Genomic DNA, 115,343 nt, shown 5'->3' on the forward strand with positions numbered 1-115,343 from the left:
AATTGTGAATCGACCAAAGAAGTTGTGATCAATGTAGTTAACTTTGATATCGTTCAACAAACTTCCCTTGCAAGTACCGAATACGCCGAAGGAGTAAACGAGTTTTTGAAGGCCGGTTTAACCGCAATTGCTTCGGATGTTGTAAAGCCATTTAGAGTAAAAGAATCGCCAGTTCAGTTTGAATGTAAAGTGAATCAGATTATTCCTTTAGGGACTGAGGGCGGAGCCGGGAATTTAATTCTTTGTGAGGTGCTAAAAATTCATATCGATGAAGCGATTTTGGATGAGAATGGTGTAATTGATCAACATAAAATAGATCTGGTTTCCAGATTGGGCGGGAATTGGTATTCAAGATCCAATCAAGGATTGTTTGAAGTACCTAAGCCGTTAGTTACCCTGGGGATTGGGGTAGATGCTATTCCTAATCATGTCAAGGAAAGCGTTGTTTTTGACGGAAATGATTTGGGTAAATTAGGAAATATTGAAGCCTTGCCTACAATAGAAGAAGTTAGTATATTTGTAAAACAGAATTTTTCTGTGAAAGGAGTATTGAGCTCAGATGACAAAGAAAAAGTGCATCTGGAAGCCAAAAAATACTTAGATAACGATGATGTGTTTTCTGCATGGAAAGTGCTTCTTGCCAAAAAATAATCTTAAATAACAATTAAAATAACGAAGATGGAAGTTACAGGGAAAATTAAAGTTGTTAATCCAGAACAACAAGTTAGTGCATCATTTAAAAAGAGAGAGTTAGTTGTTACTACAGAAGAGCAGTATCCTCAACATATTATGATTGAATTTACTCAGGATAAATGTGATTTACTAAACAACTATACCATTGGTGAACCTGTAAAAGTTTCAATCAATTTAAGAGGTAGAGAGTGGGTTAATCCACAAGGTGAAACGAGATATTTTAATAGTATCCAAGGATGGAGAATAGAGAAATTAGTTGCAGAAGCACAAGCTCCTTCGGCTCCAATGCCAGCAGCTCAGGCATTTGCTCCGGCAACAAGCTTGAACGAAGAAGAACCAGACGACTTGCCTTTTTAATATACATATATTCATTGAAAGCCTTGATAATCTCAAGGCTTTTTTTGTGCTATAGTGTTTCGAATGAAGATTATTCCGGTTTTAAAATTAAGCCAATTCCAATTTGGTTTCCGATTTGCGGGTAAACCAAAGCCGAAGTTTTCCTGTTTTTTCCAAATTTGATAGTTCGGAAGGGATTGTAGTAAGAAACCAAAAGCCCGGAGGCTAGACCTATTCCGGCACCGGTTATTACATCTGGTGCAAAATGCTTATTGTTGGCTATTCTAAGAATTCCGGTTGCAGTTGCAAACAAAAAACCGCTGCTGGCGTACCATAAATTAGAATCTCTGTATTGATGGTATAGGAGTGCTGCTGTGGTAAATGAAATAGCGGTGTGTCCCGACGGAAAACTGAAGTTGTTTGAATGATCAGGTCTTTCATATCTAACAAGATTTTTTGTAACTTCAACAACAACTAATGTAATAGAATTTGCAACTACGATATCTATTGTCTGATTTAAAACATTGTCTTTTGGTTTGAATCCTAAAATGGGACCCATGTAAATTTGGGCAATTGGGACAAAAGGCAGGAAATTATCAGTACCTGTTTTAAAGTTTTTTCCAAAAAAATGATTTGACTGATCTTGAATGGTATTACTCAAATCTGAATTGATCATTACAATACCTCCAGTTGTAAGTAAAGCAGGAAAAATGAATGATTTATAACTTAGTTTTCTACTTCTTGTTATTGTGTCAAGACTCTGTCCGCACATTTCAAATGCGGTCAATGTAAAGAAGAGTAAAAAGAACATTCTTGTTGTTAGGATATCGTTTCTCAAAGTTTTTGGTTTGATGTAAATTTGCTGAGTCAAAATTAACCGTTTGTTTTATATTTTAGTTTAAAAAAGGATGCATTATTTATCTAAAAAATTATATTTCCCGCCAATTTCTCTAGCGCATTCCTCAGGAATTATTGCTTTGGGGGGTGATTTGTCGCCAGAACGATTGCAATTAGCCTATAAAAGCGGAATTTTCCCTTGGTTTGAAGATGGTGAGCCTATTACTTGGTGGTCTCCAGATCCTAGAATGGTATTATTTCTGGACGAATTAATTGTTTCTAAAAGTATGCGGAATATTCTAAACAGAAATATTTTCAAAGTGACTTTCAACCAGAATTTTAGAGATGTTATTTCGAATTGCCAGATAATAAAAAGAGAAGGTCAAAACGGTACCTGGATCACCAATGATATGATTGAAGCCTATTGTAGCCTACATGATTTAGGAATGGCCAAATCGGTTGAGGTATGGCAGGAGGATAAGTTGGTTGGCGGATTGTACGGCATTGATTTAGGTCATGTTTTCTGTGGCGAAAGTATGTTTTCCAAAGTTTCTAATGCCTCTAAAGTGGCTTTTATAAGTTTGGTTGAAAAATTGAAAAATGAGAATTATAAACTGCTCGATTGCCAGGTTTACAATCCCCATTTGGAAAGTTTGGGATGCAGGGAAATAGAACGAGAAGAATTTATCAAAATATTGAAAAGCATGTAGTTTGGTTTGCAGTTTTGGATATGTCAATTGCAACTGATTACTGCCTATTACGTTCTGGTCCAGCATTCGGCTATGTGGTCGTTGACCATTCCGGTGGCCTGCATGTGAGCGTAAACTACGGTTGATCCGACAAATTTAAAACCACGTTTTTTTAAATCTTTGCTAATAGCATCCGAAAGTGGAGTAGTAGCAGGAACGTCTTTGAGGGTTTTGGGTTTGTTGTCTATGGGTCTGCCATTAGTAAAAGCCCAAATATATTTAGAAAAACTGCCGAATTCTTCCTGGATTTTGATGAAATTCTGAGCGTTAGTTACGGCAGAATATACCTTGAGTTTATTTCGAATAATACCAGCGTCTAGGAGTAATTCTTGGATTTTTTCTTCGGAATAGTTTGCTATTTTTTGATAATCGAAATTATCAAAGGCTTTGCGGAAGTTTTCTCTTTTGTTGAGAATGGTAATCCAACTCAATCCAGCCTGAAAGGTTTCGAGGAGTAAAAATTCGAATAAGGTGGTGTCATCATAAACAGCAGTTCCCCATTCTTCATCATGATATTTACGGTATAAATCGCTAGATAAGCACCAGCCGCATCTTGTTTTAGTTTTCATTTGTTGGGGGTTTAGATGTTCAAATATAAAAGAAAAATCCCATTTCAAATTGCTTCGAAATGGGATTTAATATGAATTTTAGAATGAATTATCCTAAAGCAGCTCTTTTGAAACCTGTAACAGTTAAATTAGCATCAACCGATTTTACATAAGCAGCAACATTTACTGAGCTATCTTTGATGTAATCTTGGTTTACTAAAGTATTGTCTTTGTAAAAACGTTGGATTTTTCCTTTAGAAATGTTTTCCAACATTGCTTCTGGTTTACCTTCGGCTCTTAATTGTTCTTTAGCAATTTCTATTTCTTTTTCAATGATTGAAGCATCAACACCAGCAGCATCTAAAGCAATTGGGTTCATTGCAGCAGCTTGCATTGCAACGTTTCTAGCAGCTTCTTCGGCACCAGCTGGGGCAGCAGATAAAGCTACTAAAGTAGCGATTTTGTTACCAGAGTGGATGTAAGATCCTACGAAAGCACCTTCTAATTTCTCAAAAGTTCTGATTTCAAGTTTTTCTCCAATAACACCTGTTTGCTCAATTAATTTTTCAGCAACAGTAATTCCTTTGTATTCAGCAGCTAAGAAATCTTCTTTTGTGTCAAAGTTCAATGCTAAAGCAGCTAATTCAGTTGCCATAGTTACAAAACTTTCGTTCATGCCTACGAAGTCAGTTTCGCAGTTTAGTGTGATAGCCACACCTACTGTTTTGTCTGCGTTTACAATAGCAATTGCAGCACCTTCAGTAGATTCTCTATCTGAACGGTTTGCGGCTACTTTCTGTCCTTTTTTACGTAGGTTTTCGATTGCTAAGTCAAAATTTCCTTCTGCTTCAACTAATGCTTTTTTGCAGTCCATCATTCCTGCACCAGTTGCTGTTCTTAATTTATTTACGTCTGCAGCTGTTATTGTTGCCATGTTGTATTATTTTTTAAGGTTAAAAGTAAAAATTCCAACCCTTAAATCCCAAATTCCAATTTTATTAAATTATCAACTAATTGTTTCTAATTTTTAAGGGGAATTTGGAATTTAAAATTTGGAATTTAAAAATTGTATTTTTTATTCTTCAGTTGCTGGAGCAGCTGTTTCAGTTGCTACTGGAGCTTCTTTTTCAGTTGCGTCAGCTTCTTTCTCAGAACCTCTATCAGAAAGTCCTTCGATAACTGCAGCAGTTACTAAAGATAAAATTTTATCGATTGATTTAGAAGCATCATCATTTGATGGAATTACATACTCTACTTCACGTGGATCAGAGTTAGTATCTACCATTGCAAAAACTGGAATGTTTAATTTTTGAGCTTCTTTTATTGCGATGTGTTCAGCTTTGATGTCTACTACAAATAATGCAGCTGGTAATCTAGACATATCAGAGATTGAACCTAAATTTTTCTCTAATTTAGCACGAAGACGATCAACTTGTAAACGCTCTTTTTTAGAAAGGGTCATGAATGTACCATCTTTCTTCATTTTATCAATAGTTGCCATTTTTTTAACAGCTTTACGGATAGTTACGAAGTTAGTTAGCATTCCACCAGGCCATCTTTCAGTGATGTAAGGCATGTTTGCAGCTTTTGCTTTTTCAGCAACGATGTCTTTTGCTTGTTTTTTGGTAGCAACGAATAATATTTTTCTACCAGATGCAGCGATTTTTTTCAAAGCTTCATTAGCTTCTTCAATTTTAGCTGCAGTTTTATATAGATTGATAATGTGAATACCATTACGCTCCATATAAATGTATGGGGCCATGTTTGGATCCCATTTTCTAGTCATGTGTCCAAAGTGAACACCTGCTTCTAGTAATTCTTTTACTTCTACTTTGTTTGACATTTTTTGTACTAGTTTACGTTCTGTTGATTAGCAATGTATAAATGGCGATGTTCTCGGCTGTATACATTTAGATGCTAAACTAATTCCTACCTCGGTAGGCAACAACAACATTGTTTTTAAATTCAATATAAATGAGTCTTGTTCTAATGGAACAAGACAGGCAATATTAACGTTTAGAGAATTGGAATCTCTTACGAGCTTTCTTCTGACCGAATTTCTTACGTTCAACCATTCTTGGATCTCTTGTTAATAAACCTTCTGGTTTAAGTATAGCTCTGTTTCCTTCACCTACTTCGCACATTGCACGGGCTAATGCCATTCTTACAGCTTCTGCTTGACCAGTTGAACCACCTCCGTAAACGTTTACTTTTACGTCAAAGTTAGCTGCATTTTCTGTCATAGACATAGGTTGCATTACTTTGTACTGTAAAGTAGCTGTTGGGAAATAAGTTGCGAATTCTTTTTTGTTTACAGTGATTACTCCTGTTCCTTCCGAAACATAAACACGTGCAACAGCACATTTTCTTCTACCGATTTTGTGAATAACTCCCATTACTTAAGATCGTTAAGGTTAACTGTTCTCGGTTTTTGCGCAGCTTGTTTGTGCTCAGAACCTACAACAACATTTAAATTTCTGAAAAGTTCAGCTCCTAATTTATTTTTAGGTAACATTCCTTTTACCGCTTTTTCTACTAGTGATGCAGGGTTTTTTGATTGCAATACTTTAGCAGTTAAAGTTCTTTGTCCTCCTGGGTAACCTGTGTGACGCATGTAAATCTTTTCGTCCATTTTGTTACCTGTAAGGTTAATTTTTTCTGAGTTGATAACAATTACGTTATCTCCACAGTCAACGTGAGGGGTATAACTTGGCTTGTACTTACCTCTTAAAATCATAGCGACTTTAGAAGCAAGACGACCTAAGTTATGACCATCAGCATCTACAACAATCCACTCTTTAGTTGAGTTGGCTTTTGTTGCTGATTGTGTCTTGTAGCTTAATGCGTCCATAATATTATTTTAATTAAACATTCCATCCCCAATAAAGGGGTTGCAAAAGTACAATTAATTATTTTAAATACAAATACCTTAAAAGAATAATTTCTGATGGTTTTTATGCTGATTATCAATTGTATATTTCAAATGATTTAGATGGCTTCCTATTTGAGATTTTGGTTCATGTTTTTTTTCTATTTTTATATTACTTTTGTAGTCAAAAATAAAATTTTTATATTGCGTTCTTGACCTGTATTTTTTAAGAAAAAGAATGACGTTTTTTGACCTTAAAAAGCGTTGCTGGTAAAGGGACTAAAAAATAGCGGTAGCTTATTAATTTACTAACAATGACAATAAATGCCTAATTATGAAAGTCAAAGCCACTTTAAAACAAATTGCCAAGGAGCTTAATGTCTCTGTCTCTACAGTCTCTAAAGCTCTTAATGATAGTCCGGAGATTAGTGAGTTGACCAAAATCAAAATAAAAGAATACGCTAAGCTCAAAAATTATAAACCTAATGTTATTGGTCTGAATCTAAAAAACAGAAAAACAAAAACAATAGGCGTAATTATTCCTAATATTTTAAACTCTTTCTTTGCCAAAGTATTTAGCGGTATTGAGAAAGTTGCCGATGAAAAAGGATATAATGTGATTATGTGTATCTCTAATGAATCATTAGAAAAAGAGGCACACACCCTTGAAATGTTAAGCAATGGGACGATTGATGGTTTTATTTTGTCAATTTCTGAAGAAGCACAAGAGATTAATGAATACGGACATTTTAAAGATGTTATCAATGAAGGCACACCTATAGTGATGTTTGACAGGATTGCTAATGATGTTGAATGTGATAAGGTAATTGTTGATGATTTTGATTCGGCTATGAATTCCACACAGCATCTTATTGATTTGGGATGCAAGAATATTGCCTTGGTTTCTTCTGTTGATAATTTGAGTGTCGGGAAGTTAAGAGTTGAGGGGTATTTACAAGCTTTGAAGGATAATAATATCGCGATTAATGAAAGGATAATTATTCGCACAAATTCTGAGGAGGAGATGAAGAGCAGGGTCGAAGCGATCTTTGAGAATAACATCATTGATGGAATTTTTGCTTTGGACGAAAATGATTCGGTTGCTGCTTTAAAAATGGGATTGAAAAGGCATTTTCGTATTCCGGAGGATTTGGCTATTATTGGTTTTGCAGATGGGATTTTGGCATCTAGGCGCTTGACGCCAAGTTTAAGCACGGTAAGTCAGCATGGTGTTGAAATTGGGGAAGTGGCTGCGAAACTGCTTATTGATAGATTGGAATCTGACGAGGAGAACAAACCTTATGAGACCGTTGTCATTAAGACGGTATTGAAAGAAAGAGAAACTACTAAAAAAGGCTAATTTTTAATTAGATGTAAAAGAGAAAACCATCTGAGAATTCAGATGGTTTTTTTATGACAGATATTTTAGTTGGTTTTAATGTGCTTCTAGCCAGTTTTGTCCCATTCCTATTTCTACATCCAAGGGTACGGTCAATTTAAACGCATTTTCCATTTCGTGTTTTATCATAGGCTGGATTTTTTCGAGTTCAGAGTTGTGAACATCAAACACAAGTTCGTCATGAACCTGAAGCAGCATTTTTGATTTCCAGTTTTCAGAAGTTAGTTTTTTGTGAATATTGATCATCGCGATTTTGATAATATCGGCTGCGCTTCCTTGTATAGGTGCGTTTACGGCATTGCGTTCTGCGCCACCGCGAACAATAGCGTTTTGTGAATTAATATCTTTTAAATACCTACGACGACCTAAAACCGTTTGTACATAACCATGATCTCTGGCAAAATCAATTTGCTCACCGATATACGATTTCAATCTTGGATACGATTTGTAATAAGCATCAATCAAATCGGCACTTTCAGAACGAGAAAGATTCGTCTGATTCGAAAGTCCAAAAGCCGAAACGCCATAGATGATTCCGAAGTTTACTGTTTTGGCATGGCTTCTTTGTTCTCGAGTTACTTCTTCAAGCGGCACGTTAAAAACTTTAGATGCAGTCGATCTGTGAATGTCTTCATGATTTTGGAAGGCCTTTATCATGTTTTCCTCGCCACTCAAAGCGGCAATAATGCGCAGTTCTATTTGGGAATAATCGGCAGAAACCAAGGTGTGATTTTCATCACGAGCAATAAAAGCTTTACGAATCAGTCGTCCTCTTTCGGTGCGAATTGGGATGTTTTGTAAGTTCGGATTATTCGAACTCAAACGTCCCGTTGCAGCAACCGTTTGCATATAATCGGTATGAACACGTCCTGTTTTTGCATCGACTTGATTTGGCAAAGCATCAATATAAGTACTTTGTAGTTTGACCATTTGTCTCCATTCGAGAATGTCACGTACAATTTCGTTGTCATTAGCAAGATAACTTAGGACTTCTTCTCCAGTGGCATATTGGCCTGTTTTGGTTTTCTTTTGTTTGGTACCGCCAATTTTCAATTTGTCAAATAAAATATCACCCAGTTGTTTTGGCGAGGCCAAATTGAATTTTTCGCCAGCAGTTTCGTATATTTTTTGTTCCAATGCGTTGCTTTCGGCAGCCATTTCGACTGACATGCTTTTTAAAAACGGAACATCTAAATTGATTCCCTCTCTTTCCATGTCGGCTAGAACTTTGACTAATGGAATTTCGATTTCGTCAAAAAGTTTTTTGGTTTCTGTTTTGTCTAATTCGACTGAGAATAGTTCTTTTAGTTGAAGCGTAACATCGGCATCTTCTACAGCGTATTCTTTGATGTCTTCGAGTTCAACCTCGCGCATGGATTTTTGATTCTTTCCTTTTTTTCCAATTAATTCTTCGATGGATTTTGGGGTATATTTCAAATAGGTTTCAGAAAGAATGTCCATGTTATGGCGCATATCCGGATTTATCAGATAATGGGCAATCATGGTATCAAACAGTTTACCTTCTACATTAATATTGTAATTAGAAAGAATTTTTAAATCATATTTTATATTTTGACCTATTTTTTCAATAGTTTCGTTTTCGAAAAAAGGAATAAATTTTTCTGCTAAAGCTTTGGCTTCAGTTTGGTTTTCTGGAAAAGGCAGGTAGAATCCTTTGCCTTTTTCGTAAGAGAAAGAAATTCCAACTAATTCTGCATGCAAGGCGTCTAATCCTGTGGTTTCTGTATCGAAACAAACAGAAGGTTGTTTTAGTAAGTTTTGTAACAATAACTTTAGACCTAAATCACCTTGGATAATTTGGTAGGAATGTGGTGTGTCTTCCAGGGTGTTGAAGTATTTATGATGTTTTTCTTCGGAGTGGTCATCAGAAATAGCGCTTCCGAAAAGATCAAATTGATCTTCGTTTTTTGTCCCTAAAGCTTTCGGGAGTTGTTTTTTGTATAATTTGGCATCGTCAACCGTATTGTTGGTTACGGTTGTTCCTTCTTTTTTGAATATGGCGTCAAATTGCTCCGCCATTCTACGAAATTCCAATTCGTTGAATAAGGCGTCTGTTTTTTCAACATCAGGAGTTGACAGTTCGTAATCGGTTTCGTCAAAAACAACTGGGCAGTCCAGAAGTATTGTGGCCAAGGTTTTGGATAATAATCCTTTTTCTTTATTGGCTTCAATGTTTTCCTTCATTTTCCCTTTAAGCTTGTCTGTATTTGCTAAAAGGTTTTCCATGGAGCCGAATTCTTTTAGTAATTTCTTGGCGGTAACTTCGCCTACGCCAGGTAGTCCTGGGATGTTGTCGGCGGCGTCGCCCATCATTCCTAAGAAATCAATTACTTGTTCCGGTCTTTCGACTTGGAATTTTTCCAAAACTTCTGGAATTCCCCAAATTTCGATGCCGTTACCCATTCGGGCAGGTTTGTACATGAAAATATTTTCAGATACCAGTTGGGCAAAATCCTTATCAGGGGTAACCATGAAAACTTGGTAGTTTTCTTTTTCGGCCTGTTTGGCGATGGTTCCAATTAAGTCATCGGCTTCATAGCCTTTGACTTCGATAATGGGAATATGCATCGCTTTTAATAATTCTTGTATATAAGGAACGGCAATTTTTATGGCTTCGGGAGTGGCATCTCTATGGGCTTTGTACTCAGGATAGATTTCGTTTCTTAATTGACTTCCGCCATTATCAAAGGCAACGGCCAGGTGGTCTGGTTTTTCTCTTTTTATGACGTCCATTAAGGAATTCATGAAGCCCATGATGGCCGAGGTATCCATCCCTTTAGAATTGATTCTCGGGTTTTTTATGAAGGCATAGTATCCTCTAAAAATTAAAGCGTAGGCATCGAGTAGGAAAAGGCGTTTTTGTTGCGACATAATTGTGATTTTGTAAAGATTTCAAAAGTACAAAACTTACGATAGAATGGGGAGCTGGATTTTATTATTTCTGTCAATCATTTTAGAATGGCAATGGTGATTGTTAATGGAATGTTTGCGGGGTAGTGTTCTGGGTTGCTGATTCAGAGTGATTTAAGTTGTCATGACAGAGTAGAATGGTACGGTTTTAGTTAAATATTGATTAATAAAAGTGTGTATTGCTTTCTTAATTTGTTATTTTGTCAACAAAAATAATTGTAATGGTTTTTCGAATAGTAGTATTAAGTATAATTCTTCTTGCTATAGAGCTGTATGCTTTTCAAGCTTTAAAAACTTTGGTAAAGTCGAGAGGGGTATTGGTTTTTTACCAAATTCTTAGTCTGCTTCTTTTTGTGGTAATAATTTATTCCTTTACGCAATTTGACCGTTCTGTGGGGCAAACCCGCCAAACTATGTTTGCCATGGCTTTGGTATTGGTTGTTTATGTTCCTAAGTTGGTTTTGGCTTTGGTTTTACTTGGTGAGGATATTTTTAGGATGGGGGCAGGATCTGTCAATTATTTGATTGACAGGAAGGATGAAGTAGGTTTTTTGGCCTCTAGGCGAAAATTTGTCAGTCAAATAGGGTTGGGTCTGGCGGCAGTGCCTTTTTTATCGCTGATTTATGGTATAACTGTTGGGAGATATAATTATAAGGTGATAAAGCAGCGTATTTTTTTTCCGGATTTACCAGATGCTTTTGATGGTTTTAGGATTACTCAAATATCAGATGTGCATAGCGGTAGCTTTGATAATCCAGAAAAAATAAATTACGCGATCGATTTGATTAATGAGCAGGATTCGGATATGATTTTGTTTACTGGAGATATAGTTAATACAGATGCTAAGGAAATGCATCCTTGGATAGATGTTTTTAAAGGGATCAAAGGCCACCAATATGGAAAATTCGCTGTTTTAGGGAATCATGATTATGGTGAATATGTTACCTGGCCAACAGAAAAAGCGAAAGAAGAGAATTTTCAGGCGATAAAGGATCTTTATGGTCAGATTGACTTTAAATTGATGTTGAATGAGCATGCGTATATCTATAAAGGAGAGGATAAAATTGCTTTGATTGGAGTGGAGAATTGGGGGCATAATTTCAAAAAAGCCGGTGATATAAACAAGGCTTCGCAAGAGGTAGATCAGAAAGATTTTAAAATTTTGATGAGTCATGATCCGAGTCATTGGGATTATGAAATTAAAAATCATGAAAAGAATTTTCATTTGACTTTTTCGGGGCATACACATGGGATGCAATTTGGGATTGAAATTCCAGGCTATTTTAAATGGAGTTTAGCTCAGTATGTGTATGCTCAATGGGCTGGTTTGTATGAAAATTTAGGAAGATATGTTTATGTAAATAGAGGGTTTGGATACCATGCTTATCCTGGAAGGGTTGGGATTATGCCTGAAATAACGGTTGTCGAGCTAAAAAAAGGGACTAATGTGTCATAATTCGTTAAAAATGCTACATTTGTAAATTAATATCTATTTTTTTTAGTAGATTTAAAAATTAAATTCATTGATTTTATGTCAAAATTCGGAGAACTTATAAGCGCACAAGTGCCTGTGTTGATTGATTTTTACACAGACTGGAATGAATCATCGGTTTCTATGCATCCTGTTATCAGAGATGTGGCGGCTGCTCTTGGTGACAAAGCAAAAGTAATTAAGATTGATGTAGATAAAAATCAAGAACTGGCCGATGCTTTAAGAATTAAAGGCCTTCCTACATTGATGATTTATAAAGAGGGTCAAATGATTTGGAGGCAATCCGGTGAGCTTGATGCTAACACTATAATAGGACTTGTTCAAGGGCAATTCTAAAGAGTGTTTTTTTAAAGCTTTTTTTAAGTTATAATTTCGTAACTGAAATTGTTTTTGTCTATAAAATCCAAGACTTTTGGTAAGGCATATTTGAGATTATTGTATGCTTTTTGGCTGTCGTGAAAAACAATTATACTACCTGGTTTTATATTTGCGACTACATTTTCTAGACATTTTTCATTGGTGATGCTTTGGTCGAAATCGGCGCTTAGTACATCCCACATGATGATTTTATATCCTTTTCTTCTTAATTTTTTAGACTGAACAGAGTTAATTTTGCCGTAAGGAGGGCGAAAAATTTTAGAGTCCATTTTGTGATTTAAAATGGATTGCTCGCAAAGAATGATGTTGTTTAAATAGTCTTCTGTTGTTGTTTTCCACCCGTTTAAATGGTCAAAGGTGTGATTCCCGATTGCATGTCCTTTCTCGATTATTTTTTTGAATATAATAGGCTGAGCTTCGATATTTTTTCCGATACAAAAGAAAGTAGCTTTGGCATTGTGCTGATCCAGTTTTTCCAAAACCCATTCTGTAATTTCAGGTGTGGGTCCGTCATCAAAAGTTAGGTAGATTTTATTGTTCCTATTGGGGATATCCCAAATGTAATTGGAAAATATTCTTTTAATGATTGTATTTGTTTTAATCCAATAAAAACTCATTAGTATTTAGTTTTGTAATATTAAAAATAAAAAAAATGTGGTAAAATCTCTTGATTCTACCACATTTTTTTAAGTAAAACAAATATAGAAATTATTCTTTTTCACGACCAAAACGCTCAAACATATCTGTATAAGTGTTGAATGTTTTTCTGCTTTCGTTGTAGAAAGTAAGGTCGTTATTTTCTTTCATTACTTGTAGCAGTCCTCTGTAACGTTCGATATCAGTTATGATGTCATAGGCTACACCTGTTTGTTCAGATGCCTTTAATTTGCCGTAGTAATTAAGGTTTTCTTTGTATTTGTTGATCAATTTTTTCAAAAGATCCTGTGCTTTTGCTTTTTCGCCAATTTTATAATAGCCAGCTGCAAAAGGATCAAGTAAAGAATAGTAGCCATATTTGTCAAGAGGCATTTTGGTCATGGCTAAGTCAATTATTTTTCTGGCTTTGTCATTTTGACCTTCAGCGATTAACTGATTCATCAATCGAGATAGGTTGCTTCTGTATGTGATACTTTCTCTTCTGGTTTCCGGATCATGATATATTTTATCACTATCACTATTTCCCCAATCCCATTTCATGACGATGTTGTACATTTTTTCAGAGTCAATTTGTCCCATTTCTAGTGGGCTTCCGTCTTTAGGAATAGTGTTTTTTACCGGAATTAATCTGTAAACCATTCCGTCCAATTGAAGATAGTTTTTCATCCAAAGATAGTCTTCGTCATCAAAAGCGCCTGGGCTGAAATAAATAGGTCTTTTCCAGTTATTATTGGCAATGACATCGAGCATCATTAATCTATTTTTGTACAACGCTTTTCCTTTGATATCTATATCTATGTAGGGAACTATAGAATCATGATACTTTTCGGCAACCACCTTGTTTTTGATGATGTTGTTTCTGTCAACCGGAATCCTGATTTTATTCGTTGGATAAAAATGAATCGTTTGTCCATTTTGCATTTCAACAGTAGATTTAGGATTTTTGATAAAGCTCAAAAGGTCTTTTATATCCCATCTGTTTTCTATTTTTGGAATATGCGCAACATAGTCTAGTTTATCTCCTACATATTGGTCGTGGGTAAAGGAGATTGGTAGAGGGTCTGATTCATAGGTTTTGGCTTTCATTTGGTCAATGTACCAATCAGTCATGAAAAGACTCGTGTTGACAATCCTTACATCGGTTCTGACTTTTTCAATTTCTTGGGCATACCATAGCGGAAAGGTGTCGTTATCGCCTATGGTAAATAGTATGGCGTTAGGTTCGCATGAATTAAGGTAAGCCTTTGCCATTGCTGTTGCTGTATATTTTCCAGAGCGGTCATGGTCATCCCAGTTTTGTGAAGCCATCAGTACTGGAGCTGCCAATAAACTTGCTGCAATAATAACAGGCCCTGCTATTTTAGGCGCTAAATATTTCTTGGCGCTATCGTATAAGGCATAAACTCCAAATCCTACCCATATTGCAAAAACATAGAAAGATCCTACTAAGGCGTAATCACGTTCTCTAGGTTCAAAAGGCCTTTCGTTTAGATAGATTTTTAAGGCAATTCCCATAAAAAGGAACAGCACCAGTAAAACGTAGAAGCTTTTTCGATCTTTGCTAGCGTGGTACATTAGGCCAATTAGTCCTAAAAGGAAAGGTAGGAAGTAATAGGTGTTGCGTCCTTTGTTGTTTAATACGTCCGAAGGCAGGTTGTCTTGTGAGCCTAAATGAAGTTCGTCCATGAACTTGATGCCGCTCATCCAGTTCCCGTCAAGATAATCGTATCTTCCTTGTACATCATTTTGCCTCCCTACAAAGTTCCACATCAAATACCTCCAGTACATGTATCCAAATTGGTATTCAAACATGAAGCTTAGGTTGTCTGCGGTTGTAGGTTTTTGAATGATTAAATAATCACCATAACTTTTAAGAAATTTTACATAGCCGTCGTTGTCAATTTGTTTTTGAGCATAAGCCTGTCTGAATTCGCTAACTATTTTTTCAATCTCGTGCTTAAGTTGGGCTACAGCTTTGTTGTAATCCTCTTCGCTAAGTTGACTTGCATCAATTCCGTATTGTGCTAAATCTTCTTCATAAGGATAATTAGGATTTAGGGTGAATTGCGGAGGATTGGTGAAATTCATATAGTTTACAATGTGATCAGAACTCCACATCCTAGGTAAGAAAGTCTTCTGATTATCGTCACTATTTTGTTCAGCATTTTTGAAATTATTTACAATTTCGTATTTTTTTGTTTTATAGTTTCTTTCGTAATTAGGTGCTTTGTCTAAATAGGGTTTGTTTTTGTCTAATCCTGCAAAAGTTTCCGTGTATTGCGGGCCGTAGAACAATGGATTTGAACCGTATTGCTCTCTATTGTAATAGGCTAAAACTTCACGTGCGTCTGAAGGTTTATTTTCGTTAATGTTTACATTAGCATTAGCTCTGATAGGAAGCATTGTCCATGTTGAAAATCCAATTAGAACAAAAAGAATACATAATATTAAGGTGTTGTAAGTAACTAAGCCTTTATTTTGAGTGTATTTTAGTCCAAAATAAAATAGGGCAATAAGAAGGATGGTAACAAAAATGGTTCCGGAGTTAAAAGGCATTCCCAGCGCATTAACAGTAAATACTTCTGTTTCGGCAAAAAAGGCCATGGTTAACGGTAGCAGTAATTTAAAAATGAAAAGTAGAATCGAAATTACGACGATATTGGCAATAATGAAATTTTTGACTGTAACGGTTTTGTAGTTTTTGAAAAAGTACAATAAACCAATGGAAGGAATCGTTAAAAGCGCCATAAAGTGCACGCCAAAAGTTAATCCTATAACAAGCGATATAAGAAGTAGCCATTTGTTCCCTCTGGGAGTGTCCATGTCTTGCTCCCAGCGTAATCCAAGCCAAAATAGTAAGGCAATAAATAAAGAAGCCATGGCATAAACCTCAGCTTCTACCGCATTGTACCAAAAACTGTCTGAATAGGTATAGGCGAGCGATCCTACAAAGGAACTTCCTAGAATAACTATAGCATCGTTTTTGCTTAGTTTTTGTTCTGGTTGTGAAGCATTGGATGCTGTGATGAGTTTTTTCAAGATCATCGAGGAAGACCAAAACATAAATAATATAGTAAAGGCACTTGAGAATACAGACATCATGTTAACCATTAAAGCAATATGTTGGTCTGAAGCGGCAAACATGGCAAAAAAGGCACCAATCATTTGGAATAAAGGAGCTCCCGGTGGGTGTCCTACTTCAAGTTTTGCTGCGGTAGCAATGTATTCTCCACAGTCCCAAAAGCTCATTGTGGGTTCTACGGTGAGTGTGTAAGTTATTAATGCGATTCCAAATGTAAACCAACCTATGATCGTGTTCCACTTATTGAAATTGAATGCTGCCATATTTACGTGTTAAATTTTAGTTTTTTTGCAAGATACAAAGAAAATGTTTTTTTGTTTAATGCCCGAGGTATTAACAAAATTTTTGTAAATCCGGTTCGAAATGTTAATTATTTGGTTGTCAGTGGATTTTGTAAAGTAATTTTGAGAATTGAAATTTTATTGAAAATTTTTTTGATAAAAATGTTCTAAAAGTTTGCGCAAACTAAAATTTGTATTAAATTTGCACTCGCTAAGCAGAACAATAGATGCTAAGCTGAAGAATACTGGTCTATGGTGTAATGGTAACACAACTGTTTTTGGTGCAGTCTTTCAAGGTTCGAGTCCTTGTAGACCAACAAAAAAGCCTCTCAGATTTGAGAGGCTTTTTTTATGGCCTAAAGTTTGGGTTTTTGTTCTTGATCCTTTTATATCTTGAAAGTGATAACCGGTTTAGCGGCATGATTTACTAAGTCTTCGCTTATGCTTCCTGTGAAAAAATGTGCCATTCCTGTCCTGCCGTGGGTGCATAATCCGATTAAGTCAGCATCTATTTTATTCGAGAAGTTGATGATTCCTTTTTCAATATTGACATCGTTGTAGATGTGAGTGGTGTAGTTTTTAAGGTCAAAATCAGCGATGAAATCACTTATTATTTTTTCAGAAAGCGCTGTTGTTTTGAAGCTGTTAGGTGTGCAGATCATGGTAAGATGCAGTTTTGCGTCAAATAGGGTAGCGAATTCAAGCATTTTTTTGAATGGTTTTTTTGTTTCTTTTGAAAAATCGGAGGCGAATACAAAATTCTCGGCTTTTAATTCGGTTGTATTTTTTTTAATGACCAATACTGGAGCGTCAGAAAGGCGTACTACTTTTTCGGTATTGGATCCTATAAGGATTTCTTCGATGCCGGAAACGCCATGTGATCCCATGACGATTAAATCAATTTTGTTTTTTATACTAAAAGATAGTATTCCTTCGTGAGCCCTTTCGAAGTTTAGTTGTTCGGTTATTTGAATGTCTTTTAGGAATTCTTTTTCCTTGGTCTTTTGGAGTGTTTCTTTTGCTTTTTGAATGAATAGCATTGTTTCTGGTATGCCGGTGGCGCCAGTAATAGCGTCGTTCATTTGACTAGGAACTTCAATCATGTGGAGAAGGAATATTTCCGAATTGCTTTTTTTTGCAATTTGGGCGGCTATTTTCAAAGCGCTTTCGGCATGTGATGAAAAGTCAGTTGGAACAAGAATTCGTTTCATGGTTGGAAGGGTTAGGGTATGGGAAAAATCTTTATTTTTATACTTCCATAAAGATAAGAAATATTTTAAGAGTGATCAATTATTTAGGTTTATAAAAAAAAACACTATATTTGCACCGTTATTTATTAAAATCTAGATAATGAGGGGACTAAATGTCCCCTCTTTTTATAAAATTATGGTATTTAAAGAAAAAGTAAATAAATTATTGTCGGAAGCGCTATCAGAAAGGCCATCGCTTTTTTTGATTGACGTAACTATTACGGATGCTTTTAAGGTTATTGTGACCTTAGACGATGATAATGGTGTGGTTTTGCAGGATTGTATTGATGTTAGTCGTGCAATAGAGAGTAATTTAGATAGAGAAGAACAGGATTTTTCTCTGGAAGTGGCTTCAGTGGGAGTAGGGTCGCCATTGAAAATTGTTCGTCAGTATAAGAAAAATATTGGTAGAACGTTGATTGTGACTACAAATACTGAAAAAATTGAAGCTGAATTGGTTGATGCTAACGAAGATTTCATAATTTTGTCTTGGAAGGCGAGAGAACCTAAAAAAGTAGGAAAAGGAAAAGAAACAGTACAGAAGGAGCAACAGATACCTTATACAGAAATTAAAGAGGCAATTGTTACAGTAACATTTTAATTAAAGAATTCGCATGGAAAATTTAGCATTAATCGATTCATTCTCGGAGTTTAAAGATGATAAACTTATTGATCGTGTAACGCTTATGGCAATTTTAGAAGATGTATTTAGAAATGCATTGAAGAAAAAATACGGTTCGGATGATAACTTCGATATCATCATCAATCCCGATAAAGGGGATATGGAGATATGGAGAAGAAGGGTAATTGTTGCTGACGAAGATTTGGATTTTGAAAATGAAGAGATTACTTTAACTGAGGCTAGAAAAATTGAAGCGGATTTTGAAATTGGCGAAGAGGTTTCTGAAGAGGTGAAATTGATTGATTTAGGAAGAAGAGCTATCTTGGCTTTGCGTCAAAACTTGATTTCTAAAATTCATGAACACGACAATACGAATCTTTACAAACAATTTAAAGATTTAATTGGAGAGATTTATACTGCCGAAGTACACCATGTACGTCCAAGAGTTGTAATTTTGGTCGATGATGAAGGAAACGAAATCGTATTGCCAAAAGAAAAGCAAATTCCATCTGACTTTTTCCGTAAAGGAGATAATGTCCGTGGAATTATTGAAAGCGTTGAGTTGAAAGGAAATAAACCTCAAATTATTATGTCTAGAACTTCTGAGAAGTTTTTAGAAAAATTGTTTGAACAAGAGATTCCTGAAGTATTTGACGGCCTAATCATGGTGAAAAAAGTAGTAAGAATTCCAGGTGAAAAGGCAAAAGTAGCTGTAGATTCTTATGATGATCGTATTGATCCAGTGGGTGCTTGTGTGGGAATGAAAGGGTCTCGTATTCATGGTATTGTACGCGAGCTAGGAAATGAAAATATTGATGTTATTAACTATACTAATAACATACAGCTGTTTATTACAAGAGCATTAAGCCCTGCAAAAGTTTCTTCAATTAAAATTAATGAAGAAACAAAAAGAGCGGAAGTGTTTTTGAAATTGGAAGAGGTTTCTAAAGCAATTGGTAGAGGTGGTCATAATATTAAATTGGCTGGTTTATTGACAGGTTATGAGTTAGATGTCATCCGCGAGGGTGATGTAGCTGGTGCTACTGCTGATGAAGACGATGTTGAATTGACAGAGTTTTCAGATGAAATCGAAGACTGGGTTATTGAAGAATTTGCAAAAATTGGTTTGGATACAGCAAAAAGTATTTTGAAGCAAGATGTAGAAGACTTAGTAAGAAGAACAGACCTAGAAGAGGAAACGATTCTAGATGTAATGAAAATATTGAAAGAAGAATTTGATAGTTAGTCAAGGGGTCTTCAACGATAAACGTGCCATTTTGCAATGAATTCTAATTCGATAGGTATCGATTTGGGAGCAAAGTGAGGAATAACAAAAAAGGTAATAATAAAAAGGTTTTATGTCTGAAGAGAGAATTATTAGAATAAACAAAGTTTTAAGGGAATTGAATATTTCTTTAGAAAGAGCTGTGGACTATCTGAAAGATAAGGGAATTGCTATTGAAGCAAATCCAAACACAAAAATTTCTGATGATGTATACAATGTCTTGTGCGGTCAGTTTGCAGGTGACAGAGGGAAAAAAGAGGCTTCAAAAGAAGTAGGCGAAGAGAAGAGAAAAGAAAAAGAGGCTTTGCGTGTAGAGAGAGAAAAAGAGATTGAGGATAAACGCAAGCAGGATGAAGAACGATTAAAACAGCAACAAGAAGTTATAAAAGCGAAAGCGGTTGTAACGGGTCCTGTTCAAGTTGGGAAAATTGATCTTAATCCAAAGAAAGCAGTTGTTACACCAGCTCCAAAAGTTGTCGCTGAAAATATTGAAGTTCCAAAAACTGAGATTGTCGCTGAAAAACCTGTTCAAAAAGAACAAGCTGCTCCTGAAAAACCTGTTTCAGACGTAAAAGAGATAAAACCTGTTGTTGAGATAAAAGAGCCTGCAAAAGAAGCTGTAAAAGAGGTTCAGAAAGAGGTTGTTGCTAAAGAGTCAAAAGTAGTAGTTCCGGAAACAAAAGCCGCTCCGAAATCGGATGAAGCTCCTGTTGAAGAGGCGATCACGACTCAGTATCAAAAATTATCGGGTGCTAAGTTGACTGGGCAAACTATTGACTTGTCTCAGTTTAACAAACCAAAAAAGAAAAAAGAAGAGCCGAAAATCACTCCAAATAAACCGGGTGCGCCTGGAGCTGCCGGAGCGGCAAATAAAAATAAACGCAAAAGAATCGCACCTAAGCCAGGTACGCCAAGACCTCCTGGGGTTCCTGGTGCACCAAATCCTAATAAGATTACACCCAATACTGGTGGTGGCGGTTTTAGTGCTAACAGAAGTTCTAGACCTGGTTTCGTAAAAGGAAACAGACCTGCAATTGTAGCTAAAGTAGAGCCTACCGAAGAAGAAGTTAAAAATCAAATTCGTGAGACTTTAGAGAAGCTTCAAGGTAAAAAAGGAGGAAAATCTAAAGCAGCAAAATACAGAAGAGATAAAAGAGATACACACCGTCAAAAATCGGATGAAGAGCAAAGAGCGATAGAAGAAGGAAGTAAAACAATTAAGGTTACTGAGTTCGTTACTGTTGGTGAAATTGCTATAATGATGGATGTGCCAATTACAAAAGTAATTGGAACATGTATGTCTCTTGGAATTATGGTTACCCAAAATCAGCGTCTTGATGCGGAAACATTAACGATTGTAGCGGATGAATTTGGTTACGAAGTTGAGTTTATTACTGTTGATATTGAAGAAGCAATTCAAGTAGTTGAAGATAAAGAAGAAGACTTAGTTTTCAGAGCGCCTATTGTTACTGTAATGGGGCACGTGGATCACGGTAAAACATCTTTGCTGGATTATATTCGTAAAGAAAATGTTATCGCAGGTGAGTCGGGTGGAATTACACAGCATATCGGTGCTTATGGAGTAACTTTGGATAATGGACAAAAAATAGCATTCCTTGATACACCAGGTCACGAGGCGTTTACCGCGATGCGTGCACGTGGTGCTCAAGTTACAGATATTGCAATTATTGTAATTGCTGCGGATGATGATATTATGCCGCAAACTAAAGAAGCAATCAGTCATGCTCAAGCTGCTGGTGTGCCAATTATATTTGCAATCAATAAAGTGGATAAGCCAAATGCTAATCCAGAAAAAATTAAAGAGAAATTAGCAGGTATGAATTTACTTGTTGAGGACTGGGGAGGAAAATACCAATCACAAGATATCTCTGCAAAAATAGGTACAGGTGTTAAGGAATTATTAGAAAAAGTATTGCTAGAAGCCGAAGTATTAGATTTAAAAGCGAATCCAAATAAAGCGGCTCAAGGTACTGTTGTTGAAGCCTTTTTAGATAAAGGGAAAGGATATGTTTCGACTATATTAGTACAACATGGTACGCTTAAAGTGGGAGATTATATGTTAGCAGGTAAGCATCATGGTAAGGTTAAAGCCATGCATGATGAAAGAGGGAATATTGTTACTCAAGCCGGCCCTTCGACCCCAGTATCTGTTTTAGGTTTGGATGGTGCAGCAACTGCTGGAGATAAGTTCAATATTTTTGAAGACGAAAAAGAAGCAAAACAAATTGCTGCCAAACGTTCTCAGTTGATGCGTGAGCAATCAGTGCGTACACAAAGACATATCACATTGGATGAAATTGGACGTAGAATTGCATTGGGTCAATTTAAAGAATTGAATGTAATTCTTAAAGGGGATGTTGATGGTTCTGTGGAAGCCTTATCTGATTCGTTCTCTAAATTGTCGACTGAGGAAATTCAAATTAATATCATTCATAAAGGTGTTGGAGCAATTACGGAGACTGACGTTATGTTGGCTTCTGCCTCTGATGCAATTATTATCGGATTTAATGTTCGTCCTGCTGGAAATGCAAGACAGCTTGCTGACAAGGAAGAAATCGATATCCGTTATTACTCAATTATCTATGCAGCAATCGATGACTTGAAAGATGCAATGGAAGGAATGCTTGCTCCTGAGATGAAAGAGGAAGTTCTTGGAACTGCTGAAATCAGAGAGATATTCAAAATCTCTAAAGTAGGTTCAATTGCTGGATGTATGGTTATGGATGGTAAAATTGCCAGAAATGCTAAGATTAGAATTATCAGAGATGGTGTTGTGGTTCATGAAGGAGAGTTACTGGCTCTGAAACGTTTCAAAGATGATGTGAAAGAAGTTGCAAAAGGATACGATTGTGGTATTCAAATTAAAAACTTCAACGACATCGAAGAAAGGGATGTTATTGAAGCTTATCATGAAGTAGCAATCAAAAAGAAGTTGAAATAGAATTTCTATTTATAATAAAAAAAATCCCGATTCGTCGGGATTTTTTTATTGTATTATGGTTTTAATTTAGAAGCGAGATCCAGAGAGTTGAAAAAGTCTTTTTTAGAGATGGATAAATAAAATGATATTGTAGCTGTGTTTCGGTCAAGGTAAAACAAAGTCGCTTCTTGTGTTATTGTTTTAAGCCTTTTAGGTAAGTTGTATTAAACAAAGAAACCATTCAGTCAACTGAATGGTTTCTTTGTTTAATGATGGGCTAAATTGTTATTTCTGAGGTTTTATTAAAAACACATTTGGATATTTTTTCTTTATGTCAATCAAGTGACGTTCGGCTTCTATTCTGGTTTTAAAATTTCCAATCCAAACTTTATAGTTTGGGGTGTTAAAAACGATAGTTCCATCAAGATTTTGAAAGTCTTGTTTGCATTCTTTTAGCTTTTTTTTGGCTGTTTCGCTATTTCCGCTAAATATTTGAATCTTATAATATTCATTTACAGAGTTCGAAGCATTGATTTTTCGCTTTTCATTTAGTAATTGTTCAAACTTAGGATCTTGTTTTATGTTAATATTTCGGTCTTGAGCCATGATGTAGCTCGATGAAATACAAAGCAAAAATGAATAAAAAATTGTTTTTTCAAGTCTTAAAATTCTCATAACGTGATTGTTTTTGTGCAAAAATAGTATTTAATGTATAAATAGTATTCAGGTTTATTATTTAGAATAAGTATAAATTGGAATTAAGGCTATTTTAAGGTTTTGAGAATAGTTCTTAAGTCGTATTTTTGTCGAAGTTTATAATAAAGGGACAGTGTTTTATGTATTTCATTATAGAAAATATTGTGCCAATTTTTATTAGATAATCATTATATAATATGAAAAAGGTGGGTAACCATAATTCGATCTCGAGGAAATTGTTTTTTAGCTTAGCTTTATCGCTGGCTTTTTCCTTAACTTCATTTGCTCAAGATGCTGCGCCAGCGGCCGCAACAGAAGTTCCAGTAGCTACTCAAGGGGGTGACCCGATAAAGGGTAAAGAGCTTTTTAATTCTAATTGTGCAGCTTGTCATAAACTTGACGGTAAGGCTACGGGTCCTGCCCTTAGGGGTATTGCGGACAGACGCGATAAACAGTGGCTTTATAAATGGATTCATAATAGCGCTGATTTGATCAAATCAGGTGATGCTGATGCTATAAAAGTTTTTGAAGAGAATAATAAAGTGGCAATGACTGCTTTTCCTCAGTTGTCAGAAGGGGATATTGATAATATTATTGCATATACTTCAGAAGTGAAGGCTGAGGCTCCGGCTCCATTGCCTGGTGCGGCAGCTGGAACGACTAGTCAAGAAGGTGGTTTATCTAATAATTTGATTTTAGGTGCTCTTGCTCTTGTGATGTTAATGTTGGTTGTGATGTTGTTTTTAGTGAGCAATGTTTTGGCTAAAGTGGCAAAAGCAAATGGTATTGAGGTGGCTCCAAATGCACCAAGACAGTCAATCTGGAAGGCATTTGTTAGAAATCAATTTTTAGTATTGGTTGCTTCAGTATTCTTGTTGTTAGCGAGTGGTTATTTTGTTTATGGTTATTTGATGCAAGTGGGTGTGGATCAGGATTATGCTCCTATTCAGCCAATACATTTTTCTCATAAAATTCACGCTGGGGATAATGAAATTAATTGTAAATATTGTCACTCTGCTGCTAGAGTTAGTAAGAATGCGGGTATTCCTTCTTTGAATGTTTGTATGAACTGTCATAAAAATATTGCTGAAGTGGCTGAGGCTACAGCTACTCCAGAGTACAGTAAAGCTTTTTATGATGAGCAAATTCAAAAGTTATATACTGCTGTGGGTTGGGATAAGGCTGCTCAGACTTATACCGGAAAAACGGAGCCTGTAAAATGGGTGCGTATTCATAATTTACCTGATTTCGTTTATTTTAATCACTCTCAGCACGTAACTGTTGCTGGTCTAGAATGTCAGACTTGTCACGGACCGGTAGAAACATATGAAGTGCAAAAACAATTTGCTCCTTTAACAATGGGTTGGTGTATTGATTGTCATAGAAAAACGGATGTTAAAATGGAAGGTAATGAGTATTACGCTAAGATTCATGCTGAACTTTCTAAAAAATACGGTGTAGAGAAATTGACTGCAGCGCAAATGGGAGGTTTAGAATGTGGTAAGTGTCATTACTAAGATTTACTTACTCGGTTAGTTTTAACTGATTACTTAAATTGCAATTGAACAAATAAAAATAATTAAGATTCTAATATTTATATACAATGTCATCAAACAAAAAATACTGGAAAAGTGTTGAGGAGCTAGAAAATGGTTCTATTGTTGAGGCGCTTAGAAATAACGAATTTGTTGAGGCGATTCCTACTGATGAGTTTTTAGGAAATAATGACGCTATGTCGTCTTCTTCAACATCACGTCGTGATTTTTTAAAGTACGTTGGTTTTAGTACTGCTGCTGCTACGCTAGTAGCGTGCGAAGGGCCAGTGCACAAGTCGATTCCTTATGTATTACAACCAGAACAAATCATTCCTGGGGTTGCAGATTATTATGCGACTTCTGTTTTTGATGGTTTTGATTTTGCAAATCTACTTGTTAAAACACGTGAGGGGCGTCCTATTAAAGTAGATAATAACACCATTTCTGGAGCAAAGTTTACTGCAAATGCTAGGGTTCATGCTTCGATATTGTCATTGTATGACAATATGCGTTTGAAAGAGCCTAAAATTGAAGGTAAGGCCGCAACTTGGGCTGCAGTAGATACAAAGATCAAGACTAGTCTTGCAGATGCTAAAGCTAAGGGAGGTCAAGTGGTATTGTTGACCAATACTTTGGCGAGTCCATCAACTGAAAAATTAATAGGTGAATTTATTGCAAATAATCCAACTGCTAAGCATGTGGTTTATGATGCGGTTTCTTCGTCAGAGGCTTTAGATGCTTTCGAAACCGTTTACGGCGAAAGAGCTTTGGTTGATTATGATTTTTCAAAAGCTTCACTTATAGTTTCTGTGGGTGCAGATTTCTTGGGAGATTGGCAAGGTGGAGGATATGATACAGGTTATGCGCAAGGTAGGATTCCGAAAAACGGAAAAATGTCTCGTCATTTTCAGTTAGAAGCAAATATGACTTTGTCTGGTGCTGCTGCTGATAAGCGTGTGCCTATGTCTGTTGCAAATCAAAAACAAGCGTTGGTTCATATTTATAATATTGTTACTGGTTCTTCTGTTGCTGTAAGCTTAGATGCTAAGTTTAAAGCGGAGGTGACTAAGGCTGGTCAGCAATTAAAAGCTGCTGGTTCTAAAGGGGTTTTGGTTTCTGGAATTCAGGACAAAAATGCTCAACTTTTAGTTTTGGCAATAAATCAAGTTTTGGCTAGTGAAGCTTTTGTAACTTCTGGGACTAGACAAATACGTAAAGGATCAAATGAAAAAGTAGCTCAATTGATAAAAGATATGAATGCGGGTAGTGTTCATACTTTGATAATGAGTGGTGTTAATCCTGTTTATACTTTAGCGGATTCAGCGGCATTTGTAGGCGGACTTAAAAAAGTTCAAACATCAGTTGCTTTTTCGATAAAAGAAGATGAAACTGCTTTAGTTAGTACTGTTGCTGCTGCGGTTCCTCATTATTTAGAATCTTGGGGGGATTTAAGCCTTACTAAAGGAACTTATAGTTTAACTCAGCCAGTAATTCGTCCATTGTTTGATACAAAACAATTTCAAGATGTTTTAATGTCTTTAAATGGTTTGAGCGGAACTTTTTACGATTATGTTAAAGCGAATTCAGCTTCATTTATATCTGGTACTACTTGGAATAAGGTGTTGCATGATGGTGTTTTTGTTGGGGTTTCTCAATCATTGAGCGGTTCTGCAGATTATGCAGCTGCTGCAGGTGAATTAGCGAAATCAAAAACTTCTAATGATTTTGAATTAGTATTGTATACTAAGACAGGAATGGGAGATGGTCAGCAAGCTAATAATCCTTGGTTGCAAGAATTTCCAGATCCTATCACAAGAGTTTCATGGGATAATTATCTAACAGTTTCTAATGAAGATGCTAAAGCATTAGGTCTTTCTAATGAAATAGTAGCTAATGGAGGTTTAGATGGAAGTTATGCTACAATTGCTATGGCAGATGGAGTAAAGCTTGAAAGTGTACCGGTAATTGTTCAGCCGGGTCAAGCTGTGGGAACAATCGGATTGGCTTTGGGTTATGGTCGTAAAGCGGCTTTAAAAGAAGAAATGCAAGTAGGTGTAAATGCTTACACTTTATATAAAGGTTTTAACGATGTACAATCGGTTACATTGGTAAAAGCTGACGGTGCACACGAGTTTGCTTGTGTTCAAGGTCAAAAAACATTGATGGGTAGAGGAGATATTATCAAAGAAACGTCTTTGGAGATTTTTAATACTAAAGATGCTAAAATTTGGAACAAAGTGCCAATGGTGTCTTTGAATCATCAAGAGGTTGAAGCAACCACGGTAGATTTATGGGATTCATTTGATCGTTCTGTTGGGCATCACTTCAATCTTTCTATAGATTTGAATGCTTGTACCGGTTGTGGTGCTTGTGTTATTGCTTGTCATGCTGAAAATAATGTTCCTGTAGTAGGTAAATCAGAGGTAAGAAGAAGTCGTGATATGCACTGGTTGCGTATTGATAGGTATTATTCTTCTGAAAGTACTTTTGAAGGGGATAATGAAAGAAAAGAAAATATTGCTGGTTTGTCAAGTTCTTTGTCTACATTTAATGAAATGGAGAAAGCGGGAGATAATCCTCAAGTTTCTTTCCAACCTGTAATGTGTCAGCATTGTAATCACGCACCTTGTGAGACTGTTTGTCCGGTTGCGGCAACATCACATGGTCGTCAAGGTCAAAATCAGATGGCTTATAACAGATGTGTTGGTACTCGTTACTGTGCAAACAACTGTCCTTATAAAGTGCGTCGTTTTAACTGGTTCTTGTATAACAAAAACAGTGAATTTGATTATCATATGAATGATGATTTAGGACGTATGGTTTTGAATCCTGATGTAAATGTTCGTTCACGTGGTGTTATGGAGAAATGTTCAATGTGTATTCAAATGACACAAGCGACTATCTTGAAAGCAAAAAGAGAAGGAAGAGCAATTGTTGATGGTGAATTCCAAACGGCTTGTTCAAATGCTTGTTCTACTGGAGCAATGGTTTTTGGCGATGTTAATGATACCGAAAGTCAGGTTGCTAAATTGGCTGCTGATGAGAGATCTTATCATTTGTTGGAACATGTAGGGACAAAACCAAATGTGGTTTATCACGTTAAAGTTAGAAACACTTAGAAATAAATTAAAAATCAATATAAAGGAATATGTCTCATATATACGACTCTAGTATTAGAAAGCCTTTAGTTATAGGTGATAGATCATATCACGACGTAACAGTAGATGTCGCTGCGCCTGTTGAAGGAAAAGCCAACAAACATTGGTGGATTGTATTTACAATCGCATTAATAGCCTTCCTTTGGGGGTTGGGTTGCATCATCTACACCGTATCTACAGGTATAGGAACTTGGGGATTAAATAAAACTGTTGGATGGGCCTGGGATATCACGAACTTCGTTTGGTGGGTTGGTATTGGTCACGCAGGAACTTTAATTTCTGCAGTATTATTATTGTTCCGTCAAAGATGGAGAATGGCGATTAACCGTTCTGCGGAAGCAATGACAATTTTCTCAGTTATCCAAGCTGGTTTGTTTCCAATTATTCACATGGGGCGTCCTTGGTTAGCTTATTGGGTATTGCCTATTCCAAATCAATTTGGGTCTTTATGGGTAAACTTTAACTCGCCATTACTTTGGGACGTTTTCGCAATCTCTACTTACTTATCAGTATCATTGGTTTTCTGGTGGACTGGTTTGTTGCCTGACTTTGCAATGCTTAGAGATCGAGCAATAACGCCTTTTAATAAAAGAGTATATTCTATATTGAGTTTTGGTTGGAGCGGTAGAGCTAAAGACTGGCAACGTTTTGAAGAAGTTTCTTTGGTACTTGCAGGTTTGGCTACTCCACTTGTACTTTCAGTACACACGATTGTATCGATGGACTTTGCTACTTCGGTAATTCCAGGATGGCATACTACAATTTTCCCTCCTTACTTTGTGGCTGGTGCGGTTTTCTCAGGATTTGCGATGGTGAATACCTTGCTTATCGTTATGAGAAAAGTTTCTAACTTAGAAGCTTATATTACGGTACAGCATATTGAATTGATGAATATCGTAATTATGATTACGGGTTCTATTGTAGGGGTTGCTTATATTACGGAGTTATTTATTGCCTGGTATTCTGGAGTTGAATATGAGCAGTATGCTTTCTTGAATAGAGCAACAGGACCATACTGGTGGGCTTATTGGTCAATGATGACTTGTAATGTATTTTCTCCTCAGTTCATGTGGTTTAAGAAATTAAGAACAAGTATTATGTTTTCTTTTATCATTTCTATTGTTGTAAACATAGGAATGTGGTTTGAGAGATTTGTAATTATTGTTACCTCTTTGCATAGAGATTATTTACCGTCTTCTTGGACAATGTTCTCTCCTACTTTTGTTGATATTGGAATTTTCATTGGAACAATTGGTTTCTTCTTTGTATTATTTTTACTTTATTCTAGAACTTTCCCAGTGATTGCTCAAGCAGAGGTAAAAACAATATTGAAAGCAACTGGAGATAATTACATAAGAGAAAGAGAAGCAAAAAAAGATTCACACCATGAGTAGTAATAAAGTAATTTACGCCATTTATAATGACGATGATATATTGATGGATGCGGTTAAAAAAACCAGAGCAGCTCATCATCATATTGAGGAAGTTTTTTCACCATTCCCAGTGCACGGTTTAGACAAGGCTATGGGATTAGCACCTACGAGATTAGCAATTTGTGCTTTCTTGTATGGGTGTGTGGGTATCACTGTTGCCACTGCGATGATGAATTATATAATGATTCAAGATTGGCCTCAAGACATAGGTGGTAAACCTAGTTTTAGTTATATTCAAAATATGCCTGCTTTTGTGCCTATTATGTTTGAAATGACAGTTTTCTTTGCAGCACACTTAATGGTGATTACTTTCTATATGAGAAGTAAATTGTGGCCTTTTAAACAGGCTGAAAATCCTGATGTTAGAACTACAGATGATCACTTCTTGATGGAAGTTTCCATTAATGATAATGAAGAGGAATTAGTTTCTTTTTTCAAAAATACAGGAGCTGTAGAAGTTAAAGTAATAGAAAAGAATTAATTTAGATATGAAAAGGGTATATAAAATAACACTTTTATTTGGCATCACTATTTTAGTGGCATCTTGTCATAATAAAAAAGCGCCAAACTATCAGTATTTTCCAAATATGTATGAATCTGTAGGTTATGAAACCTATTCAGAATCAGCAGCATTCAAAAACGGAAAAGAAGGACAATTGCCTGTTGATGGTACTATTAATAGAGGTTTTGAAACTTATGATTATGAGAATTCGACTGCAGGTTACGAACTAGCCAAAGCGAATCTTAAATCACCTTTGGATTCATTGGATAGAAGCTCTGATAAAGGAAAAGCACTTTATGATATTTATTGTATCAGTTGTCATGGTGCAACTGGTGACGGTAAAGGGAAATTAGTGGAAAGAGAAAAATTCTTAGGAGTACCTAGCTATAAAGATAGGGTTATCACTGAAGGAAGTATTTTTCATGTTGAAACTTATGGTTTAAATGCAATGGGTTCTCATGCTAATCAATTAAGTAAACATGAACGTTGGTTGGTTGCTGACTATGTTCTTAAACTTAAAAGCCAATTATAATTGTTGAACTAACTGATCGTAATAGATATGTATACATTTTCAAATAAATTAAAAACTTTTTCTTTCATCTTAATGGCCGTTGGTATATTAGGAATAGGTTATGGTTTTTTCAATGCACCCAAAGATATTCACGAGGTTGAAACTCTCCTTGCTGCAGAGAATCATGGTGCTCACGGAGCAGTAGCTCATGAAGAGACTCAATCTTCTGAAGATGCTCACGGAGTTCATAACAAAGTTGATGAAGCTAAAGTAGCGGCTGAACATGAAGAACATTTAACTCATGTTTTGCATCAATTACAAAACAAACCTTGGGCAGCTTTATATGTTGCTTGTATTTTCTTCTTGCTGCTTTCTATGGGGGTTTTAGCATTTTACGCTATTCAACAAGTGGCACAAGCGGGTTGGTCACCAGTTTTGTTTAGAGTAATGCAGGGAATTACGGCTTATTTGCCTTATGGTTCTGTTATTTTCTTTATCATATTGGTTTTATGTGGTCTTCATTTCAATCACTTGTTTATTTGGTTAGATCCAGAAGTAGTGGCTCATGATGCGCTTATTGCTAATAAAGTGGGGTACTTAAACTTTCCTTTTTGGATAGTGAGAGCTGCAATATTCCTTATAGGTTGGAATTTATATAATTATTATACTAGAAAGAATTGTCTTGCTCAAGATGAATCTAATGATAATTCTTTTTACAAAAAGAATTTCAATATCTCTGCAGGATTTCTAGTTTTCTTTATTGTATCAGAATCTATTATGTCTTGGGACTGGATTATGTCAATAGATCCTCACTGGTTTAGTACATTATTCGGTTGGTATGTATTCGCAAGTTTCTTTGTAAGTGGTATTACAATGATTGCTATGGTTACAGTATACTTGAAATCTAAAGGATATTTAGAGTATGTTAATACAAGTCATATTCATGATTTAGCTAAGTTCATGTTTGGAATTAGTGTATTTTGGACTTATTTATGGTTCTCACAATTCATGTTGATATGGTATGCAAATATTCCTGAAGAGGTGACTTATTATGTTACAAGAATAGAGTTATACAATCTTCCTTTCTTTGGGGCTATAGTTATGAATTTTGTTTTCCCATTGTTGATATTAATAAATACAGATTTCAAAAGAATCTCTTGGGTTATCGTTATGGCTGGTGTCGTAATATTAGCAGGACATTATATTGATTTTTTCAATATGATCATGCCTGGAACAGTAGGGGACAGATGGTTTATTGGTGTCTCTGAAATTGCATCCGTTCTTTTCTTCCTTGGATTATTTATCTATGCCGTATTTACTGCATTAACTAAAGCTCCTTTGTTGCCAAAAAGAAATCCATTTATAGAAGAAAGTAAACATTTCCATTATTAATATTTAAAGAAATAAACAGATGACAAGTTTGTTGGTAATTATAGTTTTAGTTTTATTGGCTGTTGCCTTGTGGCAATTGACAAAAATATTTGACCTTACCCAGGTAGGTTCAAGTACGGACACTTCCGAAATAGCTACAGATAAAGATAATAATGTACAAGGGTATTTAATGTTTGGTTTTTTAGCCTTTCTTTATATATTTTCTATTTATGGTTTGTTGAAATGGGGTCCTTTGGTGCTGCATACGCCTGCTTCTGAGCATGGTGGTGAAGTAGATAATCTAATGAATATTACTTGGGTTTTGATTTTCATAGTTCAGGCAATTACACAATTATTATTGCACTATTTTTCTTTTAAATATAAAGGAAAAGAAGGTCAAAAAGCATTATTTTTTGCTGATAACAATAGATTAGAAGCTATTTGGAGTGTGATTCCAGCAGTAGTCTTGGCTGGTTTAATCCTTTATGGACTTTATGCTTGGACAAATATCATGTTTGTTGATGAAGATGAGGATACAGTTGTAATCGAATTATATGCACAACAATTTAAATGGACTGCAAGATATGCAGGAGAAGATAATGTTCTTGGGAAAGCAAATGTTAGATTAATTGAAGGAGTAAACACCCTTGGAGTTGATATGTCAGATCCTTATGCACAAGATGATATTGTTGTTTCTGAATTGCATATCCCAAAAGGTAAAAAGGTTCATTTTAAAATGAGGTCTCAGGATGTATTACACTCTGCATATTTCCCTCATTTTAGAGCACAAATGAACTGTGTTCCAGGTATGGTTACTGAATTTGCATTTTTGCCTGTTTATACTACAGCAGAATACAGAGAATTGCCATACATGATTGAAAAAGTGGCTAATATAAATGCGTTAAGAGCTAAGAAAAGTGCTGAGCTTATCGCAAAAGGAGGTACAGCATTAGACCCTTATGCCTTTGACTATTTATTGCTTTGTAATAAAATATGTGGGGCTTCACATTACAACATGCAAATGAAAGTAATTGTTGATACTCCTGAAGATTATAAGAAATGGTTGAGTGAACAAGCACTTTTAGTACAACAAGTGAAAGAGTCTAAGGCTCCAGCTGCTGTTGAAGGAGCAGTTCAGGTTGATTCTTTAAAAGGGAATGATACTACGGCTGTTGTAAAAATGGCAATGAAATAAAATTATTAAGAAAATTTAAAGTATACATATATGTCAGCAGAAGGTCACGATCACGCAATGGATCACGAACACGAACACCATCATAAAGAAACTTTTATTACTAAATATATTTTTAGTATAGATCATAAAATGATTTCCAAGCAGTACTTGATAACAGGTATTATTATGGGGGTTATAGGGATTTTGATGTCATTGCTTTTTAGAATGCAAATTGCATGGCCAGAAGAGTCTTTTAAGATTTTTAATGTATTGTTGGGAGATAAATTTGCTCCTGAGGGTGTAATGGCTAATGATATTTACTTGGCTTTAGTTACAATTCACGGAACCATCATGGTGTTCTTTGTATTGACTGCTGGTCTAAGTGGAACCTTTAGTAATTTACTTATCCCGCTTCAAATTGGAGCTCGTGATATGGCTTCAGGATTTATGAACATGGTTTCTTATTGGTTGTTCTTCTTGTCAGCTGTAATCATGATTTGTTCACTTTTTGTTGAGGCAGGTCCTGCATCATCAGGATGGACAATTTATCCTCCTTTAAGTGCTTTGCCTCAGGCAATTCCAGGTTCTGGTACGGGTATGACACTTTGGTTAATATCTATGGCTATTTTTATCGCTTCTTCTTTAATGGGGTCTTTGAATTATATCGTTACTGTAATCAACCTTAGAACAAAAGGAATGTCGATGACAAGATTACCACTAACAATTTGGACATTTTTCGTTACTGCTATTATTGGTGTAGTTTCGTTTCCAGTATTATTGTCAGCAGCTTTATTGTTGATTTTTGATAGAAGTTTTGGAACATCTTTCTTCTTGTCAGATATTTATATTGCTGGAGAAGTTTTACATTACCAAGGTGGTTCACCGGTATTGTTTGAACACTTATTTTGGTTTTTAGGTCACCCTGAGGTATATATCGTTATTTTGCCTGCAATGGGAATTGTATCTGAAGTTATGGCTACTAACGCTCGTAAACCAATCTTTGGTTACAGAGCGATGATTATGTCAGTTTTAGCAATTGCTTTCTTGTCAACGATTGTTTGGGGTCACCATATGTTTATATCAGGTATGAATCCATTTTTAGGTTCTGTATTTACATTTACAACTTTATTGATTGCGATCCCGTCTGCAGTTAAAGCTTTTAACTGGATTACAACTTTGTGGAAAGGAAACTTACAGTTAAACCCTGCCATGTTGTTCTCTATTGGAATGGTTTCTACTTTCATCACCGGAGGTTTAACAGGAATTATTCTTGGAGACAGTACTTTGGATATTAACGTTCACGATACTTATTTCGTAGTTGCTCACTTTCACTTGGTAATGGGTATTTCTGCTCTTTATGGAATGTTTGCAGGGGTTTACCATTGGTTCCCTAGATTGTATGGAAGAATGATGAATAAGAATTTAGGTTATGTTCACTTCTGGGTATCTGCAATATGTGCTTATGGAGTATTCTTCCCAATGCACTTTATAGGATTAGCTGGTTTGCCAAGACGTTATTACACAAATACTAATTTCCCATTGTTTGATGACTTACAAAATGTGAATGTTCTTATAACTGCATTTGCTTTAGTTGGTGGAGTTTTCCAATTGGTTTTCTTGTATAATTTCTTTGTAAGTATTTTCTATGGTAAGAAAGCGGTTCAGAATCCTTGGAAATCTAATACTCTTGAATGGACAGCACCTGTAGAGCATATACATGGTAACTGGCCAGGAGAAATTCCTGAAGTTCACAGATGGCCTTATGATTATAGCAATCCTAACCATGAAGAAGATTTCGTTCCTCAAAATGTACCAATGAAACCAGGTGAAGAAGTTTTACATCACTAGTTTCTATAAATATAAAAAATGCCTTTCTATTCAGAGAGGCATTTTTTTTTAGTTACAACTTTGTTCTATCTTTGTTGCATGAATGAAAATTTAGATCCAACAACCAAAGGTTATAATTCAGAAGAATTTGATCTGGAAAAGAAATTAAGGCCATTGTCTTTTGATGATTTTGCGGGCCAAGATCAGGTATTAGAAAACTTAAAAGTTTTTGTTGAAGCTGCTAATCAAAGAAACGAAGCACTTGATCATACCCTTTTTCATGGTCCTCCTGGTTTAGGAAAAACTACCTTAGCCAATATTTTAGCTAACGAATTGCAGGTTGGAATAAAAATTACATCTGGGCCAGTTTTGGATAAACCGGGCGATTTGGCTGGATTGTTGACTAATTTAGAGGAAAGGGATGTGCTGTTTATAGATGAGATCCATCGTTTAAGTCCTATAGTTGAAGAATATTTGTATTCCGCAATGGAGGATTTCAAGATCGATATCATGATTGAATCCGGACCAAACGCAAGGACTGTTCAAATAAATCTGAATCCGTTTACCCTTATTGGAGCTACAACACGCTCAGGATTGCTAACAGCACCCATGAGAGCGCGTTTCGGAATTTCATCGAGATTGCAATATTATACGACTGAACTCTTAACCACCATTGTAGAGCGTAGTGCCACTATTTTAAAAATGCCAATTTCTATTGAAGCTGCAATTGAAATTGCTGGTCGCAGTAGAGGAACTCCGCGTATCGCCAATGCATTATTACGTCGTGTACGTGATTTCGCCCAAATTAAAGGCAATGGAACTATCGATATCGAAATTGCTCGTTACGCATTAAAAGCATTGAATGTGGATGCGCACGGGCTTGATGAAATGGACAATAAAATACTGAATACCATCATCGACAAGTTTAAAGGAGGACCTGTTGGTTTATCAACCTTAGCAACTGCCGTTTCCGAGAGCAGCGAGACTATTGAAGAAGTTTATGAGCCTTTCCTGATTCAAGAAGGATTTATTATGAGGACTCCCAGAGGAAGGGAAGTAACAGATAAGGCTTACAGACATCTTGGAAAAGTAAATACAAATATTCAGGGAGGGTTGTTTTAGGAGCTATTACTGCTATCCGCTATATCCACGCCGAAAAAGGCGTGGGATGCCGCTGCTATCAGGGCTAAAAAACGATCAGTTAATTAATTAAGATATAGAGTATCATTATTTCAAAATCTCAATACACGCAGTTTATAAAATCCGAAGCCCAACGCCTCGGATTTTTATCTTGTGGTATATCTAAGGCTGGATTTCTGGAGCAAGAAGCGCCAAGACTGGAAGATTGGCTTAATAAGAACAGGAACGGACAGATGACTTATATGGAGAGTCATTTTGATAAGCGTTTAGATCCTACTAAGCTTGTTGATGGTGCCAGAAGTGTTATCTCTTTATTGTTGAATTATTATCCGCAGGAAATTCAGAATCCAGAATCGTATAAGATTTCTAAATATGCTTATGGCCAGGATTATCATTTTGTAATAAAGGATAAGTTGAAGGAATTATTGTTTTCCATTCAGGAATCCATAGGGGAAGTTTCCGGTCGGGCCTTTGTTGATTCGGCTCCGGTACTCGATAAAGCTTGGGCTGCGAAAAGTGGTTTGGGCTGGATTGGAAAAAACAGTAATTTATTGACCCAAAAGGTTGGTTCGTTTTATTTTATTGCCGAATTAATTGTAGATCTTGATTTGGAATACGATAATGCTACAACGGATCATTGTGGAACGTGTACTGCTTGTATCGATGCTTGTCCTACCCAGGCTATTGTGGCTCCTTATGTTGTCGATGGAAGTAAATGTATTTCTTATTTTACTATTGAACTCAAAGAAAATATTCCTTTGGAAATGAAAGGAAAGTTCGATGATTGGGCTTTTGGTTGTGATGTATGTCAGGATGTATGTCCTTGGAATAGGTTTTCAAAAGCACATAAAGAACCTTTATTTGATCCAAAGCCGGAATTACTCTCGATGTCTAAAAAAGATTGGGAGGAAATTACCGAGGAAACTTTTAAAACAGTCTTTAAAAACTCTCCTTTGAAGCGAACAAAATTTCAAGGAATCAAGCGAAATATAGATTTTTTAAAATAATCGACTGTTTCTCAATAGCTCTTCTTTGCTTTTTGTTTAATTTTTTTCCTTTTTTTGATTTTTATCGGGCTTAAATAAAATATCTTTTGTGCACTTTTTTTTTTAACTTTAGAGTCAATTAAATCTTTTAGTTATGACTGTAAATCAGATATTAAGCAGAAAAGGGAATGCAGTCTATTCTGTTGTTTCCACAATTACGGTATATGAAGCCATTAAAACAATGGGGGAGAAAAATATTGGTGCTATTTTAGTAATTGAAGACGGGATTTTAAAAGGGGTGATGTCTGAGAGAGATTATGCGCGTAAGATCGTTCTAAAAGATAAAGCTTCTAAAGATACTTTAGTGAAAGAAATTATGGAGGAAAAGGTTATTACCGTAAAACCGACTGATAATCTAGATTATTGTATGGAATTGATGACCACAAGGAGAGTTCGACACTTGCCGGTTATGGATGAGGATTTAGTTTTGGGAATTATTTCCATAGGGGATGTTGTCATGGCGATAATCGAACTTCAGAAAAATACCATTGAGCATTTGGACTCCTATATCAGTGGTTCCAAAGCCTAAATTCTATTTCTGGAAATACATTTAAAAAGAGCTGCAAATTGAGGCAGCTTTTTTTATTCAAAAGGGAGAATGGTTTTTGTAAAAGAATAATATAAAAGCTTCCTTATTAAATCAAGTCTTATATCTTTGTATACTAGAATAAAATCTAAAAAAAAAATGAACAGAAATAGCAAAAGAAGAGAAGCATTATTATATCATGCTAAACCTACTCCAGGGAAAATACAAGTGGTTCCTACGAAGAAATACGCAACCCAAAGGGATTTGTCATTAGCTTATTCGCCAGGTGTAGCTGAGCCTTGTTTGGAAATTGCCAAAGATGTAAATAACGTTTATAAATATACTGCCAAAGGAAATTTAGTAGCTGTAATAACTAACGGAACTGCAGTTTTAGGACTTGGTGATATTGGGCCTGAGGCTTCAAAACCAGTTATGGAAGGGAAAGGCCTATTGTTTAAAATATTTTCGGATATTGATGTTTTTGACATCGAAATAGGTACTAAAGACGTTGAAGAATTTATTCAAACCGTAAAAAATATTGCTCCTACCTTTGGAGGGATAAACTTAGAAGATATCAAAGCTCCAGAGTCTTTTGAAATCGAACGCAGACTTGTGGAAGAATTGAACATCCCAGTGATGCATGATGATCAGCATGGAACGGCTATTATATCTTCGGCAGCATTGATAAATGCATTAGAGTTGGCGGGTAAAAAAGCAGAAGACATCAAAATGGTCGTGTCGGGAGCAGGTTCGGCAGCCTTGGCTTGTGCTGATTTATATGTTTTGCTTGGGGTAAAAGTAGAGAATATATTGATGTTTAATAGTAAAGGAGTTTTGACAAAGGACAATCCTTCTCTATCGGTTATGCAGCAAAAGTATGCTACACATAAGGCTCCAATGAGTCTTGAAGAGGCATTGGTAGGCGCTGATGTGTTTTTAGGTTTATCATCTGGAAATATCATGACAGCTCAAATGTTGTTAGCTATGGCCGAAAACCCAATTGTTTTTGCTATGGCAAATCCTGATCCAGAAATAGATTATAATTTGGCTATCGCAACGCGTAAAGATATTATAATGGCAACAGGAAGATCTGATCATCCTAATCAAGTAAATAATGTACTTGGTTTCCCTTATATATTTAGAGGAGCATTGGACGTTCGCGCGACTAAGATTAACGAAGCTATGAAAATGGCTGCTGTAAAAGCATTGGCTTTATTGGCAAAAGAATCCGTTCCAGAACAGGTAAATATTGCTTATGGAGAAACTAAATTAGTTTTCGGTAGAGATTATATTATACCTAAGCCTTTTGATCCCCGTTTGATCTCGATTGTAGCTCCTGCAGTTGCAAAAGCAGCAATGGATTCTGGAGTGGCATTAAATCCAATTACCGATTGGGAAAAGTATGAAGAGGAACTTTTAGATCGACTAGGGAATGATAACAAGATGGTTCGATTGATTACCAATAGAGCCAAGATGGAACCAAAAAGAATCGTCTTCGCCGAAGCGGATCATCTCAATGTGTTAAAGGCGGCTCAAATTGTATTCGAAGAAGGTATCGGTTTTCCAATTTTATTGGGGAACAAAGAAATTATTTTAGAGCTGAAAGAGGATTTAGGCTTTGATGCCGAGGTTGAAATTATTGATCCAAAAACAAAAGAAGAAGAAGAAAGAAGAAATCGATTTGCAGTTAAATACTGGGAATCCAGAAAAAGAAGAGGGATTTCTTTGCTGGATGCTCAAAAACTGATGAGAGAGCGAAATTATTTTGCCGCCATGATGGTTAATGAGGAAGAGGCTGACGGTTTAGTTTCGGGCTATTCCAGAAGTTATCCTTCAACGGTGAAGCCGATGTTGCAACTTATTGATAAAGCGCCGGGAGCTTCTATTGTGGCTACTACAAATATGATGATGACCGCACGTGGACCTATGTTTTTGTCGGACACAGCCATAAACATAAATCCATCAGCAGATGATTTGGCCAAAATTGCGATTATGACTGCAAAAACAGCCAGAATGTTTGGTGTTGAACCAGTAATTGCAATGGTGTCATTTTCTAATTTTGGTTCATCAACGGATGACAACGCAAAAAAAGTTAGAGAAGCGGTAGCTTACTTGCATCAAAATCATCCAGAAATGATTATTGATGGTGAAGTTCAAGCCGATTTTGCCTTAAATCCGGAAATGCTGAAAGAAAAATTTCCGTTCTCTAAACTGGCAGGAAAGAAAGTGAATACCTTGATTTTTCCTAATCTTGATTCAGCAAATATTACCTATAAGTTATTAAAAGAATTAAATAAGGTAGATTCTATAGGACCAATAATGTTGGGAATGGGGAAACCGGTTCATATTTTTCAATTAGGAGCCAGTGTAGAAGAAATGGTTAATATGGCTGCCATTACAGTTATTGATGCTCAAGAAAAGCAGAAGAAAAAGAGTAAATAATTTATTTATCAGACTGAAGGTTCCTTGAGTTTTTAAGGAACCTTTTTTTTTAAAGTTAAAGGAATTTATGATTCATACAATAAATAAATGATAGCACAGCTTCAAGGGAAATTAGTAGAAAAAACGCCAACACATGTTGTTATCGATTGTGGAGGTGTTGGTTATCATGTAAATATATCGTTGCATACCTTTTCATTGCTTCCAAGTACAGATTTTATAAAATTATATACGTATCTTCAAGTGAAAGAAGATGCGCATACTTTGTTTGGATTTGTCGAGAAATCAGAGAGAGAGATTTTTAAATTGCTATTGTCTGTTTCCGGTATTGGTGCTAATATTGCCAGAACGATGCTCTCCTCATTAGATCCTAAACAAATTACAAATGCTATTGGCTCTGCTGATGTGGTTACCATTCAATCTATAAAAGGAATTGGAAGTAAAACAGCACAAAGAGTAATTCTTGATTTAAGAGAAAAAGTGTTAAAGTTGTACGATTTAGATGAAGTTTTGGTCTCGCAAAGCAATACAAATAGAGACGAAGCGTTATCTGCTTTGGAGGTTTTAGGTTTTGTTAGAAAAAGCGCTGAAAAAGTTATTGAAAAAATTATAAAAGAGGATCCGGAAGCTTCTGTTGAGTCAATTATAAAAAAGGCATTGAAGATTCTATAAAAAGTATTCAAAAACACGAATTGTATGTATAGATTTCATATTTTTTTGCTGATTTTGTTTTGTGGTTTTATATCACAAGCTCAGGTGAAACAAGAAGTTAAGGATACAGTTAAAACTGGTTTTTCTAAAGGAAAAATTCAAATGAAAGACCCTCAAAGTGTTTTGTCTGGATATACTTATGATCCTATCAGTGACAGATATATCTATACTAATTCTATAGATGGGTTTTCTATTAATTATCCGGTTGTATTGACCCCAAAAGAGTATGAAAGCTTGGTTTTGAAAGAATCCATGCGGGCTTATTTTAAGAAAAAAACCGATGCTATTGACGGTAAAAAAGAAGGTAGCGAAGGAGATAAAAAAGATTTACTGCCTAAATATTATGTAAATTCCGGTCTTTTTGAATCTATTTTTGGAAGTAATACCATTGATGTAAAACCTACTGGATCCGTAGAAATGGATTTAGGCGCCCGCTATACCAAGCAAGATAATCCGTCTTTTTCTCCAAGAAACAGATCCAATCTGTCTTTTGACTTTGAACAACGCATCAGCATGAGCTTGATGGGAAAAGTAGGAACAAGATTGAATGTTAACGCTAATTACGATACTCAGTCCACTTTTGCGTTTCAAAATTTAATGAAATTAGAATATAGTCCCACTGAGGATGATATCATTCAAAAAATTGAGGTAGGAAATGTAAGTATGCCTTTGAACAGTTCTTTGATAAGAGGAGCTCAGAGTCTGTTTGGAGTGAAAGCCCAATTGCAGTTTGGAAAAACAACGGTTACCGGAGTTTTTTCTGAACAGAAATCACAGACTAAAAGCATCGTTTCTCAAGGCGGTGGTACCATTCAGGATTTTGACATCTTTGCTTTGGATTATGACAGTGACAGACACTTTTTCCTGTCGCAATATTTCAGAAATAAATATGACGCTTCGTTAAAAAATTATCCTTTAATTGATAGTAGAGCTCAAATCACAAGATTAGAGATTTGGGTAACTAATAAACAGGCAAGGGTTAATACTACTTCTAATAATTTAAGAAACATTATTGCGCTTCAAGATTTAGGGGAAGGTCAATTAAAGGATTCAAACGGAAATCCAATAAATGATAATGAAGTTGTGGTTTTGGATCCTATTCCGGCTGATTTTTTTATTTCGGGATTGGGCACGCCTTCGGATAATAAAAATAATAAGTATGACCCGGCATTAATAGGAAATGGAGGTTTTTTAAATAATAATATTCGCGAAATTGTAACTTCAAATTCCGGATTTAACGTTACCGTAAGTGAAGGTCAGGATTATTCAAAACTAGAGAATGCCAGAAAATTAAATTCGAATGAATATACCTATCATCCGCAATTAGGGTATATTTCATTGCAACAAAAATTAGCTAATGATGAGATTCTAGCGGTAGCTTACCAATATACAATTGGAGATAAAGTGTATCAGGTAGGGGAATTTGGAAGCGACGGAATTGATGCCACAGTAGTAACCGGGACTGATTCTAATCGCGCTATTATTACCCAAAGTTTGGTTCTTAAAATGCTGAAAAGCAATTTGACCAATGTGAAAAATCCGGTTTGGAACTTGATGATGAAAAATATTTATCAAATTCCAGGTGCTTATCAAGTGAAACAAGAGGATTTTAGATTTAACATCCTTTATACGGATCCTTCGCCTTTGAATTACATCACAGAAGCCAAAGATGCAACTGGAAATCCTATCCCCTTCCCACCCAATCCTTCGGTAGAAGATAGAGTTAAAGAAACCCCTTTATTAAAAGTGTTCAATTTAGATAAACTCAATTATAACAACGATCCGCAAGTGGGCGGAGATGGTTTTTTTGATTTTATGCAGGGTTTGACCGTAGATTCTCAAAACGGACGAATTATATTCACTACCAAAGAACCGTTTGGGGAATTGTTGTTTTCTAAATTAGCAAATGGCGGAGAAAATTATAATGATGTAAACTCATACAATCCAAATCAAAAAAAGTATGTGTTTCGCAATATGTATCGCAATACCCAATCTGGGGCTTTGCAAGACAGTGAGAAAAACAAGTTCCTTTTGAGAGGGAAATTTAAGTCGTCTAGTGGTGACGGAATTCCGATAGGAGCATTTAATGTCCCGCAAGGATCTGTCGTTGTTACTGCCGGTGGAAGAGTTTTGCTTGAAGGTGTTGATTATAGCGTGAATTATCAATTGGGAAGAGTTCAAATTCTGGATCCGTCCCTTCAAGCATCCAATACGCCTATAAACGTTTCATTGGAAAATAATTCAATTTTTGGTCAGCAAACCAGACGTTTTATGGGGGTTAATGTAGAACATAAAATTTCGGATAATTTCTTGGTTGGGGCTACTTTCTTGAAAATGACCGAAAAACCATTTACGCAAAAGTCCAGTTTTGGTCAGGAATCGGTGAATAATACTATTTTTGGATTCAATACTAATTTTTCTACAGAGGTTCCTTTTTTAACGAGATTAGTGAATAAATTGCCCAATCTCGATACCGATGTTCCATCTAATCTTTCTGTAAGAGGAGAAGTTGCTTTTTTAAAGCCGGATTCGCCAAAAGCCGATCGTTTTGAAGGTGAATCTACCATTTATATAGATGATTTTGAAGGTTCGCAGTCAACTATCGATATGCGTTCCGCTTATGCTTGGAGCTTGGCATCCACTCCTGAAAAAAATGCTTACAGTACGTATGATTTTAATGCTGGAGCCAATGATTTGAGTTATGGTTTTAAAAGAGCCAAGTTGGCTTGGTATTCTATAGATCCAATATTTTATGCTCAAAAACCATCCGGAATTACCAATGATGATTTGTCTTTTAATACCACAAGAAGGATTTATAGCGAAGAATTGTATCCTTTGACGGATATTGCCCAAGGGCAGTCACAGGTGGTAAATACATTGGATTTAACTTATTATCCTTCGGATAGAGGGCCTTATAATAATAATGTAAATTATGCTGCTGATCCCGCATCTAATTTTGGAGGGATTATGCGATCGTTGAATTCGACTAATTTTGAACAAGGAAATGTAGAATACATTCAGTTTTGGGTTTTGGATCCTTTTGTAGGAAAAGGAAAAACGGCTGATACTAACATGGGTAAAATCTATTTCAATCTTGGGGAAATATCTGAGGATGTTTTGAAGGATGGAAGAAAGCAATATGAAAACGGCCTTGGTCCAGACCAGATATTGGTGAATCCAAGACCAATTTGGGGAGATGTTCCAGCTTCGCAATCTTTAATTTATGCTTTTGATGCCAATGCCAGTAATCGTGCCAATCAGGATGTAGGTTTGGATGGTTTGTCTAATGAAAATGAAGGAGCAGTTTATGATAATTTTGCTTCAGTTTTAGATCCCGCTGCAGATGATTATACTTACTATTTGAATACCACAGGCAGTGTTATTGAGCGATATAAAAATTACAATGGAGTAGAGGGGAACTCAGCTGTAGATATTAATGATCCTAATCGTGGAGCTTCAACCGTTCCGGATGTTGAGGATATAAACAGGGATAACACTATGAATACGATCAATGCTTATTATGAATACAGTATTGATGTAAGGCCTGCGATGGAGATTGGTCAAAATTATATAACTGATGTAAGAAATACGCAAGTTACCTTGGCTAATGGAGAGGTGACAGAAGCCAGATGGCTTCAGTTTAAAATACCGGTTTCGCAACCACAGAATACCATTGGAAATATTTCTGATTTCCGATCGATTCGTTTTATGAGAATGTTTATGACTGGCTTTAATCAAGAAGTAACTGTTCGTTTTGGAGCTTTGGATTTAGTAAGGGGAGATTGGAGAAGATATACTAATTCACTTGATTTTAATGATACGAATGTTGCGGATGATGGAACTGATTTGGATGTGTTGGCGGTAAATGTTCAGGAAAACAACGAAAGATGTCCTGTAAATTATGTAACTCCTCCAGGAGTGCAACGCGAACAATTGTATAACAACAACACACTGATTAATCAAAACGAACAATCGTTGGCGCTAAGGGTTTCCGGTGATGGATTAGAACCGGAAGATTCCAGAGCTGTTTTTAAAAATGTTAGTGTGGACATGCGTCAGTTCAAAAAACTGAAAATGTTTTTACATGCCGAATCTTTACCTAATGAAACCGTCTTAACAGATGACCAGATGGTAGGTTTTATTCGTTTTGGAAATGATTTTACCCAGAATTTCTACCAGATTGAAATTCCGCTGAAAGTGACTGTGCCTTCATCTACTTCTGGAGCTAATTGTTCTCCTTTGAGCGCTGAACTGGTTTGGCCGGAAGCCAATGAGATCGATTTGACATTAGCATTATTGACCCAATTGAAAATTCAGGCAATGGGTGTCAATCCAAGTGATTTGCCTCTGGATGGAATTTATTATCAAAATGAAGATGAGTTGAATCCTGCTTTGGCTAATAAAATCAATAAACTAAGATTAGGGATAAAAGGGAATCCTAATTTTGGATTAGTCCGTACGTTGATGGTGGGTGTAAAAAGTAATGAAACGCATCAGGATATAAAAGGAGAAGTGTGGTTCAATGAACTGCGTCTTGCCGATATGGAGAATAAGGGAGGCATGGCAGCGGTATTGAATGTCGATTCTAATTTAGCGGATTTTGCCACGGTTTCGGCTACAGGAAAAATGAGTACTATTGGTTTTGGAGCTTTGGAACAAGGGTCTAATGAGAGAAGTAGGGAGGATATTCAGCAGTATAATATAGTAACTAATATCAATCTTGGAAAATTATTACCTGTAAAATGGGGAATCAACCTGCCTTTTAATTATGGTATTGGTGAGGAAATTATAACGCCGGAATACGATCCTTTTAATCAAGATATCAGGTTGAATCAATTATTGGATTTTACCACAGATCAGGCAACGAAAGACAATATCAGAAATAGAGCCATAGATTATACAAAACGTACTAGTATTAATTTTATTGGAGTAAGAAAACAAAGAAGCCCTGAGCAGAAACCACATGTTTATGATCCGGAGAATTTTACTTTTTCGCAGTCTTATAATAAAGTAGAAAGACATGATTTTGAGATTGAAGATTATGCAGATCAGCAGGCATCTTCGTCAGTGGATTATGCTTACAGTTTTCAGCCAAAGCCAGTTGAGCCTTTTAAGAACACCAAGTTTATGAAAAAGAGCAGCTATTGGAAATTGCTCAGCGATTTTAATTTTAATTATCTGCCGTCTAATATCTCGTTCAATACCAATATTAACAGACAATACAATCGTCAGCAGTTTAGACAGGTAGAAGATGTTCAGGGCATTGGTTTAGATCCATTGTACAGACGTAATTTTGCCTTTAATTACCAATACGGTTTTAATTATAATTTGAGCAAATCGTTAAAGTTGAGCTATACGGCTTCGTCTAATAATATTGTTAAAAATTATTTGAATCAGGATAATGAGCCAATAGATAGTTTTACCATTTGGGATAGTTATTGGGATATTGGAAATCCTAATCAGCACATGCAGCAACTGGTTCTGAATTATGAAATCCCGATTAATAAAATTCCATTGTTTAGCTTCGTGAAGGCTAATTATTCTTATACTGGCGACTATAGTTGGCAACGTTCTTCTACAGCCTTGTCACAAATTGAAATTGAGGGAATCGATTATAATTTGGGAAATACAGTTCAAAATGCGCGTTCTAATAATTTGAATGCAAACTTCAATATGGAAATGCTGTACAAGTATTTGGGATTGTCTAAAACCGCTAATAAAGCAGCAAGTAGACCAAAAGTACAAGCACCTAAGCCCGGTGAGAAACTGGTAAATACTAATGCAAAACCAGCTGAAAAAAGCAATGAATTTGTTGATGGATTAATAGGGATTTTGACGAGTGTCAAAAATATTCAAATCAATTACGCAGAGAACAGCGGCACCGTTTTGCCCGGCTATACGCCAAGTATAGGTTTTCTGGGTTCTTCAAGACCTTCCTTAGGTTTTATTTTTGGAAGTCAAGACGACGTGAGGTATGAAGCTGCCAAAAATGGTTGGTTGACTAATTATCAGGAATTCAATCAGAACTATACTCAGATTGATAATAAGCTCTTTAAGGCGACAGCCAGTGTGGATTTATTCCCGGATTTAAAGATTGACCTAACTGCGGATCGTTCTTTTTCTGAAAATTTCTCAGAGCAATATGATGTGTCTAATGGAATTTATAATTCGCGTTCGCCTTATACCTATGGTCTTTTCTCCATATCAACAGTGCTGATTAAAACTTCCTTTTCGACAAGTGACGAAATTTCATCTGCAGCTTTTGATGATTTCAGGGCTAATAGGCTCACGGTAGCCAATAGATTAGCAACACAACGTGGTATTGATATCAGTAATCCGGCTAATTTGGATGCAGATGGATATCCGTTGGGTTATGGTAAAAATAATCAAGCGGTATTATTGCCGGCATTTCTGGCGGCGTACTCAGGCAGTGATGCTTCAGGATCTTCGCTCGGGATTTTTAGGAATTTACCAATCCCGAACTGGTCTGTTAGGTACAATGGACTTATGCGATATAATTTGTTTAAAAAGAATTTTAAACGTTTTTCTTTGCAACATAATTACAGAGCTTCTTATACAATCAATCAGTATCGATCTAATTTTGAATATGATACTGCGCCAAATGGATTGGATGGTAATGGCAACTTTTTCAATAAAACTATCATGTCAAATATCAACTTGGTAGAGCAGTTTAGTCCGCTTATTCGAATGGATTTTGAATTGAAAAGCTCTTTGAAATTACTGACAGAAGTAAAAAAAGACAGAGCCTTGTCTATGAGTTTTGATAATAATCTATTGACAGAGGTGAAAGGAATTGAATACGTGATTGGACTCGGGTATCGATTTAAAGACGTGATTTTCTCTTCGAGACTGGCCGATAATCCTACGGGAATCATCAAAGGGGATATCAATATGAAGGCTGATTTTTCATATCGTAATAATCAAACCATTGTGCGTTATTTGGATTATGACAACAATCAACTGGCCGGAGGACAAAATATATGGTCTTTAAAGTTAACTGCCGATTATGCTTTTAGTAAAAATCTGACTGCGATTTTCTATTATGATCATTCTTTTTCGAAAGCAGTAATATCAACCACTTTTCCTTTGACCAATATTCGTTCCGGCTTTACGCTCCGCTATAATTTTGGGAATTAATTTTTCAAATCTAAACAGGATTTGAAAAGAAGATTGTTACATTTGCCAAACAAAAAAATATTATCAATTATCAATACTATTTATTATGAGTATACCAGCAAATTTAAAGTACACAAAAGATCACGAATGGGTTAGTCTAGAAGGAGATGTTGCAACTGTAGGAATTACACATTTTGCTCAAAAAGAACTAGGGGATATCGTTTATGTAGAAGTAGAAACTTTGGATCAAACTTTAGATAAAGACGAAGTTTTTGGAACAGTTGAAGCAGTAAAAACGGTTTCTGATTTGTTTTTACCTTTAGCAGGGGAGATTATTGAGTTTAATGATGCTTTAGAAAGCGCTCCAGAAACTGTGAATTCTGATCCTTATGGAGCAGGATGGATGATAAAAATTAAAGTTGCTGACGTAGCTGATTATGACACATTGCTTTCAAGTGAAGCTTACAAAGAACTTATTGGTGCTTAAACAAATATTTTTTTGGCTTGCTTTTTCTTGGACTGCGGTTGTTCTCGTTCTTTGTTTAGTTCAATTGAATGATGTCCCAACAGTAGGAATTCAGAATGTGGATAAATATGTTCATACTTTCTTTCATTTTGTGTTTACCTTTCTTTGGTTTTTATTTTTGAAAGAGCAATTCAAAAATCAGTATTCAGGAAAGCCTTATGTAGTCTCTTTTTTGTTTTCTGTTTTTTTTGGAATTGCAATTGAGATAGCTCAAGGATTGTTTACTATAAGTCGAAAGTCAGATCTGTTTGATATTTTGGCCAATGTTACGGGAGCCGCTTTAGCTGTTCTGGTTCTTTGGATTTATTTTAGAAAGAAGCACTAAAAAAAATGATATAAATATTACTAATCCCACTTCGGTGGGATTTTTTTGTTTAAAGAAGCATTTAATGGTCATTGTAAATGCAAACTCATCGCTCGTGATGTTGTTTTTAAAAGTGAAATGATTATATTTATGCCAATATGAATGTGTTATGCATTTGTAGAAATCATTTTGGTGTCAATATGAAATTATAAGGTTTATGAATATCAGACAATATTTAGATTCGACTTATTTAAAAACTCCAAGCCAAGCGGGGCTTGATGAGAATGAAAACCTTCAAGTAGTTAAAAACTTTATTCAAGAAGCTATTGACGAAAAGTTTAAGCTCATTATGATTCGGCCTGATATGGTTTCTGTTGCTAAAAAAATGATTTCGGATGCTAATTCGACAGTACAAATAGGAACTGTAATTGATTTTCCGGAAGGAAACTCAAATGTGGAGGATAAAATTAAAGAAGCAGTTCAGGCAATTAAAGACGGTGCTGATGATTTGGACTTTGTTTGTAATTATGAAGCTTTCAAAAAGGGCGATGTTGCTTTGGTAAAGGATGAAATCCTAAGATGTACCCAAATAGGATTAGACAATAACAAAGTTGTAAAATGGATTATAGAAGTTGCGGCGCTCAATGACAAAGAAATTACGCAGCTTTCGGCTTTGATAAAAAATATAGTAATTTCTAATTTTAAAGAAGCTGATTACGCTTCTGTTTTTGTAAAATCTTCGACAGGATTTTATAAAACGGCAAATAATTTGCCGAATGGCGCCACCATTCCTGCAATCATGATGATGCTGGAAAATGCTTCACCACTTCCCGTAAAAGCGGCAGGCGGAGTGAGAACTTATGAAGAGGCAGTTGAAATGATTCGATTAGGGGTGAAGCGAATTGGGACTTCAGGAGCAAAAGCAATTGCGAATCGAGAAGACGCAAAGCTTGGATACTAAATCTACAATCAAAAACATATGAAAAAAGGTTGGCTAACTCTCGGTTTATCATTTTTTTGTTTTTTTTCTTATTCTCAAAATTTAACCAATAGCAGTACGCAATCTAATTTTTCTGCGGAACGATTTCCTGTTTTTTCTTCTTGTGCTACTTTAGAGGGCAATGAATTGGAAAGCTGTTTTTATGATAAGGTACAAGAGCTCGTTTTTCAAAATTTTATTGTTCCTGAACATTTAATCCAAAATCATTTTGAAGGAACAGTTAAAGTGCTTTTTGAAGTGGATGAGAAAGGTGTGTTTAAAGTGATTTATGTAAATGCTTTGGATGATGAACTGATTCAGGAGACAAAAAGGGTATTTGCTAAATTACCTAAGATTTTGGCTGCGACCTATAATGGAAAGCCTACTTATTCAAAATACAATATAACCATTGAAATTCCATTAAAAAGTCCGGAAACGATTGCCGCCGAAGCGGTCGCAAGAGCTGAAATTGTTCAGAATAATACCAAGCAGCTTACGGAGTTGGATAGTATTGTGTATAAAAAATACAGGAATCCAGAATATAAAAGTCATTTAAATGTTCCTTTCTCTCATAGTTATTATGTGCAATTTGATTCTTCGCTGAATCAAGTGGGAAGTAATAATCATACGGCGTCTAAACCCTATACTTATGTTGAGGTGGCTAAATATTATGACCTAAAAGGAGTGAATGATAAACTCCAAAAAAATACTTCTGGCTGGTGGGCCAGAAAATTATGGAATGAAAATATGGTGGAAATTCAAGGCGAAGATTATTGGTTTGCTTTGAATCCTATTTTGGATTTGCAACTTGGAAAGGCTTCGCAAAATAAAGCTTCGTACACCTACGTGAATACGCGAGCGATTAATTTTAGAGGAGGATTGGGGAAGCAACTGAATTTTACCACAACTATTTTTGAAAGTCAAGGGCGCTTTGCAGATTATTTTAATGATTATGCTAAGTCTATCATGCCAGCTGGCGGTAATCCTGCCATTATACCTGGGATGGGAATTGCTAAGGATTTCAAGACAGATGCTTATGATTTTCCTTTGGCGGAAGCCAATTTAACTTTTGCGCCAACGAAACACATCGATTTACAGTTGGGTTATGGCAGGAATTTTATTGGCGATGGCTATCGTTCTTTGTTGGAAAGTGATGGAGCTAGTCCGTATCCTTATTTTAAGTTGAATACCAATTTTTGGAAAATAAAATACACGAACACTTATATGTGGCTTAAAGATGTTCGGCCAGCAGTAACGCTCGAAAGAACTTATGCAACGAAGTTTATGGCCAATCATTATTTGAGCTGGAATGTGTCCAATAAATTAAATCTTGGTTTTTTTGAATCTGTGATTTGGACAAATACAAATGATCGAGGTTTTGATGCCAGTTTTGTAAATCCAATTATTTTTTATCGCTCTGTTGAGTTTGCTTCCTCGGCCAGGACAGGAAATGCGCTTTTGGGTTTGTCGTATAAGTATAAATGGAGCAATCAGATCAATTTTTATGGGCAATTTCTTTTGGATGAATTTTCTCTTGGCGATATAAAGAAAGGAGATAATAGTTGGAGAAATAAATATGGATATCAATTAGGGGCTAAATATTACAATGCTTTTAAAGTAGATAATTTATTGTTGCAGCTCGAATACAATCATGTAAGGCCTTATGTGTATTCTCATAGTGAGGCTGTTACTAATTATGGGCATAACAATCAAAGTGTGGGACATCAATGGGGTGGTAATTTTAAGGAGTTTATTGCAATAGCCCGTTATCATAAGGATCGCTATTTTGCCGATGCCAAAATTACTTTAGGAACTAGAGGTTTGGATTTTGATACAGCGGAAGATGATTTTAACTATGGCGGAAATATCTATAAAGATTATGATGAAAAAAGGCCTTCTGATTCTGGTGTAAAAGTAGGCCAGGGAAATAAGACGAATGTTTTTATAATGGACATTCAGGGTGGCTATTTGGTGAATCCGGCGACTAATCTAAAGCTTTTTGGAAGTTATATTTATAGAAGCTTTGATCCGACAATGAATACTGCTGTTACTTTTAATCAAAGTACCAATTGGATTACTTTAGGTTTAAGGTCTGATGTTTTTAATTGGTATTTTGATTATTAATGTTCCTTTTTTAGTAAACATGTTTTTTGATGGTTTGTTAGAGGTTCAGAAACCAAGTTTTGCGGGTATTTTGCCTTTGTTTTTTTCGATTGAAAAAATCTAAATTCTTAATTTCTATTTCTGTATCTAATTTGTACCTTTGCAACAGTTTTGTAAAATCTAAAGAAAAACCGCATTGAATACAATATCAAATACATTTTCCCTTAAAACGGTTTTTTCGGATTTCAAAGAAATCACAAAAGCAGGGTTGGCTATAAGTGTTTTGTTTTCTTCCATTGCGGGCTACTTCCTGGGTATTGATGATAAGCATCCTTTTCAGTGGTCTGTTTTGTTGATGTTAATCGTGGGTGGTTACTGCATGGTAGGTGCTTCGAATGCTTATAATCAAGTGATCGAAAAGGATTTGGATGCTTTGATGGATCGAACTAAGAATCGTCCGGTTCCGTCAGGGAGAATGTCACCTTTGATGGCTCTGGTAGTAGCAACTCTTCTTACTGTGGTGGGGATTTCCTTGCTTTATGCAATTAATCCTAAAACTGCCATGTTTGGTGCTATTTCGATTTTTTTATATACGAGTGTTTATACGCCTTTGAAGACGATGACTTCATTGTCTGTTTTTGTGGGTGCTTTTCCTGGAGCAATTCCTTTTATGTTGGGCTGGGTGGCTGCAACTGGTGAGTTTGGAATAGAAGCTGGAACTTTGTTTTTGATTCAGTTTTTCTGGCAATTTCCTCATTTTTGGGCTATTGGCTGGTTTTTGTATGAAGATTATGAGAAGGCGGGCTTCTTTATGTTGCCTACAGGGAAAAAAGATAAAGGAACTGCTTTGCAAATTATTCTGTATAGTGTTTGGCTTCTTATAGCGTCGCTTTTGCCTGCTTTAGGGTTTACGGGACAATTGTTTATTACGCCAATATCTGCTGTAATTGTTTTTTTATTAGGGCTTTGGATGTTGTTTTATGCGGTTCGTTTATATAAGGTGAGAAGTGCTAAAGCAGCAAGAACGTTAATGTTGGTAAGTGTTTCTTATATTACCTTATTACAGTTAGTGTATATATTTGATAAATTTTTAAGATAATTATGGATATGATAATGACAACAGAAGAGCATAAGGAAAGAGCAGCGAGATCGTCTAAGATGATATTGTTGTTTGCTATAATTAGTATGACTATGATGTTTGGGGGATTGACGAGTGCTTTTATAGTAAGTAAGTCCAGAGTGGATTGGTTGAAAGATTTTGAATTGCCAACCGTATTTTATTTTAGTACGATTGTAATCGTGGGATGTAGTATTGCAATGTATTTGGCTAAAAAATCGATTCAAAAAGACGATAGAAAAGCTACTTCTACGTATCTTTTAGTTACATTAGCATTGGGAATACTGTTTGTTGTTTTGCAATTTGTAGGATTTTCAAACTTGATTGAAATGGGGTATTATCCTACAGGTCCGTCAAGTGTAATAACGACAACTTTTTTATATGTTATCGCCTTTGTTCACTTGTTACACCTGGCTGGAGGTTTGATTTCATTGCTAATTATAATTTATAATCATTTTAAACAAAAATACAATTCGACTCAAACTCTTGGTATAGAACTAGGTGCAATGTATTGGCACTTCTTGGATTTGTTATGGGTTTGTTTATTTGTATTTTTATATTTCTTTAAATAAGAAAAAAACGTAAATTTGGGAACTTTTTAACGAATAACTTTTATGAAAGCGACAGTTACTACTGCAAATAGTGAAGAAAAAACTTGGGGAGGCGGCAATGAGCCAATGGGAGCAAGTTACGGTAAATTAATGATGTGGTTTTTTATCATGTCGGATGCCTTAACGTTCTCTGGATTTTTAGCAGCTTACGGTTTTTCTAGATTTAAATTTATTGAAACTTGGCCTTTGGCCGATGAAGTGTTTAATCACTTCCCATTTATGCATGGTGTTGATGCGCCAATGTATTATGTGGCATTGATGACTTTTATTTTGATTTTTTCATCTGTAACGATGGTTTTGGCTGTTGATGCAGGTCATCAAATGAAAAAAAATAAAGTTGTTGTTTATATGTTTTTGACCATTATTGGTGGTTTGATCTTCGTTGGGTCACAAGCTTGGGAATGGAAGAACTTCATAAAGGGGCAGTATGGTGCCATCGAAACAACTGGAGGAAGTTTACTGCAGTTTGTTGATAAAGATGGTAAGCGTGTTGCTCTTGCTGATTTTGCAGCTACTTTGCATGAGGAAAGAAGTCAACTTAAAAGAAGCGACGCAACTTGGTTCATGAGTGAGTCTTCATTGCCTTCATATTCAGTTGCAGAAGTGCAAGCTGGTTTTAAAGCGCATCTTGAATTGCTGATTAGAACTGAAGTTATTTATGAAGGAAGTGCTGAAGAGGCTAAGAATTCTACAATAAACCATGATTTGTCTAAAGTTAAATTCAAAACAGTTTTAACTAGAGAAGAGTCAGAATTAAGATTAGCGCAAGCAGCTCATGTTGTTGAAGGTGCTAATTTAATAAGAAATGAATACGGAAATAAATTATTTGCTGATTTCTTTTTCTTTATCACAGGATTCCACGGTTTTCACGTTTTTTCTGGAGTGATTATTAATATCATTATATTTTTCAATGTACTTCTTGGAACTTATGAGAGAAGAGGAAGTTATGAAATGGTCGAAAAAGTGGGGCTTTACTGGCACTTTGTTGATTTAGTTTGGGTATTTGTATTTACAGTTTTCTACTTAGTTTAATTTTAGATTTATTATTATGTCACACGAACACGTTTCTAATACAAAGAGAATTTGGTTTGTTTTTGCATTGTTATCTGTGGTAACAATAGTTGAGGTTATACTTGGTATTTATAAACCGGCTGTATTTCATTTGAATCATTTCCTAGGTATGAACTTGCTAAATTGGATTTTTTATATCCTGACTGTTTTTAAAGCATATTATATTGTATGGGCATTTATGCATTTAGAAGGTGAAAAATCAAGTCTTAGATGGTCAATTGTTTTGCCTATTGTATTTCTGATTTTGTATATACTTTTTATACTTTTGACTGAAGGGGATTATATTTATGGCGTTTTTAAGGATTCGACCATTAAATGGAACTTTTAACAATATATTAATTCAAAAAAAGGGTACGCATTGCGTACCTTTTTTTATTTTTGCCGATTAAACATTATCAGAATCATAATGAAAAAAAATATCGTTCTTTTTGTTCTTTTTATTTTGCCTATAGTTGCTTATCTATTCTTTGCTTCGGGGGTAAATGGTTTTACAAAACTACCGGTTATTATTCCTAAAATTGCTGATTTTGGTCAATGGCAGTCTTTGGACGGTAAAAAAGCCACTCTGGATAATAAAATCACAATCCTTGGTTTTGGAGGGACAGAGATTTTAAAAAACAGAGGCAATCTTTTTAATCTCAACGAAAAAATTTATCAAAAATACCACACGTTCAAGGATCTTCAATTTGTTATGATTTGTCCTTTGGGTACTGAAGGAGATGTTCATAAAATTATGGATGCATTTGACGATTTTACTGATGTCTCTAATTGGCATTTCTTATTTGCGACTCCTGATCAAATTAATGCCTATTACAAAGAACTTAAATTAGTAGGAGGGTTAGATGCGAATTTGGGTACTCCAAATGTCTTTATTGTCGATAAAGAAAGAAACCTTAGAGGAAGAAAAGATCAGGATGAGTATAAGGAAGGTTATAATACTTTTCACCCTTCGGAATTAAGTAATGAAATGGCTGATGATTTTAAAATCATTTTGTATGAATACCGAGCAGCTCTTAAGAAAAATAATAATGCTTCAAAACAGCTTTAAAATCATATTTTATGTTCAAAAATAAATCTTACATCGGGATTTCATTTGTAATTCTTGTTTTCGGAATCTTTGTTATTCCTAAATTAGTTTCAAGAATTCAGAATGGTGACATTGTAAAAGGAGAACGTCTGGATAAGGTTTCCACGGGTGCAAAAGAAGATGGAAAGTTAGTTGAAATAGGTCCTGCGCCAAAGTTCGAATTAACCAATCAAAATAACGTATTAATCAGCAATGAATCCTATAAAGGGAAAGTTTATGTTTTGGAATTTTTCTTTACAACTTGTCCTACCATTTGTCCAAAAATGAATCAAAGCATGTTGGAAATTGAAAATAAATTTTTTGGGAATCCTAATTTTGGGATTGTTTCTATTACAATCGATCCTGAACATGATACACCTAAAGTATTGAAAGAGCATGCTGATTTATTAGGAGTAAGATCTTCAAACTGGAATTTTCTAAGTGGAGAAAAGACGGCTATTTTTGATTTGGCCAATAAAGGTTTCAATCTTTATGCGGGAGAAAATAGTAAGGCTAATGGTGGATTTGAGCATTCGGGCTTGTTTGCCTTAATAGACAAAAATGGAAACATTCGTTGCCGAAGAGATAATTTTGGAAATCCAATCTTGTATTATGACGGTTTGGATAAAAAAGGAGTAAGAGACCTTCAGCAAGACATCAATGTATTATTAAAAGAATAAGCAATAATGAAAGAACAAAATTTAGAACAAAAATATAATAAATGGATTGTGGTATTGTCAGTGGCAATTCCTCTTGTGGTAGCTTTGCTTTTTGGTGTTAATTTGAGAAAACTAGGTTATGATGTGGAACCACTTTCTTTTTTACCTCCCATTTATGCAACAATAAACGGCATTACAGCTTTGGTCTTAATAGTGGCTGTAGTCGCTATTAAAAATGGAAAAAGGAAATTACACGAGAATTTGATGAAAACAGCTATAGGCTGTTCTGTTGCTTTTTTGGCGATGTATGTGTCTTATCATATGACTTCTGATTCGACAAAATTTGGTGGGGAAGGAATGATAAGCTATGTTTATTATTTTATCTTAATAACGCATATTATTTTATCAATTGTTATTATTCCATTGGTATTAATCACCTACGTTCGCGGATTGGCTCAAGTATTTGACAAACATAAAAAAATTGCCAAAATCACTTTTCCTATCTGGTTGTACGTTGCTGTTACTGGTGTTGTTGTTTATTTAATGATTTCTCCTTATTATGTGTAAAATGGAAAATAAAATGCAGAATACAGAAAATAGAATGGCAGCGAGAAGCGGAAAATCATTTTTAACAAAATTTAGTTTTGCGCTATTCGCTATCTTCTTTTCTGTTGCAGCTAATGCGCAATGTGCTATGTGTCGTGCGGCTTTGGGAGGGGATGCTAATACATCACAGGCCCAAGCTGTAAATGACGGAATCGTCTATTTGATGGCAATTCCCTATTTACTCGTTGCGGTTATAGGTTATTCTGTTTATAGAATGAGAAAGAAGAAATCAAAATAATCTCGGTTAAAAATAAAACACAAAGGCATCAAGTTTAATTAGTGAACTTGATGCCTTTGTGTTTTTATGGAGATGAATCTCTAGGTTGAAATGGTTGTTATTTTAAACCGTCAACCGAGACATTAATTTCGCCATTTATTTTTATCAATGCGATGATAGCATTGTTGGTCAATTGGATTTTTTGAAATTGAATGTCGTCCATTTTTCCATTTACAAAAACACCGGGCATAGGAGAGTAGTTTTTTAAATAAGTCATCATGGTTTGTCTGCCTTCCTCTAAATTAGGCTTTATTGAATAACGACAACTTTCCTGAATCTTTCTTAAAATTATTCCTTGAGCAAGCCAGTTAGCGGTGCGCATGAGTCTATTCTTAGTGTCTAAGGCATAATCTAGTTTGTCAAAATAGATTTCTTTGGTTTGCTCATCATATTGAGGGAAACCGGCTAAGTAAATGGTTCCGTTTACCGAGCCCAAAAGATCGAGGGCTATGACCATTTTGCCATCTTTATGCCAAATAGCTACACTTTGCACTTTTATTTTTTTAGTTCCAGAACCAAATTCCTGGCCATAGAAATTTTTTGTCATTATTTTTGAAGCATCTCTATAACTGGAAACGGCGACAATATTGGTTGTGATTTGGTTTGGGATTTTAACGACGGGTTTTAGAATGATTTTGTTAGCATCAAATTTAGTTTGCGGCTGTTGACCAATTAAGGTTTCCATAGTGCATTTTATTCCCATCTGTAATAAAAAAGAATCGTTTTTCAGTTTGGCAGCTGTCGAATAGATTTCAATAGGTACAATTCTAAGCCAACTTTCATAGGCTTCATTCATTTTGAAAGGAGTGGACATTTTTTCTAAAGCAGCAAGGACATTGGGTTTGAAATCCATCGATTTCTCTATGGCTTCATCTATTTTTCTCTCTATTTTGGACTTAAACAGTTTTACTGCAGGATTAATAAGATAGGTGATCGGCATATTTTTGCCAAAAACGTTCATAGTGGGACTTTCGTTCCAGTCTAATGATTTTAATTCCGTTTTGGTATTCAGGTTCCAATTGTTTAAAGAAACATCGCTGGTTAGAGTAATTCTTCCGTTCAAGTTAAATTCGCGAGTGTTGTAGAGTTCGGTGCCAAGGGTTTTTGTTCCTATGCGGTATTTGACCAAGGCTTTTAAGGGTAAAACCGTTTTTATTTTTTCTCCCGTTTTTCCGTGTTCATTTTCAATTGTAATTGGAGCGAGTTTCCAAATTTTTATTTCGATATCATCGTCTTCGATGTTGTTGTCTTCATAAATTAATCCTTTCAACAGCGAGTTGGTTTGCTTTTCAATATCTTTTAGTTTTATGCTAATAGGCAAGTTGATGAAGGAAGGGGAGCTGTCATAAACCAAAGGACTAGCGTCATCCGGTTCCGGTTTTAAAGCAGTGATTTTTTGTGAAGTGGAACAGCCTGAAATACTATAAATGAATAGAATCACAAGTAGGGCTAAGATGGATTTTGTCATTAGTTTGGATTTGTGGAAACAAAATTACTAAAAGGGGAATATTTTTCGGTTTAAACTGTAACATTTTAACTCGATTATTGTCTTATTCAAAAGAAGTAGGAAAAGTTTCTGGTATTTATTTAGTATAATTTCTTTTTCTAAATATTTAATATTGTTTAAAACAACAAAAATATGATTGAAATTAAAGATCTCCACAAATCCTACAAAATGGGAAGCTCTGAATTGCATGTATTAAAAGGAATCAATTTCAATATAAAAGAAGGAGAATTAGTCGCTATTATGGGGTCGTCCGGTTCAGGAAAATCAACACTTTTGAATATATTGGGGATTTTGGATGAAGCAGATTCTGGAAATTATATTTTGGATAAAGTGACGATTAAGAATCTTAATGAGACGATTGCGTCAAAATACCGCAATCAATTTTTAGGTTTTGTTTTTCAATCTTTCAATTTGATTAATTATAAAAGTGCCTTGGATAATGTGTCTATGCCACTGTATTATCAAGGGATAAAAAGAAAAGAACGTCACGAAATAGCGATGAGTTATCTCGAAAAAGTAGGTTTGGCTTCGCATTCTCATCATTTGCCCAATGAACTTTCCGGAGGTCAAAAACAGCGTGTTGCCATTGCAAGAGCTTTGGCGTCGAACCCGAAAGTATTATTGGCCGATGAGCCAACGGGAGCTTTGGACACCAAAACTTCTTATGAAGTGATGGAATTGATTCAAGGAATTAATGATGAAGGAAAGACCATTTTGATAGTGACCCACGAGCCGGATATCGCGGCAATGTGTAAAAGAAATGTAGTATTAAAGGATGGTCTCATCATCGATGATAAAATGGTAGAACAAGTTAGAGCGTCTGATTATGTTTAATATTGAGCGCTGGCAGGAAATATTTGAGGCTATTGCCAAGAATAAGCTGAGAACCTTTCTTACTGGAGTTTCGGTGGCTTCCGGCATATTTATATTAGTGATTCTTTTGGGAGCTGGAAAAGGACTTCAAAACGGAATCGAAAGACAATTTGAAAATGATGCTAATGGTTTGATTTCATTTTGGTCCGGGACCACAACCAAGGAATATAAAGGATTAAATCCCGGAAGACGCATTCAGTTCAGAAACAGTGATTTTGATGCCTCGGTTCAAAAATTTGACGATAAATTGGAGATCAAATCAGCTAATTTTATTTTCTGGAATGGGGTTATGGCTTATGGTAAAGAAACAGGAAATTACAGATATATAGGAGTTTATCCGGATTATCAGGCTGTTGAAAATGCAAAAGTTGTCGAAGGTAGATTTATTAATGATAATGATTTGATTCATAGCGAAAAAGTAACGGTTATTGGTCAAAAAGTGAAATTGGATTTATTTAAAGATAAAAATCCTATTGGAGAGCAACTTGTTATCAGTGGTATTAATTTCAAAGTGGTTGGTATTTTTACCGATCCGGCTGGAGAACGTGAGGAATCGAGAGTTTATTTGCCTTTTACCACTACTCAAAAAGCTTTTGGTGTGGGGGATAAAATCAGTAATTTGGATTTTACCCTTAAGAAAAAAGATACTTACGAAGAGGCTTTGGCACAGTCGAATAAGTTTACCAAAGAGCTAAGTCTGTTGTTGAAAAGTAAGAATATGATTGCTCCGGAAGATGATGGAGCCATAGGAATCAATAATTCTATTGAGAATGCGAAACAGTTTTATGATTTAAATCTTTATATCAGACTGTTTTTTTGGTGGGTTGGGATTTGTACTATTATTGCGGGAGTGGTCGGTGTGAGTAATATCATGTTGATTATTGTAAAAGAAAGAACTAAAGAAATTGGTATTAGAAAAGCATTAGGCGCTTCTCCAATTTCAATTGTTGGGATGATTCTGCATGAGTCTGTTTTTATTACCACAATTGCTGGATTTGTAGGGCTTTTGGCGAGTTTATTACTTTTAGAATTGGTAGGTCCGCAAATAAAGAGTGATTATTTTTTGAATCCTGAAGTTGACTTTAGTGTTGCTCTTACCACTTTAGTTATACTGGTAGTTGCAGGAGCAATAGCAGGTTTTTTTCCTGCTTATAGAGCCGCTAAAATTAAACCTATTGTAGCACTTAGAGATGAATAATTATGTTAGATAGAGATAATTGGAACGAAATTTTAGAGGCGCTTACGGCAAATACTTTTAGGACTATTCTTACTGCTTTTGGTGTTTTTTGGGGAATATTTATTTTGGTGATATTGCTTGGAGCCGGAAATGGATTAGAAAACGGAGTCAAGAAGGGTTTTGATGGCATTGCGACCAATACTATGTTTATGTGGACGCAAACGACTTCAAAGCCTTATAAAGGATTGCCAAAAACCAGAAGGTATGATTTTAGGAACAGTGATGTTGTGGCATTAAAAGAAGCTTTGCCGGATTTGTTATATGTTTCGCCTCGAAATCAACTTGGGGGATTTGAAGGAGCAAATAATGTAGTTCGAGGGACAAAAACGGCTGCATTTACAGTATATGGGGATTATCCGGAACTAATCAAGCAGCAACCCAAAACCATTATCAAAGGGCGCTTTGTGAATCAACAGGATATTCTTCTGAAGAGAAAAATTGCGGTGATAGGGCAAGGGGTTATCAATGAACTATATGAAAAAACCGAAGAAGTTATAGGTACTTATATCAAGGTTAATGGTGTGAATTTTATGGTGGTTGGGATTTATAATTCCAAATCCAATCAAGGGAATGCTGAGCAGGAACAAAAAGAGATATTTGTGCCTTTTACTACCTTCCAACAAGCATTTAATTTTGGGGATAAAGTGGGGTGGATGGCGCTTACAGCCAATGATAATTCTTCCATAACCGATTTGAAGCCAAAGATATTAGAAGTCATCAAATCGCGACACTCCATAAATCCTACAGATGATAGGGCTATTGGTAATTTTGATTTATACGAACAGTTTAATAAGATACGAGGTCTGTTTTCAATACTAAAGTTTATCGCTTATTTTGTTGGGACTCTAGTTTTGATTTCGGGAGTTATTGGGATTTCAAATATCATGTTAATCGTAGTTAAAGAGCGAACAAAAGAAATTGGAATTCGAAGAGCATTGGGAGCAACTCCAGGAGCTATTCGAACCCAAATATTATCCGAAGCCATCTTTCTAACTATAATCGCTGGAATGTTTGGGATTGCCGCTGCAACCGGATTGTTGGCTGTAGTCAATATGATTTTGGATTCAATGCCGGGGGAAGGAATGATGTTCGCTAATCCAAGTGTTGATCTAACAGTGGTATTTATTGCCCTGCTTATATTGGTTGGTTCCGGTTTATTGGCCGGATTAATTCCTGCTCAAACTGCCATAAATGTAAAACCCGTCGATGCCTTGCGCGCCGAATAAATTTTTAATCAAAAAATAACCGACTAATCTAATATTTCAATGAAAAAAGGAGCAACAATCACGATTTTAATTCTTATAACCGTACTGTTTTTTGGGTCTCTGTATTATTTGTATGCTAAAAACCAAGAGTCTCCAGTAGTGTTTGAGACCGATAAAGTAGAAGTCAAAACAATTATTAAAAATACCATAGCCACAGGGAATATTGTTCCGGATGAAGAGGTTTTAATCAAGCCTAATATTTCAGGTATTATTGAAGCGGTCTATATCAAAGCCGGTGAGAGTATCAAAGCCGGTGATTTAATTGCAAAAATTAAGGTAGTGGCCAATGTTTCTAATTTGAGCAATTCCCAAAATCAGGTGCAAACGACTAAGATTGCTTTGGATAATCAAGAAAAAGTATATCAAAGACAAAAAACGTTGTTTGATAAAGGGGTGATTTCGGCCAATGATTTTGATGCGGCTCAATTAGCTTACAAGCAGGCAAAACAGGCTTATGCTTCTTCTAAGCAAGGTTTTGATATTGTAAAAACAGGAACGACATCCGGTTTAGGGAATTATGCCAATACTTTAATTCGTTCAACTGTGAACGGAATGGTGCTTGATGTTCCTGTAAAAGTAGGGAATCAGGTTATTGAAAGTAATAATTTTAATGAAGGAACAACCATTGCCAGTGTAGCTGATGTGGGAAGAATGATATTTGTAGGTAAAATAGACGAATCTGAAGTAGGGAAAATAAAAGAAAAATTGCCTATCGAAATCACTATTGGTGCTATAGAAAACAAAAAATTTGATTCCGTTTTAGAGTATATTGCCCCAAAAGGGAAAACGGAGAATGGTGCAATTCAATTTGAGATTAAAGCTAGCCTTTCTAATTCCGACAACACTTTTATCAGAGCGGGTTTGAGTGCGAATGCATCAATTATATTGGAAAAGGCCGACAAGGTTTTAGCTGTCAAAGAATCGCTGCTTCAATTCGATAAAAAAACACAAAAACCTTATGTAGAGATAGAAACTGCTTCCCAGAAATTTGTTAGAAAAGACCTTGTATTGGGAGTAAGTGACGGAATTTACGTAGAGATAAAAAGTGGTTTGAAAGCTTCGGATAAAATTAAAGTTTGGAACCAAGGCTTGAAAAAAGAAGAGCCCAAATCTTAATTAGAGTCTTAAAGAATTTTTTGTTTTAAAAAAGAATGTTAATCTTGTGTAGTATCTTTGTTACACCACCATTTAAAATATATGAAAAAAAATAGTTGGATATCTTTAGTCTTAATTTCTGTCTTTAGTTTGTCTGCTCAGGCGCAAACTAAAAAATGGTCGCTGGAAGAATGTGTGAATTACGCCATACAAAATAATATATCAATCAAACAAACCGAGTTAGATACCAAAACTGCGGCGATTGATAAAAAAGGAGCCATAGGGAATTTTCTTCCTTCCTTAAATGCTAATGCTTCCCATTCGTGGAATATTGGTTTGAACCAGGATATTACTACTGGACTTTTACAAAACCAAACCACTCAGTTTACTTCTGCCGGAGCCAGTGTAGGAATTGATATTTATAGAGGCTTACAAAACCAAAATACATTGCGAAGAGCTAATCTTTCGATGGTTGCAGCAAAATATCAGTTGTTGAAAATGCAGGAAGATATCGCGCTTAATGTGGCTAATGCTTTTTTGCAAGTGCTTTTTAACAAAGAGAATTTAAAGGTTCAAAAGGAGCAAAGAAGTATTAATGAAAAGCAATTGTACCGTTCAGAGGAATTAGTGAAAGCCGGAACAATTCCAAGAGGTGATTTATTGGATGTCAAAGCGACCTTAGCTTCAGATAATCAAAAAGTGATAGCAGCCGAGAATACTTTGCTGATTTCAAAATTGAGTTTAGCTCAGTTGTTGCAATTAAAGGATTTCGAAAGTTTTGATGTGGTAGACGGTACGATGGCAAAAGACGAAAATAATATCCTGTCTCAAACTCCGGTTGCCATTTATGATAAGGCCAAAGAAAGCAGAACGGAATTGAAAATTGCTGAAACAAATCTCGAAATTGCACAGAAAAGTTTAGCAATTGCAAAAGGAGGTTTTCAGCCTACTTTGCAAGGTTTTTATAACTTTAGCAGTAGGATTTCCTATGCTGATGTTCCATTGAGAGATGGTAATGGGACAGTTATAGGAACTCAGGCACCGCCTCCGTTTTTTGATCAATTCAATACTAATAAAGGACAGTCATTCGGGGCACAATTGAGTATTCCAATTTTTAATGGATTTTCTGCCAGAAATAATGTGGAGCGCTCTAAAGTGAATTTAGAGAAATCTAAAATTGCCGTTGAACAACAAAATTTGGATTTACAAAGAAATGTATATACCGCTTTTTCGGATGCCAAAGGAGCTTTGAAAGCGCATGAGTCAGCAATTGTGGCTTTAGAATCCAGACAGCAATCTTACAATTATGCAAAAGATAAATTTGATGTTGGTTTGATGAATTCTTTTGACTTAAACCAGTCGCAGACTTTACTTTCTAACGCTCAATCGGAAGTGTTGCGATCTAAATACGATTACATTTTTAAAATAAAAATATTAGAATTCTATTTCGGAATTCCAATCATTAAAAACTAATACATTATGTCTAAAAAAACAGTTTATTATATAGTAGGTGGAGCAGTTTTAGTAATAGTTGCTTTAATTACGCTTTCCAAAAGTGGGGTGATTGGGAATAAGGATACAGGAATCGAGGTAGAAACTGCTCAGGTAAATGTTTCGACTATAGTAGAAACAGTTTCTGCCACAGGTAAGATTCAGCCAGAAATTGAGGTTAAAATAGCTTCAATGGTTTCGGGCGAAATTATTTCTTTGCCAGTGAAAGAAGGACAAGTGGTTAAAAAAGGAGATTTATTGGTAAAAATAAATCCTGATTTGTATACTTCAAGTTTAAACAGAACCATTGCAGGATTATCGGGTTCTAAAGCGGGTTTGACTCAAGCCGATGCGCAGTTTAAAGAGGCGAAAGCAAGTTACGACAGGAATAAATCCTTATTTGAAAAAGGGATTATTTCTAAGTCGGATTGGGATAAGGCTACGGCTTCTTTTGAAGTGGCCAAGGCAACAAAGCAATCGGCTTATTTTAATGTTCAAAGTGCTTCGGCATCTGTCAATGAGGCCAAAGATAATCTGGGGAGAACCATCATTTTTTCTCCTGCAGATGGGACTATTTCGATGCTTAATGTAGAATTAGGGGAACGTGTTTTGGGAACTCAACAGATGACTGGAACAGAAATTCTAAGAGTCGCCAACCTGAATAATATGGAAGTTGAGGTCGATGTAAATGAAAATGATATTGTGAAAATTAAAGTAGGAGATCAGGCTAATGTTGAGGTTGATGCTTATTTGAAAAAACAATTCAAGGGAATGGTTACTAGTATATCCAATTCGGCTAGTACTGCTTTGACAGCGGATCAGGTGACTAATTTTAAAGTAAAAGTTAGAATTTTGAAAGAATCCTATGCGGATTTATTGGCTGGAAAGCCGGAAACGTATTCTCCTTTTAGACCAGGAATGACGGCGACTGTTGATATTATTACGAAGACCAAATCGAATGTTTTAAATGTCCCGATTAGCTCCATAGTTATCAAATCCGATACTGCTGCAGTAAAAGGAGTAGAGAAGTATGAGGTAGCCGATGATAAAAAAGCAGCTCCTAAAAGTGATAAAAAATTCGAATGTGTTTTTGTAAAAGTAGGTGATAAGGCAAAAATTCGCGTCATTAAAACAGGAATTCAAGACGACACTAATATTGAGATTATAAACGGTCTGAAAAAAGGAGATGTCGTAATTACAGGACCTTATACTACAGTTACTAAAGAATTGAATTCAGGAGACAAGGTGACGGTGAAGACAGATAAAGAAAAGAGTAAGAAATAAATAGTTTTATTTTACATTTGTAGCTCTTACGAATCTTAAATTAAAAAGCATTGTCTTATATTCTTAATATCGAAACCTCCACAAAAAATTGTTCTGTTGCTATTGCAAAAGAAGGAAAAACTATTGTATGCAAAGAAATTGCTGAAGAAGGCTATTCTCATGCCGAGCGTTTGCACGTTTTTATTGAGGAAAGTTTAAAAGAAGCCGGAATCGGTTACAGAGATTTGGTTGCTATTGCCGTAAGTCAGGGACCGGGTTCTTATACCGGTTTGCGTATAGGCGTTTCGGCAGCCAAAGGTTTGTGTTTTGCCTTAGGAATTCCCTTGATAGCGGTAGATACGTTGCAAACTTTGTCGGCACAAGTTGCTGTTTCTTCGGGATTGATTATTCCAATGATTGATGCCAGAAGAATGGAAGTGTATAGCGCTATATTTAGTCCAAATTTAGAAACTATAAGAGCGACTCAAGCCGAAGTTATTACTGAGGATTCTTTTGATGATTTAACGGAGACGATTTACTTTGTGGGAGATTGTGCCGAAAAATGCAAAACAGTACTTACTAAGGAAAATTTTGTTTTCTTGGAACAAATAAAATATCCTTCTGCAAACGAAATGAGTTCTTTGAGCTTTGAAAAATATAAAATAAGCGACACTGTAGATGTCGCTTATTTTGAACCTTATTATTTAAAAGATTTTATGGTCACTACTCCCAAGAAATAGGATGTTATTAGGCCTCGTTTTTAGATAGTCCTTTTACAAAAGGCTGTATTGAAATACCTGCTGCATCAAATGCAATTTTGCAATTTTCTAATGTTTCCGAAGTAATCGAACCAAAATTTTCATTAGTAGCCCAAGGTCTTACCGCTAACTGGATCGAAGTGTCTGTTAGGCTTTTTACAGAAACTTCAAAGCCAGGAGTTTTAAGTACTTTTGGATTAGCCTTTAAAACATTTGTAATTATATCTTTTGCTTTTTTGATATCCGAATCATAAGAAATAGCAAAGGTCAAATCCGCTCTTCGGTAGCCTTGCATCGAGTGGTTGATAATAGTACCATTAGATAATGCTCCGTTTGGTATAAAAACGGTTTGATTGTTTGCTGTTATTAATTTTGTTGAAAATATTTGTATCTCGCTAACAGAAGCTATGATTCCCTGTGCTTCAATAGTGTCTCCAACTTTGAATGGTTTAAAAAGAATAATCAACACTCCTCCTGCAAAATTAGACAGCGAACCTTGAAGCGAAAGTCCTACCGCAAGCCCTATAGCGCCCAGAATGGCTACAAAAGAAGAAGCTCCAATTCCCAGCTTTTCGATGAATGTAACGAATAATAATACTCTCAATACCCAAAGTAATATATCTGTCAGAAATTTAGTCAAAGTGGGCTCTAATTCCCTTTTGATCATTATTTTTCTAATAGATCTATTAATAATCCTTATGGCATAGAGACCAACAAAAAGAATTAGAAAAGCCGAAATTAATTTTGGAGAATAATCAATTAAAACGTTGATAAAGGTTTCGGCATAATTGGTAAGATGTTCAGGGCTTAAGTACATTTTTTTAAAATAAAAAACCCTCTCTTAGAGAAGGTTTGAGTTTAGGTGACAAAATTACAAATTATTATTTTCTATAAAATGATTTTAACTTTTTCTAAATCAATTTACTCTTTGTTTAGGTTATCTATATCTTCTGATGTCTCATTGATAGTTGTTTCCGTTTTGTCAGAGACAATTTCAACTGTATTTGAAGTAATTTCTGCTGTTTTTTTCTGAGCTTCAATAGTGTTTTCTTTTACGGTTTCGACAACATTGCCTAAGGCGGTACTTGCTTTTTCAGTATATTCTTGAACTAAATCTTTAGCCTGATCAGCATATATTTCGGCTTTGTCCATATAAGGTTCGGCTGCTTGTTTTAGATCTTCTATTTTTTCTTCTGCAAAGGCTTCGGCTTGCTGCAGGTATGGTGTAGCAGTTTCCTTTATTTCTTGTGCAGCAGCTTCGGCTTTAGTTGCTAATTCATTAGTTGTTTCTTTGGCTGAGCCAAATAAGTTTTTGAAAAATGATGATAGTCCCATGTTTTTTTTATTTGATTAAGATACAATATTAATCTTTTTTTGTGTTGGTTGTCTCTGTTTGGTGTTAATAATTAATTGTAAATCAATTATTTGTGTGTTTTTGGTTATTGTAAAAGTGGAAAGGGCGTGTTTTTTTAAAATACAACAGGTAAGATCATAAAAAAAGCGTTTCTTATGAAACGCTTTTTTTATGATTTGAATCAACTTATTCAAGTTCAAAAGTAATTTTTAGATTGACTCTGTATTCTGATATTTTACCGTCTTTTACTGCCGCACTTTGCTCTTGTACATAAACAGAACGTATGTGTTTAACAGATTTTGAAGCTTTGGATATTGCTTTTTGAGTTGCTTCTTCCCAACTAACTTCAGAACTGGAAAGGACTTCAATGACTTTTAATACTGACATAATTTCTATTTTTTTTAGTTGATCTTAAATTTAATGATTTTTTTTTAGATTTTCAGAAAAAAAAATGAAATTTAAATTCACTAACCAATAGTGTGTCAATATGTTGTCTTTTTTGTTGCTTAGGCGTTTGCTGCTTCTACATTTATTTTATCATCGTTTAGCATGCTTTTTAACATGTTTTCTATACCGCTTTTTAGGGTAAAAGTCGAAGAAGGGCAACCGCTACAAGCTCCTTGAAGGATTACTTTGACTGTTTTGGTTTCTTCATCAAAAGAATCGAAAGCAATATTTCCTCCATCGGCGGCAACTGCAGGTTTTACATATTCTTCAAGGATGTTAATGATTTGTTGCGAGGTAACATCTAGCTTATCGAAATCTTCATTTTTGTTGTTTTCTTTTTTGTCGTTGATAGCAATTAGACTTTCGTCAAGCACCGTTCCGCCATTTTCGATGTATTGTTTGATGAAACTTCTTAGTTCCAGCGTTATTTCGTCCCAGTTGTTTACTTCGTATTTTGTAACTGAGATGTAGTTTTCGTCGATAAAAACTTCTTTTACATAAGGGAATTTAAAAAGTTCCTGTACCAAAGGAGAAGCGGTGGCTTCGTCAATATTTTTGAATTCGATTGCCGTTTTAGTCAACATGCGACTTACGACAAATTTTAATGCAGCCGGATTAGGAGTGGTTTCTCCATATACGGTTATAGGTTGTTTTTTGGTCTTGTTTTCATCGATTGTGATGATGGTGCCGCCATTGTTCACAAAGCTTTCAATTTGCTCTGCTACGGCATCTTTTACGTCTTCCCATTCTACGATACTAAATCTTTCGATTGCAATAAAATTTCCCGAAATGTAGACGGTTTTTACAAATGGCAAATAAAATAATTGTTGAGCAAGAGGCGATGCTTTGGCTTCGTCGATGTTTTTAAATTCAAAATTTTCGTTTTTTGTGATGAAATCTTCGAATTCAAATTTTAGTATAGTTGGATTTTGAGTTTCTTTTATGCTAACTTTTATCATGATCTTGTAATTTTTTACAAATTTACTAAAGTTATTTTCTACGAATAGCTATATTTGATATATTAATTATTTAATTAACTTTAGTACATCTTTTTTGCCTAAATTTTATTGAATTATTTTTTTACATTAAAAATTATCCAATGAAAATCAAAATCAAGTATTATTTATTTTGTTTTTTTGTGAGCCTGTATTCTTTTGGTCAAGAGGGTATTCCGGTTTACTCTGACTATCTTTCAGATAATTATTATTTGATTCATCCTTCTATGGCAGGGGCTTCAAATTGTGCCAAGATCAGACTGACAGCCCGCAAACAATGGTTTGGTCAACAAGATGCACCCGAGCTTCAAACTTTAAGTTTTAATGGAAGACTGGGGGAGAAATCCGGTGCAGGAATTATTATTTTTAATGATAAGAACGGTTATCATTCTCAAAAAGGAGTGAAACTTAGTTTTGCGCATCACATTATGTTCTCTAGAGATGAAATAGATTTGAATCAATTGTCTTTTGGAGTAAGCGCTGGATTGATCCAAAATCAATTGGATGAAACGGAGTTTGTAGGTTTTGATCCAACGGTATTTGGTCAAATTCAAAAGGATTCTTATTTTAATGTTGATATAGGCGCGTCTTATAATTATTTGGATTTTTATGCTCATGCCACAGTTCAGGGGGCTTTGGAAACAAGACGTGATCTTTACACAGAGTATGAAAGTGATAATTTGAGAAAATATTTGTTGAGTGCCGGTTATGTTTTTGGAAATAAAGATCGAATTTTGTTTGAACCATCAGTATTGTTAATGCTAGTTGATAAAACCAAGGAAAAATCAGTCGATTTGAATATGAAAGTATACAAGAGCATTGATTTTGGTCAGCTTTGGGGAGGGTTGTCGTATCGTAGAAGTCTGGAAGGTGCTGAGTATAGTAATAACACAGGGATAGCTAAGCAGAAATTGCAGTATATTACTCCTATTTTAGGTGTGAATTATAAAAATTTTATGGTGGCTTATACTTATTCCCATCTTACGGGAGCGGTGAAATTTGATAATGGAGGTTATCATCAAATCACTTTAGGGATTAATTTGTTTTGTAAACGTGAGAAATACGATTGCTACTGTCCCGCAATTAATTAAATCTAAATTTTTATATTTTAATGGTAATAAAATCTGTAAACGGAAAATCTCCGCTTATTCCTGAAGATTGTTATGTAGCTGAAAATGCTACGATTGTAGGTGATGTTTCTTTTGGTAAATCTTGTAGTGTTTGGTTTAATGCTGTTATAAGAGGCGATGTTAACTTTATTAAAATAGGCAATAAAGTAAATATACAAGATGGAGCCGTTATTCATTGTACTTATAAAAAGCATCCTACAATAATAGGGAATAATGTTTCTATAGGGCACAATGCTATAGTACATGGCTGTATTGTGCACGATAATGTGCTGATAGGAATGGGAGCAATAGTGATGGATAATTGTGTAATAGAAAGTAATTCTATTGTAGCGGCTGGTGCAGTAATTACCCAAAATACTGTTGTGGAATCAGGGACAATTTGGGCTGGCGTACCTGCCAGAAAAGTGAAGGATATAGATCAATCTGATTTTGCGGGAGAGATTGAGCGTATTTCGAATAATTATGTAATGTATTCCGGTTGGTTTAAAGACGAATTGTAATCCATCAAAAATCTATTTGGGTGACTTCGTATTTATTTTCTAAAATGTCTTTTAACACAGACGGGTCGGTATTGGTGTAAAAAATAGTTTCGATATTTTTTTGTGTATTAAAACCAATCTTTTCTTGCAATAAATGCTGCGTTTGCTTGGCTACTGCTTCGCCTGAATCAATTATTTGAATATGATTAGGAAGAATTTTTTTGATCTGAGGTATCAAGTAAGGGTAATGGCTGCAACCTAAGACAAGATAATCGATATTGGCTTCAATCATTGGGTTGAGGTAGGAATGGAGCAATTGAGTCATTTCTGGTGAATTGATTTTACCACTTTCAATCAGTTGGACTAATCCATGTCCTACTTGTTCAATTATTTTAGTGCTTTCGTACTTTTGTACCGTACGGTGAAAAAGATCGCTATTTAGAGTGCCTTGTGTGGCTAGAATACCTATGGTCTGGGTTTTTGAATTAGTAGCTGCGGGTTTTATTGCCGGTTCAATGCCAATAAAAGGGACATCGTATTTTTCTCTTAATTCCTTGATCGCATTTGTGGTTGCCGTATTGCAAGCCACGACTATCAGTTTGCAATTCATCTGAAGCAGAAAATCAGTATTTTTCATGCTCAATGCAATAATTTCTTCTTTGGATTTTTGTCCATAAGGTGCGTTTTTACTGTCTGCTAGATAGATGGTTTTTTCGTTCGGAAGTAGATGATGAATCTCTTTCCAAATTGATGTGCCTCCTATGCCTGAGTCAAAAATACCGATCGCTTGATTGTTATCCATTAAAGCAAAGTTAAGTTCTCTGTATTAATTATCCTAAAAAAATAATTCTATCTAAAAAAAAACGCTCATTCCAAATTTTTGGTTGAGCGTTTTTTTTAGATTGTAAGGATTGTATTTATTAGAAACCTAAATCTTTTTTTACATCTGCAGTTAAGTTTGGACCGTCAGCAAGTAAAAGAGAAGAACCGTCTAATACGTATTGGAAGCCTTTAGCTTTTCCTACTTTTTGGATTGAAGTTCTTACTTTTTCCATTAGTGGTTTTACAATATCAGATTCTTTTTGTTGCAATTCTTTTTGAGCATTGTCTCTGTAATCAACAATTCTTTTTTGCATGTCCTGAACTTCTTTAGAACGATCTGCATTTATTGCATCAGTAACAGTAGCTGATTCTGCTTCGTATTTTTTTAATTTTGTTTGGTACTCATCTACCATTTTTTTGTATTCGGTATCATAAGTTGCGCTTAATTTTTCCAATTGTTTTTGGGCGTCAAGCATTGCTGGCATTTTGGACATGATTTCACTTACATCAACATGGGCTGTTTTTGCTTGAGCATTACTAGTTTGACTTGCTCCTAGGATAAATATTGCAGCAATTAATAAAGTTTTAATTTGTTTCATCGTTTTTAAAATATTAAGTAATTAATTTATTGTTTTGGTTTTAATTTTTCTTCTCTTGCTTTTTTTATAGAATCTCTAACTTGGAGCGTTCTCAATCTTTTTTCTTCTATCGCTTTTTTTCGATCTTCTAATAGTTTTTTTCGGTCTTCTAATGTTTTAGCTTTTGCGTCGGCTTGTTTTTGAATGGCTTCTTCGGCAGCTGTTGTTTTAGAATCTTTTGCAGGACTACTGCTATTAGTAGGTTTTACATCTTCTTTTTTATCAGAGGCAGAAACCGTGCCATTTTTTTTAGCTTCTCTATCTGCTAAAATTTTTGCTCTTCGATCTTCAAATTCTTTTTTCTTAGCTTCTTGAGCTAATTTCCTGTCGGCTATGAGTTGATCTCTAACGGACTTTCTTTCCTCTAAGGCTTTTTCTTTTTCAGCCAAGGCCGGATTGTCATCCATTGCCTCTTGTTTTCTTTCTAACTCTTCTTCATCAGCAATTTCTTTTTTTGTCAGCTTGTCTCTTTTTTCAGCTCTATTCAATACGCGTAAAACCTGGTCGCTAATATCGAATTTTTTTGCCGCAAAAAGGATTGTTAGGTCAGAAGATTTGTCAAAAATTAAATCATAATTTCTGGCTTCTGCAATATCTTGTATGGCTGTGAAAACCTGATCTTGTATGGGCTTTGTCAAAGCTGATTTTTGGGTCATTAAAGCGCCATTGGCTCCAAACCTATTTTGCTGAAAATCCAGTAATTCATTTTCAAGGAACTTAATCTCAGATTCTCTTTCTTCGATTAGACCTTTTGTCAGTAAAGGTTTTTCGGAATTGAGAGTTTCTCTTAATTTATTAATTTCAATCTTTTTGGCCTCTATTTCTTGTTTCCATTTTTGAGCTTTTTGCTCTAATTGGATATTGGCTTGATTATAATTGGGTACATTTTGTAAAATGTATTCCATATCGATGTAGCCTACTTTTGTTCCTTTAGCTTGTGAATGGGCCGCACTGGCTACAATCGAGGCTAAAAATAGAAATAAAATTTGTTTTCTCATAGCTTTATAGTATTAGAAAATTATAGGCCAATTTTTTTTAAAATTGCTGCCCAATAATGAAATGGGTTTCCCATCCATTTGGTTTTGATTGACCTGGTAAGGCGTCGAAACCATTTGCAAAATCAATTCCTAATAATCCAAAAGCAGGCATGAATACACGTAAACCAACACCGGCAGAACGGCTTAGAGCAAACGGATTGTAGCTTTTGAAATCTGGATAGGATGAACCTGCTTCCAAAAATGCCAATGCATAAATAGAGGCTGATGCTTTCAATGTTATTGGATAACGCAATTCCATAGAGAATTTATTGTATACAGTTGCTCCAATTTGTTCTCCAGTGCTATTAATAGGCGTAAGTGAGTTGTTTGGGTATCCTCTTAATTGGATGGTTTCTCTACCGTCCATTGAATAATTGGCCATTCCATCACCTCCTACATAGAATCTTTCAAAAGGAATTGAACCTCTGTCTTGATTGTATGCTCCTAAGAATCCAAATTCAGTTAATGTTCGCAATACTAATTTACCATAAATTTTGGTATACCAATCCGCTTTGAACTTTACTTTGTAATATTCTAACCAATCGTATTTCTTTTGGTCAACCAATGCGGGATCAGCAGCGGCATCTTGTAAATTAGTGACTTTATTCGGAGAAGGGTTTGCGGATGTTGGTATAGCGCTAACATAGTCTCCTTCTTTTACAATTATTCCGTCAGAACCTGTGTATGATGTTCCGCTGTATTTGTATTTGTATTCTGCTTTGTCTCCTAATGTTGCATAATTAGTTCCGTTTACTAATGAATAAGGAGGTGTCAGTTTTGCTGTGATACTGAATTCGGATCCAGAAGTAGGGAATATAGGATTCACTCCTTTATTGCTTCTAGAAAGTCCAACAGTATAGGCAAAATTTCTTGATGTTCCGTTACCGAAAGTAAATAAACCAGTGTTGTAATTGTTTAGGTCGTAATGTTGGTAACTTATAGATTGTGATAATACAAAGAAATCATCTGGAACGGTTAGTCTTTTGGCTAAACCTACCGATAAAGTCAGGATGTTAAAGCTTTTAGTTTTATCTACTTTATACGTAATGTAATTGTTTAAGAATTGTTTGCTATAGGACAAAGAGGTGCTGAATTGTACCGGTTTCTTTTGTCCAAACCAAGGTTCAGAGAAAGATACGCTATAAGTCTGAAAATAAGTACTTCCTTGTAAACGTAGCGAAACTTTTTGACCATCTCCCATAGGTAGCGGTTTGTAAGCGTCTTTATTTAATAAGTTTCTGGCTGAGAAATTGTTAAAAGATAATCCAAGAGTACCTATAAAACCTCCGCCTCCATAACCTCCTTGAAGTTCGATTTGGCTGGATCCTTTTTCGACAAGATTGTACTCAATATCAACGGTTCCTGCACCTGCATCTACATTTTTAAATTTAGGATCGATTGCTTCAGGATCAAAGAAGCCTAGTTGTCCAATTTCGCGAATGGTTCTTACCAGTTGTTCTTTGCTGTATTTTTCACCTGGTTTTGTTCTTAGTTCTCTGTAGATGACGCGGTCATTGGTTTTGTCATTTCCTACAACTGATATTTTGTTGAAATACGCCAAAGGACCTTCGGTGATTCTTATTTCAAAATCGATGGTGTCATTTGCTGTTTTTACTTCAACGGCATTGATGTTCGAAAATAAATAACCATTGTTTTGGTATAAATTGGTAATGTCATCTCCGTCTGGTTTTGACTTGTCGGCGATTCTTTTTTCAAGAAGTGTACCGTTGTATGTTTCTCCTTTCTTGATGCCTAACATTCTGCTAAGTCCTTGATCCGGATATACTGTGTTTCCTAGGAATTTAATGTTTCCAAAGTAGTATTTGTTTCCTTCTTCTACGTTTATTTTTATGGCTAAAGTATTTTTGTCTTTGTTGTAAGTAACAGAATCTGAAAGGATTCTGGCATCTCTATATCCTTTTTCCTTATAGGCTGCAATTACTTTTTCTAAATCGGTTTTGTATTTTTCTTTTATGAATTTAGATGCTTTTAATAATCGAATAGGATTTTTTTGCTTCGTATCTTTCATTGCCTTACGCAAGGTTTTGTCTGATAATTTTTCGTTTCCTACAAAATCAATTTCCTGGATTTTTATCTTTTCTCCTTTGTCAACACTAACGACCATATTGACTTGGTTTGTTGCCGATGTGTCTTTTACAATATTTAAGTTCACTTTGGTGTTGTAGAAGCCATCTTTTTTATACTTGTTTTCGATGTAGTTTTTGGTAGTTGTAATTAAATTTTCATTTACTACTTTGCCTTTGTTAAGGCCGTTATCTTTAATCAGCGCTTCGGTTTTGCTTTTTTTAACTCCAACAAATTTTACTTCGTTCAGTTTTGGAAGTTCCTTGATGTCTAGATCAAGGTAGATGCTGTCATTTTGAATATGATTAATGTAAAATGAAATTTCATCAAAAAGCCCTAGTTTCCCTAGTTTTTTGATGGCACTACTGATTTCTTCTCCTGGAACGGTAATTTCCTGTCCTTTTTCAAGTCCGGCAAAGGTTACTACTGTTTGTTCGTTGAAGCTGATTTCACTGGTTACTGAAACACCAGCAAGGATGTATTTTTTTCCTTGGTCAAAAGGAACTTTTTCTTGAGCTTTAATTTGTGAAAAACTTCCCAATAATAATAGGGAAAGAATTGCTTTAGTACTTTTATTCAACACTGAAAATTTATTTAATTTGTTCACTTGTTTTTCCAAATCTACGTTCTCTTTTTTGATAACTAACAATAGCCTCATATAAATCTTGTTCTTTAAAGTCAGGCCACAATATATCAGTAAAATACAATTCTGCGTAGGCTATCTGCCATAACAGGAAATTACTTATCCTATGTTCTCCACTTGTTCGTATTAATAAATCTACATCAGGTAAATCATGCGTGTAAAGATGCTCATTTATAATTGAATCGTCAATACTGTCTATCGAAATTATATTATTTTTAACTTTATTACTGATCTCTTTTATTGCGCTAACCATCTCTTCCCTTGCGCCGTAACTCAACGCTAATGTTAAAGTCATGTGAGTGTTGTTCTTGGTTTTTTCGATGACATCAAGCAGTTCTTTTTGAGCTGATTGAGGTAGTTTTTCTAAGTTGCCTATCGTATTTAGTCTGATATTGTTTTGCTCTAATGTTGGGAGTTCCTTTTTTAGGGATCTAATAAGGATTTTCATTAAAGTGTCGACCTCTATTTTAGGTCTGTTCCAGTTTTCTGTCGAAAAAGCATATAAGGTCAGGAACTCAATGCCTAACTTGGCACTTGTTTTGATGATTTCCTTCACGGACTTCGAACCGCTCTCGTGTCCAATTGTTCTCAAAAAACCTTGCTGTTTCGCCCAACGACCGTTGCCGTCCATAATAATGGCTAAATGTCTTGGTAGCTTATTCTTGTTTATATTCTCTAGTAAATTCATTTTTTATTCTGCGCAATAACAAGGTTTTTCGCCAAAGGTATATGTTAATGTAAACCCTGAAAAAACATACCAATCATTATTATTAATATTTCCAAATTGAAATGGTTTCAAATTCTCATTCTTAGGGTTGCTACCATCTAGATTATCAGTAAATGTGTAACGTGCTCCAATTTCGGCTGCCAAGATTAGACTTCTTGAAATATTTGATTTAATTCCCACAATCATGGGGATAGCTAATGAATTTGCATTCTTGTCTTTTTGTGTTTCTCCCCACTGAAAATACAATTCTTCATAGCTGAAATAACTCAACCCACTGTATACATAAGGAGTTGTTTTTCGCCCTAATTGATGAAGATTGAAATCAAAAAAATTAAATTCAAGGCCTAAAGATAATTCTTTTAGGTTATTTTCAAAATGATATGCTCTTTGGTTTCTACTGGGTTCTTTTGAATTGAGGTCATTCGAACTGATTTTGGACATCGTGTATGAAGCTCTCCATGCGTGTCTAGGACTTTTGTTCCATTTGTAAAGAAGTCCTAAAGCAGGTTCATTGGGAGCGATATAGGTCGTTGGGCCAATGTCACCAATATAGTTGCTTCCGCCAATAAACACACCTATTTCATGGATTTGCGCTTGCATAGCCATACTTAGGAATAAGCATATAAATAAGCTGAAAGTTTTACTCATTTTAATTAAAAATTGCGTGCAAATATAATAATAATCAATACGAATCAATATCTAATCTGTTAAATATGCCTTTTATTTCAATAATAGGCTGCTTAGGACGATATCAATTAAAATTGTCTAAAGTAAAACGGATGAAATGGATGGAATCGTATAGTCTGTTAGCGAAAAAAGAATTAATTTCTTTTGTCTTCACCCCAAAGTAGTTTTGAACGAAGCGTTTTTAGAAAAGTTTCTTCTGGGATTTCGACCATATTAATATGAAAAGGTGTTTTCTTTATGGTTAATATGGATTCTTTTTTAATGGTATTTACCCTTGAGTCCAAAGAAACGAGATAGTGTTCTTCTCTTCCGGTTATTTTTAATCTAATTTCGGTTTCATCAGGAATAACAAGCGGTCTGGCGTTTAGATTGTGGGGAGCAATAGGGGTTATGACTAAGCTTTTTACGTCAGGAGTTAATATTGGTCCGCCGCAGCTTAACGAATATCCTGTTGATCCTGTTGGTGTAGAAATGATCAAACCGTCGGCCCAATAAGAGTTTAGATATTCTCCATTCAGATAGGTTTCGATGGTAATCATCGAAGTAGTATCTTTTCGATTGACAGTAACTTCGTTCATCGCAAAATTAATATCCTGAAAGGATTCGTTTTCTGGTGAACAGGTCAAAGTTAATAAGGTTCGCTTAGACAGGGTGTATTTCTTGTCGATTGTAAATTGCAAGAATTCAGCAATGCTGTCTTTTTGAACTGTGGCTAGAAATCCTAGTCTGCCTGCATTTATTCCCAATATAGGCACACCTGAATCCCGGACTAAAGTAGCGGCTCTTAAAATCGTTCCATCACCGCCAACACTGATTAGCATATCAAAACTTTGATCCAGTTCCGTATGAGATTTGAAAGTTTTGTATTCTTTTTCGACCAGTCTTTTTTCGTGAAGAATATTTAAGAAATTAGATTCAATAACTAATTCTACCTTTTTTTCGTTGAAAAATAAAAAGATGTCTCTTATAATTGGCTCGGTGCTGTTCTGGTAATATTGACCGTATATGGCTACTTTCATTTTTTTTTAAATTTGATAATTAGATGAGGTAATTGATCACTTTTAATTGCCTCCTCTAATTCATTTTTTACATATTAAGGTATTTATCCAGATAGTCTGAACGCTCCTTTAGATTATTGATGTAGTCGTCTTCATTGTGTTCAGAAGTAATTTCGTAATTGTATCTTCTAAAGGTTTGAATAATTTCATTAATAGCTCCCAAGGTGATTTTTATCGTTACTTCAACGTTTTCATTGTCTGATTCCGAAATGAAGAGTCCTAAGAGTTTACCGTTATTGCTTTCCACAATTTGGGCGATTTGTCCCATTGAATAATCCGATATTCCTTTTTTAACTTTTATAATTCGTCCTTGCTCCTTCAAAAAAGGGGTTTGGTGAAAAAAACTCATGATGTCCTCTATCATATAATAGCCCACATAAGTATTGTTTTGGTCTAATACCGGAACCAGATCGGTGTGGTTTTTTGCAAAAACTTCTAAAACTTCAAGCCAGATGGAATCTGTTTTGGTAAAAAAACCTTCAAGAGTGTATTTGTAATCAAGTAGCTTTTTATCATCGTCAAAAGTTTCAACATCATCTGATGAGACACTACCAATGTAAATCCCGTTTTCGGTCACGGGGAAATGCGAATAGCCCAACTCAGTAAAAAAGTCTTTAACAGCTGTAATAGTCTCTTGGCTGTCAATGGCTTTATAGTCCGTGGTTATGTAGTTCGTAATTTCCATCTTAAATGAATACTTAATTTTTATGCAAAATAATCAAAAAAAGGCAAATAGTCCTACCTTTTACTTTGTATTTTTGCCATTGTAAAACAGTTGTTTCATAAATAAAAAGTGTACCAATGACAAAGTTAAGTGTAAATATCAACAAAATAGCTACTTTACGTAATGCGCGTGGAGGAAATGTTCCCGATTTATTGAAGGTAGCCACCGACATTCAAAAATTTGGCGCACAAGGAATCACGATTCATCCGCGTCCGGACGAACGTCACATTCGCTATCAGGATGCCCGCGATTTGAAAGCTATCGTTTACACCGAATATAATATAGAAGGAAATCCACAACATAATTTTATCGACTTGGTTTTAGAATGTAAGCCGGATCAAGTTACCTTGGTTCCTGATGCGATTGGAGCGATTACTTCTTCGGCTGGTTGGGATACTGTTAAAAATCAAGCCTATTTGACTGAGATGATTCAGGAGTTTCAGCGCAACGGCATTCGAACTTCCATCTTTGTGGATCCCGTTTTAGAAATGATAGAAGGAGCCAAAAAAACCGGTACAGATAGAATCGAATTGTACACTGAAGCTTTTGCACATCAATACAGTTTGGGAATTGAAAGCGGAATTGATCCTTACATAAAATCGGCAGTTTTGGCTAATGAATTGGGATTGGGTATCAACGCTGGTCACGATTTGAGTTTGGATAATATTCAGTTTTTCAAACAAAATATTCCAGGTTTACTCGAGGTTTCAATCGGGCATGCGCTGATTTCTGAGGCGCTGTACTTAGGCTTGGAGAACGTAGTTAATATGTATTTACAAAAATTAAAATGATTTTCGATTGAAGATTAACGAATGATGATTTTTGATTTTACTTTCAAAGTCATTTTCTGCAATCTAAAATCGGTATTCTAAAATCTAAAATCAAAATGCTGTATTCAAAAATAGAAGGTTCCGGTCAACCGCTCTTAATTCTTCACGGATTTCTGGGAATGTCAGACAATTGGAAAACACTGGGAACGCAATTTGCCTCAGACGGGTTTCAGGTTCACATGTTAGATTTGCGCAATCACGGACGAAGCTTCCATTCGGAGGAATTTAGTTATGAAATAATGGTTCAAGATGTTTTCGAATATTGTAAAGCCAATAATCTGGAAAAAATAAATATCATAGGACATTCGATGGGCGGGAAGGTAGCCATGCTTTTGGCGACGACTTATCCGGCATTGGTGGATAAACTTATCGTTGCCGATATTGGTCCAAAATTCTATCCGCAACACCATCAAGCTATTTTGGCCGGTTTGAATGCGGTTGATTTTTCGAAAAAGCCAAGCCGAAACGAAGTCGAAGAAATTTTGTCTCAGCATATCCCTGATTTTGGGACACGACAATTCCTGATGAAAAGTTTGTATTGGAAAGAACCGGGGCAATTGGCTTTCCGATTTAATCTGGAAGTTTTCAATACGAAAATGGATAAAATTGGGGTAGCCTTACCGGAGAATACGGTTTTTGAGAAGCCTACTCTTTTTATTCGCGGCGCAAATTCCAATTATATTTTAGACAGTGATATGGAAAACATAAAACAGCATTTTCCGGATTCAGTTTTAGAAACAATTCCAAATGCGGGCCATTGGCTTCACGCCGAAAATCCGGTATTGTTTCGTCAAATGGTATTTTCTTTTTTAAAATAAATGCAACTAATTTAAATTAGTAGTACTTTTATTAAAATTTTAAAACAAAAATTCATGAAACTAATTCTTAAAATTCTGGTTACATCAGCTCTGGTTTTACTTATTTCTCACATCTTACCAGGAGTTCATGTGGCTGGTTTTACTACGGCTTTATTTGTCGCCATTGTTCTTGGGTTACTTAATATATTTATCAAGCCTATATTGATAATACTTACTTTGCCTGTAACTATTCTTACATTAGGATTGTTTTTGCTGGTTATTAATGCATTGATTATTTTATTGTGTACAAATATTGTAGGCGGGTTTGTTGTTGATTCGTTTTGGATCGCCTTATTGTTTAGTATTGTCCTGTCTTTATTGCAGTCTATAATGAATGGGATATTGGGCGAAGGGAAATAATCAACGGCCTTTAACAACTATTTATGAAGGTATAGAATTACAATAACGGCTAATTTTATACCTTTGCTTTTTAATTCAGCAGGAATGTCTAAAAAGTTTTACATCTTATTGTTGGTTATGTTTGGTTTCTTTATGATGCCAAGCTTAGCTTTTGCATGTGGCACAAAGACAGAGAAAGCCTGTTGTAAAAAAGAATCTTCTTCGCAAACTGAAACTCCTGATTGTTGTAAGAAGAATAAAAAATCAAATGAAAGTTCGCATAGCGGTTGCGATGGAGCCTGTAAGAATATTTCTTGTAGTCCTGTTGTTCATCTGGGCTTGCCTTCTGTATTCTATGAAGAGTTGAACCAAACTTTCCTTTTTTCGAAAGAAAATCAAAATTATTATTATTCGGAAATCTTTATCTCTTCTGATTTTCGTTCTGTTTGGCTTCCACCTAAAATAAGCTAAATTCCTTTATTGACAGCCAGAAGTCTGTCTGATTCAAAGCCTTCTTGTGCTTTAAAATCATTAAATTTTAATCTAAATACATTTTTAATTATAGTCATTGCGCTATAGTTTGTTTCGTGCTTTAGGTTTATCTCACTTCTAAATTAATATTAGAATGAAAGGAGCATTGCTGCAAATGGGGCTTAATTGAAAATCATCGAATGCCAAAACAAAGTTGTATACGATGATATAAATACCAAAGGCAATTCTGCAAATTACATTCGACTTTTAAAAACAACATTAAATATCTACAAAATGAAATCAATAAAAAACATATTGATGGCAATGACGCTATTGCTTTCAGTCACTATCGCGAATGCGCAAATTAAAAATGCTACCACCGAAAACATTAAAATTTATGGAAACTGTGGTATGTGTAAAAAAAATATCGAAACAGCTGCCAACGTTAAAAAAGTAGCAAAGGTAGATTGGAATGCTGACACGAAAATGGCTACTATAACCTATGATGCTAAGAAAACCAATTCAGACGAAATCTTGAAACGTGTGGCATTGTCTGGTTATGATAGCGATAAATTTTTGGCTCCGGATGCAGTTTATGATCAATTACACGGTTGTTGTCAATACGACAGAGAAGCAAAAACAGCCGAAACCGGAATGGCAACGACAAAAACAGAAAATCATGCCAATCATGCGATGGAAACCAATAAGGTACAGCCGGAAGCGAATCAATTAAATGCGGTTTTCGATACTTACTTTTTGGTAAAAGATGCATTGGTAAAAACGGATGGCGCAACGGCTTCGGCCAAGGCCAAAGAATTGCTTTTGGCTCTTAATGCTGTTCAAATGGATCAATTGACGATGGACGTTCACATGGTTTGGATGAAAGTAATGAAAGATTTAAATACAGAAGCCAAAGCAATTTCTGAAACACAAGATGTCAAAAAACAAAGAACCCTATTTATGTCTTTGTCTAAAAATATGCATGATCTAATAAAGGTGGCCAAATATGAAGTTCCTGTTTATTATCAGTTTTGTCCTATGGCAAATGGAGGAAAAGGAGCAAATTGGTTAAGTAAAGAAGATTCGGTTAAAAATCCTTATTATGGTTCTCAAATGTTGAGCTGTGGAAAAACTGTCGAAACGATTAAGAAATAATTCAGTCAAGGCTGTTTAAAATGATAAATTAATGATTAAAGTAAAAAATATAATTCTGGCTTTCGGTTTAATGCTTGTTTTTTCAAGCGTTAAGGCCCAAGTGAAATTGGGAGATACTTTTCCTGATATCGAATTGCAAAGCAATCAAAATACTGTGGTGAAATTAGATTCATTCAAAGGAAAAACAGTTCTGGTAGATTTTTGGGCTTCTTGGTGCGGTCCTTGCCGATTGGCAAACAGAAAATTAGTTAAAATCTATGATAGTTATAAAGACAAAGACTTTGAAATTGTTGGAATATCCATCGATACCGATAAGACAAAATGGTTGAACGCCATTGCAAAAGACAAAATGAAACACCAGCAATTAATAGATGCCAAAGGATTCGACGCTAAATCAGCAGTGGCTTTTGGAGTAGAGGAATTACCGGCAGCTTATCTTTTTGACACTACAGGAAAATTAATCGCAATCAACCCAACAGAGGAAGAAATTATTGCTCAAATCAAAAAATAAATACTATGAAAACACCCAATATAAAATTGGTAGCAATCGCACTTTTAGCTTTAATGACAAGTGTGCAAACCTATGCTCAAATCTCAAAAGCCGAAATAATGGCAACGGGACTGACCTGTTCGATGTGTTCAAACGCGATAAACAAACAGTTGAAAGCAATGACCGAAGTGGACAGCGTAGGCACTGATTTGAATACCAATACCTTTACGGTTTATTTCAAGAAAGACAATGCTGTTCAGCCTAAAGTGCTTAAAAATGCCGTTGAAAAAGCAGGATTTTTTGTGGGTTCAATGGTGCTGACAATGCCTTTTGATAATTTAAAAATTGAAGATAATCTTGTTGTTAAAAAAGGAGAGGCTTCATTTGTTTTTATTGACAGCAAAAATCAAGTTTTATCGGCTGAAACTAGAGTGAAAGTGCTGGATAAAGGTTTTGTAACTCAAAAAGAATATAAAAAATTAATAAAATCCTATTCAAAATATCCGAGTTATGTGTTAGAGAATGAGGATGATTATCATGTGAAAACTTTATAATATGAGGTATTTATCTATTGTTTTATTGGCTTTGATTTCGTTCGAAATGAATGCTCAGGAATTATTTGTAGTTACTGAACCCGCGAGCAATGTGCCTGCGGGTTCCATTGGGGTTCGCGTTGGTCAATCTTTGATGAAAAAGGAAATAGGCAGTGGCTCCGTTTATAATCTTTCGCCTGAGGTGACTTGGGGAATCAATAAGAATTTGATGGTGCGCGGATCTGTTTTTTCGACTAATGCCACTAATGGATTGAAAGCCGAAGGTGCTGGTGTTTATGCCAAGTATCGTTTCTTTTCGGTAGATGATTTGCAAAGTCATTTTCGTATGGCTGCTTTTGGGCGTTACAGCTGGAACAATTTACCTATAAGGCAAGAAGCTATTGATCTGACTGCCGGAAATTCGGGCTATGAAGCGGGTTTGGTAGCGACACAATTGATCAAGAAAGTAGCGATTAGTTCTTCTGTTAGTTACGGAAAGGCAACGGCCAATAAACCGGATTATGAATTCCCGGAATTTCTGGCAAGCAATGTTTTAAATTATACTTTTTCTGTAGGAAGATTGATGCATCCTAAAAAATACACTAGCTTTAAACAAACTAATATCAATACGATGTTGGAATTTGTTGGGCAAACTTTGACTGATAATGGAAAGTCGTATTTGGATGTGGTGCCTTCTGTTCAATTTATTATTAACAGCCAGGCGAGAATTGATGTGGCTTACAAAAAAGAATTGTACAGTTCGATGCTCCGTTCTGCTCCAGATGGTTTTTATCTAAAACTGGAATATACTTTCTTTAATGTAACCAAGTAGATGAAACTGACTTTAGAAAAAAGGTATTAATCAAAATGCTAACAATTAAATTTAATAAAATGAAAAATAAAATCTTTTCGATAATTGCCGTTGCATTCTTGTTTATTGGTTGCAACCAAAAAAGTAAGGAGGCTGAGACTTCTAATTTGGAACATACAGAAACGGCTTCTGGGCAATATACTTGTCCGATGCATCCTGAGGTTATTGGTAAAAAAGGAGATTTATGTCCAGTATGTGATATGGAATTGACAGAGCCAATTAGCCAAGCAACCTCAAAGGCAGTTGTTGAAGCCAAAGTGGAAACTAAAGTAAATGAAGCAACTTCGTCTTCATTTACAATCAATAAAGCAGTTGAGGATTATTTGAAACTGGCCAATGCATTAGTTAATGACGATTCTAAGGCTGCGGCCAAAGTATCTGAGATTTTATCCGTAACTTTAAACTCCTTGAATTCGAGTAAATTGGATGAGGTTGGGAAAAAGAAATATGTGAAAATTTCCAGTGTTATTAATGAACATTTGAAACATATTATTGAAAATCCTACTGATATAGAGCATCAAAGAACGTATTTTGCCTTGTTGAGTAAAGACATGAATGATCTTATAAAAGCTTTTGGAACAGATAAAAAACTCTATCAGGCTTATTGTCCAATGTATGAAGAAGGAAAAAGTGGGTACTGGATTTCTGAAACCAAAGAAATCCGAAATCCGTATTTTGGCTCTCAAATGTTAAATTGTGGCAGAATTGTAGCCGCTTTAAAATAGTATTTTGAACTTATATATAAAAAACATGGTTTGCAACCGATGTGTCATGGTGGTGAAGTCTGAACTGCGAAAGTTTGGACTTCATCCCGTCTCGGTTGAATTGGGTGAAGTAGAAATTTCCGAAGATTTAGAAAAAGAAAAAGAGCATGAACTGAACGAGCGATTGCTTGTTTTGGGTTTCGAAATTATAGATGATAAAAAAAAGCGAATAGTTGAAAAGGTAAAAAACCTGATTGTGGAATTAGTCCATTTCAACGGCAATCGTTTCAAAACAAATTTATCAGATTATTTAGTAGCCGCCATCGGGAACGATTACAGCTACATCAGTAATTTATTTTCATTGCAAGAAGGCACTACTATTGAGCAATATTATATCCTTCAAAAAATTGAAAGAGTAAAAGAATTGTTGGTTTATGATGAATTAAGTTTGAATGAGATTGCTTTTCAGCTTAATTATAGCAGTGCATCGCATTTAAGCAAGCAATTTAAAAAAGTAACAGGTCTGACACCTACGTATTTCAAAACTTTGAAAGAGCAAAAACGTCAACCTCTTGAAAATCTATAAAAGATACAAAAGAGAACCAAAATTGTATAAGGGTCAAAGTCTTATTTAGTGGCAACTTTGTATTACTAATTTTAAGATACAATATAATGACACATACCTATACTATTAGCGGAATGAGTTGCGATGGTTGTCGTACCAAAGTGGAAAAAACGCTGAATGCCATAGAAGGGATTCAGGTCACAGTGGTTTTAGAGTCCTCTTTGGCTACCATTACAATGAATAATCATATTCCGACCTCAGAATTACAACAAGCTTTGTCTAAAGTAGGCAACTACACCATAGAAATGAGTAAGTCTGCTACTACAGCGGATAAAGAAGAACCGATGGCGAAATCCTGCTGCGGTACCGAAAAAAAGCATAATCATAAAGTGAAGCATCCTGTTTTGATGAATGCTCCCGGAAAATACTATTGCCCTATGCATTGCGAAGGAGATAAGGTGTATGACAAGCCGGGAAGCTGCCCTGTTTGCGGAATGAATCTGGAAAAAGTTCCAGAATTAAGTTCGCCCAAAATAATGTATACCTGCCCGATGCATCCTGAAATTATTCAAGAAGGACCTGGATCTTGTCCTATTTGTGGGATGGATTTAGTGCCAATGGAACCCGTAGAAAGCGAGGAAAATAAGACCTATCTTGATCTGTTACATAAAATGAAAATAGCCCTTATTTTCACAGTCCCCATTTTTATTATTGCCATGTCAGACATGATTCCCAATAATCCATTATTGAAAATCATGGACACTTCAGGCTGGAATTGGGTTCAGCTTGTTTTGTCGCTTCCGGTTGTTTTTTATGCTGCTTGGATGTTTTTTGAACGCGCCTGGAAGTCAATTGTCACTTGGAATTTAAATATGTTCACCCTTATTGGAATTGGTTCCGGAGTAGCTTTTCTGTTTAGTTTAACAGCTTTGCTTTTTCCGGATATTTTTCCGCATGAATTTAAATCTCATGGAGGAACAGTGCATCTGTATTTTGAAGCAACAACAGTGATATTGACTTTGGTTTTATTAGGACAACTATTAGAAGTCAAAGCCCACAGTAGAACCAGTGGGGCAATTAAAGAATTATTGAAGTTGGCGCCCACAGTAGCCACAGTAGTCATTGACGGAGTCGATAAGGTAATTGCTGTTCAAGATATTAAGAAAGGTGATTCGTTAAGAGTGAAACCGGGAGAAAAAATTCCTGTTGACGGAAAAATAACTGCCGGAGAAAGTACGATTGATGAATCGATGATTTCGGGAGAGCCCATTCCAGTGGATAAAAAAATCGATGATGCTGTTGTTGCAGGAACGATAAATGGCAATAAATCCTTTGTTATGATTGCTGAGAAAGTAGGTTCTGAAACCTTACTTTCTCAAATTGTGCAGATGGTCAATACTGCCAGTCGATCTAGAGCACCTATTCAAAAAATGGCCGATAGGATTGCGAAGTATTTTGTGCCTATTGTTGTGATGGTGGCCATACTTACTTTTTTTATTTGGGCAAGTTTTGGTCCGGAACCGGCTTTGGTTTATGGATTTATCAACGCCATTGCAGTGCTGATTATCGCCTGCCCATGCGCATTAGGATTGGCGACACCCATGTCAGTAATGGTGGGCGTGGGTAAAGGAGCGCAATCTGGGGTTTTGATAAAAAATGCAGAAGCATTAGAAAACATGAATAAGGTTAATGTACTGATTACAGATAAAACGGGAACTATAACTGAGGGAAAACCTTCTGTAGAAAAAGTGTTTTCTTCTAATAATCAAGAGGATGATTTACTGCAAAATATAGCTTCATTAAATCAGTATAGCGAGCATCCTTTGGCGCAAGCCGTAGTAAATTTTGCAAAAGCTAAAAACATTTCATTAGTTAAAGTTGACGATTTTGAGGCAGTAACCGGAAAAGGAGTGATAGGAACAGTAGCCAATAAAAAAGTAGCCTTAGGGAATAAAAGTTTATTGGAACAAGTTGGAGCAACGGTTTCGACTGAAATTGAAAATAAAATTGTTGCAGAACAAAAGCTGGGAAAAACAGTTTCGTATATCGCTGTAGATAAAGCAGTTTTAGGCTATGTGACCATCACTGATGCGATCAAAGCGACAAGTGTTGCGGCTGTAAAAGAATTGATGCGTCAAGGAGTTGAAGTTATTATGATGACAGGCGATAATAAAAATACCGCTAAGGCTGTCGCCGATGAATTACAACTGACTTCCTTTATTGCGGGTTGTTTGCCTGAAGATAAACTCAAGGAGATTAAGAAATTACAAGCCGAAGGGAAAATTGTAGCGATGGCGGGTGACGGAATCAACGATGCGCCAGCTTTAGCTCAAGCTAATATCGGAATTGCGATGGGAACCGGTACTGATGTGGCGATTGAAAGTGCTAAAATAACCTTGGTAAAAGGCGATTTACAAGGAATCGTGAAAGCAAAAAAGTTAAGTCATGCGGTGATGAAAAATATCAATCAAAATTTATTCTTTGCTTTCTTTTATAATGTCTTGGGAATTCCAATTGCGGCCGGAGTATTGTATCCTTTTTTCGGGTTGTTGTTGTCTCCTATGATTGCAGCTTTAGCGATGAGTTTTAGCTCCGTTTCCGTTATTGGAAATGCCTTACGATTGCGTAATTTAAAATTGTAATGATGTTGTAGTTTGCTTTTAATCTAAAAAAGAAAATCATGAAAACAGTTCGAAAATTAGTATTAATGCTGGGTGTAGCGGCTTTTTTATTTTCCTGTCAGTCTACCAATAAAGTTTTGTCAAAAACAGAGAGAAGAACTGAAATCATGAACGCCATTGCCAATGACGAAAGTATGTCTAAGGAAATGATTAAAATGTTGATGAAGATTAAAATGGGCGAAATGAAGATGGAGGACAAGGGGATGATGATGATGAAAAAGCATGCTGAAATGATGGAGATGATGAAGGAAAACCCCGAAATGATGAAAAGTATGATGGCTGAAATGATGAATAAGGCCAAAAGTGATACTACAATGATGTTCGAAATGTGTAGAACGATGATGAAAAACGAAAAAATGATGGAGATGATGCAGAAAATGAAAGCAATGGATCAAAAATCTAAAAAAGAAGAAGATCATAAAGGACATCACTAAGATTTAAAATAATCCAAAAACGATAAAGTTATGAATAATCAGGATAATGAAGGAATGCATATGGGAGCCTACTCATTTATGGGAATGCATGTTTTTTGGTGGTTTTCAATATTGTTTTTTGCACTGTTATTAATAGTATTGGCTCATAGGTACAGAAAAAGAAAGTAAATCTATTAAACGGAAAGTAAAAAAATGAAACTTAAATTCAGTCTACTACTAGTACTAATGGCAATTGCTGCTAACGCTCAAAAAGTAGTTCGCTATGATTTGTATGTAAAAGATACTCTTGTTAAATTTTCAGGAAAGGAAAGAAGAGCGATTGCTGTAAACGGACAAATTCCGATGCCTACATTGACTTTTACCGAAGGGGATATTGCCGAAATCTATGTCCATAATGAAATGGAAGAATCGACTTCTTTGCATTGGCACGGTCTCTTTTTGCCTAATAAGGAAGATGGTGTTCCTTTTCTTACGCAAATGCCAATTGCTCCTCATACTACCCACAAATACAGCTTTCCTATCGTGCAAAGCGGCACACACTGGTACCATAGTCATTCAGGAATGCAAGAACAAATTGGGATGTATGGCGCTTTAATTTTGAAAAAGAAAGACAATGATCCTACTTTTAGAAAAGGAATTGATGACTTGCCAACGCTTCCTGTTGTTTTAAGCGAATGGACAGATTACAATCCGGACAATGTGCATCGAATGTTACACAATGCTTCAGATTGGTTTGCTATCAAAAAAGGAACAACCCAAAGTTATGCGGAAGCCATCAAAAAAGGACATTTTAAAACCAAACTCACTAACGAATGGAAACGCATGCTGGCGATGGATGTCAGCGATGTCTATTATGATAAATTTTTAATTAATGGAAAAAATGAATCAGTAACCCCAGATTTTAAGTCGGCTGCGGGAGATAAGCTGCGTTTGCGAATTTCAAATGCCGGTGCTTCCTCTTATTTTTGGCTGACTTATGCCGGCGGAAAAATTACGGTCGTTGCCAATGATGGAAATGATGTGGAACCGGTTGAAGTAGATCGATTAATTATTGGAGTTTCTGAAACCTATGATGTAGTGCTGACTATTCCGGCAGCTAATACAGCCTATGAATTTTTGGCTACGCCGGAAGACAGAACCAAATCGGCTTCATTGTATATTGGAAATGGAATCAAACAATTAGTTTCGCCTTTGCCAAAATTGAATTATTTTGAAGGGATGAAAATGATGAATGACATGATGAATATGGATGGAACCATGAACGATATGGGTATGCAGATGAGTTTGCAAAAAATGGATATGAATACCGTGATGTATCCAGAGATTACTGGTGATATAGAAAAAAAAGAAAAGAAAAAAGGGGAAAGAGAAAAACGAAATCAACTTTCCAATACAATGGATGTGAGTAATGAAACAGATCATTCAAAACATACTATGAGTTCCAATTCCTCAGATATTGCGACTCTAAATTATTCGATGCTGAAATCACCCACGGTGACTACCCTCCCCAAAGATGCTCCCTTGCGGGAATTGCATTTTGAATTAACGGGAAATATGAGCCGTTATTTGTGGAGCATGGATAATAAAGTGTTATCGGAAACGGATAAGATTTTAATCAAGAAAGGAGAAAACGTTCGGATTGTCTTGCGTAATAATTCCATGATGCGCCATCCGATGCATTTGCACGGACATGATTTTAGGGTGTTAAACGGTCAAGGAGATTATGCACCATTGAAAAATGTGTTGGACATTATGCCAATGGAAACTGATACTATTGAGTTTAATGCCAATACTGATGGAGATTGGTTTTTTCATTGTCACATTTTATACCATATGATGGCGGGAATGAACAGGGTGTTCAGTTATCAAAACTCGGCTCCCAATCCACTTTTACCCAATAAAGAATGGGCTTACAAAAAATTGCAACGAGAAAGTAATGGCTTGCATTTCATGGCCGAAAATGATTTTGCTACCAATGGGAATGACGGACGAGCCATGCTGCAAAACGCAAGATGGAGTTTTGAAACCGAATGGCGTTTGGGGTATCATGCCGAACACGGTTATGAAACTGAAACACATATTGGTCGCTACATCGATAAAAATCAATGGTTGATGCCTTTTATTGGTTTTGATTGGCGTTATCGAAAAATGGGAAGGAATGAAGTAGAGAAAAATCTGTTTGGTCAATCGAATACCAAGGATAAAAGAGCGGTACTGAGTTTAGGAGTCAATTATACTTTGCCTCTTTTGGTGGTTGCTCAGGCTGAGGTTTACCATGACGGGAATGTTCGTTTTCAGTTGATGCGGGAGGATATTCCAGTTTCAAAACGACTGCGAATGGCGTTCATGGTCAATACTGATAAGGAATATATGGCAGGATTGAAATATATTGTGGGTAAAAATATTGGAATAGGCACGCATTACGACAGTGATATGAGAGTGGGTTTTGGAGTCAATTTGAATTATTAAGAGGATTGTAGTCTCTTTTTTTTGAAAAAACTTCCTTCTCCTTTTTTTGTTAAGTGCTAATTATGAATTGGTTGTAATTGGCGCATGAAAAAAAAGCTGTTTTTGATTGGCTGTTTTGGATTTTGGGTTTGCGCATCTCAAAAAAAGCACTATTTTTGCTGCCGCAATACAGAACAAGGCCCGTTCGTCTATCGGTTAGGACGCATGGTTTTCATCCATGTAAGAGCGGTTCGATTCCGCTACGGGCTACAGTTTATAACACAATCTTAAAAAGCCTCGAAATTAATTTTCGAGGCTTTTTTTTTAAGTTTAAGGGCGTGGTATTTTTGAATGTTTATTAGGTTTTAGTGGATCAATACGAAAAGCTATGGAATTTCAGAAATTATGCATAAATTGAAGTTAGCTTAAAAGAAAAAAATCAATATTTCTCATTCCTTTGAATTTTGATTTGAAAGCTTCTTTTTTCTAATTATTCTTTATCCGTCTTAAGTGGTTTTTGTAGGAATTCGATAAGTGTTTTTTAGTGCTAAAGGTCGCTTTTTTTTAGTGATTTATTGCTGCTTTCCAGTTTTGATACTTCAGTCATACACTATCCATGCATTATCCATGCTTTAACTATGCATTATCCGTTGGGTGATTTTATGTTGTTTTTTAGTCTAAAAGCTTGAATTTATATGTTTTTTCTTGTTATTAAAGAGTTTTTAAAAGATTAGCTTATTGTGGCTTAGCAAGCTCAATTTGTCCTACAAAAATGGATAGTCGATGGCTTTAATTCAGATCTTCAGTTAGCGCGAGCATCTCGCTCGTGCCTGTAATCAAAATCATTTTAAAATATATAGTAGAAACATTAAATATTTAATTTTCTTGTTGCTTTTTTCATCCTGTGTATTCACGAGCGTGACGTTCGTGCTAGCCGGGGGGTTTAAGGAGGGACATACCCAAATTATTTTCCTTTTTAGATTTTGGATTTTAGTAAATAACCGCCTAAAATTCAATCCCGAAGGTTCGGGAGTAAAATGCTTGGTTGGCTTGTAAAAATTTTATAATTTTGCAACCCAATTTTATTATGTAAATTAAAGAAGAAGATGGATATTAAAAGAGTAGCAATAGACGCTGTAAATGAAACGATTGTAATGACAGTTGTTCACATGGATTACAAAGGTCAAGTAGCCAAAAGAATAAACGAAAAAATGCCATTGGCAACCGTAAAAGGTTTTAGAAAAGGGCAGGTACCTAAAGATCTTGTTGAAAAACAATATGGTAAAAAAATAAAAGAAGAAGAGGTAAAAAAAGTAGTTGATTTGGCTTTGGAGCGTTTCGTTCAGTCAGAAAGATTAAACCTTCTTGGAACTCCACTTCCTAAAGTGAACGAAAATTTTGATTGGGATGCTGAGGAATTGGTATTCGAATATGAAATTGGTTTGGTTCCAAATTTCGAATTAGACTTAGAGGCTAAAAATGACATCGTGAAATATGTGGTTACTGCTGACGATAAATTAATTGACGGTCAGGTAGAGCGTATTCAAAAACAATTTGGTACTGCCATCCCTCAAGAAGTGGTTGTTGCTGGTTCAGATTTGACTGGGACTTTTACAAATGAAGAAAAAGGAATCAATAATGCAACTACTATTTCTTTGGATATTTTCAAAGACAAAGCTACTGCTGATAAATTCATCGGTAAAAAAGTAGGTGATGTGGTTACTGTAAATACAAAAGGTTTATTTGAAGACGATCATCAATTGATGGACTTCATGAAAGTAAATCATGATGATGTTCACGGTTTAGATGTTGATGTAGATTTTACAATCGAAGCGATCAATACAACTGAATTGGCTGAATTGAATCAAGAATTATTTGACAAGCTTTTTGGAGCTGGAAATGTGGCTTCACTAGAAGAATTGAAAGCAAAAATCAAAGAAGATGCTGAAGCTCAATTTGCACAACAAGCAGACCAAAAATTATTAGCAGATGTTACTGAGTTTTTAATCGAAAACACCAAATTTGATTTACCGGCTGAATTTCTTAAAAAATGGTTGCAAACTGTAGGAGAGAAAAAAATGACTCCAGAAGAAGCTGAAGTAGAATATGCACGTTCTGAAAAAGGATTGCGTTTTCAATTGATCGAAGGTAGAGCAATGGCTCAATCAGACATCAAAATCACTTTTGAAGATTTGAAAACATTTACAGCGAAAAACATTCGTCAGCAAATGGCACAATTCGGACAAACAAATCCTACAGACGAAGAAGTTCAAGGAATTGTAGCGAGAGTTTTGTCTAACCAAGACGAAGTAAAAAGACTTTCTGACCAAGTGGTAGCTGAGAAGTTATTGGAATTGTTCAAAGAAAAAGCAAACCCAACAACTAAAGAAGTTACTTACGAAGAATTTATTGCTGCGTCTTACGGAGAATAAATTTTTGTCTGTAATGTCATAAAGTCGAAAGTCAAAAGCCATAAGAGTGCAAGAGATTATTAAAATTTTATGATTTCATAACAGATGGTAAACAATAAAAAATAGTTATATTTGAGCGTCAGAAATTTTTTTCTGACGCTCTTTTGTTTGATGCTTCGCATTATGTTTGAGCAACTTTCAGACATTAGACTTTCAAACTTTTAAACATATAAAAATGAACTACGGTAAAGAATTTAAAAAATTTGCTACAAAGCACCAAGGAGTAAATGCGATGTATTACGATAAAATCGTAAGTGCTATGACTCCTACAAATATGACTCCCTATATTATCGAAGAACGTCAGTTGAATATTTCGCAATTAGACGTTTTCTCGAGATTAATGATGGACAGAATTATATTCCTTGGAACAGGAATTGACGATCAAATTGCAAATATCGTTCAAGCGCAATTGTTGTTCCTTGAAAGTGCCGATGCTTCAAAAGACATTCAAATTTATTTGAATTCTCCAGGAGGAAGCGTTTACGCCGGTTTAGGAATTTATGACACGATGCAATACATCAAGCCTGATGTGGCTACAATCTGTACAGGAATGGCCGCTTCTATGGGAGCAGTGTTGTTATGTGCAGGTGCGGCAGGAAAACGTTCGGCTTTGCCACATTCAAGAGTAATGATTCACCAGCCATCAGGCGGCGCACAAGGGGTTGCTACGGATATGGAAATCAACTTGAGAGAAATGTTGAAACTGAAAGACGAATTGTATAAAATCATTTCTCACCATTCAGGACAAACTTTCGAAAAAGTACACAATGATAGCGAACGCGATTATTGGATGATTGCTGAAGAAGCAAAAGCATACGGAATGATTGATGAAGTTTTAATAAGAGGATAAAAATCAGTTGGCAGTTTGCAGTCGCAGTATTCAGTACTGTGGCTGTTAGCCGAGACTGAAAACTATAAAAGATGGCGAAAGAAAAATTAGAATGCTCATTTTGTGGAAGGAAAAAGCCAGAAACCCAATTGCTCATTGCGGGAATTGATGCGCATATTTGTGATAAATGTATTGAGCAAGCACATGGAATTGTTCTTGAAGAAATAAAATCAAGCGGAAGTTCAAAACTGGTTGGTGATTTGATTTTGAAAAAGCCAAAAGAAATCAGAGCGTTTTTAGATCAATATGTGATTGGTCAGGACCAAACGAAGAAAGTAATGTCGGTTGCGGTTTACAATCACTACAAACGCTTGATGCAACAGCAATTAGACGATGAGGTAGAGATTGAAAAAAGTAACATCATCATGGTGGGACAAACCGGAACAGGAAAAACATTGGTGGCCAAAACCATCGCTAAAATGTTAGACGTTCCTTTGGCTATCGTTGATGCCACGGTATTGACCGAAGCAGGTTATGTAGGGGAAGATGTAGAGAGTATTTTGACTCGTCTTTTGCAAGCTGCTGATTATGATGTGGCTAAAGCAGAACGTGGAATTGTTTTCATTGACGAAATAGATAAGATTGCCCGTAAGAGCGATAATCCATCGATTACACGTGATGTTTCGGGAGAAGGAGTACAACAAGCCTTGTTGAAATTATTGGAGGGAACGGTTGTAAATGTGCCGCCTAAGGGAGGACGTAAGCACCCGGACCAAAAATTTGTTGAGGTAAACACCCAAAACATTTTGTTTATAGCCGGTGGTGCTTTTGATGGTGTTGAGAGAATCATTTCGAAACGTTTGAACCGTCAGGCAGTGGGTTATTCTACTTCAAAAAATGTGGATAACATTGACAAAGACAATTTGTTGCAATACATCATCCCAAAAGATATCAAGGATTTTGGATTGATTCCTGAAATCATTGGGCGTTTGCCGGTATTGACTCACATGGATCCTTTAGACAGAGAAACCTTGAGAGCTATTTTGACACAGCCTAAAAACGCTTTAATCAAGCAGTATCAAAAATTATTTTTGATGGATGAGGTAGAATTCACGATTACTGATGAGGCTTTGGATTTTATTGTGGATAAAGCATTAGAATACAAATTAGGAGCTCGTGGATTGCGTTCTTTATGCGAAGCGATCTTAACGGATGCGATGTATGAATTGCCAAGTTCAGATGATAAAATATTAGAAATCAGTAAAGAATATGCAAATGAAACTTTGAATAGGAATTTGTTGAAACGATTGGAAATTGCTTCTTGATCCGACTTGTAAATAGCAAAATCCCGTATTGTGAATTCAATACGGGATTTTTTTATGCTTTAATGCTGGTTTTTGCTTGGGTTTCCGGCTGAATCAATTCGGGCTGAGTTTGGCAAATTCCTCTTGCGCCACAACGCATTCTATGCGGACCACAGCAAGTTAAAATGAAAAACCCGGCTATTAGTAGAATTGTTTTCATAGGTTACATTGCTATAAATTGCCTGTCTTTCAACTGCTCCAAATAATCTCTTTGGTTGGACAATCTTGGAATTTTGTGTTGCCCGCCCAGTTTGTCGCGGTCTTTTAGCCAGTCATAGAACAAGTTTTCACGAGCCACATTCAAGATTAGCGGGTTTAGCGTCATATTGTTGTGTCTTTTGGCTTCGTAATCTGAGTTTAAAGACTGTAAAGTCTCGTCCAGAATTCTTTGAAAAAGGGCTACGTCTGCTGGTTTTTTCTTGAATTCAACCATCCATTCATGTGCTCCTTTCTCTTTGTCAATCATAAAAACAGGTGCGACGGTATAATCAATAACTTCTGATTGGGTCAACTGACAGGCTTTGGCTATGGCCTGATCGGTATTTTCGACCATCAATTCTTCACCAAAAACATTGATGTGGTGTTTAGTCCTGCCGGTTACTCTGATTCGGTACGGATTCAATGAGGTGAAACGAACGGTATCACCAATCAAATAGCGCCACAAACCGGAATTGGTAGTAATGACCAAAGCATAATTTTTGAAAAGCTCCACTTCCGACAAGCGGATTGTTTTCTGGTTTGCAGTTCCAAAAGTATCCATTGGAATAAATTCGTAGAAAATTCCGTAATCCAGCATTAACAGTAAATCACTGGAATTGTTCAAGTCCTGAATGGCAAAGAAACCTTCGGAGGCATTGTATATTTCGTAGTATTTAAAATCTTTTTTCGGTAATATTTTTTTGTATTGGTCCCGATAGGGTTCAAAACTGACGCCGCCGTGAAAATACACTTCTAAATTGGGCCAAACTTCCAGTAAGTTTCCTTTTCCTGTTTCTTCGAGCATTTTATTCATCAAAACCAACATCCACGATGGAACACCGGCGAAACTGGTGACGTTTTCATTTTTGGTTTCGTTTATGATGGCTGCGATTTTAGCTTCCCATTCGCTCATCAATGAAATTTTATTACTTGGTGTGCTGCTGAATTCGGCCCAAATAGGCATATTTTCAATCAAGATCGCCGATAAATCACCAAAAAAAGTGTTCTTGTTCTCGTATATTTGAGAGCTGCCGCCAAGTCGAAGACTTTTTCCAAGAAAGAGTTCAGAGTCTTCATTGTTGTTCAAATACATACAAAGTAAATCTTTGCTTCCTTTGTAATGGCAATCTTCCAGCGCTTCGTTACTTACCGGAATAAATTTACTTTTGGCATTAGTGGTTCCGCTTGATTTGGCAAACCACTTTATCGGTGTTTCCCAAAAAACATGCTGTTCGCCTTGTCTGGTGCGCTCTATCAAGGGTTGTAATTCCTCATAAGTAGAAATAGGAACTCGGTCAGCAAATGTTTGGTATGATTTTATGGAAGCATAATCATATTCAGTGCCTAAGACTGTTTTTTCGGAGGCTCGTATTAGATTTAACAATAACTCTTCCTGAACTTCATTGGGGTATTTTATGAAAAGTTCAATCTGGTGGATTCGTTGCTTTAAAACCCAAGATGCAAAAGAATTGATTATTGTTAATGGCATTTTCTGATTATAAATTATGGGTTATTAAATAAGCGTAATAGGATTCCACACATCTACAAAGCAAAAATTGAACTTCAATGAAAATTAATTCAGTGAAGGAACTACTAATGTTGCTATATGAATATTAACTTTACCAAAAATAACAAAATTTGTCAAACTTTAAACTTTTAAACTTTAAACTTAATGCAATACGAGGGAGTACTTACTAAGATGCAAACTGAATTTGGAGATCCCATTCAATATTATTTGGTTTTCGAAGATAGTTTTTTAAGCGTGAATCAATTATTGGATAAAAATCTTGAAATCAGTTTTGTTGGCTACCAATGTTTGAATTGTGGGAAGAAGAAGAAAATATTTCGTCAGGGATTCTGTTATGATTGTTTTTATTCCAGTGCTGCTGTTGGGGATTGGATTATGAAACCGGAGTTGAGTACAGCTCATTTAGGTATAGCTGACAGGGATTTGGTTTATGAACAGAAAGTGCAATTGCAGCCTCATATCGTTTATTTGGCTTTGTCAAGCGAAGTAAAAGTAGGGGTGACCAGAAAAACCCAAATGCCTACCCGATGGATCGATCAGGGAGCAATTCAGGCTATTTCTATTGTTGAAGTGCCCAATCGTTATTTGGCTGGAATCACTGAGGTGGCGCTAAAAGATCATTATGCCGATAAAACCAACTGGCGAAAAATGTTGACCAATGCTGTTGAACATATTGACTTAATCCAAGAACGATTGAAACTGGAAAATCTCATTCCTGCCGAAGTTCAGGAATACTTCTTTTTGAATAAAAATGATTTGTACGAGATTCATTATCCTGTTTTGGAATATCCTGCTAAAGTAAAAAGTTTGAGTCTGGATAAAACGCCTCATTTTCAAGGAAAATTAAGCGGTATAAAAGGGCAGTATCTTTTATTTGAAGACGGAACGGTTTTTAATATTAGAGGCTCTGAGGGTTATGTGGTGAAAATCTCGGTATAAACTGAAAACAGTACCATGATTATAAAAAAAGAGGAATCCTGATCTGTCAGGATTCCTCTTTTTTTAGGAAAAATGCTAAATTGCTTTTTATTTTACTTTTGTAGTGTCGGCTACTTTTTTCTTTTTATTAAAAAGTCCGTTCAAGAGTTCCGAGGCTTTCGCTTTAACTTCCTCTTTCGCTTTTGTCTTTACTTCTTCTTTAGTTGCCGGGATAACGGTTTTAGTTGTATCGCCGGGTTTTTTGTTTTTGTTGATTAAATCGGTCAATGCCGATGTGCCTTTGCCTACCAATTTTTCTTTTTGTTGTTGTACTAATTGATTGGTAAGATTGCTAACAGCAGTTTTTAAATCAGTAGTTATTTTAGGGTTTGAAAAATTCCCTGTTAGCATGGCATTGATTGGAATGTTTTCCAGTTTCGCGGCATCAGCCGGAGACAGTTTAGCAATTAATGCATTGGCTTCAGTACCTAAATATTTAGCAGGAACATTAAATTTTAAAGTATAATTCATGCTTTGGTCAAAGCCATGTGTACCGCCAATGGTTGCTTTTATGTCCTGATATTTGATATCAAAAGGTTTTACGTTAACCATACCGTTTTTGAAAGTAATCGCCGCTTTTAAATCGTTCAAATTGATTTTTTTCAAATCAATAAATTTCAAATTTGAACCTAGAGCAGTCAGTAAGGTAGAATTACTGGAGTTGACGGTTGTTGAAAGTAATTGTCCTAATAAATCTCCCGTTAATGTTTTTAAATCAGGACTCATGGAATCGGTTAGATTTCCGTTCAGTTTTATGGTCGAATTTAATTTTCCGTTGATAATTCCTGCTATGGGAGCAATTTTCTTCAACATATCCAGTTGGGTAAATGACTGCGCGATATCTACTTGGTTTAGACCTAAATCCATGTCAAAAGTTGGGGTTTTTCCTTTTGTGGAAACTGCTCCGTTTAAGCCAATGGTTCCGCCAAAAATAGATGTTTTTACATTTTCCATCGTCAGTTTTTCGTCTTTGACAATCAGTTTTCCGGAAACGTTTTTCAGCGTTAAGTTATCGTATAAAACCGTATTCGCTTTTGCAGTAAGAGAGCAATTCAAGAAAGCGGGAATTTTCATGGCTTCTGTTTGTTTGGTCTCCGCTTTGCCAGCTTCTTCTGTGGTCATAAAATCGCTAACCGCAATTTGGTTAGAATTCAGGTTAAAGTTTCCTTTTAGTTCTTGATTTTTAAAGATAAAGCCATAGAAGTTTTCTAAAACGCCGCTAACACTCAGGTCACTTTTTCCTGTTGCCGCATCAAATTGTTTTAGATTGACCTGATTTGGATTGAATTGTACCAAGGCTTTGCTGATGTTCATGGTTTTGCCATTTTCATCAACATATTTAAATCCGGTCAAACTCATCGTTCCCGCATTGTTGATGTTTTGGTACTGACTCTTTTCGACAGATTGCATGTCGAATTTGGTGGTTACATCCGCTTTCAAAATTCCGCTCAAGGGTTTGTCCAGTTTTACGGGATAAGCTTTGGATAAATTCCCCAAGTTGATGGTTCCTTTTAAAGCCGCATCGACTAAGGCGTTTTGAGTTATATTTCTAATGTTTGCTTTTGCATTAAAAACATCTTGATCTATTCTAAAAGAAAGTTTGTCCAGATTGACATAAGTATCGTTCAGGATTCCCGTTTCATTTATAATTTTAGTGTCAATAACAATATTTTGAACTGATTTTGGTAAATCAGGATATTGAAACGAAGCATTGTTTGATGCGATATCGATATTGAATTTTGGAACAGTCGTATCTGAATAAAGTCCCTTGGCAAAACCGACAACGGTAAAATCTCCGGTAGTTTTTACATTATCTAAACTCGAAGCATAGGCTGCGGGAATGATTCCTAAGAAGTTTTTGAAAGAGGAAGTGGGTGTTTTAAATTTCAAATCATATTCCTGACCGGCGTCAACAAGTTGAATAAACCCATCAAATTCCAGAGGTAATTGGTTGATTAATGCTTTGTTTTCTTTGAAAGTATATTTGCTCTTTTCTAAATCAATTCCTAAAACGGCATCGAGTGTCAGCGCAACATTTTTCATATAATTGACTTTGTCCATGTCGAGAGATACTTTTGCAGTCGACTTAGTGACCAAGTCCAATTTTGATGCCGCAAAGTCTCCGGTTCCTTCATGGTTCAGACTATCGATGCGCATTTTTATTTTGGAACTTTCGTCAAAATAGCGAAACTGGAAATTTTCTATTTTATAATCCTGTATTTTTAAGGATAAAGGTTTGCTTTTGGTATCGTCCTTATTCGTGTCATCTTTGAGAGCAATGTCATAATTGCCAATTCCATCCTTGTTGAAAATGATATTTATTAAACCGTTTTTTGACGAAATTCCTTCGATATTCATCGCTTCGTTTTCTCCTTTAAAAAGTTCTTTGATAGACATTTTTAAATTTAATTCTCCAAGCGAAACTAAGGTATCGCCCTCAAATGGCGCTTTGTTGATGATCAGCAATTGATCTAAGGTAACTGTGGCGTTAGGAAAACTCTTGAACAAACTCAAATCAGCTTCTGCAAAAGTGACTTTTGCATCTACTTTTTGATTGATAGCATCTGCAATTTTAGCTTTTATTTGATCCTTAAAGAAATACGGAATAGCGAATAGTGCCGTAACAAATAGGATGATTGTAATTCCGGTGATTTTTAAAATTTTCTTCAGCATATCTTTTAATGTTTTTATTTTCAATTAGTATTGCAAAAATGTTGCCTTAATTTATTTACAAAAATAATATTTTATGAATTAAGGAATCTTTAAAGTTGTCATAAAAAAGAATCCGTTTGAAATTTAATCAAACGGATTCTTTTTTGGTTTTAAACTTTTTTATCGGATGTTGATTTCAAATGGCATCATGGCCTGAACTCCTTTTTTAGTTTGTAATTTTTTTATTTGTTCCAAGACTCTGTAGTTCTCTTCGCCAATTTCTTCTTTTATTAAGGCTTCTTTAGATTGTCCAAAAGGGAATTCAGCAAAAAGATCATTGATGTCTTTCTTGTATTCCGGATAGTTTTGAGTAGAAAAATCTTTTGTTTTAGCTAATCTTGCTGCTTCGTTAATAGCATCTTTTAATCCGCCGATTTTATCTACCAATCCAATTTTGATCGCTTCAGAACCCGTCCAAACTCTTCCTTGTGCAATGGCATCCACTTGAGCAAAGCTCATTTTTCTGCCTTCGGCAACATGGGTCACAAAAGTTTTGTAGATGTGTTCTACTCCTTCCAGTGTGACTGCTTTGAATTTTTCGTCAATAGGCACAAATGGGCTATATCTTGCCGCATTTTCATGGGTTTTTACCTGCTCTGTGTTTATTCCTATTTTAGTGGCCAGTTGGCTGAAATTAGGTAATATTCCAAAAACCCCTATTGAGCCTGTGATGGTGTTGTTTTCGGCAAAAATAGTATTGGCGTTACAAGCGATATAATAGCCGCCCGAAGCCGCATAATTACCCATGGAAACCACGACAGGTTTTACTTTTTTTGTTAATTCGACTTCTCTCCAAATTAAATCTGAGGTCAAGGCACTTCCACCAGGGCTATCAATACGAAGTACAATGGCTTTTACGTTTTTATTTTTTCTTGCATCTTGCAACGAACGTCGCATCGATCCTTCTCCTATAGTGGTAACATCGCCTTCACCGCTTTGAATTTCGCCTTGGGCATAAATGATGGCTATTTGATCTTTGCTGTCATTCAGCGCTGCAGTAGTCATTATTTTTTTGGTGTATTCGGAAATGCTGACTTTGTTGTAGTCTTCGTCTTTGTTAACTTTCAAGGCTTTTTTGATGGCATTGTGGTAAACATCTTCATAGGCTACAACGTCTACTAATTTTTGTTCTTTTGCCATCGTTGGTGTTCTGGCGAGAAGTCCATTAGCGATTTGATTTAGTTGTGCTACAGATATGTTTCTGCTTTTCGAGATGTCGGCGGCAACAGAACTCCAAATCGAATTTAATAAAGCAGTAACTTGCTCCCTGTTGGCATCACTCATTTTGTTTTCCAGGAAAGGTTCTACAGCACTTTTGTATTTTCCGTGGCGTATCACTTCCATTTTTACGCCGGATTTATCTTGTAAATCTTTGAAAAACATAATTTCAGAAGATAGACCTTTGAAATCCATATCTCCTACAGGATTTATATAGATCGTATTGGCAACAGAGTTTAAGTAATATTCTTTTTGTGAATAGGAATTGGCATAAGCCATTACAAATTTTCCTGATTTTTTGAAACTTTCCAAAGCATTTCTTAACGTTTTACTTTGTGCCATACCTAAAGAGGAGTAGTTGTTTAGGATAGAAATCCCTTTGATGTTGTCGTCTTTTTTAGCCTCTTCGATAGCCGAGAGGACATCTGATAATCCGATATTTTTTTTGTCTGAAAAAATGGTGATCCATGGATCTTCGTATTTTCCGGCATAATCATGTTTGATGTGTTCTAAGTTCAATTCGATAACCGAATTATTTTTGATTTCTACTGTTTCGGCCTCACCGCCAAAAACGGTTGCGATAATCAGAATTCCAAAAAAGAATAACATGCAAAAGACGAATAGCCCTATGATGGTTGCCAAAACATTTCCTAAAAACTTCATAATAATATTTTTATATAATAAGTAGTGAAAAGTGCTGAAATGTTACACTATGAGATGGTATAAATAAAAATTTAGTTCCAACACTTTGCGCAAATATATCGCTATTTCTAAAATTCTTTTAGTTAATTTGTGCTTAATTATGAAAGCACAGCATCAGGTCATTTTATCTATAGGAAGTAATCAAGGCGATCGACTTGAAAATATAAAACATTGCATTGAGTTAATTCATCAGGAAATGGGTACGGTTATCAAAATTTCCCAAGTTTATGAAACCCCTTCCTGGGGTTTTGAAAGTGATGATTTTTACAATTGTGCTTTAGTTTTGCATACTTTTAATACCGCTCATAAAATCTTGTCTCAGGCTTTAAAGATTGAAAAAAAACTGGGTCGCATTCGAGGAATTGAGAAGGGATATCAGTCTCGAATTATTGACATTGACTTAATTGCTTTTGACGAGGAGATTATAGATTCTGAAAAACTGCAAATTCCACATCCTTTAATGCAAAACAGAAATTTTGTATTGCTGCCGGTTCAGGATTTAAATTTAGATTGGAAGCATCCTGTTTTTGATAAAACAATTTCGGAACTGCTGGAGAGTTCTCCTGATTTGAGTGTTTGCAAAGTGGTTCAGAATTTAGAAAGTCCTTTGGATAGTATTGCTCTGGAGCAGTTCAATTATGTTGCTTTTGAAGGAAACATTGGAGCAGGAAAGACCACTTTGGTTTCTAAAATCGCCGATGATTTCAATGCGAAAACGGTTTTGGAACGTTTTGCCGATAATCCTTTTTTGCCAAAATTTTATAAAGACCAAAATCGATATGCTTTTCCGCTTGAAATGTCTTTTTTGGCCGACAGATACCAGCAATTGTCGGATGATTTGGCGCAATTTGATTTGTTTAAGGATTTTTTGGTTGCCGATTATCATATTTTTAAATCCTTGATTTTTGCCAAAATTACATTGGCAGACGATGAATACCGTTTGTATCGCAACCTATTCGATATTATTTACAGGGAAATGCCAAAACCTGATTTGTACGTTTATTTGTATCAGAATTCTGAACGATTATTGCAAAACATAAAAAAAAGGGGAAGAAGCTATGAACAGCAAATTCCCGCTGAATATCTCGATAAAATCAATAATGGTTATCTGGATTATATAAAATCACAAAAGGATTTGAATGTTTTGATTATTGATGTTTCCCATCGTGATTTTGTGAAAAACCAAGAGGATTATCTTTATATTTTGGATGAAATTAAAAAGAAAATTACTTAGGCCAATGTAACTTTTGGAATAAATCCCAAACTACAATTCCCGCGCTTACGGAGATGTTTAGCGAATGTTTGGTTCCTAACTGCGGAATTTCAATGCAACCATCACATAAGGCCACCGCTTCTTGAGAAACGCCATGCACTTCATTTCCAAAGACTAAGGCGTATTTCATGTCTTTTTCGACTTTGAAATCCTGAAGAAAAACAGCGCTCTGCACTTGTTCAATGGCTAGGGTCGTTATTTTTTCTTTTTTTAGATTATGGATAACTTCCAGTACGCTTTCATTGTGTTCCCAGGCTACGGTTTCGGTTGCTCCAAGTGCTGTTTTGTGAATTTCTTTGTTTGGAGGTGTTGCAGTAATACCACACAAATATATTTTTTCTATCAAAAAAGCATCTGCGGTTCTAAATACAGAACCAATATTGTGTAAGCTGCGCACATCGTCTAATACTAAGATAATTGGTGTTTTTTCGGATTTTTTAAAATCTTCAATTGATTTTCGCTCCAGCTCACTGTTTTCTAGTTTTCTCATTCTCTTTGGTGGTGTGTTGTAATAAAAAAAGCTTCCGGGATAAGGGGAAGCTTTTTAATGGTATTATTTTAAAATTTAGCTTTTTGGTGCATCCGCTGCTAATACGTTTCCTTTGATGGTAAGCGTTTTGTTTGGAACAGCTGCATTAGTTGTCAGTGTTACTGTTTTTGTAAATGCTTGACCTCCTCTTGTAGTGTCATATTTTACTCCAATAACTCCTTTAGCTCCTGGAGCAATTGGTTCTTTTGGGTAAGTTGGAACCGTGCATCCGCAAGATCCTTGAGCGTTTGTAATGATTAATGGCTTGTTTCCGTTGTTTGTAAATACAAACTCACGTTTTCCGTCTGAGTTGTATGGAATTGTACCGTAATCAATAGTTTCAGTAACAAAAACCATCCCTGCTCCGTTTACTTTAGCAGCGTTTACTTTAGTTGTTGCTTTTGCTTTTATTTTTTTTGTAGTTTCTTGAGCATTAGAAGTCGTAACTCCCAAAACTGTAAGCATAGCTAGTAAAATTATTTTTTTCATTTTGTGGCGTTTTAATATTCATAACAAATCTATTGAAAATATTGAAAATAAAGCTTAAAAAATCCTTAAATTTTTTTATTTTTTGCTTTAAGTCCTTCCTTATTCGCTATTAAATATATTAAATTCGCTGTTATTTATAACATCAATATAAACATCAATAATTTGGCAGCTAAAGATAAAATAGTCAAGGAAACACCGTTAATGAAGCAATATAACGAAATTAAAAGGAAGTATCCAGATGCTTGTTTGTTGTTTCGTGTAGGTGATTTTTATGAAACATTTGGAGAGGATGCTGTTAGGGCTTCTAGGATATTGGGAATTACTTTGACAAAAAGAGGGGCGGGTTCTGAAACTGAGACTGCATTGGCGGGCTTTCCGCATCATTCGATAAATACGTATTTACCAAAGCTGGTTAAAGCAGGACTTCGTGTGGCAATCTGCGATCAATTGGAAGACCCAAAAATGACCAAAACAATTGTGAAGCGCGGTGTGACTGAACTCGTGACTCCCGGAGTTTCGATGAATGATGAAGTTTTGCATTCGAAGACGAATAATTTTTTAGCTTCTGTCTATTTTGGAAATAAGTCAATAGGAATCTCTTTTTTGGATGTTTCAACAGGGGAGTTTCTAACCGCTCAAGGTAATGCGGAATATATTGATAAATTATTGCAGAATTTCAACCCTTCGGAGGTTTTGGTTCAAAAAAATAACAAAAATGATTTCCGTCAAAATTTTGGGGACGATTACCATAGTTTTTATTTGGAAGATTGGATTTATAAAGAAGATTATGCTTTTGAAATTTTAACCAAGCATTTTCAGACCATTTCCTTGAAAGGTTTTGGGATCGAAGATCTGAAAGAAGGAATTATTGCTTCGGGAGCTATTTTGTATTATTTATCTGAGACACAACACAACCGTGTGCAGCATATAACGGCTATTCAGCGTATCGCCGAAGATGCTTATGTGTGGATGGACCGATTTACAATTCGAAATTTAGAATTATATCATAGTTACAATCCCAATGCGGTTACGCTTTTGGATGTTATTGACAGAACACTTTCGCCAATGGGCGGGCGTTTGTTAAAGCGATGGCTAGCCTTGCCTTTGAAGGATGCGAACAAAATACAAGGTCGTCATCAAGTGGTGTCGTATTTGAAAGAGAATCAGGAAGTGTTGCAGGCTATGCAGTATCAAATCAAGCAAATCTCGGATTTAGAGCGTTTGATTTCTAAAATTGCCGCAGGAAAGGTTTCGCCACGTGAGGTGGTTTATTTGAAGGAGTCTTTGGATGCGGTTATTCCTATGAAAAAACTGGCTTTGGAGAGTCCGCAGGAAGCGGTAAAAATGATAGGCGATAGTCTTCATAGTTGTGACTTGTTGCGTGAAAAAATCAAAATCACTTTAAATCAAGATGCGCCTGTGGCTGTTGCCAAAGGGAATGCTATTGCTAAAGGTGTCAGTGCTGAACTGGATGATTTAAGAGCGATATCTACTTCGGGTAAAGAATTTCTTGAAGGAATAGAGTTGCGTGAGTCACAAAAAACGGGGATTTCTTCTTTGAAGATTTCTTTCAATAATGTTTTTGGTTATTATATTGAAGTGCGAAATACCCATAAAGATAAGGTTCCTGCCGAATGGATCAGAAAACAAACTCTGGTTAATGCAGAGCGCTATATTACTGAAGAGCTGAAAGAATATGAGGCAAAAATCCTTGGTGCCGAAGAGAAAATCCATAAAATTGAATCGGAATTATTCGAGCAATTAGTAGCTTGGATTTCAACTTATATCAAACCAGTTCAGTTGAATGCTAATTTAGTCGCGCAGTTGGATTGTTTGTGTTCTTTTGCGCAGTTGGCTGTCGAGAATAAATATGTTTGTCCTGAGTTGGATGAAACCTTTGAGTTGGATATTAAAAACGGTAGGCATCCTGTTATCGAAAAGCAATTGCCGGTGGGTGTGCCTTACATTGCCAATGATGTTTATTTGGATCGAGAAACCCAGCAATTGATAATGATTACAGGTCCTAATATGTCGGGTAAGTCGGCTATTTTACGTCAAACGGCGCTGATTGTGCTGTTGGCCCAAATGGGAAGTTTTGTTCCGGCTGACAGTGTTAGAATGGGGATTGTGGATAAGATTTTTACCCGAGTGGGCGCGAGCGATAATATTTCGATGGGAGAGTCGACTTTTATGGTTGAAATGAATGAAACGGCTTCCATCTTGAACAATATTTCCGACAGAAGCTTAGTGCTTCTGGATGAAATTGGTAGAGGAACCAGTACTTATGACGGAATCTCGATTGCTTGGGCCATTGCGGAGTTCTTGCATGAGCATCCTTCAAAACCAAAGACCTTGTTTGCGACTCATTATCATGAATTGAATGAAATGAATGAATCTTTGCCTCGAATCCAGAATTATAATGTTTCGGTAAAGGAATTGAAAGATACGGTTCTTTTTATTCGAAAATTAGTAAAAGGAGGAAGTGCACACAGTTTTGGTATTCATGTGGCTAAGATGGCGGGAATGCCTCAGATAGTGATTTTGAAAGCGCAGAAAATATTAAAGAAGCTGGAGAAAGATCATTCTGGTGAAATGTTGAGTGGTGTTAAATCAGATAAGGATGAAATGCAGATGAGTTTCTTTAATTTGGATGATCCTTTATTGGAAGAAATTAAGGAAGAGATTTTGAATTTGGATATCAATAGCGTGACGCCAGTGGAAGCGTTGATGAAATTGAATGAAATCAAGAGAATGCTAAGCAGGAAATAAATTTATTTGTTTTTAAAGTTTAGGTTATCAGAAGTTTAACTTTTTCGTTTAATTTTTTTGTCAAAAAGGCTTGTGTAATTCAATAAATGTCCTAAATTTGCATCCGCAATACAGAACAAGTGTTGCGGTTCTTTTTAAGAATTGAAAATGCGAAAATAGCTCAGTTGGTAGAGCGCGACCTTGCCAAGGTCGAGGTCGCGGGTTCGAGCCCCGTTTTTCGCTCCACACCACACAATGCTCGGATGGTGAAATTGGTAGACACGCTGGACTTAAAATCCAGTGAACAGCAATGTTCGTGCGGGTTCAAGTCCCGCTCTGAGTACAAAAACCTCTTCTTTTTGAAGAGGTTTTTTTTGTTTAGCACAGTCTCGATACGGGATATAAAGCTTACTTTGGCTTCTGTAATTTTAAAAAAAAATCTATCAAATAAATATGGCGTCTTTTGTAATTAGTAAAAGGTTTAGTGGTGATTATAAATTTGAATTTACGTCCAGGAAGGGTAAAACTATTTTTACAAGTAATGCTTATGAGCTGCGGATGGATTGTGAATCGGCGGCAGAGTATATTAGGACGGTTTTGGAGAGTTGTTCTTATGTGAAGTTCAAAACGTCTAAGGGGAAGTTTTTTTTTAGGGTAGTGGTGGATAATGAAGTGGTGGCAACTAGTAGAAAGTATAGTACGGAACTGATGGTAGAAAAAGGAATTGCCGAGATTGTGAAATATGGTTCGAAAGCTGAGATTTTAGATTTTTCGAATAATAATTTTGTGTTTGAAGATTGATCTGTTTTCTTTGATTGATAAATGAAAAAAAGCACACCCCAAAACAACTAGATGTTTTGGGGTGTGCTTTTTATGCTTTCTTGACATAAAAAAAGCCATCACACAATGTGGATGGCTTTATTTTTTTGATGTAATTTAAAATTACTCAGCAGCAGGAGCTTCAGTAGTAGCGGCAGCAGCAGTAGTGTCAACAGCAGTAGTGTCAGCAACAACAGCAGTAGTGTCAGCAACTACAGCAGTAGTATCAGCAGCAGTAGTTTCTTCAGCAGCAGCATCAGATTTTTTACAAGATACAACAGTTAAAACAGCAACAACAGCTAAACTTAAAAATACTTTTTTCATCTTACTTTATTATAAAAGGTTAATTATTAATTCGAGGCAAAGATATAAATTTTTTGATATGTAAAATATATTTTCATTTTTTTTTTGAAAAAATAATGTTTTTTGGCGGTCTCAAATTTGCCTTCCATTGGAAGTCCTTGAAAACAGGCTGATTTATAGATAAAAAGCATCAATAAGGCGGCCTGTTTTTTAGGTTATTTTTGTTTTATTGTTTTTGTTTTTAGCGTTTTAGCCTTTTTTGGGTGGACTAATTTTAATTCTTCGATCAAGTTTTTTGCTCCGGCATATTTATCCATGATGAATAAGATGTATCTGACATCTACCATAATGTTTCTGCAAATGCTTGGGTCGTAATAGATGTCGCTCATGGTGCCTTCCCAAACTCTGTCAAAATTAAGGCCAATAAGGTTTCCATTTGCGTCTATGGCAGGGCTTCCTGAGTTACCTCCTGTAGTGTGATTCGTACCAATAAAATTGACTGGAAGTTTTCCGTTCTCTCCATACATTCCATAGTCTTTCGCGTTATATAAATCAATTAATTTAGAAGGTACATCAAATTCATAGTCTCCAGGAATGTATTTCTCCATAACTCCTTCTAAATAGGTTACAGGAGTATAAATGGTAGCGTCTTTTGGTTCGTAACCTTTTACTTTGCCATAAGTGACTCTTAAAGTGCTATTGGCGTCCGGAAAAATTCTGCTGTCTTTATTTAATTCGAGTTGAGCCTTCATATAGGTGCGCTGAAGAGCGGTAATGGTTAAATTGATTTCGTCGTATTTTGGGGCGACTTCTGTGGAATATTTATCGGCTAGTTCTTTTACAAGTTGAAAAGCTTTGTCTTTGTTTAGATTGGCCAGTACTGTTTTTGCATCTCCGGTCAATAGTTCTTTTAGATCCTCGTAGCTACGGAGTCTGGATTTCGAATAGATTTCCGTGGCCAGATTCTTGGCATCAATATTTGTTAGACTTTGAGGTAAAAACTGTTTTGGTGATTTTTTGGAGTATAGCTCGATCAATTGTTCAAAAACATTTTGATCCACATTCAGGTTGAAGTTTTTATAGAAACCAGAAAGAGCTGTAATCAAATTGTTTTTACGGTCATTAAAGGATTGTTCGCCATTGGATTTATAAACTTGTTCTAGTAGGTATAATCGGTAACCAACACTTAATAACTCGGTATTGCGTTGTACTACTTCTTGAAAATAATCTCTTGCTAGAGCATAAGGAGCTATTTCCGCATAGTTTTTGTTAAAGTCGGCCAATAGGCTGCCATATTCTTTCTCTTTTCCTGCTTTGGCTACTTTGGTCTGAAAGATTTTTTCAGATTCTTTTTTAATGGCAATGGCATTTGATTTTTTTAAACCTTGAGTTTCACCAATCCATTTTTTCCAGTAATTGGCAATTCCGGCATATTTAGAGGCATATTGAATTTTGATAGCATTGTCTTTTCTCATATAACTGTCAGCTACTTTCAATGCTCGGTCTCTAATTTCAATTTTGGCCGGATTCAGCTCATTGACGATTTGTTCTATGGCAACAGAAGGCAGGTATTCGTTTGTCTTTCCAGGATATCCAAAAACTATCGTAAAGTCATCCTCAGTTACGCCGTCAAGTGAAATAGGCAGGAAGTGTTTAGGCGTGTACGGAACATTGTCTTTCGAATAAGCCGCCGGACGGTTGTTCTTATCGGCATAGATTCTAAACAAAGAAAAATCCCCGGTATGGCGCGGCCAAACCCAGTTGTCCGTATCTGATCCAAATTTCCCAATTGAGGAAGGCGGAGCACCCACCAAACGAACATCAGTAAAGGTTTCGGTTACGAAAAGCATGTATTGGTTTCCTTCATAAAAAGTACGAATCTTGTTTTCCTGCCACTTTTCTTTTGGTAAAGTGCGGCTAAGCATGGCAATATTCTCTTGAATTTTGTTTTGCTTTTCTGCTTCATTAGTCAATGAGGCAGTTCCTTCTAGTACGGCGGAGGTCACATCTTCGATTTTTACAATAAAAGTGACGTACAAATTCTCGTTTGGTAATTCATCCTCCATTTTGTACGCCCAAAAACCATCTGTAAGATAATCATTTTCGACTGTAGAATGCGATTGGATTTGAGAGAAACCACAGTGGTGGTTAGTTAATATTAATCCTTTTGGAGAAATAACTTCCGAGGTGCAGCCGCCATTAAAATGCGGGACAGCATCTTTTAAACTGGATTGATTAACATCGTAAATTTCTTTTATCGACATTTTCATGCCTAAATTTTTCATTTCTGTTTCATTCATTCCTTTCAAAAGGGAAGGAATCCACATTCCGCCTTGCTGGGCTTGGGTTTGAATGACAAATAATAATACGAATAACTTTAAAAATCTCATGTTTATAAATTTAGTTTGCAATTTTATCTGGTTTTGTATGCCATTAATTTTCGATTATGTAATTCAAAACCGTTGGCAAGATACAATTTTTGTGCGTTTTGATTGTGGTTTTCTATTTCAAGGTAGATTAATTTTAGAGCCGCTTTTTTGCTTTCGTCCAAAATAAAGGCGATGGTTTTGCTTCCAATTCCTTTGCCCCGCGCTTTTTCGGTCAAATACAATTCGTCTAAAAAGGCAATTTTTCCTTGATATTCAAAGCTGAAAACAAAGGTTAAAATAACATAGCCAACAATCTCGTTTTCGGATAGAATAAGCCAAGCCTTTCCTAGATTTTCATTGGTAATGAATTCTTTAAATAAGGATTTTGAGGTTTCTTTATCAATAGGGTAATTGTCTATAGCGTAGAATTGTTGCATCAAATCGACGATGGTTTCGATGTCGGAAAGTTCTAAAGGCTTAAATCGGATCATTCGAAATATTTTTTAAAATTAGCTCAGTAGCTCCTTTGTTCATTAATACAAAAGTGTGGCAAATGTGTCCTTTTTCACTTCGAAAGTCTTCATTTAGAATTAAATCTTCAAAGGCGGCATTCAGTTCGCGATAGTTTTTTATTGAAGTGCAGCCGCCCATATTAACCAAAGCGGTCGCTTCGGCAAAATGAGAATAATTAGGACCTATGATTATTGGTACGCCAAATGTTGCCGGTTCGAGAATGTTGTGAACGCCTGGATTTCCATAGCCACCTCCCACATAGGCAATGTCGGCATAGCTGTATATTTTGGTTAAAATTCCTACAGTGTCAATGATAAACACATCAAAATCGGCAAGTTTTTTACTCGCTTTTTCAGAATACAACAGCGTCTTTTTTGAAATTTTGCTTTTCAATTGATGGATTTGTTCGCTTTTAATGTTGTGCGGAGCAATAATAAACTTTATACGATGTTTAGTCGAATTGATGTAATCGATCAATAGGCTTTCATCTTTGGGCCAGGAACTACCCACTACCACTGTGAGTGTGTCGTTTTTGAATTCAGAAATAAAATCCAATGTATTGTCCTTTTCCAGAATTGTAGCAACCCGGTCAAAACGCGTATCTCCTGAAACGGCTACATTGGTTTTGCCTAATTGGAGCAATAATTTTTTAGAGCTTTCATTTTGGACAAAGAAATAAGTGAAAGCATCTAATGCTTTTCTGTAAAAGCCGCCGTACCATTTGAAAAACATCTGATTTTCTCTGAAAATCCCGGATATCAGATAAGTAGGGATGTGCTGTTTTTTTAACTCGTTTAAGTAGTTGAGCCAGAATTCATACTTGATAAAAAACACCATTTCAGGATGCGCAAGTTTGATGAAGTTTTCGGCATTGCTTTTAGTGTCTAAAGGCAGATAAACAGTAACATCGGCTACAGTATTGTTGCTGCGGACTTCATATCCCGAAGGGGAAAAGAAAGTGAGGATGATTTTATGGTTGGGGAATTGCTCTTTGACTTTTTCGATTACCGGCAAGCCTTGTTCGTATTCACCTAGTGAAGCGGCATGAAACCAGATGGTCTTATCGGAAGGTTTTATTTTTTGTTCTAGAATAGTGAAAACCACTTTTCGGCCCGCTACAAAAAGTTTGATTTTTGGATTAAAAAAAGAGAGCGGTTTTAGGAGTAAACGGGCAATTTGGATTGCCGTATTGTATAGAAAAAGCATACGGATAAATTTATTTTGCTAAAATACAGTTTCTTTTGTTTATGATTTAAATCTTAGGGCTTAAATTCATATTTTTGCGTTCAAGAATTTTAATGAAGTCTAATGAGGACTGCTCCAATCTAGAATTGAACAATCTCATGAAATATATTATGTCAGCACAGCTGAATTATTGAGATTCGATGCTAATTGATTTAAATAAAATAGAAATGAAAAAAATCCAAATGGTTGACCTAAAAAGTCAATATGATAAAATTGCAGCTACTGTAAATGCTTCTATCCAAAATGTTTTAGATACAAATACTTATATCAACGGACCGCAGGTTCATCAATTCCAAAAAGAGTTAGAGGACTATCTTGATGTGAAACATGTCATTCCATGTGCAAACGGAACCGATGCTTTGCAAATTGCCATGATGGGATTAGACTTGAAGCCAGGCGATGAGGTGATTACTGCCGATTTTACCTTTGCTGCAACGGTAGAAGTGATCGCATTATTGCAATTAACACCAGTTTTGGTTGATGTGGATATGCATAATATGAATATTTCGCTGGAAAGAATCAAAGCCGCTATTACGCCTAAAACTAAAGCGATTGTTCCGGTTCACTTATTTGGTCGTGCGGCCAATATGGAAGCGATCATGGCCTTGGCCAAGGAACATAATTTATACGTTATTGAAGATAATGCTCAAGCAATTGGAGCCAATTGTAAATTTTCGGACGGGACTAAAAAGAAAGCCGGAACAATAGGACATGTAGGAGCTACTTCTTTTTTTCCTTCTAAAAACTTAGGCTGTTATGGTGATGGAGGAGCAATTTTTACAAATGATGATGCTTTGGCACATAAACTTCGCGGAATTGTAAATCACGGAATGTACGAGCGTTATCACCATGATGTTGTAGGGGTAAACTCTCGTCTAGACAGCATACAAGCGGCAGTTTTGAATGCAAAGTTACCGTTATTAGATGTGTACAATAAAGCGAGACAAGATGCGGCCAGGAAATATTCTGCTGCTTTTGAAGGACATAAGAATATCGTGGCGCCAAATATTTGCGATGTTTGCGACTGTCATGTTTTTCACCAATACACTTTACGAATTATAGATGCAGACAGAAACGGTTTGATGCAACATCTATTGGATAAAGGAATTCCATGTGCTATTTATTATCCAATTCCTTTACATTCCCAAAAAGCATATTTGGATTCAAGATATAAAGAAGAAGATTTTCCGGTAACCAATCAATTGGTAAAAGAAGTGATTTCTTTGCCAATGCACACCGAACTGGATGAGGAACAAATCAAGTTTATAACAGATAGCGTTTTAGAATTTTTAAACAAATAGGTTGTTTCGTTGTTTGGTTTTGCGATAATTCGAATTGCCAAATCAATGAATTTCCAAAGCCATAACAAATGAAAATATTAGTAACTGGAGGATTAGGTTTTATAGGTTCGCATACCGTTGTTGAACTGCAAAATGAAGGATTTGAAGTAGTAATTATCGATAATCTTTCTAATTCTTCGGAAGAT

The 115,343-nt window shown here is 35.7% G+C and carries 99 protein-coding genes and 4 tRNA genes (2 of these 103 running past the window's edge); 70 read left to right on the top strand and 33 right to left on the bottom strand.

Features of this window, described 5'->3' with window-relative positions; translation table 11 throughout:
• A protein-coding gene (locus tag BUB25_RS06925; RefSeq protein WP_072942234.1) for a flavin reductase family protein crosses the window boundary here: on the top strand, positions 1-651 show its 3' portion. It extends 225 nt beyond the left edge of the window; only the last 651 of its 876 coding nucleotides appear in the window; the start codon falls outside the window, past its left edge; it ends in the stop codon at positions 649-651.
• A 27-nt stretch (positions 652-678) separates the two neighbouring features.
• On the top strand, positions 679-1,050 hold the full coding sequence (locus BUB25_RS06930; protein ID WP_072942235.1) for a DUF3127 domain-containing protein: 372 nt from the start codon (positions 679-681) through the stop codon (positions 1,048-1,050).
• Positions 1,051-1,120: 70 nt separating this feature from the next.
• On the opposite strand, the gene BUB25_RS06935 is transcribed toward BUB25_RS06930, so the two are convergent.
• Positions 1,121-1,867 (bottom strand): phosphatase PAP2 family protein, encoded by a 747-nt coding sequence (locus tag BUB25_RS06935; RefSeq protein ID WP_244533812.1) that lies wholly within the window; start codon positions 1,865-1,867, stop codon positions 1,121-1,123.
• 70 nt (positions 1,868-1,937) lie between these two features.
• Between BUB25_RS06935 and aat the strand changes: the two genes are divergently transcribed.
• On the top strand, positions 1,938-2,576 hold the full coding sequence (gene aat / locus BUB25_RS06940; RefSeq protein ID WP_072942237.1) for a leucyl/phenylalanyl-tRNA--protein transferase: 639 nt from the start codon (positions 1,938-1,940) through the stop codon (positions 2,574-2,576).
• A 47-nt stretch (positions 2,577-2,623) separates the two neighbouring features.
• Here aat and BUB25_RS06945 read toward each other — a convergent pair whose 3' ends face one another.
• From BUB25_RS06945 to rplM, 5 genes are all read right to left on the bottom strand, one after another.
• Complete coding sequence (locus tag BUB25_RS06945; RefSeq protein ID WP_072942239.1) at positions 2,624-3,184, bottom strand: DNA-3-methyladenine glycosylase I; 561 nt, start codon at positions 3,182-3,184, stop codon at positions 2,624-2,626.
• A gap of 88 nt (positions 3,185-3,272) precedes the next feature.
• Positions 3,273-4,097, bottom strand: a complete 825-nt coding sequence (gene tsf, locus BUB25_RS06950; protein ID WP_072942241.1) for a translation elongation factor Ts — start codon at positions 4,095-4,097, stop codon at positions 3,273-3,275.
• A gap of 141 nt (positions 4,098-4,238) precedes the next feature.
• Entirely contained in the window at positions 4,239-5,006 is a 768-nt protein-coding gene (rpsB, locus tag BUB25_RS06955) for a 30S ribosomal protein S2 (RefSeq protein ID WP_072942243.1), read from the bottom strand.
• 166 nt (positions 5,007-5,172) lie between these two features.
• Entirely contained in the window at positions 5,173-5,559 is a 387-nt protein-coding gene (gene rpsI, locus BUB25_RS06960; RefSeq protein ID WP_072942245.1) for a 30S ribosomal protein S9, read from the bottom strand.
• Positions 5,559-6,014 carry a 50S ribosomal protein L13 gene (gene rplM, locus BUB25_RS06965; RefSeq protein WP_072942247.1) on the bottom strand — a complete coding sequence of 152 codons (456 nt, stop codon included), beginning with the start codon at positions 6,012-6,014 and terminating at the stop codon, positions 5,559-5,561. The genes rpsI and rplM overlap by 1 nt, the downstream gene beginning before the upstream one ends.
• Positions 6,015-6,366: 352 nt before the next feature.
• Between rplM and BUB25_RS06970 the strand changes: the two genes are divergently transcribed.
• On the top strand, positions 6,367-7,392 hold the full coding sequence (locus BUB25_RS06970) for a LacI family DNA-binding transcriptional regulator (RefSeq protein WP_072942249.1): 1,026 nt from the start codon (positions 6,367-6,369) through the stop codon (positions 7,390-7,392).
• Between the two features lie 75 nt (positions 7,393-7,467).
• Here BUB25_RS06970 and polA read toward each other — a convergent pair whose 3' ends face one another.
• The gene (gene polA, locus BUB25_RS06975) at positions 7,468-10,323 is read right to left on the bottom strand and encodes a DNA polymerase I (protein WP_072942250.1); all 2,856 of its coding nucleotides are present in this window, start codon (positions 10,321-10,323) and stop codon (positions 7,468-7,470) included.
• Between the two features lie 260 nt (positions 10,324-10,583).
• Here polA and BUB25_RS06980 point away from each other — a divergent pair, with 260 nt between their 5' ends.
• The gene (locus BUB25_RS06980) at positions 10,584-11,819 is read left to right on the top strand and encodes a metallophosphoesterase (RefSeq protein ID WP_072942251.1); all 1,236 of its coding nucleotides are present in this window, start codon (positions 10,584-10,586) and stop codon (positions 11,817-11,819) included.
• 75 nt (positions 11,820-11,894) lie between these two features.
• Positions 11,895-12,191 (top strand): thioredoxin family protein, encoded by a 297-nt coding sequence (locus BUB25_RS06985; RefSeq protein WP_072942252.1) that lies wholly within the window; start codon positions 11,895-11,897, stop codon positions 12,189-12,191.
• Between the two features lie 23 nt (positions 12,192-12,214).
• On the opposite strand, the gene BUB25_RS06990 is transcribed toward BUB25_RS06985, so the two are convergent.
• Entirely contained in the window at positions 12,215-12,850 is a 636-nt protein-coding gene (locus BUB25_RS06990; protein WP_072942253.1) for a polysaccharide deacetylase family protein, read from the bottom strand.
• Positions 12,851-12,941: 91 nt separating this feature from the next.
• Entirely contained in the window at positions 12,942-16,235 is a 3,294-nt protein-coding gene (locus BUB25_RS06995; RefSeq protein ID WP_072942255.1) for a glycosyltransferase family 117 protein, read from the bottom strand.
• A 264-nt stretch (positions 16,236-16,499) separates the two neighbouring features.
• On the opposite strand from BUB25_RS06995, the gene BUB25_RS07005 reads away from it, so the two are divergent.
• Positions 16,500-16,570 (top strand) — tRNA-Gln (locus BUB25_RS07005).
• Positions 16,571-16,639: 69 nt separating this feature from the next.
• On the opposite strand, the gene BUB25_RS07010 is transcribed toward BUB25_RS07005, so the two are convergent.
• The gene (locus BUB25_RS07010) at positions 16,640-17,464 is read right to left on the bottom strand and encodes a universal stress protein (protein WP_072942261.1); all 825 of its coding nucleotides are present in this window, start codon (positions 17,462-17,464) and stop codon (positions 16,640-16,642) included.
• Between the two features lie 175 nt (positions 17,465-17,639).
• On the opposite strand from BUB25_RS07010, the gene rimP reads away from it, so the two are divergent.
• The 3 genes from rimP (at position 17,640) to infB (ending at position 22,372) form a co-directional block, all read left to right on the top strand.
• The gene (gene rimP, locus BUB25_RS07015) at positions 17,640-18,104 is read left to right on the top strand and encodes a ribosome assembly cofactor RimP (protein ID WP_072942805.1); all 465 of its coding nucleotides are present in this window, start codon (positions 17,640-17,642) and stop codon (positions 18,102-18,104) included.
• 13 nt (positions 18,105-18,117) lie between these two features.
• A complete protein-coding gene (gene nusA, locus BUB25_RS07020; protein WP_072942264.1) occupies positions 18,118-19,371 on the top strand; it encodes a transcription termination factor NusA in 1,254 nt (417 codons plus the stop codon).
• A 112-nt stretch (positions 19,372-19,483) separates the two neighbouring features.
• Positions 19,484-22,372, top strand: a complete 2,889-nt coding sequence (gene infB / locus BUB25_RS07025) for a translation initiation factor IF-2 (RefSeq protein ID WP_072942267.1) — start codon at positions 19,484-19,486, stop codon at positions 22,370-22,372.
• Between the two features lie 264 nt (positions 22,373-22,636).
• Here the strand turns inward: infB and BUB25_RS07030 are convergent, their stop codons facing one another.
• Complete coding sequence (locus BUB25_RS07030) at positions 22,637-23,026, bottom strand: SPOR domain-containing protein (protein ID WP_072942270.1); 390 nt, start codon at positions 23,024-23,026, stop codon at positions 22,637-22,639.
• Between the two features lie 218 nt (positions 23,027-23,244).
• Between BUB25_RS07030 and BUB25_RS07035 the strand changes: the two genes are divergently transcribed.
• From BUB25_RS07035 to BUB25_RS07160, 26 genes are all read left to right on the top strand, one after another.
• A complete protein-coding gene (locus BUB25_RS07035; RefSeq protein ID WP_072942272.1) occupies positions 23,245-24,564 on the top strand; it encodes a cytochrome c3 family protein in 1,320 nt (439 codons plus the stop codon).
• An 86-nt stretch (positions 24,565-24,650) separates the two neighbouring features.
• The gene (locus tag BUB25_RS07040; RefSeq protein ID WP_072942274.1) at positions 24,651-27,701 is read left to right on the top strand and encodes a TAT-variant-translocated molybdopterin oxidoreductase; all 3,051 of its coding nucleotides are present in this window, start codon (positions 24,651-24,653) and stop codon (positions 27,699-27,701) included.
• Positions 27,702-27,730: 29 nt separating this feature from the next.
• Complete coding sequence (gene nrfD / locus BUB25_RS07045) at positions 27,731-29,134, top strand: NrfD/PsrC family molybdoenzyme membrane anchor subunit (RefSeq protein ID WP_072942276.1); 1,404 nt, start codon at positions 27,731-27,733, stop codon at positions 29,132-29,134.
• Positions 29,127-29,654, top strand: coding sequence for a DUF3341 domain-containing protein (locus BUB25_RS07050; protein ID WP_072942279.1), 528 nt, complete (start codon positions 29,127-29,129; stop codon positions 29,652-29,654). Before nrfD ends, BUB25_RS07050 begins: the two co-directional genes overlap by 8 nt.
• Positions 29,655-29,661: 7 nt before the next feature.
• Positions 29,662-30,207, top strand: a complete 546-nt coding sequence (locus BUB25_RS07055) for a c-type cytochrome (protein ID WP_072942282.1) — start codon at positions 29,662-29,664, stop codon at positions 30,205-30,207.
• A 27-nt stretch (positions 30,208-30,234) separates the two neighbouring features.
• On the top strand, positions 30,235-31,578 hold the full coding sequence (locus BUB25_RS07060) for a quinol:cytochrome C oxidoreductase (protein WP_072942284.1): 1,344 nt from the start codon (positions 30,235-30,237) through the stop codon (positions 31,576-31,578).
• 19 nt (positions 31,579-31,597) lie between these two features.
• Positions 31,598-32,752 (top strand): cytochrome c oxidase subunit II, encoded by a 1,155-nt coding sequence (locus tag BUB25_RS07065; protein ID WP_072942287.1) that lies wholly within the window; start codon positions 31,598-31,600, stop codon positions 32,750-32,752.
• Between the two features lie 30 nt (positions 32,753-32,782).
• Positions 32,783-34,579, top strand: coding sequence for a cytochrome c oxidase subunit I (locus BUB25_RS07070; protein WP_072942289.1), 1,797 nt, complete (start codon positions 32,783-32,785; stop codon positions 34,577-34,579).
• Positions 34,580-34,657: 78 nt separating this feature from the next.
• On the top strand, positions 34,658-35,680 hold the full coding sequence (gene ruvB, locus BUB25_RS07075) for a Holliday junction branch migration DNA helicase RuvB (RefSeq protein WP_072942293.1): 1,023 nt from the start codon (positions 34,658-34,660) through the stop codon (positions 35,678-35,680).
• A 101-nt stretch (positions 35,681-35,781) separates the two neighbouring features.
• Positions 35,782-36,705 carry a tRNA epoxyqueuosine(34) reductase QueG gene (queG, locus tag BUB25_RS07080; RefSeq protein ID WP_072942295.1) on the top strand — a complete coding sequence of 308 codons (924 nt, stop codon included), beginning with the start codon at positions 35,782-35,784 and terminating at the stop codon, positions 36,703-36,705.
• A gap of 133 nt (positions 36,706-36,838) precedes the next feature.
• On the top strand, positions 36,839-37,273 hold the full coding sequence (locus tag BUB25_RS07085; protein ID WP_072942298.1) for a CBS domain-containing protein: 435 nt from the start codon (positions 36,839-36,841) through the stop codon (positions 37,271-37,273).
• 156 nt (positions 37,274-37,429) lie between these two features.
• A complete protein-coding gene (locus BUB25_RS07090; RefSeq protein WP_072942300.1) occupies positions 37,430-39,712 on the top strand; it encodes an NADP-dependent malic enzyme in 2,283 nt (760 codons plus the stop codon).
• 87 nt (positions 39,713-39,799) lie between these two features.
• Positions 39,800-40,381, top strand: a complete 582-nt coding sequence (gene ruvA / locus BUB25_RS07095; RefSeq protein WP_072942302.1) for a Holliday junction branch migration protein RuvA — start codon at positions 39,800-39,802, stop codon at positions 40,379-40,381.
• 24 nt (positions 40,382-40,405) lie between these two features.
• On the top strand, positions 40,406-47,578 hold the full coding sequence (sov, locus tag BUB25_RS07100; protein WP_072942304.1) for a T9SS outer membrane translocon Sov/SprA: 7,173 nt from the start codon (positions 40,406-40,408) through the stop codon (positions 47,576-47,578).
• 85 nt (positions 47,579-47,663) lie between these two features.
• A complete protein-coding gene (gene gcvH, locus BUB25_RS07105) occupies positions 47,664-48,044 on the top strand; it encodes a glycine cleavage system protein GcvH (RefSeq protein ID WP_072942306.1) in 381 nt (126 codons plus the stop codon).
• Positions 48,037-48,408, top strand: a complete 372-nt coding sequence (locus tag BUB25_RS07110) for a VanZ family protein (protein ID WP_084089461.1) — start codon at positions 48,037-48,039, stop codon at positions 48,406-48,408. The genes gcvH and BUB25_RS07110 overlap by 8 nt, the downstream gene beginning before the upstream one ends.
• Before the next feature lie 196 nt (positions 48,409-48,604).
• On the top strand, positions 48,605-49,348 hold the full coding sequence (gene deoC, locus BUB25_RS07115) for a deoxyribose-phosphate aldolase (RefSeq protein ID WP_072942310.1): 744 nt from the start codon (positions 48,605-48,607) through the stop codon (positions 49,346-49,348).
• 18 nt (positions 49,349-49,366) lie between these two features.
• Positions 49,367-51,490: a gliding motility protein RemB gene (locus tag BUB25_RS07120; RefSeq protein WP_072942312.1), complete on the top strand. Its 2,124-nt coding sequence runs from the start codon at positions 49,367-49,369 to the stop codon at positions 51,488-51,490.
• A gap of 175 nt (positions 51,491-51,665) precedes the next feature.
• On the top strand, positions 51,666-52,568 hold the full coding sequence (cyoE, locus tag BUB25_RS07125) for a heme o synthase (RefSeq protein ID WP_072942314.1): 903 nt from the start codon (positions 51,666-51,668) through the stop codon (positions 52,566-52,568).
• 2 nt (positions 52,569-52,570) lie between these two features.
• Positions 52,571-53,158 (top strand): cytochrome c oxidase subunit 3, encoded by a 588-nt coding sequence (locus BUB25_RS07130; RefSeq protein WP_072942316.1) that lies wholly within the window; start codon positions 52,571-52,573, stop codon positions 53,156-53,158.
• Positions 53,159-53,200: 42 nt separating this feature from the next.
• On the top strand, positions 53,201-54,229 hold the full coding sequence (locus BUB25_RS07135) for a cytochrome c oxidase subunit 3 (protein ID WP_072942318.1): 1,029 nt from the start codon (positions 53,201-53,203) through the stop codon (positions 54,227-54,229).
• Between the two features lie 16 nt (positions 54,230-54,245).
• Positions 54,246-54,596: a cytochrome C oxidase subunit IV family protein gene (locus BUB25_RS07140; RefSeq protein WP_072942320.1), complete on the top strand. Its 351-nt coding sequence runs from the start codon at positions 54,246-54,248 to the stop codon at positions 54,594-54,596.
• Between the two features lie 78 nt (positions 54,597-54,674).
• Positions 54,675-55,316, top strand: coding sequence for a hypothetical protein (locus BUB25_RS07145; protein ID WP_072942322.1), 642 nt, complete (start codon positions 54,675-54,677; stop codon positions 55,314-55,316).
• A gap of 11 nt (positions 55,317-55,327) precedes the next feature.
• A complete protein-coding gene (locus BUB25_RS07150) occupies positions 55,328-56,014 on the top strand; it encodes an SCO family protein (RefSeq protein WP_072942324.1) in 687 nt (228 codons plus the stop codon).
• 6 nt (positions 56,015-56,020) lie between these two features.
• On the top strand, positions 56,021-56,560 hold the full coding sequence (locus BUB25_RS07155) for a DUF420 domain-containing protein (protein ID WP_072942326.1): 540 nt from the start codon (positions 56,021-56,023) through the stop codon (positions 56,558-56,560).
• Positions 56,561-56,573: 13 nt separating this feature from the next.
• The gene (locus tag BUB25_RS07160; protein ID WP_244533813.1) at positions 56,574-56,837 is read left to right on the top strand and encodes a hypothetical protein; all 264 of its coding nucleotides are present in this window, start codon (positions 56,574-56,576) and stop codon (positions 56,835-56,837) included.
• A 97-nt stretch (positions 56,838-56,934) separates the two neighbouring features.
• Here the strand turns inward: BUB25_RS07160 and BUB25_RS07165 are convergent, their stop codons facing one another.
• A complete protein-coding gene (locus BUB25_RS07165) occupies positions 56,935-58,344 on the bottom strand; it encodes a DUF4403 family protein (protein ID WP_072942328.1) in 1,410 nt (469 codons plus the stop codon).
• Between the two features lie 171 nt (positions 58,345-58,515).
• Between BUB25_RS07165 and BUB25_RS07170 the strand changes: the two genes are divergently transcribed.
• The 7 genes from BUB25_RS07170 to tsaB all read left to right on the top strand — a co-directional run bounded on the left by BUB25_RS07170 (position 58,516) and on the right by tsaB (position 66,347).
• Entirely contained in the window at positions 58,516-59,217 is a 702-nt protein-coding gene (locus BUB25_RS07170; RefSeq protein ID WP_072942330.1) for an ABC transporter ATP-binding protein, read from the top strand.
• On the top strand, positions 59,210-60,454 hold the full coding sequence (locus BUB25_RS07175) for an ABC transporter permease (RefSeq protein WP_072942333.1): 1,245 nt from the start codon (positions 59,210-59,212) through the stop codon (positions 60,452-60,454). Before BUB25_RS07170 ends, BUB25_RS07175 begins: the two co-directional genes overlap by 8 nt.
• Positions 60,455-60,456: 2 nt before the next feature.
• A complete protein-coding gene (locus tag BUB25_RS07180) occupies positions 60,457-61,719 on the top strand; it encodes an ABC transporter permease (RefSeq protein WP_072942335.1) in 1,263 nt (420 codons plus the stop codon).
• A 39-nt stretch (positions 61,720-61,758) separates the two neighbouring features.
• Positions 61,759-62,874 carry an efflux RND transporter periplasmic adaptor subunit gene (locus BUB25_RS07185; protein ID WP_072942337.1) on the top strand — a complete coding sequence of 372 codons (1,116 nt, stop codon included), beginning with the start codon at positions 61,759-61,761 and terminating at the stop codon, positions 62,872-62,874.
• Positions 62,875-62,955: 81 nt separating this feature from the next.
• Positions 62,956-64,326: a TolC family protein gene (locus BUB25_RS07190; RefSeq protein ID WP_072942339.1), complete on the top strand. Its 1,371-nt coding sequence runs from the start codon at positions 62,956-62,958 to the stop codon at positions 64,324-64,326.
• 6 nt (positions 64,327-64,332) lie between these two features.
• On the top strand, positions 64,333-65,628 hold the full coding sequence (locus tag BUB25_RS07195; protein ID WP_072942342.1) for an efflux RND transporter periplasmic adaptor subunit: 1,296 nt from the start codon (positions 64,333-64,335) through the stop codon (positions 65,626-65,628).
• A gap of 50 nt (positions 65,629-65,678) precedes the next feature.
• A complete protein-coding gene (gene tsaB / locus BUB25_RS07200) occupies positions 65,679-66,347 on the top strand; it encodes a tRNA (adenosine(37)-N6)-threonylcarbamoyltransferase complex dimerization subunit type 1 TsaB (protein ID WP_072942345.1) in 669 nt (222 codons plus the stop codon).
• 7 nt (positions 66,348-66,354) lie between these two features.
• Here the strand turns inward: tsaB and BUB25_RS07205 are convergent, their stop codons facing one another.
• From BUB25_RS07205 to BUB25_RS07225, 4 genes are all read right to left on the bottom strand, one after another.
• Positions 66,355-67,182: a mechanosensitive ion channel family protein gene (locus tag BUB25_RS07205; protein ID WP_072942347.1), complete on the bottom strand. Its 828-nt coding sequence runs from the start codon at positions 67,180-67,182 to the stop codon at positions 66,355-66,357.
• A 104-nt stretch (positions 67,183-67,286) separates the two neighbouring features.
• Positions 67,287-67,700, bottom strand: a complete 414-nt coding sequence (locus tag BUB25_RS07210; protein ID WP_072942349.1) for a hypothetical protein — start codon at positions 67,698-67,700, stop codon at positions 67,287-67,289.
• A gap of 205 nt (positions 67,701-67,905) precedes the next feature.
• On the bottom strand, positions 67,906-68,106 hold the full coding sequence (locus BUB25_RS07220; protein ID WP_072942353.1) for a dodecin family protein: 201 nt from the start codon (positions 68,104-68,106) through the stop codon (positions 67,906-67,908).
• A 119-nt stretch (positions 68,107-68,225) separates the two neighbouring features.
• A complete protein-coding gene (locus tag BUB25_RS07225) occupies positions 68,226-69,125 on the bottom strand; it encodes a NifU family protein (RefSeq protein WP_072942355.1) in 900 nt (299 codons plus the stop codon).
• 140 nt (positions 69,126-69,265) lie between these two features.
• Here BUB25_RS07225 and BUB25_RS07230 point away from each other — a divergent pair, with 140 nt between their 5' ends.
• Positions 69,266-70,252, top strand: coding sequence for a PorP/SprF family type IX secretion system membrane protein (locus tag BUB25_RS07230; RefSeq protein WP_072942369.1), 987 nt, complete (start codon positions 69,266-69,268; stop codon positions 70,250-70,252).
• Positions 70,253-70,272: 20 nt separating this feature from the next.
• Positions 70,273-70,791, top strand: coding sequence for a gamma carbonic anhydrase family protein (locus BUB25_RS07235; RefSeq protein ID WP_072942371.1), 519 nt, complete (start codon positions 70,273-70,275; stop codon positions 70,789-70,791).
• A 4-nt stretch (positions 70,792-70,795) separates the two neighbouring features.
• Here the strand turns inward: BUB25_RS07235 and murI are convergent, their stop codons facing one another.
• The 8 genes from murI to BUB25_RS07275 all read right to left on the bottom strand — a co-directional run bounded on the left by murI (position 70,796) and on the right by BUB25_RS07275 (position 79,152).
• The gene (gene murI, locus BUB25_RS07240) at positions 70,796-71,572 is read right to left on the bottom strand and encodes a glutamate racemase (RefSeq protein WP_072942373.1); all 777 of its coding nucleotides are present in this window, start codon (positions 71,570-71,572) and stop codon (positions 70,796-70,798) included.
• Between the two features lie 118 nt (positions 71,573-71,690).
• Positions 71,691-72,191, bottom strand: coding sequence for an OmpH/Skp family outer membrane protein (locus tag BUB25_RS07245; protein ID WP_072942375.1), 501 nt, complete (start codon positions 72,189-72,191; stop codon positions 71,691-71,693).
• 26 nt (positions 72,192-72,217) lie between these two features.
• Positions 72,218-73,228 carry an OmpH/Skp family outer membrane protein gene (locus tag BUB25_RS07250; RefSeq protein WP_072942377.1) on the bottom strand — a complete coding sequence of 337 codons (1,011 nt, stop codon included), beginning with the start codon at positions 73,226-73,228 and terminating at the stop codon, positions 72,218-72,220.
• Positions 73,229-73,265: 37 nt separating this feature from the next.
• On the bottom strand, positions 73,266-76,010 hold the full coding sequence (bamA, locus tag BUB25_RS07255; protein ID WP_072942380.1) for an outer membrane protein assembly factor BamA: 2,745 nt from the start codon (positions 76,008-76,010) through the stop codon (positions 73,266-73,268).
• Positions 75,943-76,683, bottom strand: coding sequence for an isoprenyl transferase (locus tag BUB25_RS07260; protein ID WP_072942383.1), 741 nt, complete (start codon positions 76,681-76,683; stop codon positions 75,943-75,945). Before BUB25_RS07260 ends, bamA begins: the two co-directional genes overlap by 68 nt.
• A 3-nt stretch (positions 76,684-76,686) precedes the next feature.
• Positions 76,687-77,370, bottom strand: a complete 684-nt coding sequence (gene porG, locus BUB25_RS07265; RefSeq protein WP_072942385.1) for a type IX secretion system protein PorG — start codon at positions 77,368-77,370, stop codon at positions 76,687-76,689.
• Positions 77,371-77,543: 173 nt separating this feature from the next.
• Entirely contained in the window at positions 77,544-78,428 is an 885-nt protein-coding gene (locus tag BUB25_RS07270) for an NAD kinase (RefSeq protein WP_072942387.1), read from the bottom strand.
• Between the two features lie 67 nt (positions 78,429-78,495).
• A complete protein-coding gene (locus BUB25_RS07275) occupies positions 78,496-79,152 on the bottom strand; it encodes a CBS domain-containing protein (protein WP_072942390.1) in 657 nt (218 codons plus the stop codon).
• A gap of 116 nt (positions 79,153-79,268) precedes the next feature.
• Between BUB25_RS07275 and BUB25_RS07280 the strand changes: the two genes are divergently transcribed.
• From BUB25_RS07280 to clpX, 17 genes are all read left to right on the top strand, one after another.
• Positions 79,269-79,982, top strand: a complete 714-nt coding sequence (locus BUB25_RS07280) for a pyridoxine 5'-phosphate synthase (protein ID WP_072942392.1) — start codon at positions 79,269-79,271, stop codon at positions 79,980-79,982.
• A gap of 95 nt (positions 79,983-80,077) precedes the next feature.
• Complete coding sequence (locus BUB25_RS07285; protein WP_072942394.1) at positions 80,078-80,839, top strand: alpha/beta fold hydrolase; 762 nt, start codon at positions 80,078-80,080, stop codon at positions 80,837-80,839.
• Between the two features lie 54 nt (positions 80,840-80,893).
• Positions 80,894-81,238 (top strand): phage holin family protein, encoded by a 345-nt coding sequence (locus BUB25_RS07290; RefSeq protein WP_072942396.1) that lies wholly within the window; start codon positions 80,894-80,896, stop codon positions 81,236-81,238.
• 84 nt (positions 81,239-81,322) lie between these two features.
• Positions 81,323-81,688, top strand: a complete 366-nt coding sequence (locus BUB25_RS07295) for a hypothetical protein (RefSeq protein ID WP_072942399.1) — start codon at positions 81,323-81,325, stop codon at positions 81,686-81,688.
• Between the two features lie 294 nt (positions 81,689-81,982).
• Positions 81,983-82,843, top strand: coding sequence for a DUF3347 domain-containing protein (locus BUB25_RS07300; protein ID WP_072942809.1), 861 nt, complete (start codon positions 81,983-81,985; stop codon positions 82,841-82,843).
• A 31-nt stretch (positions 82,844-82,874) separates the two neighbouring features.
• Positions 82,875-83,354 carry a TlpA family protein disulfide reductase gene (locus BUB25_RS07305; protein WP_072942401.1) on the top strand — a complete coding sequence of 160 codons (480 nt, stop codon included), beginning with the start codon at positions 82,875-82,877 and terminating at the stop codon, positions 83,352-83,354.
• A 5-nt stretch (positions 83,355-83,359) separates the two neighbouring features.
• Positions 83,360-83,887, top strand: coding sequence for a heavy-metal-associated domain-containing protein (locus BUB25_RS07310; protein WP_072942403.1), 528 nt, complete (start codon positions 83,360-83,362; stop codon positions 83,885-83,887).
• A gap of 1 nt (position 83,888) precedes the next feature.
• Positions 83,889-84,698: a hypothetical protein gene (locus tag BUB25_RS07315; protein WP_072942405.1), complete on the top strand. Its 810-nt coding sequence runs from the start codon at positions 83,889-83,891 to the stop codon at positions 84,696-84,698.
• Between the two features lie 59 nt (positions 84,699-84,757).
• On the top strand, positions 84,758-85,462 hold the full coding sequence (locus tag BUB25_RS07320; RefSeq protein WP_072942811.1) for a DUF3347 domain-containing protein: 705 nt from the start codon (positions 84,758-84,760) through the stop codon (positions 85,460-85,462).
• A gap of 1 nt (position 85,463) precedes the next feature.
• Entirely contained in the window at positions 85,464-86,027 is a 564-nt protein-coding gene (locus BUB25_RS07325) for an AraC family transcriptional regulator (protein ID WP_106357453.1), read from the top strand.
• 86 nt (positions 86,028-86,113) lie between these two features.
• Positions 86,114-88,648: a heavy metal translocating P-type ATPase gene (locus BUB25_RS07330; protein WP_072942410.1), complete on the top strand. Its 2,535-nt coding sequence runs from the start codon at positions 86,114-86,116 to the stop codon at positions 88,646-88,648.
• A gap of 38 nt (positions 88,649-88,686) precedes the next feature.
• Entirely contained in the window at positions 88,687-89,121 is a 435-nt protein-coding gene (locus tag BUB25_RS16415; protein ID WP_072942412.1) for a hypothetical protein, read from the top strand.
• A gap of 192 nt (positions 89,122-89,313) precedes the next feature.
• Positions 89,314-91,590, top strand: coding sequence for a multicopper oxidase family protein (locus tag BUB25_RS07340; RefSeq protein ID WP_072942414.1), 2,277 nt, complete (start codon positions 89,314-89,316; stop codon positions 91,588-91,590).
• A gap of 177 nt (positions 91,591-91,767) precedes the next feature.
• Positions 91,768-91,839: transfer RNA gene (locus BUB25_RS07345), tRNA-Glu, on the top strand.
• Positions 91,840-92,675: 836 nt separating this feature from the next.
• Positions 92,676-94,001: a trigger factor gene (locus tag BUB25_RS07350; RefSeq protein ID WP_072942417.1), complete on the top strand. Its 1,326-nt coding sequence runs from the start codon at positions 92,676-92,678 to the stop codon at positions 93,999-94,001.
• A 214-nt stretch (positions 94,002-94,215) separates the two neighbouring features.
• On the top strand, positions 94,216-94,890 hold the full coding sequence (gene clpP / locus BUB25_RS07355) for an ATP-dependent Clp endopeptidase proteolytic subunit ClpP (RefSeq protein ID WP_072942420.1): 675 nt from the start codon (positions 94,216-94,218) through the stop codon (positions 94,888-94,890).
• A gap of 71 nt (positions 94,891-94,961) precedes the next feature.
• A complete protein-coding gene (gene clpX, locus BUB25_RS07360) occupies positions 94,962-96,194 on the top strand; it encodes an ATP-dependent Clp protease ATP-binding subunit ClpX (protein ID WP_072942434.1) in 1,233 nt (410 codons plus the stop codon).
• Positions 96,195-96,396: 202 nt separating this feature from the next.
• On the opposite strand, the gene BUB25_RS07365 is transcribed toward clpX, so the two are convergent.
• On the bottom strand, positions 96,397-97,920 hold the full coding sequence (locus BUB25_RS07365; protein ID WP_072942437.1) for a GH3 auxin-responsive promoter family protein: 1,524 nt from the start codon (positions 97,918-97,920) through the stop codon (positions 96,397-96,399).
• A gap of 183 nt (positions 97,921-98,103) precedes the next feature.
• On the opposite strand from BUB25_RS07365, the gene BUB25_RS07370 reads away from it, so the two are divergent.
• Positions 98,104-98,898 (top strand): DUF2797 domain-containing protein, encoded by a 795-nt coding sequence (locus BUB25_RS07370; protein ID WP_072942440.1) that lies wholly within the window; start codon positions 98,104-98,106, stop codon positions 98,896-98,898.
• Between the two features lie 87 nt (positions 98,899-98,985).
• On the opposite strand, the gene BUB25_RS07375 is transcribed toward BUB25_RS07370, so the two are convergent.
• Positions 98,986-101,610 (bottom strand): AsmA family protein, encoded by a 2,625-nt coding sequence (locus BUB25_RS07375; RefSeq protein ID WP_072942451.1) that lies wholly within the window; start codon positions 101,608-101,610, stop codon positions 98,986-98,988.
• Positions 101,611-101,769: 159 nt separating this feature from the next.
• On the bottom strand, positions 101,770-103,530 hold the full coding sequence (sppA, locus tag BUB25_RS07380) for a signal peptide peptidase SppA (protein ID WP_072942454.1): 1,761 nt from the start codon (positions 103,528-103,530) through the stop codon (positions 101,770-101,772).
• A gap of 139 nt (positions 103,531-103,669) precedes the next feature.
• Here sppA and folK point away from each other — a divergent pair, with 139 nt between their 5' ends.
• Positions 103,670-104,803, top strand: coding sequence for a 2-amino-4-hydroxy-6-hydroxymethyldihydropteridine diphosphokinase (gene folK / locus BUB25_RS07385; protein WP_072942457.1), 1,134 nt, complete (start codon positions 103,670-103,672; stop codon positions 104,801-104,803).
• Here folK and BUB25_RS07390 read toward each other — a convergent pair.
• Together BUB25_RS07390 and BUB25_RS07395 are read right to left on the bottom strand one after the other, a co-directional pair.
• Positions 104,796-105,332, bottom strand: a complete 537-nt coding sequence (locus BUB25_RS07390) for an RNA methyltransferase (RefSeq protein ID WP_072942460.1) — start codon at positions 105,330-105,332, stop codon at positions 104,796-104,798. The two genes, folK and BUB25_RS07390, sit on opposite strands and share 8 nt — an antisense overlap.
• A gap of 75 nt (positions 105,333-105,407) precedes the next feature.
• The gene (locus tag BUB25_RS07395; RefSeq protein ID WP_072942463.1) at positions 105,408-105,860 is read right to left on the bottom strand and encodes a DUF1573 domain-containing protein; all 453 of its coding nucleotides are present in this window, start codon (positions 105,858-105,860) and stop codon (positions 105,408-105,410) included.
• 162 nt (positions 105,861-106,022) lie between these two features.
• Here BUB25_RS07395 and mutS point away from each other — a divergent pair, with 162 nt between their 5' ends.
• The 4 genes from mutS (at position 106,023) to BUB25_RS07415 (ending at position 109,409) form a co-directional block, all read left to right on the top strand.
• Positions 106,023-108,629, top strand: coding sequence for a DNA mismatch repair protein MutS (gene mutS / locus BUB25_RS07400; protein ID WP_072942467.1), 2,607 nt, complete (start codon positions 106,023-106,025; stop codon positions 108,627-108,629).
• A 149-nt stretch (positions 108,630-108,778) separates the two neighbouring features.
• Positions 108,779-108,854, top strand: a tRNA-Gly gene (locus BUB25_RS07405).
• Positions 108,855-108,865: 11 nt separating this feature from the next.
• A tRNA-Leu gene (locus tag BUB25_RS07410) sits at positions 108,866-108,951 on the top strand.
• Positions 108,952-109,061: 110 nt separating this feature from the next.
• Positions 109,062-109,409, top strand: coding sequence for a DUF1508 domain-containing protein (locus BUB25_RS07415; protein ID WP_072942469.1), 348 nt, complete (start codon positions 109,062-109,064; stop codon positions 109,407-109,409).
• Positions 109,410-109,550: 141 nt separating this feature from the next.
• Here the strand turns inward: BUB25_RS07415 and BUB25_RS07420 are convergent, their stop codons facing one another.
• The 4 genes from BUB25_RS07420 to BUB25_RS07435 all read right to left on the bottom strand — a co-directional run bounded on the left by BUB25_RS07420 (position 109,551) and on the right by BUB25_RS07435 (position 113,818).
• Complete coding sequence (locus tag BUB25_RS07420; RefSeq protein ID WP_072942470.1) at positions 109,551-109,751, bottom strand: hypothetical protein; 201 nt, start codon at positions 109,749-109,751, stop codon at positions 109,551-109,553.
• 194 nt (positions 109,752-109,945) lie between these two features.
• Complete coding sequence (locus tag BUB25_RS07425; RefSeq protein WP_072942471.1) at positions 109,946-112,120, bottom strand: S46 family peptidase; 2,175 nt, start codon at positions 112,118-112,120, stop codon at positions 109,946-109,948.
• Between the two features lie 23 nt (positions 112,121-112,143).
• A complete protein-coding gene (locus BUB25_RS07430; RefSeq protein WP_072942474.1) occupies positions 112,144-112,590 on the bottom strand; it encodes a GNAT family N-acetyltransferase in 447 nt (148 codons plus the stop codon).
• Positions 112,577-113,818, bottom strand: a complete 1,242-nt coding sequence (locus BUB25_RS07435) for a 3-deoxy-D-manno-octulosonic acid transferase (RefSeq protein ID WP_072942477.1) — start codon at positions 113,816-113,818, stop codon at positions 112,577-112,579. The genes BUB25_RS07430 and BUB25_RS07435 overlap by 14 nt, the downstream gene beginning before the upstream one ends.
• Positions 113,819-114,024: 206 nt before the next feature.
• On the opposite strand from BUB25_RS07435, the gene BUB25_RS07440 reads away from it, so the two are divergent.
• On the top strand, positions 114,025-115,158 hold the full coding sequence (locus tag BUB25_RS07440) for a DegT/DnrJ/EryC1/StrS family aminotransferase (RefSeq protein WP_072942813.1): 1,134 nt from the start codon (positions 114,025-114,027) through the stop codon (positions 115,156-115,158).
• Between the two features lie 68 nt (positions 115,159-115,226).
• Positions 115,227-115,343: the beginning of a UDP-glucose 4-epimerase GalE gene (gene galE / locus BUB25_RS07445; protein ID WP_072942479.1), read on the top strand. Its footprint extends 897 nt past the window's final position; the window shows 117 of its 1,014 coding nt (coding positions 1-117); it begins with the start codon at positions 115,227-115,229; its stop codon lies off the right edge, out of view.

Origin of the sequence: Flavobacterium granuli (genome assembly GCF_900129705.1) — a bacterium.
Lineage (GTDB): Bacteria > Bacteroidota > Bacteroidia > Flavobacteriales > Flavobacteriaceae > Flavobacterium > Flavobacterium granuli.

Coding starts and splice junctions, on each gene's coding strand:
- BUB25_RS07280 (WP_072942392.1), top strand. CDS start 79,269: ATGACAAAGTTAAGTGTAAATATCAACAAAATAGCTACTTTACGTAAT.
- BUB25_RS07230 (WP_072942369.1), top strand. CDS start 69,266: ATGAAAATCAAAATCAAGTATTATTTATTTTGTTTTTTTGTGAGCCTG.
- nusA (WP_072942264.1), top strand. CDS start 18,118: ATGGAAAATTTAGCATTAATCGATTCATTCTCGGAGTTTAAAGATGAT.
- BUB25_RS06970 (WP_072942249.1), top strand. CDS start 6,367: ATGAAAGTCAAAGCCACTTTAAAACAAATTGCCAAGGAGCTTAATGTC.
- BUB25_RS07160 (WP_244533813.1), top strand. CDS start 56,574: ATGCAGAATACAGAAAATAGAATGGCAGCGAGAAGCGGAAAATCATTT.
- BUB25_RS07085 (WP_072942298.1), top strand. CDS start 36,839: ATGACTGTAAATCAGATATTAAGCAGAAAAGGGAATGCAGTCTATTCT.
- polA (WP_072942250.1), bottom strand. CDS start 10,323: ATGTCGCAACAAAAACGCCTTTTCCTACTCGATGCCTACGCTTTAATT.
- sppA (WP_072942454.1), bottom strand. CDS start 103,530: ATGAAGTTTTTAGGAAATGTTTTGGCAACCATCATAGGGCTATTCGTC.
- BUB25_RS07290 (WP_072942396.1), top strand. CDS start 80,894: ATGAAACTAATTCTTAAAATTCTGGTTACATCAGCTCTGGTTTTACTT.
- BUB25_RS07090 (WP_072942300.1), top strand. CDS start 37,430: ATGAACAGAAATAGCAAAAGAAGAGAAGCATTATTATATCATGCTAAA.
- BUB25_RS07145 (WP_072942322.1), top strand. CDS start 54,675: ATGAAAAAAAATATCGTTCTTTTTGTTCTTTTTATTTTGCCTATAGTT.
- BUB25_RS06945 (WP_072942239.1), bottom strand. CDS start 3,184: ATGAAAACTAAAACAAGATGCGGCTGGTGCTTATCTAGCGATTTATAC.
- BUB25_RS07330 (WP_072942410.1), top strand. CDS start 86,114: ATGACACATACCTATACTATTAGCGGAATGAGTTGCGATGGTTGTCGT.
- clpP (WP_072942420.1), top strand. CDS start 94,216: ATGAACTACGGTAAAGAATTTAAAAAATTTGCTACAAAGCACCAAGGA.
- BUB25_RS07415 (WP_072942469.1), top strand. CDS start 109,062: ATGGCGTCTTTTGTAATTAGTAAAAGGTTTAGTGGTGATTATAAATTT.
- BUB25_RS16415 (WP_072942412.1), top strand. CDS start 88,687: ATGAAAACAGTTCGAAAATTAGTATTAATGCTGGGTGTAGCGGCTTTT.
- BUB25_RS07170 (WP_072942330.1), top strand. CDS start 58,516: ATGATTGAAATTAAAGATCTCCACAAATCCTACAAAATGGGAAGCTCT.
- BUB25_RS07050 (WP_072942279.1), top strand. CDS start 29,127: ATGAGTAGTAATAAAGTAATTTACGCCATTTATAATGACGATGATATA.
- BUB25_RS07055 (WP_072942282.1), top strand. CDS start 29,662: ATGAAAAGGGTATATAAAATAACACTTTTATTTGGCATCACTATTTTA.
- folK (WP_072942457.1), top strand. CDS start 103,670: ATGAAAGCACAGCATCAGGTCATTTTATCTATAGGAAGTAATCAAGGC.
- ruvB (WP_072942293.1), top strand. CDS start 34,658: ATGAATGAAAATTTAGATCCAACAACCAAAGGTTATAATTCAGAAGAA.
- BUB25_RS07185 (WP_072942337.1), top strand. CDS start 61,759: ATGAAAAAAGGAGCAACAATCACGATTTTAATTCTTATAACCGTACTG.
- BUB25_RS07065 (WP_072942287.1), top strand. CDS start 31,598: ATGACAAGTTTGTTGGTAATTATAGTTTTAGTTTTATTGGCTGTTGCC.
- BUB25_RS07030 (WP_072942270.1), bottom strand. CDS start 23,026: ATGAGAATTTTAAGACTTGAAAAAACAATTTTTTATTCATTTTTGCTT.
- BUB25_RS07140 (WP_072942320.1), top strand. CDS start 54,246: ATGTCACACGAACACGTTTCTAATACAAAGAGAATTTGGTTTGTTTTT.
- BUB25_RS07285 (WP_072942394.1), top strand. CDS start 80,078: ATGCTGTATTCAAAAATAGAAGGTTCCGGTCAACCGCTCTTAATTCTT.
- BUB25_RS07010 (WP_072942261.1), bottom strand. CDS start 17,464: ATGAAACGAATTCTTGTTCCAACTGACTTTTCATCACATGCCGAAAGC.
- BUB25_RS07210 (WP_072942349.1), bottom strand. CDS start 67,700: ATGGGACTATCATCATTTTTCAAAAACTTATTTGGCTCAGCCAAAGAA.
- rimP (WP_072942805.1), top strand. CDS start 17,640: ATGGTATTTAAAGAAAAAGTAAATAAATTATTGTCGGAAGCGCTATCA.
- BUB25_RS07135 (WP_072942318.1), top strand. CDS start 53,201: ATGAAAGCGACAGTTACTACTGCAAATAGTGAAGAAAAAACTTGGGGA.
- BUB25_RS07195 (WP_072942342.1), top strand. CDS start 64,333: ATGTCTAAAAAAACAGTTTATTATATAGTAGGTGGAGCAGTTTTAGTA.
- BUB25_RS07305 (WP_072942401.1), top strand. CDS start 82,875: ATGATTAAAGTAAAAAATATAATTCTGGCTTTCGGTTTAATGCTTGTT.
- BUB25_RS07130 (WP_072942316.1), top strand. CDS start 52,571: ATGGATATGATAATGACAACAGAAGAGCATAAGGAAAGAGCAGCGAGA.
- BUB25_RS07310 (WP_072942403.1), top strand. CDS start 83,360: ATGAAAACACCCAATATAAAATTGGTAGCAATCGCACTTTTAGCTTTA.
- BUB25_RS07245 (WP_072942375.1), bottom strand. CDS start 72,191: ATGAAACAAATTAAAACTTTATTAATTGCTGCAATATTTATCCTAGGA.
- BUB25_RS07040 (WP_072942274.1), top strand. CDS start 24,651: ATGTCATCAAACAAAAAATACTGGAAAAGTGTTGAGGAGCTAGAAAAT.
- deoC (WP_072942310.1), top strand. CDS start 48,605: ATGAATATCAGACAATATTTAGATTCGACTTATTTAAAAACTCCAAGC.
- ruvA (WP_072942302.1), top strand. CDS start 39,800: ATGATAGCACAGCTTCAAGGGAAATTAGTAGAAAAAACGCCAACACAT.
- BUB25_RS07225 (WP_072942355.1), bottom strand. CDS start 69,125: ATGATAAAAGTTAGCATAAAAGAAACTCAAAATCCAACTATACTAAAA.
- BUB25_RS07420 (WP_072942470.1), bottom strand. CDS start 109,751: ATGAAAAAAGTATTTTTAAGTTTAGCTGTTGTTGCTGTTTTAACTGTT.
- bamA (WP_072942380.1), bottom strand. CDS start 76,010: ATGAGGCTATTGTTAGTTATCAAAAAAGAGAACGTAGATTTGGAAAAA.
- nrfD (WP_072942276.1), top strand. CDS start 27,731: ATGTCTCATATATACGACTCTAGTATTAGAAAGCCTTTAGTTATAGGT.
- BUB25_RS07315 (WP_072942405.1), top strand. CDS start 83,889: ATGAGGTATTTATCTATTGTTTTATTGGCTTTGATTTCGTTCGAAATG.
- BUB25_RS07365 (WP_072942437.1), bottom strand. CDS start 97,920: ATGCCATTAACAATAATCAATTCTTTTGCATCTTGGGTTTTAAAGCAA.
- BUB25_RS07395 (WP_072942463.1), bottom strand. CDS start 105,860: ATGAAAAAAATAATTTTACTAGCTATGCTTACAGTTTTGGGAGTTACG.
- BUB25_RS07035 (WP_072942272.1), top strand. CDS start 23,245: ATGAAAAAGGTGGGTAACCATAATTCGATCTCGAGGAAATTGTTTTTT.
- rpsI (WP_072942245.1), bottom strand. CDS start 5,559: ATGGGAGTTATTCACAAAATCGGTAGAAGAAAATGTGCTGTTGCACGT.
- BUB25_RS07180 (WP_072942335.1), top strand. CDS start 60,457: ATGTTAGATAGAGATAATTGGAACGAAATTTTAGAGGCGCTTACGGCA.
- BUB25_RS07300 (WP_072942809.1), top strand. CDS start 81,983: ATGAAATCAATAAAAAACATATTGATGGCAATGACGCTATTGCTTTCA.
- sov (WP_072942304.1), top strand. CDS start 40,406: ATGTATAGATTTCATATTTTTTTGCTGATTTTGTTTTGTGGTTTTATA.
- porG (WP_072942385.1), bottom strand. CDS start 77,370: ATGAGTAAAACTTTCAGCTTATTTATATGCTTATTCCTAAGTATGGCT.
- rpsB (WP_072942243.1), bottom strand. CDS start 5,006: ATGTCAAACAAAGTAGAAGTAAAAGAATTACTAGAAGCAGGTGTTCAC.
- BUB25_RS07190 (WP_072942339.1), top strand. CDS start 62,956: ATGAAAAAAAATAGTTGGATATCTTTAGTCTTAATTTCTGTCTTTAGT.
- BUB25_RS07295 (WP_072942399.1), top strand. CDS start 81,323: ATGTCTAAAAAGTTTTACATCTTATTGTTGGTTATGTTTGGTTTCTTT.
- murI (WP_072942373.1), bottom strand. CDS start 71,572: ATGGATAACAATCAAGCGATCGGTATTTTTGACTCAGGCATAGGAGGC.
- BUB25_RS07435 (WP_072942477.1), bottom strand. CDS start 113,818: ATGCTTTTTCTATACAATACGGCAATCCAAATTGCCCGTTTACTCCTA.
- BUB25_RS06930 (WP_072942235.1), top strand. CDS start 679: ATGGAAGTTACAGGGAAAATTAAAGTTGTTAATCCAGAACAACAAGTT.
- BUB25_RS07390 (WP_072942460.1), bottom strand. CDS start 105,332: ATGAGAAAACTAGAAAACAGTGAGCTGGAGCGAAAATCAATTGAAGAT.
- BUB25_RS07150 (WP_072942324.1), top strand. CDS start 55,328: ATGTTCAAAAATAAATCTTACATCGGGATTTCATTTGTAATTCTTGTT.
- BUB25_RS07425 (WP_072942471.1), bottom strand. CDS start 112,120: ATGAGATTTTTAAAGTTATTCGTATTATTATTTGTCATTCAAACCCAA.
- BUB25_RS07350 (WP_072942417.1), top strand. CDS start 92,676: ATGGATATTAAAAGAGTAGCAATAGACGCTGTAAATGAAACGATTGTA.
- BUB25_RS06980 (WP_072942251.1), top strand. CDS start 10,584: ATGGTTTTTCGAATAGTAGTATTAAGTATAATTCTTCTTGCTATAGAG.
- BUB25_RS07175 (WP_072942333.1), top strand. CDS start 59,210: ATGTTTAATATTGAGCGCTGGCAGGAAATATTTGAGGCTATTGCCAAG.
- rplM (WP_072942247.1), bottom strand. CDS start 6,014: ATGGACGCATTAAGCTACAAGACACAATCAGCAACAAAAGCCAACTCA.
- BUB25_RS07235 (WP_072942371.1), top strand. CDS start 70,273: ATGGTAATAAAATCTGTAAACGGAAAATCTCCGCTTATTCCTGAAGAT.
- BUB25_RS07205 (WP_072942347.1), bottom strand. CDS start 67,182: ATGTACTTAAGCCCTGAACATCTTACCAATTATGCCGAAACCTTTATC.
- BUB25_RS07430 (WP_072942474.1), bottom strand. CDS start 112,590: ATGATCCGATTTAAGCCTTTAGAACTTTCCGACATCGAAACCATCGTC.
- BUB25_RS07375 (WP_072942451.1), bottom strand. CDS start 101,610: ATGCTGAAGAAAATTTTAAAAATCACCGGAATTACAATCATCCTATTT.
- BUB25_RS07155 (WP_072942326.1), top strand. CDS start 56,021: ATGAAAGAACAAAATTTAGAACAAAAATATAATAAATGGATTGTGGTA.
- infB (WP_072942267.1), top strand. CDS start 19,484: ATGTCTGAAGAGAGAATTATTAGAATAAACAAAGTTTTAAGGGAATTG.
- gcvH (WP_072942306.1), top strand. CDS start 47,664: ATGAGTATACCAGCAAATTTAAAGTACACAAAAGATCACGAATGGGTT.
- BUB25_RS07370 (WP_072942440.1), top strand. CDS start 98,104: ATGCAATACGAGGGAGTACTTACTAAGATGCAAACTGAATTTGGAGAT.
- BUB25_RS07440 (WP_072942813.1), top strand. CDS start 114,025: ATGAAAAAAATCCAAATGGTTGACCTAAAAAGTCAATATGATAAAATT.
- BUB25_RS07120 (WP_072942312.1), top strand. CDS start 49,367: ATGAAAAAAGGTTGGCTAACTCTCGGTTTATCATTTTTTTGTTTTTTT.
- BUB25_RS07220 (WP_072942353.1), bottom strand. CDS start 68,106: ATGTCAGTATTAAAAGTCATTGAAGTCCTTTCCAGTTCTGAAGTTAGT.
- BUB25_RS07165 (WP_072942328.1), bottom strand. CDS start 58,344: ATGACAAAATCCATCTTAGCCCTACTTGTGATTCTATTCATTTATAGT.
- BUB25_RS07070 (WP_072942289.1), top strand. CDS start 32,783: ATGTCAGCAGAAGGTCACGATCACGCAATGGATCACGAACACGAACAC.
- BUB25_RS06990 (WP_072942253.1), bottom strand. CDS start 12,850: ATGAGTTTTTATTGGATTAAAACAAATACAATCATTAAAAGAATATTT.
- aat (WP_072942237.1), top strand. CDS start 1,938: ATGCATTATTTATCTAAAAAATTATATTTCCCGCCAATTTCTCTAGCG.
- BUB25_RS07340 (WP_072942414.1), top strand. CDS start 89,314: ATGAAACTTAAATTCAGTCTACTACTAGTACTAATGGCAATTGCTGCT.
- BUB25_RS06985 (WP_072942252.1), top strand. CDS start 11,895: ATGTCAAAATTCGGAGAACTTATAAGCGCACAAGTGCCTGTGTTGATT.
- BUB25_RS07270 (WP_072942387.1), bottom strand. CDS start 78,428: ATGAAAGTAGCCATATACGGTCAATATTACCAGAACAGCACCGAGCCA.
- BUB25_RS07320 (WP_072942811.1), top strand. CDS start 84,758: ATGAAAAATAAAATCTTTTCGATAATTGCCGTTGCATTCTTGTTTATT.
- BUB25_RS06995 (WP_072942255.1), bottom strand. CDS start 16,235: ATGGCAGCATTCAATTTCAATAAGTGGAACACGATCATAGGTTGGTTT.
- BUB25_RS07260 (WP_072942383.1), bottom strand. CDS start 76,683: ATGAATTTACTAGAGAATATAAACAAGAATAAGCTACCAAGACATTTA.
- BUB25_RS07250 (WP_072942377.1), bottom strand. CDS start 73,228: ATGAGAAAACAAATTTTATTTCTATTTTTAGCCTCGATTGTAGCCAGT.
- clpX (WP_072942434.1), top strand. CDS start 94,962: ATGGCGAAAGAAAAATTAGAATGCTCATTTTGTGGAAGGAAAAAGCCA.
- BUB25_RS07275 (WP_072942390.1), bottom strand. CDS start 79,152: ATGGAAATTACGAACTACATAACCACGGACTATAAAGCCATTGACAGC.
- BUB25_RS07060 (WP_072942284.1), top strand. CDS start 30,235: ATGTATACATTTTCAAATAAATTAAAAACTTTTTCTTTCATCTTAATG.
- tsf (WP_072942241.1), bottom strand. CDS start 4,097: ATGGCAACAATAACAGCTGCAGACGTAAATAAATTAAGAACAGCAACT.